Origin of the sequence: Nocardiopsis valliformis DSM 45023 (assembly GCF_000340985.1) — a bacterium.
GTDB lineage: Bacteria > Actinomycetota > Actinomycetes > Streptosporangiales > Streptosporangiaceae > Nocardiopsis > Nocardiopsis exhalans.
In genome coordinates this window covers 333,320-420,543 of sequence record NZ_ANAZ01000008.1, presented here as the reverse complement: position 1 = coordinate 420,543, position 87,224 = coordinate 333,320, and the positions used below count along the sequence as shown (strand labels likewise).

At 71.3% G+C, this 87,224-nt stretch carries 64 protein-coding genes and 4 pseudogenes (1 of these 68 cut by a window edge); 39 read left to right on the top strand and 29 right to left on the bottom strand.

The window, feature by feature from the left end:
* Positions 1 to 397: 397 nt before the first annotated feature.
* Positions 398 to 754, bottom strand: a complete 357-nt coding sequence (locus D457_RS0110030; protein WP_017580531.1) for a DUF3817 domain-containing protein — start codon at positions 752 to 754, stop codon at positions 398 to 400.
* 508 nt (positions 755 to 1,262) lie between these two features.
* Here D457_RS0110030 and D457_RS0110025 point away from each other — a divergent pair.
* The 16 genes from D457_RS0110025 to D457_RS0109950 all read left to right on the top strand — a co-directional run bounded on the left by D457_RS0110025 (position 1,263) and on the right by D457_RS0109950 (position 32,218).
* Positions 1,263 to 2,048: a 2,3-dihydro-2,3-dihydroxybenzoate dehydrogenase gene (locus tag D457_RS0110025; RefSeq protein WP_039831105.1), complete on the top strand. Its 786-nt coding sequence runs from the start codon at positions 1,263 to 1,265 to the stop codon at positions 2,046 to 2,048.
* A 228-nt stretch (positions 2,049 to 2,276) separates the two neighbouring features.
* Positions 2,277 to 3,440, top strand: coding sequence for an isochorismate synthase (locus D457_RS0110020; protein WP_017580529.1), 1,164 nt, complete (start codon positions 2,277 to 2,279; stop codon positions 3,438 to 3,440).
* A gap of 2 nt (positions 3,441 to 3,442) precedes the next feature.
* A complete protein-coding gene (locus D457_RS0110015; RefSeq protein WP_017580528.1) occupies positions 3,443 to 5,161 on the top strand; it encodes a (2,3-dihydroxybenzoyl)adenylate synthase in 1,719 nt (572 codons plus the stop codon).
* Entirely contained in the window at positions 5,161 to 5,820 is a 660-nt protein-coding gene (locus D457_RS0110010; protein ID WP_017580527.1) for an isochorismatase family protein, read from the top strand. Before D457_RS0110015 ends, D457_RS0110010 begins: the two co-directional genes overlap by 1 nt.
* A 37-nt stretch (positions 5,821 to 5,857) precedes the next feature.
* Positions 5,858 to 7,174, top strand: a complete 1,317-nt coding sequence (locus tag D457_RS0110005) for a lysine N(6)-hydroxylase/L-ornithine N(5)-oxygenase family protein (RefSeq protein WP_017580526.1) — start codon at positions 5,858 to 5,860, stop codon at positions 7,172 to 7,174.
* A 3-nt stretch (positions 7,175 to 7,177) separates the two neighbouring features.
* Positions 7,178 to 7,456: a phosphopantetheine-binding protein gene (locus D457_RS36980; RefSeq protein ID WP_017580525.1), complete on the top strand. Its 279-nt coding sequence runs from the start codon at positions 7,178 to 7,180 to the stop codon at positions 7,454 to 7,456.
* Between the two features lie 72 nt (positions 7,457 to 7,528).
* Positions 7,529 to 18,736, top strand: a complete 11,208-nt coding sequence (locus tag D457_RS0109995; protein ID WP_017580524.1) for a non-ribosomal peptide synthetase — start codon at positions 7,529 to 7,531, stop codon at positions 18,734 to 18,736.
* Entirely contained in the window at positions 18,733 to 22,122 is a 3,390-nt protein-coding gene (locus D457_RS0109990) for a non-ribosomal peptide synthetase (RefSeq protein WP_017580523.1), read from the top strand. The genes D457_RS0109995 and D457_RS0109990 overlap by 4 nt, the downstream gene beginning before the upstream one ends.
* Before the next feature lie 84 nt (positions 22,123 to 22,206).
* Positions 22,207 to 26,298, top strand: a complete 4,092-nt coding sequence (locus tag D457_RS0109985; protein ID WP_017580522.1) for a non-ribosomal peptide synthetase — start codon at positions 22,207 to 22,209, stop codon at positions 26,296 to 26,298.
* A gap of 64 nt (positions 26,299 to 26,362) precedes the next feature.
* Positions 26,363 to 26,569, top strand: a complete 207-nt coding sequence (locus D457_RS0109980; protein ID WP_017580521.1) for an MbtH family protein — start codon at positions 26,363 to 26,365, stop codon at positions 26,567 to 26,569.
* A 264-nt stretch (positions 26,570 to 26,833) separates the two neighbouring features.
* Positions 26,834 to 27,871: a class I SAM-dependent methyltransferase gene (locus tag D457_RS0109975; RefSeq protein ID WP_017580520.1), complete on the top strand. Its 1,038-nt coding sequence runs from the start codon at positions 26,834 to 26,836 to the stop codon at positions 27,869 to 27,871.
* Positions 27,872 to 28,270: 399 nt separating this feature from the next.
* Positions 28,271 to 29,248, top strand: a complete 978-nt coding sequence (locus D457_RS0109970) for an ABC transporter substrate-binding protein (RefSeq protein WP_017580519.1) — start codon at positions 28,271 to 28,273, stop codon at positions 29,246 to 29,248.
* A gap of 79 nt (positions 29,249 to 29,327) precedes the next feature.
* A complete protein-coding gene (locus D457_RS0109965) occupies positions 29,328 to 29,534 on the top strand; it encodes an MbtH family protein (protein ID WP_026116507.1) in 207 nt (68 codons plus the stop codon).
* 180 nt (positions 29,535 to 29,714) lie between these two features.
* Positions 29,715 to 30,968 (top strand): enterobactin transporter EntS, encoded by a 1,254-nt coding sequence (entS, locus tag D457_RS0109960; RefSeq protein WP_039831153.1) that lies wholly within the window; start codon positions 29,715 to 29,717, stop codon positions 30,966 to 30,968.
* Between the two features lie 39 nt (positions 30,969 to 31,007).
* Entirely contained in the window at positions 31,008 to 31,814 is an 807-nt protein-coding gene (locus tag D457_RS0109955; protein ID WP_017580516.1) for a siderophore-interacting protein, read from the top strand.
* Positions 31,814 to 32,218 (top strand): GNAT family N-acetyltransferase, encoded by a 405-nt coding sequence (locus D457_RS0109950; protein ID WP_017580515.1) that lies wholly within the window; start codon positions 31,814 to 31,816, stop codon positions 32,216 to 32,218. The genes D457_RS0109955 and D457_RS0109950 overlap by 1 nt, the downstream gene beginning before the upstream one ends.
* A 73-nt stretch (positions 32,219 to 32,291) precedes the next feature.
* Here the strand turns inward: D457_RS0109950 and D457_RS0109945 are convergent, their stop codons facing one another.
* Positions 32,292 to 32,486, bottom strand: a complete 195-nt coding sequence (locus D457_RS0109945; RefSeq protein ID WP_017580514.1) for a DUF397 domain-containing protein — start codon at positions 32,484 to 32,486, stop codon at positions 32,292 to 32,294.
* Positions 32,483 to 33,336: pseudogene (locus tag D457_RS32280) on the bottom strand (DUF5753 domain-containing protein). Before D457_RS32280 ends, D457_RS0109945 begins: the two are co-directional and overlap by 4 nt.
* 264 nt (positions 33,337 to 33,600) lie before the next feature.
* Between D457_RS32280 and D457_RS0109935 the strand changes: the two are divergent.
* The 5 genes from D457_RS0109935 to D457_RS0109910 all read left to right on the top strand — a co-directional run bounded on the left by D457_RS0109935 (position 33,601) and on the right by D457_RS0109910 (position 38,804).
* Positions 33,601 to 34,131, top strand: coding sequence for an ATP-binding protein (locus D457_RS0109935; protein ID WP_017580512.1), 531 nt, complete (start codon positions 33,601 to 33,603; stop codon positions 34,129 to 34,131).
* Positions 34,132 to 35,006: 875 nt separating this feature from the next.
* Positions 35,007 to 36,701: a polyprenyl diphosphate synthase gene (gene uppS / locus D457_RS0109925; RefSeq protein WP_017580510.1), complete on the top strand. Its 1,695-nt coding sequence runs from the start codon at positions 35,007 to 35,009 to the stop codon at positions 36,699 to 36,701.
* Entirely contained in the window at positions 36,701 to 37,312 is a 612-nt protein-coding gene (locus D457_RS0109920) for an ABC transporter ATP-binding protein (protein ID WP_017580509.1), read from the top strand. The genes uppS and D457_RS0109920 overlap by 1 nt, the downstream gene beginning before the upstream one ends.
* Positions 37,309 to 38,085 (top strand): hypothetical protein, encoded by a 777-nt coding sequence (locus D457_RS0109915; protein ID WP_017580508.1) that lies wholly within the window; start codon positions 37,309 to 37,311, stop codon positions 38,083 to 38,085. Before D457_RS0109920 ends, D457_RS0109915 begins: the two co-directional genes overlap by 4 nt.
* Positions 38,086 to 38,576: 491 nt before the next feature.
* Complete coding sequence (locus D457_RS0109910; RefSeq protein WP_017580507.1) at positions 38,577 to 38,804, top strand: hypothetical protein; 228 nt, start codon at positions 38,577 to 38,579, stop codon at positions 38,802 to 38,804.
* A gap of 134 nt (positions 38,805 to 38,938) precedes the next feature.
* Here the strand turns inward: D457_RS0109910 and D457_RS34630 are convergent, their stop codons facing one another.
* Positions 38,939 to 39,646, bottom strand: coding sequence for a DUF1990 family protein (locus D457_RS34630; RefSeq protein WP_083926719.1), 708 nt, complete (start codon positions 39,644 to 39,646; stop codon positions 38,939 to 38,941).
* A gap of 329 nt (positions 39,647 to 39,975) precedes the next feature.
* Here D457_RS34630 and D457_RS0109900 point away from each other — a divergent pair, with 329 nt between their 5' ends.
* Entirely contained in the window at positions 39,976 to 40,488 is a 513-nt protein-coding gene (locus D457_RS0109900; protein ID WP_017580505.1) for a hypothetical protein, read from the top strand.
* A 19-nt stretch (positions 40,489 to 40,507) separates the two neighbouring features.
* On the opposite strand, the gene D457_RS34045 is transcribed toward D457_RS0109900, so the two are convergent.
* Entirely contained in the window at positions 40,508 to 41,383 is an 876-nt protein-coding gene (locus D457_RS34045) for a Gfo/Idh/MocA family protein (RefSeq protein WP_083926718.1), read from the bottom strand.
* A gap of 109 nt (positions 41,384 to 41,492) precedes the next feature.
* On the opposite strand from D457_RS34045, the gene D457_RS0109890 reads away from it, so the two are divergent.
* Entirely contained in the window at positions 41,493 to 42,518 is a 1,026-nt protein-coding gene (locus tag D457_RS0109890) for a LacI family DNA-binding transcriptional regulator (protein ID WP_026116505.1), read from the top strand.
* 87 nt (positions 42,519 to 42,605) lie between these two features.
* Here the strand turns inward: D457_RS0109890 and D457_RS0109885 are convergent, their stop codons facing one another.
* Together D457_RS0109885 and D457_RS0109880 are read right to left on the bottom strand one after the other, a co-directional pair.
* Positions 42,606 to 43,004, bottom strand: coding sequence for a VOC family protein (locus D457_RS0109885; protein WP_017580502.1), 399 nt, complete (start codon positions 43,002 to 43,004; stop codon positions 42,606 to 42,608).
* The gene (locus D457_RS0109880) at positions 43,001 to 43,294 is read right to left on the bottom strand and encodes an ArsR/SmtB family transcription factor (protein ID WP_017580501.1); all 294 of its coding nucleotides are present in this window, start codon (positions 43,292 to 43,294) and stop codon (positions 43,001 to 43,003) included. The genes D457_RS0109885 and D457_RS0109880 overlap by 4 nt, the downstream gene beginning before the upstream one ends.
* A gap of 187 nt (positions 43,295 to 43,481) precedes the next feature.
* Between D457_RS0109880 and D457_RS0109875 the strand changes: the two genes are divergently transcribed.
* Together D457_RS0109875 and D457_RS0109870 are read left to right on the top strand one after the other, a co-directional pair.
* Complete coding sequence (locus D457_RS0109875) at positions 43,482 to 44,018, top strand: class IV adenylate cyclase (RefSeq protein WP_026116504.1); 537 nt, start codon at positions 43,482 to 43,484, stop codon at positions 44,016 to 44,018.
* A 103-nt stretch (positions 44,019 to 44,121) separates the two neighbouring features.
* Positions 44,122 to 44,817, top strand: coding sequence for a GNAT family N-acetyltransferase (locus D457_RS0109870; protein ID WP_017580499.1), 696 nt, complete (start codon positions 44,122 to 44,124; stop codon positions 44,815 to 44,817).
* Between the two features lie 148 nt (positions 44,818 to 44,965).
* On the opposite strand, the gene D457_RS0109865 is transcribed toward D457_RS0109870, so the two are convergent.
* The 3 genes from D457_RS0109865 to D457_RS0109855 are packed head-to-tail and all read right to left on the bottom strand — an operon-like array spanning position 44,966 to position 48,121.
* Positions 44,966 to 45,997: a FecCD family ABC transporter permease gene (locus tag D457_RS0109865; RefSeq protein ID WP_017580498.1), complete on the bottom strand. Its 1,032-nt coding sequence runs from the start codon at positions 45,995 to 45,997 to the stop codon at positions 44,966 to 44,968.
* On the bottom strand, positions 45,994 to 47,076 hold the full coding sequence (locus D457_RS0109860; protein WP_017580497.1) for an iron chelate uptake ABC transporter family permease subunit: 1,083 nt from the start codon (positions 47,074 to 47,076) through the stop codon (positions 45,994 to 45,996). Before D457_RS0109860 ends, D457_RS0109865 begins: the two co-directional genes overlap by 4 nt.
* A 46-nt stretch (positions 47,077 to 47,122) precedes the next feature.
* Positions 47,123 to 48,121, bottom strand: coding sequence for an ABC transporter substrate-binding protein (locus D457_RS0109855; RefSeq protein WP_017580496.1), 999 nt, complete (start codon positions 48,119 to 48,121; stop codon positions 47,123 to 47,125).
* A 146-nt stretch (positions 48,122 to 48,267) separates the two neighbouring features.
* Here D457_RS0109855 and D457_RS0109850 point away from each other — a divergent pair, with 146 nt between their 5' ends.
* The 5 genes from D457_RS0109850 (at position 48,268) to D457_RS0109830 (ending at position 55,190) form a co-directional block, all read left to right on the top strand.
* Entirely contained in the window at positions 48,268 to 49,017 is a 750-nt protein-coding gene (locus D457_RS0109850) for a helix-turn-helix domain-containing protein (protein ID WP_017580495.1), read from the top strand.
* A 483-nt stretch (positions 49,018 to 49,500) separates the two neighbouring features.
* The gene (locus tag D457_RS0109845) at positions 49,501 to 51,519 is read left to right on the top strand and encodes a dynamin family protein (protein ID WP_017580494.1); all 2,019 of its coding nucleotides are present in this window, start codon (positions 49,501 to 49,503) and stop codon (positions 51,517 to 51,519) included.
* Positions 51,512 to 53,236 carry a hypothetical protein gene (locus tag D457_RS36135; protein WP_160167395.1) on the top strand — a complete coding sequence of 575 codons (1,725 nt, stop codon included), beginning with the start codon at positions 51,512 to 51,514 and terminating at the stop codon, positions 53,234 to 53,236. The genes D457_RS0109845 and D457_RS36135 overlap by 8 nt, the downstream gene beginning before the upstream one ends.
* Positions 53,233 to 54,522 carry a dynamin family protein gene (locus D457_RS32265; RefSeq protein WP_039831103.1) on the top strand — a complete coding sequence of 430 codons (1,290 nt, stop codon included), beginning with the start codon at positions 53,233 to 53,235 and terminating at the stop codon, positions 54,520 to 54,522. Before D457_RS36135 ends, D457_RS32265 begins: the two co-directional genes overlap by 4 nt.
* 5 nt (positions 54,523 to 54,527) lie before the next feature.
* Positions 54,528 to 55,190 (top strand): hypothetical protein, encoded by a 663-nt coding sequence (locus D457_RS0109830; RefSeq protein ID WP_017580492.1) that lies wholly within the window; start codon positions 54,528 to 54,530, stop codon positions 55,188 to 55,190.
* A 32-nt stretch (positions 55,191 to 55,222) separates the two neighbouring features.
* Here the strand turns inward: D457_RS0109830 and D457_RS34040 are convergent, their stop codons facing one another.
* Together D457_RS34040 and D457_RS32255 are read right to left on the bottom strand one after the other, a co-directional pair.
* Positions 55,223 to 56,191 carry a hypothetical protein gene (locus tag D457_RS34040; protein WP_152514190.1) on the bottom strand — a complete coding sequence of 323 codons (969 nt, stop codon included), beginning with the start codon at positions 56,189 to 56,191 and terminating at the stop codon, positions 55,223 to 55,225.
* Positions 56,188 to 56,925, bottom strand: coding sequence for a Crp/Fnr family transcriptional regulator (locus D457_RS32255; protein ID WP_017580490.1), 738 nt, complete (start codon positions 56,923 to 56,925; stop codon positions 56,188 to 56,190). Before D457_RS32255 ends, D457_RS34040 begins: the two co-directional genes overlap by 4 nt.
* A 713-nt stretch (positions 56,926 to 57,638) precedes the next feature.
* Between D457_RS32255 and D457_RS32250 the strand changes: the two genes are divergently transcribed.
* Together D457_RS32250 and D457_RS37705 are read left to right on the top strand one after the other, a co-directional pair.
* Positions 57,639 to 58,949 carry a tetratricopeptide repeat protein gene (locus D457_RS32250; protein ID WP_051072894.1) on the top strand — a complete coding sequence of 437 codons (1,311 nt, stop codon included), beginning with the start codon at positions 57,639 to 57,641 and terminating at the stop codon, positions 58,947 to 58,949.
* Positions 58,950 to 59,010: 61 nt separating this feature from the next.
* Positions 59,011 to 59,193: pseudogene (locus D457_RS37705) on the top strand (response regulator transcription factor); the annotation flags it as partial.
* A 149-nt stretch (positions 59,194 to 59,342) separates the two neighbouring features.
* Here D457_RS37705 and D457_RS37700 read toward each other — a convergent pair.
* The 12 genes from D457_RS37700 to amiA form a co-directional block, all read right to left on the bottom strand.
* Positions 59,343 to 59,714, bottom strand: coding sequence for a DUF2207 domain-containing protein (locus tag D457_RS37700; RefSeq protein WP_338043034.1), 372 nt, complete (start codon positions 59,712 to 59,714; stop codon positions 59,343 to 59,345).
* A 382-nt stretch (positions 59,715 to 60,096) separates the two neighbouring features.
* Positions 60,097 to 61,851 (bottom strand): ATP-binding cassette domain-containing protein, encoded by a 1,755-nt coding sequence (locus tag D457_RS0109810; RefSeq protein ID WP_017580488.1) that lies wholly within the window; start codon positions 61,849 to 61,851, stop codon positions 60,097 to 60,099.
* Between the two features lie 104 nt (positions 61,852 to 61,955).
* Entirely contained in the window at positions 61,956 to 63,713 is a 1,758-nt protein-coding gene (locus D457_RS0109805; protein WP_017580487.1) for an ATP-binding cassette domain-containing protein, read from the bottom strand.
* Positions 63,714 to 63,869: 156 nt separating this feature from the next.
* A complete protein-coding gene (locus D457_RS0109800) occupies positions 63,870 to 63,995 on the bottom strand; it encodes a SapB/AmfS family lanthipeptide (protein WP_017580486.1) in 126 nt (41 codons plus the stop codon).
* A gap of 35 nt (positions 63,996 to 64,030) precedes the next feature.
* On the bottom strand, positions 64,031 to 66,688 hold the full coding sequence (gene lanKC, locus D457_RS0109795; protein ID WP_017580485.1) for a class III lanthionine synthetase LanKC: 2,658 nt from the start codon (positions 66,686 to 66,688) through the stop codon (positions 64,031 to 64,033).
* A gap of 1,008 nt (positions 66,689 to 67,696) precedes the next feature.
* On the bottom strand, positions 67,697 to 69,376 hold the full coding sequence (locus D457_RS0109790) for an ABC transporter ATP-binding protein (protein WP_017580484.1): 1,680 nt from the start codon (positions 69,374 to 69,376) through the stop codon (positions 67,697 to 67,699).
* Complete coding sequence (locus D457_RS0109785) at positions 69,373 to 71,034, bottom strand: ABC transporter ATP-binding protein/permease (RefSeq protein WP_017580483.1); 1,662 nt, start codon at positions 71,032 to 71,034, stop codon at positions 69,373 to 69,375. The genes D457_RS0109790 and D457_RS0109785 overlap by 4 nt, the downstream gene beginning before the upstream one ends.
* Entirely contained in the window at positions 71,031 to 72,119 is a 1,089-nt protein-coding gene (locus D457_RS34030; protein WP_152514188.1) for a nitroreductase family protein, read from the bottom strand. Before D457_RS34030 ends, D457_RS0109785 begins: the two co-directional genes overlap by 4 nt.
* A gap of 9 nt (positions 72,120 to 72,128) precedes the next feature.
* On the bottom strand, positions 72,129 to 73,559 hold the full coding sequence (locus D457_RS0109775) for a YcaO-like family protein (protein WP_017580481.1): 1,431 nt from the start codon (positions 73,557 to 73,559) through the stop codon (positions 72,129 to 72,131).
* Complete coding sequence (locus tag D457_RS0109770) at positions 73,556 to 74,554, bottom strand: CocE/NonD family hydrolase (protein ID WP_026116501.1); 999 nt, start codon at positions 74,552 to 74,554, stop codon at positions 73,556 to 73,558. Before D457_RS0109770 ends, D457_RS0109775 begins: the two co-directional genes overlap by 4 nt.
* Entirely contained in the window at positions 74,551 to 75,441 is an 891-nt protein-coding gene (locus tag D457_RS0109765) for a hypothetical protein (RefSeq protein WP_026116500.1), read from the bottom strand. The genes D457_RS0109770 and D457_RS0109765 overlap by 4 nt, the downstream gene beginning before the upstream one ends.
* 91 nt (positions 75,442 to 75,532) lie before the next feature.
* Positions 75,533 to 75,715 carry a streptamidine family RiPP gene (gene amiA / locus D457_RS0109760; protein WP_017580478.1) on the bottom strand — a complete coding sequence of 61 codons (183 nt, stop codon included), beginning with the start codon at positions 75,713 to 75,715 and terminating at the stop codon, positions 75,533 to 75,535.
* 117 nt (positions 75,716 to 75,832) lie between these two features.
* Between amiA and D457_RS0109755 the strand changes: the two genes are divergently transcribed.
* A complete protein-coding gene (locus tag D457_RS0109755) occupies positions 75,833 to 77,035 on the top strand; it encodes a hypothetical protein (RefSeq protein ID WP_017580477.1) in 1,203 nt (400 codons plus the stop codon).
* A 2-nt stretch (positions 77,036 to 77,037) separates the two neighbouring features.
* Complete coding sequence (locus D457_RS0109750; protein WP_026116499.1) at positions 77,038 to 78,819, top strand: prolyl oligopeptidase family serine peptidase; 1,782 nt, start codon at positions 77,038 to 77,040, stop codon at positions 78,817 to 78,819.
* Between the two features lie 189 nt (positions 78,820 to 79,008).
* Here D457_RS0109750 and D457_RS36970 read toward each other — a convergent pair.
* Positions 79,009 to 79,360: pseudogene (locus D457_RS36970) on the bottom strand (VOC family protein).
* Positions 79,361 to 79,366: 6 nt separating this feature from the next.
* Positions 79,367 to 79,531, bottom strand: a pseudogene (locus D457_RS36740) (helix-turn-helix domain-containing protein); the annotation flags it as partial.
* A 302-nt stretch (positions 79,532 to 79,833) separates the two neighbouring features.
* Here D457_RS36740 and D457_RS0109740 point away from each other — a divergent pair.
* The 3 genes from D457_RS0109740 to D457_RS0109730 are packed head-to-tail and all read left to right on the top strand — an operon-like array spanning position 79,834 to position 82,774.
* Positions 79,834 to 80,940 (top strand): FecCD family ABC transporter permease, encoded by a 1,107-nt coding sequence (locus tag D457_RS0109740; protein WP_017580475.1) that lies wholly within the window; start codon positions 79,834 to 79,836, stop codon positions 80,938 to 80,940.
* Positions 80,937 to 81,752, top strand: coding sequence for an ABC transporter ATP-binding protein (locus D457_RS0109735; RefSeq protein WP_017580474.1), 816 nt, complete (start codon positions 80,937 to 80,939; stop codon positions 81,750 to 81,752). The genes D457_RS0109740 and D457_RS0109735 overlap by 4 nt, the downstream gene beginning before the upstream one ends.
* The gene (locus D457_RS0109730) at positions 81,749 to 82,774 is read left to right on the top strand and encodes an ABC transporter substrate-binding protein (RefSeq protein WP_017580473.1); all 1,026 of its coding nucleotides are present in this window, start codon (positions 81,749 to 81,751) and stop codon (positions 82,772 to 82,774) included. Before D457_RS0109735 ends, D457_RS0109730 begins: the two co-directional genes overlap by 4 nt.
* 199 nt (positions 82,775 to 82,973) lie before the next feature.
* On the opposite strand, the gene D457_RS0109725 is transcribed toward D457_RS0109730, so the two are convergent.
* On the bottom strand, positions 82,974 to 83,645 hold the full coding sequence (locus D457_RS0109725) for a lysophospholipid acyltransferase family protein (protein ID WP_017580472.1): 672 nt from the start codon (positions 83,643 to 83,645) through the stop codon (positions 82,974 to 82,976).
* 202 nt (positions 83,646 to 83,847) lie between these two features.
* Complete coding sequence (locus D457_RS0109720; RefSeq protein ID WP_017580471.1) at positions 83,848 to 84,771, bottom strand: serine/threonine dehydratase; 924 nt, start codon at positions 84,769 to 84,771, stop codon at positions 83,848 to 83,850.
* Positions 84,772 to 85,028: 257 nt separating this feature from the next.
* Between D457_RS0109720 and D457_RS0109715 the strand changes: the two genes are divergently transcribed.
* Positions 85,029 to 85,439, top strand: coding sequence for a VOC family protein (locus D457_RS0109715; RefSeq protein ID WP_017580469.1), 411 nt, complete (start codon positions 85,029 to 85,031; stop codon positions 85,437 to 85,439).
* A 21-nt stretch (positions 85,440 to 85,460) separates the two neighbouring features.
* Here D457_RS0109715 and D457_RS0109710 read toward each other — a convergent pair whose 3' ends face one another.
* Complete coding sequence (locus tag D457_RS0109710; RefSeq protein WP_017580468.1) at positions 85,461 to 86,093, bottom strand: trimeric intracellular cation channel family protein; 633 nt, start codon at positions 86,091 to 86,093, stop codon at positions 85,461 to 85,463.
* A 429-nt stretch (positions 86,094 to 86,522) separates the two neighbouring features.
* Between D457_RS0109710 and D457_RS0109700 the strand changes: the two genes are divergently transcribed.
* Positions 86,523 to 87,224, top strand: partial view of a dihydrolipoyl dehydrogenase family protein gene (locus tag D457_RS0109700; protein ID WP_017580466.1) — the 5' portion only. The gene runs 657 nt beyond the window's last position; 702 of the gene's 1,359 nt are visible here — the first part of the coding sequence; the start codon lies at positions 86,523 to 86,525; the stop codon falls past the right edge of the window.

The following is an 87,224-nucleotide window of genomic DNA, read 5'->3' as shown; positions in this document are numbered from 1 at the left end:
AACCACTTGACCCCAAGGCGCCGATTTCGCTTCTGGTAGCAAGATCACGGGGATGAAGGGGGTCTGGGGGTAATGGGCGTATGCTGGGTTCGGGTTTTGGGGCATCCCTTATTGTGCGCTTTTCGGGCTGGCTCCACTGCTGGAACTTCCGGAGCCGCTGGAGCTGGCGGGTTCGGGGGTTCGGGCCTAGCCATCGAAGGTGCGGGATTGCCGGAGCAGTGTACGGCAGAACCCCTCGTCCTGGGTCTTGATTCGTTCTGCCGGGTGCCCGAGGATGGTCTCCCGGGCGTCGCTGGACGAGATTTCGGCGCATTTTCCCACCGAATGCAGAACGGGCCCCGGCAACAACCGGGGCCCGTTCTGCATCTGGTTTCACCAAAGTTTTTCGGAGGCCTTCTCAGGAGACCTTTTCGGCCTGCTCGACACTCGTGCTCCCGGGTTCCCGAGGTGGGGTCAGGCGGCCGGTCCGGTGCAGCCACCAGTCAGCGGGCAGGGTGCCCAGGGGAGGGATGGACGCGGCCAGCGCCACCAGGGTCGGCCACACGCCCCAGCGCAGCTGGTAGGCGGCGGCCAAGGCCACCAGTACGTACACGATGAAGGCTCCGCCGTGCAGCGGGCCGAAGATCTGCACGCCTAGCTCACTGCCGTTGCCGAGGTACTTGAAGTACATGCCGACAAGGAGTCCGGCCCAGGTGAAGGCCTCGAAGACGGCCACCACTCGGAAGGTTCGGGCGGTCAGGGTCGTGATGCTCAACGCGGTTCCTCGGGCTCGTCATCGCGGTCGGGGAGGGGTCCCGGGGGTCGTTCCGCGGGCCGCATCCAGGCTAGATGCACTTTCCGGCGTGCTGACTTCGGGTCCCGACTGGCTCGGCGGGGTGCGACTCCCGTCGGTGCCGGATACCGCGTATGCCCGGCCCGGGTGTACGTGAAGGTGACAACCGCCTCACTCCGAACAGGTTTCGAGTCTGTTCTTCGTGGGTGTCGGTGTGGTTTCCGGTGGTGGTGAGACTGGTGCTTCCGTTCTCATGAATCGGTGCTGAACTGGACAAATGCCGTCGCTCTATGTGGTGTTCGACTGGCCGCGAGTGAGGTGTGACCGGCTTCGATTTCAGTCCATGTGACCCAGGTCTCCCTCTGGCTCCGGTTGACATCCCGCCGTAACCCGCCGGAGACTTGCCGCGGACTTCTTAGGTAAGGATTGCCTAATTAAGGCAAGCTTTGCCTTACTTTCCGCAGCTCAGTACGGCTAGGGGGAACCACAGATGAGGGGGGAGAAGCGGTTGAACGGGATCGACGGTGCCGTCGCCGTGGTCACCGGAGCGGCGAGCGGTGTCGGTCGCGCGGTCGTCACCGACCTCGCCGAGCACGGGGCCCTGATCGCCGCCGTCGACATCGACCCCGACGGGCTCGCCGAGACCGTCCGCGCTCTGGAGGACAACGGACACAAAGCCCGCGCCTTCACCGCGGACGTCACCGACACCACCGCGGTCGAGACGCTCTTCGACGAGGTCGAGACGCTCCTCGGGCCGGTCGCCGTCGTCGTCAGCGCCGCCGGTGCCCTCACCACCGGGCCCGTCGCCGACTGCGCCGACCAGGACTGGCACCGGATGATCGCGGTCAACGCCACCGGAGTCTTCGCCGTCGGCCGTGCGGCCGCCCGCCGCATGGGCCCCCGCGGCCACGGCACGCTGGTCACCATCGCCTCCAACGCCGCGGGTGTGCCCAGATCCGGCATGGCCGCCTACGCCGCCTCCAAAGCCGCCGCGGTCGCCCTCACCAAGTCCCTCGGCCTCGAACTGGCACCCCTGGGCGTTCGCTGCAACGTCGTCTCGCCCGGCTCCACCGACACCCCGATGCTCCGCACCATGACCGACGACCCCCAGGCCCTGGTCGCGGGCGACCCCGAGCACTTCAAGGTCGGCATCCCCCTGGGCCGACTCGGTCAGCCCGAGGACGTGGCCGCGGCCGTGCGCTTCCTCGCCTCCGACGCCGCCCGCCACATCACTATGCACGAGCTGTACGTGGACGGTGGCGCCACCCTGCACTGACCCCCCGACCCCGACCCCGCCCCGTCCAGCCCGGTTCCCGGTTCCGCCTGGGCCCCGTTCCACCCCTGCCCCCTCCGGCCGGTTCCCTCCGCCCTGCTTCCTCGACCCGGCCGCGTCCCGCACCCGCTCCGCGACCCCACACCCAGCCTCCACCACCGCAGCCGCCCCCTGCCCGGCGGCCCCACTCCGGCCGCCCTCCCACGTGCCTGACACAGAAAGGCCACACCCATGCCCGAACAGCGCACCGCCGCCCCCGCGGCCACGGCGGGCGAACTCCTGGCGGAGTACCGGCCAGGGGACTCGTTCTTCTCCACCGCCACGCGAGCCCTCCACGGGACGGGGGCCCTGACCACCCTGGACCGGTTCGACGCCATCCCCGCAGCCCTCGCCGAGGCGGGCGACGGAGCGCTCGCCATGGGTGCCGTCCCCTTCGACACCGCCCGACCCGCCCACTTGGTCGTCCCCGAGACCGTGCGCTGGTCACCCTCTCCGGCCAGGGCCGCCAGGAGCGAGCACAAGTGGAGCCCGCTCGGCGGACAGTGGACGCTCACCCCCGTCCCCGCACCCGACGCGCACGTCGCCGCCGTCGAACGCGCGGTCAAGCTCATGGCCGAGGACACCGAGCTGCGCAAGGTCGTCCTCGCCCGCTGCCTCAAGGTGCAGAGCGACCAGGACGTGGACGTGGCCACCGTCCTGGCCAACCTGCTCTGGCGTGACCCCACCGCCTTCGTCTTCGCCGCCGACCTGCCCCAGCGCGGCTCCGGCACCCGCTCGCTGCTCGGCGCCAGCCCCGAACTCCTCATCGCCAAGCGCGGCCGCCACGTGCTCTCCAACCCCCTGGCCGGGTCCGCGCCGCGCAGCGCCGACCCCACCAAGGACCAGCGCCGCGCCGTCGGCCTGCTCACCTCCGCCAAGGACCGCCACGAACACTCCGTGGTGGTGGAGGCGGTCGCCGAGGCGCTGCGCCCGCACTGCCGCAGCCTCTCCGTGCCCGCCGAGCCCGAGCTGATCAAGACCGCCACCATGTGGCATCTGTCCACCCGGGTGACCGGCGAACTCACCGACCCCGACGTGCCGGTCCACCGGCTCGCCGCTGACCTGCACCCCACCCCCGCCGTGTGCGGCACCCCCACCGGGCGCGCCTTCGACACCATCGGCGGCCTCGAACCCTTCGACCGCGGCTTCTACACGGGGGCCGTCGGCTATACCGACGCCGCCGGGGACGGTGAGTGGGTGGTCACCATCCGCTGCGCCGACGTCGCCGGACGCACCCTGGAGCTGTACGCGGGCGGCGGGGTCATGCCCGAGTCCGACCCCGACTCCGAACTCGCCGAGACCTCGGCCAAGCTGCGCACCCTCCTGCTCGCCCTCGGCGTGGACGGGGCGGTCTGACCATGACCTCCAACCTCCGCAGCGGCGCGAATGCCGACCCGAACTCCGCCCCGGGCACCGGTCCCGGCACGAACCCCCGGACGATCTCCGAGGGCGACTGGGCCCCCTGGCCCAAGGACTTCGCGGACGCCTACCGCGAGGCCGGTTACTGGACCGGCGAGACCTTCCCCGATTTCCTGCGCGAGCGCGCCGCCCGCTTCGCCGGGAACACCGCCGTCGTGGACGGCGCCACCCGCTGGACCTACGCCGAACTCGACCGGCGGGCCGACTCCCTGGCCACCGGCCTGGCCCGGCTGGGGGTGGCCGAGGGCGACCGGGTCGTGGTGCACCTGCCCAACACCGTGGCGCTGTTCGAGGTGGTCTTCGCGTTGTTCCGGCTGGGCGCCCTGCCGGTCTACTCGCTGCCCGCCCACCGTCGCAGCGAGCTCCTGCACCTGGCCGCCACCGCCGAGGCGGTCGCCCTGGTCACCTCCGACGTCCACGCCGGGTTCGACTGCCGCCCGATGGCCGCCGAGGTGCGCGCCCAGGTCTCCGGCCTCCAACACGTGGTCGTGGCCGGAGACCCCGGAGAGCCCTCCGATGGCCTGACCGCCCTGGCTGAGCTGCGCGCCGAACCGGACCCGGCCGTCCTCGCCGCCCCCGACTCCGGTGCCGTGGCGTTCTTCCAGCTCTCCGGCGGCACCACCGGCCTGCCCAAACTCATCCCCAGGACCCACGACGACTACCTGTACTCGGTGCGGGCCAGCGCCGACATCTGCGGACTGGACACCGACACCGTCTACCTGGGCGTCCTGCCGGTCACCCACAACTTCCCGATGAGTTCGCCCGGGTTCCTCGGCGTGCTGCACGCGGGCGGCACGGTCGTCCTGGCCCCGGACCCCAGCCCGGCCACCGCCCTGGCGCTGGTCGAGAGCGAGCGCGTCACCGTCACCGCCGTGGTCCCGCCGGTGGCCATGCTCTGGCTGGACGCCGTCGAGCACGGTTCGCAAGGCCGGCGTGACCTGTCGTCCCTGCGCATGCTCCAGGTCGGCGGCGCGACCTTCCCCGAGGAGGCGGCCCGCCGGGTCACCCCGGTCCTGGGCTGCACCCTCCAGCAGGTCTTCGGCATGGCCGAGGGGTTGGTCAACTACACCCGCGACGGCGACCCCGACGAGGTGGTCACCGCCACCCAGGGCCGCCCGATCAGTGACCACGACGAGATCCTCATCGTCGACGACCAGGACCGCCCGGTCCCCGAAGGCGAACCCGGCCACCTGCTGACCCGCGGGCCCTACACGATCCGCGGCTACTACAGGGCACCCGAACACAACGCCACCGCCTTCACCGCCGACGGCTTCTACCGCACCGGCGACATCGTGCGCCGCCACCCCGGCGGCAACCTCGTGGTCTCCGGTCGGGCCAAGGACCAGATCAACCGCGGCGGGGAGAAGATCGGCGCCGAAGAGGTCGAGAACCATATCCTCGCCCACCCGGCCGTACACGACGCCTCCGTCGTCGCCGTCCCGGACGCCTACCTGGGTGAGCGCACCCACGCCTACGTCATCGCACGCGGCCAGGCGCCCACCCGCGGCGAACTCCTCGCTTTCCTGCGCGAGCGCGGACTCGCCGCCTACAAGATCCCCGACCGTGTCAGCTTCGTGGACTCCTTCCCGGCCACCGCCGTCGGCAAGACCTCCAAGCGCGACCTGCGCGGCTCCACCGACCCATCCGGAGACCAGTGATGGCACTGCCCACCATCGACCCCTACCTGCTGCCCACCGCCGAGGAGCTGCCCGAGAACCGGGCGCACTGGACCGCGGACGCCGGCCGGGCGGTGCTGCTCGTGCACGACATGCAGCGCTACTTCCTGAGCCCCTACACCGAGGGCACTCAGCCGGTGGCGGACGTGATCGCCAACATCGCCGCCCTGCGCGCCGCCTGCCACGCCGCCGGGGTCCCGGTCGTGTACACGGCCAAGCCGGGCGACATGACCCCGCAGCAGCGCGGCCTGGAACGCGACTTCTGGGGCGGCGGCATGAAGGCGGTCTCCGAGCACACCGACATCACCGACGCCCTCGCCCCCGAGGACGAGGACGTGCTGCTCACCAAATGGCGCTACAGCGCCTTCGCCCAGACCGACCTGGCCGAACGCATGGCCGCCCAGGGCCGCGACCAGATCATCGTCACCGGTGTGTACGCGCACGTCGGCTGCCAGCTCACCGCCGCCGACGCGTTCATGCGCGACATCCAGCCGTTCTTGGTCGCCGACGCCGTCGCGGACTTCAGCGCCGAGCACCACCGCTCCGCCCTGGTCTACGCCGCTGGACGCTGCGCCTCCGTGATCACCGCCGACCAGGCCCTGACCGCCCTACGGGAGCTCCCCGCCCGCACCGGGGTCTGACGTGACCGTGAACGACCACCAGCGAGAAGGAACAACTGTGGCCTCCACTGACCACCCGCCCGTCGTCCATGACCTGGTCGGGGTGGGTTTCGGCCCCTCCAACCTGGGGCTGGCCATCGCTTTGGCCGAACGCCGCGACCAGGGCCAGCACCCGCCGCTGTCCGCCGTCTTCCTGGAGAAGCAGGAAACCTTCGGCTGGCACCGGGGCATGCTGATCGACGACGCCACCATGCAGGTGTCCTTCCTCAAGGACCTGGTCACCACCCGTAACCCGGCCAGCGACTTCAGCTTCCTGTCGTTCCTGCACCACGTGGGGCGGCTGCACGACTTCATCAACCACAAGACCCTGTTCCCGCTGCGCCAGGAGTTCCACGACTACCTGTCCTGGTGCGCCGAACGCGTCGCCGACCAGGTGCGCTACGGCCACGAGGTCGTCGAGGTCCGGCCCGTGTACTCGGGGGAGCGTGTCACCCACCTGGACGTGGTCGCCGAGAACGGCGCGGGGGAGCAGGCCGTGCTGCGCGCCCGCAACGTGGTCTTCGGCCCGGGCCTGCGCCCGCGCATGCCCGAAGGCGTGGAGCAGTCCGCCCGGGTGTGGCACAACGAGTACCTGCTCACCCGCCTGGGCGAGCTCGCGCCCAAGGCCGACCCGCGCTCCTTCGTGGTCGTGGGCGCCGGGCAGAGCGCGGCCGAGGTCGCAGACCACCTGCACCAGCGCTTCCCGCGCGCCCAGGTCCACGCGGTGCTCTCCCGGTACGGCTACAGCCCTTCCGACGACAGCCCCTTCGCCAACCGCATCTTCGACCCCGAGGCCGTGGACGCCTTCCACACGGCACCGCAGGAGGTCAAGGACCAGCTCACCGGCTACCACCGCAACACCAACTACTCGGTGGTGGACCCGGATCTGATCGGTGAGCTCTACCGGCGCCACTACGCCGAGAAGGTCCACGGTGACCAGCGCCTGCACCTGCACAACACCTCGCGGGTGGCCGGGCTCAGCGAGAGCGCCGAGGGTGTGGCGGTGGTCGTGGAGGACCTGGTCACCGGTAAGCAGACCCCGGTCCCCGCCAACTACGTGGTGTTCGCGACCGGCTATCACCCGGCCGACGCCCGTCCGCTGCTGGGCGACCTGGCCGACCGGGTGGTCACCACCCCCGAGGGGCGCCCGGTCGTGGAACGCGACTACCGGGTGGTCACCGACGACACCCTGACCTGCGGTTTGTACCTGCAGGGCGGTACCGAGCACAGCCACGGGGTGTCGGCCTCCCTGCTGTCCAACATCGCGACCCGCGTCGCGGAGATCATCGACTCCGTCGCCACCCGCGCCGGAGCCCCCGCCGAAGAGAGGGCCTGACCCGTGACCCAGGAGACCGACAGCACGACCGGCACCGCCGGCACGACCGGTACGACCGGTACGGAGTTCACGGTGGAGCGCGTGCTCGCCGAGGCCGCGCACATCCTCGCCGAACCGACCGAGGACATCGATTCCGCCGAGAACCTCTTCGACCGGGGCATGGACTCGGTCCGGATGATGAGCCTCATGGAGCGGTGGCGGGCTGCCGGGGCCGAGGTCGAGTTCGCCGACCTCGCCGAAGAGCCCACTATCCAGGCCTGGGTCACCCTCCTCAACCGCTGATCCGCCCTCCCCTGCGTCCTCCCCACCTCCGCCCCGCTTCGACCCGCGTACTTCTCCGAGGAGCCCGATCCCATGGCTGACATCCACGACACCCGTTTGGGCCTGACCGGCGCCCAGGCAGGCGTCTGGTACGCCCAACAGACGGCACCGGACAGCCCGGTGTTCAACGTCGGCCAGTACACCGACATCCCGGCTGACCTGGACACCGACCGCTTCGCGGCGGCGGTGCGCACGGTGGTCGCCGAGAGCGACGCCCTGCGCACCCGCGTGGTGACAGACGGGGACCGGATCGGGCAGTTCGTGGGGGACGGGGTTCCTCGGGAACTGGAGGTCATCGACCTCACCGGCACCGGCGACGGTGAGGTCGACGGGGGAGACGGCGAGGAGGGCGCGGTCGAGCGTGCCCTGGCCTGGATGCGCGCTGACCGCGAACGCCCGGTGGACCCCACCCGCGAACCGCTGTACCGGTACGCGCTGCTGCGGGTGGGGCCACAGCGCTGGTTCTGGTTCCAGCGCTTCCACCACATCGCGGTGGACGCCTACGCCATCACGATGATGGCCCGCCGCGTCGCCGACGTGTACACCCGCCTGGGCCGGGGCGAGGAGATCCCGGCCAGCAAGTTCGGCGCCCTCACCGACCTGGTCGCCGACCAGGAGGCCTACGCCGCCTCCGACCGTTGCGCCCAGGACCGTGCCTACTGGAACGAGCTGCTCGCCGACCGTCCCGAACCCGCGCTGCTCTCCTCGGCCCCACCCGCACCGCACGCCTCCTTCCTACGGGTCCGCACCACGGTGGGCCCCGAGGCCGCCGAAGGCCTGGACGCCCTGGCCACAGCCACCGGGGCCAAGACCACCGGCGCGACCTGGGCCGACGCCCTGGTCGGTGCCTTCGCCGCCTACACCCACCGCCTCACCGGAGCCGACGATCTCCTCCTCGGATCTCCGTCCATGGGCCGGGTCGGCTCCGTTGGCCTGCGCACCCCCGCGATGGTCGTCAACGTGCTGCCGCTGCGCCTGCGCATCACCTCGGCCCAGACCGTGTCCGAGGTGATCGCGCACACCGCCGCTGCCCAGCGCGACCTGCGCACCCACCAGCGCTACCGTTCCGAACAGCTGCGCCGCGACCTCTCCGCCGTCGGTGACCGGTTCGGGCTCTACGGACCCGAGATCAACGTCAAGCTCTTCGACTACACCTTCACCTTCGACGGGGTCCCCTCCACCACCACCAACCTCTCCGAGGGTCCGGTCGACGACATCGCCGTGTCCGTCTACCGGCCCGCCACCGGCGGCCTGCTCCTGGAAGCCAACGCCAACGACGCCCGCTACGACCGGCGTGGCGCCCGCGCCCGCCTGGACGGCTTCGCGCACTTCCTCACCGGCTTCGCCGGCGCCGGCGCATCGACCACGGTGGCCGCCCTGGACACCACCGACTCGACCGGCGCCCCGCTGGTCACCCCCGCGGTGGCCCAGGACCCGCTCACCGTCCCCGAACTCCTTTCCCGGGCTGCCACCGCGGAGCCCGACGCCACCGCGCTCGTGCACGGTGACACCCACCTGACCAGGGCCGAGTTCGCCGACCGGGTCGACCGCCTCGCCCACCTGCTGCGCGATGCCACCGTCGGCCCCGGCGACGTGGTCGCCCTCGCCCTGCCCCGCTCCGTCGAACTGGTCGTCGCCCTCTTCGCGGTCCTGCGCGCGGGCGCCGCCTACGTCCCCCTGGACTCCGAACACCCCGCCGACCGGATCGGGCACGTCCTTGCTGACGCCCGACCCACCCTCGTCCTGGCCGACTCCACCACCTCGCACCGCCTCCCCGAGACCGCCGAGGCCCGCCTGCTGGAACTCGACACCGACGAGGTCCGCGCCGCCCTGGCCCAGCAGAGCGGCGGCGCGCTCCCCGCCCCCGACCCCCGCTCGGCCGCCTACCTCATCTACACCTCCGGCTCCACCGGAAAGCCCAAGGGTGTGGTGATCGAACACCGCTCTCTGGCCGCCCTGGCCGCCACCCAGCGCGCCCACCTTGGCCAGTACCTGCCTGAGCGGGCGAGGATCGGTCACACCGGCTCGTTCACCTTCGACGCCTCCTGGGACACCCTCCTGGGCCTGGTCCACGGCCACGAACTCCACCTGCTCGACTCCGACCTGCTCTTCGACCACGCCCGCCTGGCCGCGCACGTGGCCGAGCAGCGCCTCGACCACCTGGACTTCACTCCCACCTACCTCCAGGGGCTGCTCGACTCCGGCGAGCTCCACCACCCGCCCGCCTTGATCACCTTCGGCGGCGAGGCCTGCCCCCAGCGCCTGTGGGACCGGCTGCGCGCCCTGCCCGGCACCCGCGCCCTCAACTTCTACGGGCCCACCGAGAACACCGTGGACGCCCTGGTCTGCGATGTGCGCGACAGCGATGAGAGTGCCATCGGCCGCCCCGTCGCGGGTGTGCGCGCCCACATCCTGGACGCCGCCCTGCGCCCGGTCCCGGCCGGCGTGCCCGGCGACCTGTACCTGTCCGGCGACCAGCTCGCCCGCGGGTACGCGGGCCGCCCCGACCTGACCGCCGAACGCTTCGTGGCCGACCCCTACGGCCCGCCCGGCACCCGCATGTACCGCACCGGCGACCGTGCCCTGCTCCGCGAGGACGGCAACGTCGCCTACCTGGGCCGCGCCGACGGCCAGGTCCAGGTCCGCGGCTACCGGGTCGAGCCCGGCGAGGTCGACGCGGTGGCCCGTACCCACCCCCGGGTGGGTCAGTGCGTCACCGTGGTCCGCCGCACCCCGGCCGGAGCCGCCCAACTCGTCGCCTACGTGGTCGCGGGAGCGAAGGAGCCGTCCGACGCGGAAGGCTCCGTGGAGTCGGCCGGGCAAGCCGCGGAACTCACCGAGGAGGAGGTGCGCGATCACCTCTGCGCGCGACTGCCCGACTACATGGTGCCCACCCGCGTGGTGACCCTGGACCGGCTGCCGCTCAACTCCAGCGGCAAGGTCGACACCCGCGCCCTGCCCGAACCCGCCGCCCTGCCTTCCGGCGCCAGTGTGACCGAGCCCGGGACCCCCGCCGAGCACGCCCTCCTCGGCATCCTGCGCGAGGTCCTCGGTACCGACCTCGGCCTGCACGACGACTTCTTCCGCCTCGGCGGCGACAGCATCCTCGCCATCCAGGCGGTCAACCGCGCCCGTTCCGCCGGACTGGCCCTGGCCGTGCGCGATGTGTTCGAGGCGCCCACCGCCGCCGGACTCGCCAGCCGCGCGGGCACCGCCGTCAATGCCCCGCGTGTGCCCGACAACCCGGTCGGCGAGGTCGAGCCCACCGCCGTCACCGCCGAACTCCTCGCCGAGGGCGGACCCCGCCCCCGCTTCACCCAGTCCCAGGTGCTGTGGACCCCGGCCGGGATCACCCGGGACGTCCTCACCGCCGCCCTGCGCGCCGTCGTCGCCCACCACGGAGCCCTGCGCCTGCGCCTGCGCGAGGGCCGGATGGACGTTCTGCCCGCCAGGGAACTGCGCGGCTTCGACCCTCTCACCCGGGTGGACGCCGCCGGGCTGACCGAAGACGCCCTGACCGACCTGGTCCAGCGGGAGGCGGCCCGCGTCCACACCCGCATCGACCTCACCGAGGGCCGCCCGCTCACCGCCGTGTGGTTCGACAGCGGCCCCGACCGCATGGGACAACTCCTGATCCAGGTCCACCACCTGGCCGTGGACGGCGTGTCCTGGCGAGTCATCGGCCCCGACCTCGCCGACGCCGTCGCCGCCCTGAGCGCGGGCCGCGCCGTCCAGCTGCCCGGCGCGGGCACATCCTTGCGCCGCTGGACCTCCCTGCTCCAGCAGGAGGCCCGCCACCCCGGCCGCCTCGCCGAACTCGACCACTGGACCGAGCAGACCGACCCCGCCCGCCACCACCGCCTGGGCGCCCGCGACCTGGACCCCGACCACGACGTGGTCGCCACCCGCCACAGCCTCGAACTCGAACTCGACCCCGAGCTCACCCACCAGATCCTCACCGGCATCGGCGCCACCTACCGCGTCGGAGCCGAGGAAGTCCTCCTGGCCGCCCTCACCCTCGCCACCGACCAGCGCCTCCTGGTCGAACTCGAAGGCCACGGCCGCCGCGACCTCCTCGTTACCACCAGCCCCGTCACCGGGCAGGCCCCCGCGGTTGTCCACAGCCCGAACCCCCCCGCCTTGCCGGATCCCTCCCGCCCAGGAGACCCTGAACTCGGGGGAAGCTCCGCTTCCGCCCATCCCGCCATGCCCTCGAACGCCCCCGCCAGCGCCCCCGCCCCCGCCCCCGCCCCCGCGGACCTGGCCCGCACGGTCGGCTGGCTGACCACCTCCCACCCGGTTGCGCTCACCCCCGGCGCCGACCCCGTCCGCACCCTCAAGCGGGTCAAGGAGACCCTGCGCGCCACCCCCGGGCACGGCCTCGGCTACGGCCTCCTGCGCCACCTCAACCCCGAGACCGTGCCCCGGCTCACCGGCCGCGCCCGCCCCGACGTCCTCTTCAACTACCTCGGCCGCTTCGGCGCCCCCGCCGCCCAACCCTGGGAGTCGGCCCCCGTCACCACCCGGGTCATGCTCGGCGAGGACCCCGAACAACCCCTCACCCACGGCCTGGAGATCGGCGCCATCGCCCACGAGGGCCCCGGCGGCCCCCGCCTGCACCTGACCCTGCGCTGGGCGCCCGGCGTCCACGACCACCACGGCGTCCGCACTCTGGCCGATGACCTCACCGCCGCCCTGCGCGCCCTGGCCGCAGCCGCCGCCGACCCCGGCCCGCACACCCTCACCCCCTCCGACCTGCCCCTCCTCGAACTCGAACCCTCCCGGATCGAGCAGGTCGAGCGCGCCTGGGCGGAGACTTCCGGTGACCCCGCGGCCCGCGTGGCCGAACTCTGGCCCGCCACCCCGCTCCAGTCGGGCCTGGTCTTCCACAGCCTCTACAGTTCCGGCCACGACGCCTACACCGCCCAGTCAGCCGTGCGGGTCGACGGCACCCTCGACCCCGAGCGCCTGCGCCGTGCCGCCGCGCTCCTGCTGGAGCACCACCCCAGCCTGCGCGCGGGTTTCCACACCGAGGGCGAGGACCTGATCCAGTTCGTCCCGGCCGCCCTCGAACCCCGCTGGCGCAGCGTCGACCTGTCCGAGCACCCCGACCCGCACGCCGCTCTCGAACAGCTGCGCGCCGAGGAGCTCGCCACCCCCTTCGACCTCGCCCACCCGCCGCTGCTGCGCTTCACCCTGGTGCGGCTGAACCCCGCCCGGCACGTTCTGGTCACCACCGACCACCACACCCTCCTGGACGGCTGGTCCACACCCCTGTTCCTGCGCGAGCTCTTCGACCGCTACGCGCGGCCGGACACCCCCGCGCCCAGCACGCACTTTCGCGACTACCTCGCCTGGCTGGCCGACCGCGACACCGGCGCCGCCGACCACGCCTGGTCCACCGAACTCGCCGACCTGAGCGGTCCCACCCTGCTCGCCCCCGAAGCACCCGCTCACGGCGGCCGCGAACAGCAGATCATCACCGCCGCCCTCACCCCGGAGGAGACCGACCGGGCGGCGGCCACCGCCCGGGCCCTCGGCGTCACCGCCAACACCCTCGTCCAGGTGGCCTGGGCCCTGGTCCTGGGCACGGCCACCGGACGCACCGACGTCGTCTTCGGCGCCACCGTCTCCGGCCGCCCCGCCGACCTGCCCGGCGTGGAGTCCACCCTGGGCCTGTTCATCAACACCGTGCCGGTTCGCGTGCGCACCGCCCCCGGCACCCCGCTCGCCGAACTGCTCACCGACCTCCAGCGCCGCCAGGCCGCCCTCTCCGAGCACCACCACACCGGCCTGACCCGCACCCAGGAACTGTCCGGGTACGCACCGCTCTTCGACACCCTCCTGGTGTTCGAGAACTTCCCGGCACGCGACGCCCTGGCCGACCACGACCACGCCGGGGTCCGCCTCACCGACGTCCAGGTCGAGGACGCCACCCACTATCCGGTCTCCCTGAACGTCTTCCCCGGCCAGAGCCTGGGCCTGCGCCTGTGCCACCGCCCCGACGCCGTCGGAGCCGACCAGGCCGAGGCGCTCCTCGACCGCCTGCGCGCGGTCATCAACCAGATCGCCGACCAACCCGAGCGCTCGGTCGCCGAGATCGCCACCACCACCCCGACCGAACGCGACCAACTGATCGAGGGCTTCAACCGCACCGCGACCGCCATCACCGCGGCCCGCCCCTGCGATGCCCTCGCCGACTGGGCCGCCTGGGCCCCCGACACCACGGCCGTGGTCGACACCGAGGGCGAGCACACCTACGCCGAACTCGACGTGTGGGTGGAGGAGATCGCGGCTCTCCTGCGCGCGAACCGGGTGCACCCCGGCCAGGTCGTGGGCGTGGCGGTGCCGCGTTCGGTGGACATGCTGGCGTCGCTGCTGGCGGTCCAGCGGGTGGGTGGCGTGTCCCTGCCGCTGGACCCGGAGTTCCCGGCCGACCGGTTGGCGTACATGCTCGCCGATTCCGGTGCGGTCCTTGTTCTCACCGGCGGGGGAGTGGAGGCCCCCGCCGGTGTCACCACCCCTGTGCTGGACCTGTCTGCCCTGGGCCCCGAGGGCCCCGAGCGCTCTGAGGGCGCCGCGGCGGCCCCGGCCACCGAGCAGGGTTCAGGCAGCGCGGCCACGGCGGTGAAACCGGTCGGCGCTGACTCGGTGGCCTACATCCTGTACACCTCGGGGTCGACCGGGAAGCCCAAGGGTGTGGTGATCAGCCACCGCAACCTGGCCAACTTCCTCACCGACATGGGTCAGCGCTTCCCGCTTTCGCAGGGTGAGCGCTGGCTGGCGGTGACCACGGTCAGCTTCGACATCTCCGCTCTGGAGCTGTACCTGCCGCTGCTCTCCGGGGCCACGGTGGTCCTCGCGGACAAGGACACCGTCCGCGACCCCCGCCTGCTCGGCGAACTGGCCGCCGCTTCCGGTGCCACGATCATGCAGGCCACCCCGTCGCTGTGGCGCTCCCTCACCGAACACGATCCGGCCGCCCTCGCTCCGCTCCGCGTCCTGGTGGGCGGGGAAGCCGTGCAACCGCCCCTGGCCGCCCTGCTCGCCGAACACTCCCGGGGCGCACACAACGTCTACGGGCCCACCGAGACCACCATCTGGTCCACCACCATCCCCCTGGACACCACCGGTCCCGTCACCATCGGCCGCCCCGTGGCCAACACCCGGGTGTACGTACTGGACACCGCCCTGCGGCCCGCCCCCGTGGGTGTGCCCGGCGACCTGTACATCGCCGGTGAGGGGGTCGGGCTCGGCTACCACCAGCGGTTCGACCTCACCGCGGAACGTTTCGTCGCCGACCCCTTCGGCCCGCCGGGATCTCGGATGTACCGCACCGGCGACCTGGCCCGCTGGCGTACAGACGCCACCCTGGACTTCCTGGGCCGGGCCGACTTCCAGGTCAAGGTGCGGGGTTTCCGGATCGAGCTCGGCGAGATCGAGACCGCCCTGCTGTCCGCCCCGGGCACAGCCCAGGCTGTGGTCACCGCCCGTGAGGACGAGTCCGGCAACGCCTGGCTCGCCGCGCACGTGGTCCCCATCGCCCCGGACCTGACGGCTACCGACCTTCGGGCCCATGCGGCGGCCCAGCTGCCCGAGTACATGCTCCCCTCGGCTTTCGTCCTCATGGACGCCCTCCCGCTCACCGCCAACGGCAAGGTCGACCGCAAGGCCCTCCCCGACCCCGGTGCCCCCGTCCAGCAGGGCAGGGCGCCCGCCACCGCCCGGGAGGAGATTCTCTGCGTAATCCTCGCCGACGTCCTGGGCAGGCAGGAGATCGGACCGGACGAGGACTTCTTCGCCCTGGGCGGGCACTCCCTGCTCGCCACCCGTGTGGTGGCCCGGGTCCGTACCCTTCTCGGCGCGGACGTGGGCGTGCGCGACCTGTTCGAAGCCCCCACCGCGGCCGCCCTCGCCCGACGCACCGAGCACACCACCTCTACCCGGCCCAGCATCACCCCGCGCGCCACGGATCGGCCACGCCGGCTGTCCCACGCCCAGCACCGACTGTGGCTCGTCGACCGGCTCCACGAGTCCGGCGGCGCCTACAACGTGCCCCTCGCGGTGCGTGTCGCCGATTCTCTGGACCCTGACACCCTGAGCGCCGCCGTCGCCGACCTGGTCGGACGCCACGAAGTACTGCGCACCGTCATCCGCGTCGACCCCGACCGGCCCGGCACCCCCGTCCCGCACTTGTTGGACGCCGACCCCGGCGACCCCTCGGCTCTGGTCGACGTGGCGGCGGAGCACATCAGCGAGCCTGTGGACACCGCGCTCGCCCGCATCACCGCCCAGCCCTTCGACCTCGCCGAACGCCCGCCCCTGCGGGTCCGCCTGCTCACCGGTCCCGGTCCCGGTCCCGGTCCCGGCCCCGGTTCCGGTTGTGTCCTGCTGATCGTCCTGCACCACATCGTCGCCGACGAGTGGTCCTTCGGGCCTCTCCTAAGCGACCTGGACACCGCCTACCGGGCCCGTGCCGCGGGCCACGCCCCCGGCTGGGCGCCGCTGCCGCTCCAGTACGCCGACTACGCCGCCTCCCGCGCGGACTGGCTCGGCACCGCAGAGGACCCCCAAAGCCCGCTCAGCCAGCGGCTCGACCACTGGCGCCGCAGCCTGGATGGGATCCCCGACGAACTCGCCCTGCCCACCGACCGCCCCCGCCCCGCCGTCCCCTCGCACACCGGCGGCCTTGCCCAGACCCCCGTCGACCCCGAACTCCACGCGGCCCTGCGCGACCTGGCCGCCGACCACGGCGTCACCGTCTTCATGGTGGTCCAGGCTGCCGTCGCCACCCTCCTGCACCGCCTCGGCGCGGGCGAGGACATCCCCCTGGGCAGCCCGGTCGCCGACCGCGCCGACGAGGGCCTCCAGGACGCGGTCGGGTTCTTCCTCAACACCCTGGTCCTGCGCCTGGACCTGTCCGGACGGCCGACCTTCGCCGAGCTCCTCGCCCGGGTGCGCGAGGTCGACCTGGCGGGCTTCGCCAACGCCGACGCGCCCTTCGACACCGTGGTCGAGGCGCTGCGTCCGGAGCGCTCGGTCAGCCGCCACCCGCTGTTCCAGACGATGGTGTCCTACCAGCGCAGGCCGCAAGGCGCCGACCAGCTCTTCGGCTCGACCACCCACCTGCTCGAGACCCCGCTGGACACCGCCAAGTTCGACCTGGAGTTCGCCTACATCGAGGACCCGCAGCAGGGAACCCGGCTGGCGCTCAACCACTCCGCGGACCTGTTCGACGCCTCAACGGCCCAGATGATCGCCGACCGCCTCGTGCGGCTGCTGAGCCGGGTCGCAGCCGCACCCGAGCAGGCCGTCGGCGCGATCGACGTGCTCGGCGACAGCGAACGCGACCAGCTGATCGAGGGCTTCAACCGCACCGAAACCGCCATTACCGCGGCCCGTCCCTGCGACGCCCTCGCCGACTGGGCCGGGCGCACCCCCGAGGCGATCGCGGTCGAGGACGGCTCGGGAACCCACACCTACGCCGCCCTTCTCGAGCGGGTGGTGGAGATCGCGGTCCTCCTCCGGTGCCGGGGCGTCGAACCCGGCCAGACGGTCGCAGTGGCGATGCCGCGTTCGGTGGACATGCTGGCGTCGCTGCTGGCGGTCCAGCGGGTGGGTGGCGTGTACCTGCCGCTGGACCCGGAGTTCCCGGCCGACCGGTTGGCGTACATGCTCGCCGATTCCGGTGCGGTCCTTGTTCTCACCGGCGGGGGAGTGGAGGCCCCCGCCGGTGTCACCACCCCGGCCCTGGACCTGAACGGAGCACGCCCCGAGGCCCTGCCCGAGGTAGGGTCCGCTGCCCCAGGGCTGGACGGTGTCCCCGCGCACGCTGACTCGGTGGCGTACATCCTGTACACCTCGGGGTCGACCGGGAAGCCCAAGGGTGTGGTGATCAGCAACCGCAACCTGGCCAACTTCCTCACCGACATGGGTCAGCGCTTCCCGTTTTCGCAGGGTGAGCGCTGGCTGGCGGTGACCACGGTCAGCTTCGACATCTCCGCCCTGGAGCTGTACCTTCCGCTGCTGTCCGGCGCGACGGTGGTCCTCGCCGACAAGGACACCGTCCGCGACGGGGTGGCCCTCGCCGACCTGCTGGAAGGCGGCCGGATCGGGATCATGCAGGCCACCCCCACCCTGTGGCGGATGCTCCTGGAGACCAAGCCCGAGGTCCTGCGCGGTCTTCGCGTGCTGGTCGGCGGCGAGGCCCTGCCGCAGGCGCTGGCCGACGACCTTGCCGTGCACGCTCCGCAGGTCACCAACGTCTACGGGCCCACCGAAACCACCATCTGGTCCACCACATCCCCGGTGCGCACGGAGGAGCCGGTCTCCATCGGCCGTCCCATGGCCAACACCCGGGTGTACGTGCTCGACGCCGACCTGCAGCCGGTCCCGGCCGGGGTCCCCGGCGACCTGTACATCGCCGGTGAGGGGGTCGGGCTCGGCTACCACCACCGGTTCGACCTCACAGCGGAACGTTTCGTCGCCGACCCGTACGCGACCCCGGACCGGCCGGGATCTCGGATGTACCGCACCGGCGACCTGGCCCGCTGGCGTACAGCCGGCACCCTGGACTTCCTGGGCCGGGCCGACTTCCAGGTCAAGGTGCGCGGTTTCCGGATCGAACTCGGCGAGATCGAGACGGCACTCGCCCGCCTCGACGGCGTCGCCCAAGCCGTGGTCACCGCCCAGGAGGGAGCGGACGGCCACCACCGCCTCGTCGCCTATCTCACCGCCACGGAGGCCGTACCCGAACCGGCCGACCTACGGGCCGCGCTCTCCGCACAACTGCCCGGCTACATGATCCCCTCCGCCTTCGTCCCGCTGGACTCCTGGCCGCTCACCGCCAACGGCAAGGTCGACCGCAAGGCGCTGCCCGACCCGGCGGCCACCGCCGGCGACCGCCCCGCCGGACGGGCTCCGGCCACCGAGGCCGAACGCGCCCTGTGCGCGGTGTACGCGGACGTCCTCGGCCTGGAGGAGGTGGGAGCCGACGAGGACTTCTTCGCCCTGGGCGGCGACAGCGTGCTCACCCTGCGCCTGGTCGGCGGAGCCCGCCAAGCCGGGTGGACCGTCACCGGCCGCCAGGTCTTCCGCCACCCCGTGGTCGCCGACCTGGCCGCCGTGGCCGAGCCCGCCTCCCCACCAGAAACCGAACCCGCCGCCCCGGAGGAACCCTTGATCTCCCTGGCCCCCGGCCAGCTCGACCAGCTCGAATCGATGTGGAGGAAGCGGCGATGACCCAGCACACCACCCCCGCACCCGAAACACCCGCTTCCGGTGCCTGCCCGACGCCCGCCCCCGGAGCCATCGCCGACGTCCTGCCGCTCAGCCCGCTCCAGGAAGGGCTGCTGTTCCACCACGCCCTCGCCGGGAGCGAAGGCGATGTGTACGGCATCCAGCTGCGCGCGGAACTCCTCGGCCGGGTCGATCCGGGGCGCCTCCGCCGGGCCGCTGCCGCGCTGCTCGGCCGACACCCCAACCTACGCGCGGGCTTCCTGCACGAGGAGCTCGACCAACCGGTCCAGTTCGTGCCCGCCGACACCGACCTCGACTGGACCCACACCGACCTGGGTACCGGCCCCGCGCACCAGGCGGAACCAGAGCAGGTCGAGGAGCGGGTGGCCGAGCGGGAGTTCGTGAAGGGGTTCGACCTGTCGGCGCCGCCGCTCATCCGCTTCCACGCCCTCACCACCAGCCCCAGCCGTACCGTCCTGGTGGTCACCGCCCACCACGTGCTGCTCGACGGCTGGTCGCTGCCCATCCTCGTCCGGGACCTCCTGCGCCTGTACGAGGTGAACGGCGACGGCGCGGCCCTGCCCGCCGCCCCGCGTTACCGCGACCACCTGGCCTGGCTCAACGGCCGCGACCACGCATCGGCGCGCAAGGCGTGGGCCGCGGCCCTGGAAACCCTCCCCGAACCCACCCTGCTCGCCCCCGCCGCCAGCGGCCCGGAACACGCCCCGGCCTGTGTCGAGTCCGCTCTCGGGGCCGCTGCCAGCAAGCGGCTCCGCGCCCTCGCAGCCGAAACCGGGGTCACCATCAACACCGTCCTCCAGGTCACCTGGGCGCTGACGCTCGCCGCGCGCACCGGCCGGGACGACGTCGTCTTCGGCCAGCCCGTCTCCGGGCGCCCGCCCGAGCTCCCCGGGTCCCAGGACGCCATCGGACTGTTCACCAACACCCTCCCGGTCCGGATCGCCCCCGACCCCGCCGAGCCCCTCGCGGACCTGCTCACCCGGGTACGGATGGACCAGGCGGACCTCCTGGACCACCAGTGGACCGGTCTGGCCGAGGTGCAGCGCGCCGCTGGGCGCGGAACCCTCTTCGACACCCTCCTGGTCGTCGAGAACTACCCGCTCGACGAGGCCGCCGCCCGGGCCGACCACGCCGGTGTCCGCGCCGGGGACATCCGGGTCCGCGACGCCACCCACTACCCGGCCACGCTCACGGTCCTGCCGGACGAGGGCCCGGACCGCAGCACCCTGCTGCGCCTGGACCACCTGCCCGGAGCGGTGTCCGAGCCCGCCGCCCGCCAGCTGCTCGACCTGTTTGAGCACCTGCTCACCCAGGTCTGCGCCGACCCCCGGCGCACCCCGCGCGAGCTCGACCTGCTCACCCCGGATCAGCGCGCGGAACTCTTCCGCCACAACTCCACCGCTCACGCCACCACCCACAGCACCATCACCGCGCAGCTCGCTGCCGCCGAACGGGCCCACCCGGACCGGACCGCCGTCGTCGCCGAGGACCGCGAACTCACCTACCGGCAGCTGCACGGCGACGCCGCCTGCCTCGCCCGCCTGCTCAGCGAACACGGAGTCGGCCCCGACAGCGCCGTCGCAGTGGCCCTACCACGCGGAACGGAACTGGTCACCGCGCTGGTGGCGGCCGTGCGCAGCGGCGGGGTGTACCTGCCGCTCGACCTGGACCACCCGCCCGCGCGGCTGGCCGACATGGCCGAGCGCTCCGGGGCGCTTGTCGTGGTCACCACCTCGGCACAGCGGGAGGCCCTCGCCGACCTGCCCGCCGACATCGTTCGGATCGAACTCGACGACCCGGCCACCCGGGCCCGCCTGACCGAACTCACGCCCCTGCCGTGGGCGCAGCCGCACCCCGAACAGCTCGCCTACACCCTGTTCACCTCCGGCTCCACCGGCCGCCCCAAGGGCGTGGGGATCTCCCACCGCGCCATCGCCAACCGCATCGAGTGGACCCAACACGCCTACCGGCTCACCCCTCAGGACCGGGTCGCACAGAAGACCCCGGTCGGCTTCGACGTCTCGGTGTGGGAGTTTCTCTGGCCGCTGGCGGTCGGCGCGGCCGTCGTCCCGGCCCGCCCCGACGGTCACCGGGACCCCGCCTACCTGGTCGAGTTCCTCACCGCGCAGAACGTGACGGTCTGCCACTTCGTCCCGGCCGTGCTCCGCCTGTTCCTCGATGAACTCCCCCCGGCGGCCGCTCCAGCGGGCCATCCGGCCGGTCTCCGTCTGGTCATCGCCAGCGGGGAGGCGCTCAGCGGCGACCTCGCCCGCGCCTTCACCGCCGCTCTGCCCACCACCGCCCTGGAGAACCTCTACGGTCCCACCGAGGCGGCCATCGACGTCACCTCCCACCCGGCCGCAACCCCGGGGCAACCGGCCGCGGAGGCCGTCCCCGACCCGGGCGGCTCGGTTCCCATCGGACTCCCGGTCCCAAACACCACCCTGCACGTCCTGGACCACGCTCTGCGTCCGGTCCCGCCCGAAGCGGTCGGCGAGCTCTACCTCGGCGGGGTCCAGCTCGCGCGCGGCTACGTCGGCCGCCCCGACCTCACCGCGTCCCGATTCGTCGCCGACCCCACCGGTCAGCCCGGCGAGCGCCTCTACCGCACCGGCGACCTCGTCCGCCGCCGCGCCGACGGCGCCCTCGTCTACCTCGGACGCTCCGACGACCAGGTCAAGATCAACGGGGTACGGGTCGAGCCCGGCGAGGCCGAAGCGGTCCTGCGCGCCCTGGACGGTGTCGCCGACGCCGCCGTCGCCGTCCGCACCGCAGGCGCTACCACCGCCCTGGCCGGATACGTCGTCCCCGCGCCGGGCCGGACCCCGGACCCGGACCACCTGCGCGCCCGACTGGCTTCGGCACTGCCCCAGGCCCTGGTCCCCGCCACCCTCACGGTCCTGGACCGCCTGCCCCTGAGTGTCAACGGCAAGGTCGACCGCAAGGCCCTGCCCGCACCCGTACCCGCCACCGCGTCCGGCCGGGCCCCGGCCACCGAAGCGGAACTCACCCTGTGCTCTGCCGTCGCCGATCTCCTCGGACTGCCCGGCGACCAGGTCCGGGCCGACGCCGACTTCTTCTCCCTGGGCGGGGACAGCGTCACCTCCATCCGACTGGTCGGCCGCGCCCGCGCCGCAGGGCTGGATCTCACCGTGCGCGACGTGTTCACCCACCGCACCCCCGAGCGCCTCGCCGCACACGCCGCGGACCAGACCGAGCCCGCTTTGGCACCGCCGGGCCCCCACCCGCCCGCCGCGGCGCAGACCGGATCCGCCGATCCCGCACCGGCGGAGGGAGAGGAGTTCACGGACCTGCTCGACGCGGGCGAGATGGACCAGCTCCACCAGCTCTGGAACACCCAGGACTGAATCCCGGGGAACCCGCGGAGCGGGTGCACCCCGCCCCGGCCCCACCCGGACCTCCACACCAGTACCGACAAGAAGAGGACACCCATGAACGCCAGCGCCAAGGGCCCGGGCGACATCCAGGACGTGCTCCCCCTCGCCACCCTCCAGGAAGGGCTGCTGTTCCACTCCGTCAAGGACGAACAGCACCTGGACGTCTACACCGTCCAGAACGTCTTCGAGTTCACCCGCCGGGTCGACGCCGCCGCCCTGCACGCCGCCGCGCAGACCCTCCTGCGCCGCCACCCCGCCCTGCGTGCCGGGTTCATGCACGAAGGCGTCGAACGCCCCGTCCAGTTCATCCCGCGCGAGGTCCCGGCGGCCTGGCACGAGACGGATCTGACCGACCTGCCGCCCGCCGAGGCCCGGCGCCGCTTCGAACACATCCGCGTCGGCCAGCGCGAACGCCGCTTCGACCTCGCCCGGCCGCCGCTCATCCGGCACGTTCTCGTCCACCTGCCCGAAGAGCGCGACGTCCTCATCCTGACCTTCCACCACATCGTCATGGACGGCTGGTCCGGCGAGCTCTACAACGCCGAGCTCATGGACCTGTACCTGCGCGGCGGCGACGACACCGGCCTGCCCGCGCCCCGCCCCTACCGCGACTACCTGGTGTGGCTGTCTCGGCAGGACCACCAGCGCTCCGTCGAGGCCTGGCGCGCCGCCCTCGACGGTGTGGAGCAGGGCACCCTGGTCTCGGCCGCCGACGCCGGAGACACCACGATCATGCCCCGCACCGTGGACGGGACCGTCGCCCCCGACCTGGTTGGCCGCCTCACCGCGCTGGCCCGAGAGGCCGGGGTCACCCCCAACACGCTCTTCCTCGCCGCCTGGGGGCTCGTCCTGCGTTCCCACACCGGCGGCGACGACATCGTCTTCGGCAGCACCGTCGCCGGGCGCCCGCCCGAGATCGACGGGGTGGACTCGATCGTCGGCGTCTTCTTCAACACCGTGCCGGTCCGGGTGCGGGTCCGCCCCGCCGAGACCGTCCGCGAGCTCCTCGTCCGCCTCCAGGGCGAACAGGCCGATCTGCTCGCGCACCACCACGTCAGCCTCGCCGACATCCAGGGCGCGGTCGGCGGACAGCGGCTCTTCGACTCGCTCTACGTGCAGCGCAACATCCCCCGCGACGACGAGCGCTACCAGAGCGTGCGCGAGCGGACCGGCCTGGAATCGGTCACCGGTAACGACGCCACCCACTACCCGCTGACCTTCGTCGCCCAGCCCGGCGAGGAGCTGCGCCTCAGCCTTGCCTACCGCACCGACGTGGTCACAGCACAGGTCGCACAGGACCTCTACGACCGGGTGGTGCGCCTGCTCGAACAGATCGCCGCGCAGCCCGACGCCCCCGTGGCCGACCTGAACCCGCTCTCCGCGCGCACCGCGAGTGCCGCCCTCACCCTGGGGGAGGGCGTTCGGCGCGAACTGCCCGAGACCACCCTCGCCGCGGTCTTCGAGGAGTCCGCCCGCCGCAACCCCGCGCGCACCGCCCTGGTCACCCGCGACGAGAGCCTCACCTTCGCCGAGCTCGACGAGCGGGCCGAACGCCTGGCCCGGCTGCTGGGCGGACTCGGTGTGGGCCCCGAGGTCCGGGTTGCCATCGCCCTGCACCGCTCCGCCGACTGGGTGGTGACCCTGTTCGCGGTCCTCAAACTGGGTGCCGCCTACGTTCCCCTGGACCTGGAGCACCCGGCGGCCCGGCTCGGGAACATGCTCGCCGACTCCGGCCCCCTGGTCACCGTCACCACCACCCGAGCGGCCCAGAACCTGCCGGGGGAGGACGCGACCGGGCGGAGCACCGGCGGACACCGCCTCTACCTGGACGACCCGCACACCCTCGACGCCCTCGCCGGGGCCGACCTCTCCCGGCCCCGGACCCCGGCCGCGCACCGGCCTGACCACCTCGCCTACGTCATCTTCACCTCGGGTTCCACCGGTCGACCCAAGGGCGTGGAGATCCCCTACCACGGCCTGGTGAACATGCTGGTCAACCACCGCACGGAGATCTTCGACCCGGTGGTCCGGGCCCAGGGCGGACGGGTGATGAGGGTGGCGCACACCGTGTCGTTCTCCTTCGACATGTCCTGGGAGGAACTCCTGTGGCTGATCGACGGCCACGAGGTGCACCTCATGGACGAGGAACTGCGCCGCGACTCCGCCGCCCTAGTCGCCTACTGCGCGACCCAGGACATCGACGTCGTCAACGTGACCCCGTCCTACTGCGGACAGCTCATCGAGGACGGCCTCCTGGGAACACCGGGGCAGGAGACAGCGGACCAGGACTCAGCCCGCGGCTCCGGAGCCGCGTCCGCTCCTGTCCCCGGCGCGCACCGGCCGCCGCTGGTCCTGCTCGGCGGCGAGGCGGTCAGCGCCACCGTCTGGGACACCCTGCGCGAGGCCGACAACGTGCTCGGCTACAACCTGTACGGACCCACCGAGTACACGATCAACACCCTCGGTGGCGGCACCGGTGACAGCCCGACCCCCACGGTGGGGCGGCCCATCGCCAACACCGACGTGCACGTGCTCGATTCGGCCCTGCGCCCGGTCGCCCCCGGCGTTCCGGGCGAGTTGTACGTGAGCGGCGTCGGACTGGCCCGCGGCTACACGGGCCGCGCCGACCTGACCGCCGAGAGGTTCATCGCCGACCCCTACGGCCCGCCCGGGTCCCGCATGTACCGGACCGGTGACCTGGTCCGCTGGGACGGCAACGGCCTCATCGACTACCTGGGCCGCGCCGACGACCAGGTCAAGATCCGCGGTGTGCGCATCGAACCCGGCGAGGTGGTGGCCGCCCTGGAGGAGTACCCGGACGTCGCCCAGGCCGCGGTGGTCGTGCGCGAGGACACCCCCGGCCTCAAACGCCTGGTCGCCTACCTGGTCCCCGCCGCGGGCGCCGACATCGACACCGACTCCCTGCGACGCGGTCTCCAGCGCGACCTTCCCGACGCCATGGTGCCCTCCGCCCTGGCCGTCCTGGACCGGCTCCCGCTCACCGTCAACGGCAAACTCGACGCCTCCGCACTGCCCGCCCCCGCCCACCAGGGCACCACGGGCCGCCCACCCCGCGACGACGCCGACCGCGCCCTGTGCGCCGACTTCGCCGCCGTGCTCGGCCTGACAGCGCAGGCCGAAGGCTCCGACCAGGCACTTCCCCTCACCATCGACGACGACTTCTTCGACCTGGGCGGCCACTCCCTGCTGGCCATGCGCCTGGTCGGCCGGATCCGTAAGCGCACCGGCCAGCGCCTGCGCGCGGGCGACCTCATCGCCGCGCCCACCGTCGCCCGGCTGCGCGACTACCTGGACTCCCCGCGCCGCGAGGACCTGCTCGCCCCGGTCCTGCGCCTGCGTGCGGGGGGACGCAGGAAGCCGCTGTTCTGCTTCCACCCGGCGAGCGGTTTCAGCTGGTCCTACGCGGGCCTTTCGCCCCACCTGGACAAGGAGCGGCCCATCGTCGGCATCCAGTTCCCGGGTCTGCGCGAGAACGAACTGCCCCCCACCATGGAGGAGCTCGTCGAGCGCTACGCCCGTCTGGTGCGCACCGTCCAGCCCGACGGCCCCTACCACCTGCTGGGCTGGTCCTTCGGCGGACAGATCGCGCACTGCCTGGCCACCCTCCTGCAGTCCGAGGGGGAGCGGGTGGCCTTCCTCGGCATGCTCGACACCTACCCCACCGACTCCGAGCCCGTCCTGCGGGCGGGCGGGGCCATGCCTGACGCCGAGGCCGAACAGGAGGCGCTGGACTTCCTGCTCTCCAGCTCCCAGCGCGAGCTGCCCTCCTGGCTGAGTAAGCCCTACAAGCGCGAGGAGGTCGTCGAGTTCATGCGGGACAGCGACGGGGTCTGGGCCGACTTCGACACCGCCACCATCGAGCGCGTGGTCCGGGCGCGCATGTACACCAACGAGGTCATGTACCGCACCGGATACCGGGCCTTCGAAGGTGACCTGCACTTCTTCTCCGCCACTGCCGAGCGCGATCCGAACTCGGGCATCACCGCCGAACTGTGGAAGGAGCACGTCCGCGGACAGGTGCTCGACACCCCCGTTGACCACCACCACAACGACATGACCGGCCCGGCCGCACTGGCGGTGATCGGCCCCGTTCTCGACCGCGTCCTGCGTGGGGATCGCGGCTGAGGCCGGGCCGGGAAAGCCCGCCGCCCGTCACGACCGTTCTCCGACCCCCGATGGAGGAGTCACCATGGCTGCTCCCTTCGACGACATCGAAGGCAGCTTCCTCGTCCTGGTCAACGACGAGGACCAGCACGCACTGTGGCCCGGGTTCGCCCGGGTCCCCGCCGGCCGGACCCTCGTCCACGGCCCCGTCTCCCGGGACGGGGCGCTGGACTACGTCAACACGCACTGGAGCGACCTGCGCCCCCGCAGTCTGCACGAGGCCACGGTCTGAACCAGGCGTTCCCCGGTCTGCCGGTGGGGGAGGGCGAGGCTGCTGGGCCGGGCCAGGGGCGCGCACGGCCGCGCTCGATGCGGATTTGTCGAAATGGCAAAAAAATCTTGTGCTGTTCCGTGCTTCACGAAAACCTCGGTCCCGCCCTGCCCCGCCCGCCCCCGTACACGGGACGGGCGAGGGGCGGCGGCCCGACCACGGTCCCGCCCCCGCGGGCGGCTCCGACCGACCGGACACACCGGATCGCACCAGAAGAGGACTCCCGTGAGGACGCCTGAGCACGACGACGCCCACCATGGATTCGACGAAGACGGCGAGGCCGCCGCACATCCTCCTCTGCCCCCGTGGGCGGGGCGGGATCGCGACCTGTCTTTTCTCGCCCCTGCCCGGGAACTCGTCGACTGGCGCCTGGCCCTGGCCTACGAGGCCGCGGCGGAGACGGGCATGCTGGACGTCCTGCCCGGGACCCCCTCGGAGCTGGCCGCCCGGTGCGGGCTGCACGAGGGCGCCCTGCGCGCCGTGCTCAGGGAATTGGCGGTCTGGGGGATCGTGACCGAGGACACCGCCGGACGCTACCGCGAAGGACCGCAGGCGCCCGCCGCACCGGACGACGCCGTGCTCCTGCGCCACGCGGCGACGATCCGCCGCTGGGCCGCCCTGATCCGCCCCAGGCTCGAGGTGCGCACGTATTTGCCCGAGGGCCTGACCGGTCGACCGCTCACCCCCAAGCCCACCGTGCCCAACCTGCTGGCCGTCAACGCCCGCCGTCTCACCCGGACCGTCGTCGACGTCTGCCTGGAGCGGTTCCCCGACGCCGAAAGCGTCCTCGACCTCGGCGGTGGACACGGCGAGCACGCACTGGAGTTCGCCCGGCGCGGCTTGAAGGCGACCGTGCAGGACCTTCCCGCGCTGATCGCCCTGGCGGAAGGGGACGAACGCCTACGGGACGCCGGTGTCGAACTGTTCGCGGGCGACCTGCACGCAAGCCTCCCCGAGGGGCCCTACGACCTGGTGTTCTGCTCCACCGTGACCAATATGTTCGACGGCCCCGCCAACGAGTCCCTGTACCGCCGGCTCCGGTCGGTCATCGCTCCCGGGGGAGGTCTCGCCATCGTCAGCTACATGGGGGACCGTGACCAGGTCACCGCGGCGTTCGGGCTGCAGATGCTGGCCTGGACCGACAGCGGGGACGCCCACGGTGTCGCGGACTACGAACAGTGGTTGGAGCGGGCCGGGTACGACCGCATCTCGGTGCGCCACCTGGAGCGTCCCCCGCAGTCGGTCGTCCTCGCCCGGCGCTGAAAGGGCCGGCGGCCCGGGGCGCGGATGCCCGGCCGTCCCGGTGCGCTCGGCGCCCGCGTCACGTGCGGGGCGCGCTCCGCGGCCGGGGCCGGTGCGTCCCCCTGACCTGCCTTGCTTCGCCCCGCACCGGTCTCCCGGTACACGAAGGGATCCTGTGCGTTGCACAGGGCCGCGTGCACGGCGGCGACACGGGCGGGTGGGCGAGGCAAGCCTCACCTAAGAAAAAGTCGACCCCGGGTTCCCATAGGGAATAAGGCAAGGCTAGCCTTAGTGATGCTTCGTGTTCCTCCCCGTTCACAGGGACATGAGGCCCCATGACCCATGCCTCGGGTAGGCCCCGCGCCAGCCCGGCAGCCCCTGAACCCGACCCCGCTCCCCACTCCCACGAAAGCGAACACCGTGACCCAGCTGACGACCCACCTCCGGGGCGGCGCCCTCACCGCCAGCGGCCTCGCCCTGCTCCTCGCCCTCACCGCATGCGGCGATGACTCCTCCGCCAACGAGGCTGGAGCGGCCGAGGAGACCACCACGGTCGAGACCGACTACGGCCCCGTCGAGGTCCCGGTCGACCCCGAGCGCATCGTCGCCCTGGAGTTCGGCAACGAGGTCGTCGTCGAAGCCGGAATCACGCCTGTTGGCGTCATCGACCCGAACCCCAGCCTCTACACCCCCGAGCAGCTGAGCGTCCTCGAGGAGGCCACGGTCGTCCAGGAGATGAGCCTGGAGCTCAACATCGAGGCCATCGCCTCCACCGACCCCGACCTCATCATCGGCGGGGTGCGCGAGATCAGCCACGGCGACTACGAGAAGCACTTCGAGGACCTCTCGCAGATCGCTCCCACGGTCCTGTTCGACTTCGACGGCGCCGGTCCCGAACTGCGTGACATGAGCATCCAGCTCGCGGAGGCCATCGGCAACGCCGAGGGCGCTGAGGCCGAGAGGGACCGCTACCAGGAGCGCGTCGCCGAACTCAGCGAGACCTACTCCGACCAGCTCCAGGACAACACCTTCGCCGTGGTGTTCGGGGTCGACAGCGAGTTCTCCGTCGTCAACACCAACGCCTGGGGCGCCTACATCCTCGACGAGCTCGGTGCCCGGTCCACCGCGGTCGTGGAGGAGGCCGACGGCGACTTCGCCACCCAGCAGTCCTACGAGAACATCGACAAGCTCGAGGAGGCCGACGTCATCTTCTACGAGACCGACGTGTCCTACGAGCCGGACCCCTTCACCGCCGAGCTCCTCGACCAGGGCCTCTGGCAGAGCCTGCCCGCGGTCGAGAACGACCAGGTCCACCCGCTGCGCTACAGCTTCTCCCGCACCTGGGTCCAGGCCAACGACGTCCTCGACCAGGTCGAAGAGGTCCTCCAGGACCTGTGATCCCTCCGGTACCGGCACCGGAGCACCACCCCAGGACCCCCAGGCATCCGTGCCCCGCGACACCAACGAAGGAGTCACCATGACCAACCCCTTCGACGACATCGAAGGCAGCTTCCTCGTCCTGGTCAACGACGAGGACCAGCACTCGCTCTGGCCCGGGTTCGCCCAGGTCCCCCAGGGGTGGACCCCCGTCCACGGCCCCGTCTCCCGTGACGAGGCACTGGACTACGTCAACACGCACTGGACCGACTTGCGCCCGCGCAGCCTGCGCGAGGCGCTCGCCTGACCGGTGTCTCCGACCGGCGCCTGAGCCCAGGGACACCGGGACGGTGTGGTGGAGCCCCTTTCGCCCGGGGGCTCCACCAATCCCCGTTCCTGAGTACCGCCACTCCCCGGACACCGGCATCCACCGTCCGCCACAGCACCCATGCCACCCGTGAAGGACCCCGTGAAACTCTCCCAGCTGATGGTCGACATCAGCCCCCTGCGCCTGAGCCGCGAGTTCAGGATCGTCTTCGTCGCACGGCTCATCTCCATCTTCGGGCTGGGGTTCGCGGCCGTCGCGCTGCCCATGCAGGTCTACGGGATCACCGGCTCCTCACTGCTGGTGGCGACCGTCCACACCACCTCGGCCGTCAGCGTCCTGGCGGGCACCCTCGTCGGCGGCATGCTCGCCGACCGCGGCGACCGGCGCCGCCTCATCGTCATCGGGCGGGCCTCCGCCGTCATCGGCTTCGGCGTCCTGGCCGTGAACACCCTCGCGCCCGCCGAACCTTGGCTCTGGGTGATCTACGCGGTCGCCGCCTTCAACGGCTTCTTCGGCTCCTTCAGCGCCGTCGCCCTCCAAGCCGCCGCACCCGGTTTCGTACCGCGCGACAAACTCCCCGCGGCCGGGGCCCTGCTCGCCCTCAACGGCGAACTCGGATCCGTGCTCGCGCCCGCCCTCGGCGGCATCATCATCGCCACCGCGGGCATGGGCGGCAACTACGTCATCACCGCCCTGCTCTCCCTCTTCACCACCATCCTGGTGTGGCGGCTTCCCCGGCTCGAAGCCCCGGAGGAGAGCCGGACCCAACCGGCCCTGGCGGCCCTGCGCGAAGGGGGCCGGTTCGCGTTCGGACACCGCGTCGTCGGCCCGCTGCTGCTCCTGGGCTTCGCCCAGATGCTGTTCGCCGCACCCCAGGTACTCATCAACGAGTTCACCGACAAGGTCCTCGGCGGCGGCCCCACCATGGTCGGCCTGCTGTACACGGCACCCGCCGTCGGCGCGCTCATCGGCTCGCTGACCAGCGGCTGGGCCGGACGGGCCCGACGGACCGGCACACTCCTGCTCGTCGCGGTCGCCCTCTGCGGTCTGGCCGTCCTCGGCCTCGGGACGAGCACCTGGGCGCCGGTCGCCTTCATGTTCCTGGTCTTCCTCGGCTTCGGCCAGGTGGTGGAGGAGATCCTGCGGTACGCCCTGCTCCAGTCCCACACCCCCGACCACCTGCGCGGACGCGTCAACTCGGTGTGGACCGCGCAGTCCACCGTCGGCGATTCCGCCGGGGCCCTCACCCTCGGCGGGCTCGCACCGCTCATCGGAGCGGCGGGCGCCATGATGGCCGGGGGAGCGCTCACCGTCGTCAGCGTTGGAGCGCTCGCGGTGGCCTTCGCCGGGCTGCGCACCGCCCGCGTCCTCCAGGAGCCCGAACCCATCCCTCAGAACCAGTCCGAGCAGTAGTCCGACAATCCCCACACCGCAGTAGCCCTAGGAGAAGCAGTGACCCACGAACGCCTCATCGAGATGTACCCGCTCAAGCGACGCGTCCTCGAAGTGGCGGACGTCGAGCGCGTGACCCCCCGCATGATCCGCGTGCACCTGGAGGGCCCCGACTTCGAGGGCCTCCAGAGCGACCACTTCGCCGACCACGTCAAGCTCTGGTTCCCCAACGAGGCCGGAGAGCACGTGCTTCCCGTCGTCGAGGACGACCGCTGCCTGAACTTCCGCGCGGACGGGGTCGTCTTCCGCGACTACACCGTGCGCGCCCTGGACACCGAGGCCCAGCGGCTCACCATCGACTTCGTCGCCCACGACCACGGCCCGGCCGGCCGGTGGGCGATCAACGCCGAGAAGGGCGACCAGCTGGGCGTACTCGGCCCGCGCGGAACCGCCTACATCACCGGGGACTTCGACTACCACGTGCTCCTCGTCGACGAGACCGCCCTCCCGGCCGCCGCCCGCTACATCGAGGACCTGCCCGAGGACGCCAAGGTACGCGCCTTCTTCGAGGTCGTCGACGCCGACGAGGAGCAGCGGCTCAAAGCACCCAAGGACACCGAGATCACCTGGCTCCACCGGGGAGAAGCCCAGCCCGGCAGCACCGACCTGCTGCTGGAGGCCTTCCGGGCGCTGGAGCTGCCCGAGGGAGACGGTTTCGTCTACGCGGCGGGGGAGGCCGACACCCTCAAGCCGATCCGCCGCCTGCTGAAGGAGCGCGGGTTCGTACGCAACGAGACCTGTGAGGTCGACGGCTACTGGCGCCGGGGCACCGCCAACCTCGACCACCACGAGGAGGACGACGAGTAGTGCCCACGCTGGTGGAGGTCAGGGTGAGGTTCCCCGTCGACGACGAGGAGCTCTCCCTCCTGCACGCCGAGGCCTTCGGCCACGAGTTCACTCTAGTTCCCTGGGCCGAGCGGCTTCAGCGCCACAGCCGATCCTGGGCCGGTGCGTTCAGCGGCGGCCGTCTGGTGGGTTTCGTCCACGCCGTGTGGGACGGCGGAAAACACGTGTTTCTGCTGGACACCGCCGTCGCCTCGGACCACAGGCACCGGGGGATCGGCGGGCGCGTCGTCGCAGCCCTGACCGAGGACCTCCGCGACCTGGGCGCCGAGTGGCTGCACGTGGACTACGAGCCGCACCTTGAGGAGTTCTACCGCGAGGCCTGCGGTTTCGAACCCACCCGGGCGGGCCTGCTCCGGCTGGGGTGATGCGGTCTCACAACTGGGCCCCGGAACCATTTCGACGGTTCCGGGGCCCAAGGTGTTGAGGGGGCGGCGGGGCTCAGTCGGCGCGCGGAGCCTTCACGGAGGAGACGAAGGCGTTCCAGCTGCCTGAGGCGAAGGTCAAGTGCCCCAGCTCAGGCTGCTTGGAGTCCCGCACTAGTGTCCTGGACGAGGCCTCAGCGACCTCTACGCAGTCCTTGCCGCCACCGCTGTAGCTACTCTTCCGCCAACGTTCGGACACGACGTCACTCACCCGTAACTCTCCTCAGCTAGCTTCTCGATCAGCGCCTGGGACTCTGTGGGGTTCAGCGCCGCATCGGAGGTATGCGCGGCACTCACCCTATACCGGGCCAGGTCACCGGGGTCTTCCACGTACACGTCACCGAAGAGGCCTTCCTGGTAGGCAACAGGAGTGTCTTCCACGTCGGGGAACTCGAAGAGGGTGAACTGGCCCCATTGGCCCATGTACAGACCGGCGTTCAAAGGGACGATCCGGATGGTGATGTTCGGTCGTTTCCCAGCTCAACCAGTTGCGCTAGCTGATCCTTCTGTACTGCTTCCGGGCGAACCCCTCGGCGCAGAGCGATCTCGTCCAGCACCGCCACCACCTGGGGTGGTTCCTTCCGGGCGAGGATCCCCTGGCGTTCCATCCTCGCTGTCACCTGACGTTCGACTTCCTCTGTGGTGGCCTCAGGAACCATGGTGCTGATGACGACTCGCGCGTAGTCCTCGGTTTGGAACAGGCCCGGAAGCTGACTGGGGGAGTAGATGCCGATTCGGGCCGCGTCGTTCTCCATGACGAAGAAGCTCTCACCCTGGTACAGATCCCGATAGGCCAGCCACCACCCGCGTTTCCACGCGTCTTTGCCCAGCTTGAAGAGTGATTCTCGCTCTGGTGAGCGAACCCCGTACAGCTCAAGCAGTTCGTCGAGGTCGTCAAGGATCAGACGGCTCTCACCGCGTTCGATGCGGTACAGCTTCGTCTTGTGCCAGCCCAGCTGTCCAGCGACGTCTTCAGGGCTCATCCGCCGCTCGTCACGAAGACGCTTCAGCTCGCGCAACAGCCGCTTCCCCCGGACTGACAGGCTGAGCCGCGTCCTCATACTCACTCCACTCGGTGTGTCGTTCGATGTACGTCGGCCCATCTTGCCAGCCCTCAACTTTTCGCGTGAACTAAAAATGCGACGAACTATTAAAGATTCCTTGCGCTAACACTCTGCGGTGTTGATGATAGAGACCAAGCGCACGGCCGGGGCTGGCTTCTCGAACTTCCCTGCCCTGTGCGCCAAACAAAACGGCCCTGGCCGGGTGCGCCTACACCCGGCCAGGGCCTGAGCCCACAACCTGTTAGGAGCAGGTGCGGACCTATGTACGAGCGTAGTGCTTACAAGCCTCCCTCCCCGAACCGGCCCGAACCCCATCGCCACCTCGGCCGCTTCCCCCGGCACGCCGTCTCCGTCAAGGAGGTGCGCGACTGGCTGCGACGGCGGATGAACCTCCGGCCCGCCTCAGCCCGGATACCCGCACCCATCACCGAGGACGCGCTGCTCATTACCAGCGAGATCACCACCAACGCCCTGCTGCACTCGCCCCCGTCGGGCCAGCGCGGGGCGTTCGTCGTCTCGGCGTTCTTCTACACCCACTGCATGCGCGTCTCCATCCGTGGCGGGAGCACCACCCGAACCCGCGCACCTCACCTGCGCGTGCTCCCGGCCACGCCCGATGCCGAACACGGTCGGGGACTTCACATCGTCAACGCCCTCGCCAGCACCTGGGGCAGCGAGCACACCCGCAACGGTTCCGCGGTGTTCTTCACCCTCGACTGGGAGTCTCCGGACCCGCTACCGAAACCCGGTTCCTTCGCTGTGCTCACCAGTCCGCCCCTGGGCCGGGGGTGAGGATGGTCGGCTACAGCGTCTTCCCAAGCCAAGAGATCCAGCAGCTCCGCAAGGAGTTCCCGCACCACCTGATCTACGAACTCCACAACCGAAACGGCAAACCGGTCTTCGTGGCGACACTTCTCCGCCGGAGCTGCCCATGCCCGCCTGACCTCGTCACCGCTCCTACTCCCACCGCTCTGCGCGAGGCCCTCGCTCCCATCCGCTAACAGCAAGGGCCGGGCGATATCACCCCCGCCTGGCCCACTAAGGCCCTCTATCATGTGATTCGGTGCAGGGCCGAGATCTCGGAGACCGTGGCTTAAGGCTAGGTTGCGGGAAGATAACGGCCCGCATTGTCGCAGGTCGTTAACTGTGAGCCCCGCGCACGCGGGGATGGACCGCCCCGGGCCTCAGCCCGAAAGCGCACGACCACGTGAGCCCCGCGCACGCGGGGATGGACCCAGCGCTTAGGGGCGTCGAATCGGTTCGGCCAAGTGAGCCCCGCGCACGCGGGGATGGACCCGGAAGAAACAGATTGACAGTCGTAGCAGTCCCGGAATCCCATCGAGGGCGCAAGCCCGGCCTCCGTGGCTCGGCCGGTGAAGGCCCAAGGCCGCCTTGAACCCCCGTGATCGGAGTGACCACCGTCCCCGGCCCCGGTCGGCGGTTTTCGATGGCCCTCCTGGGCGCGTTCGTGGCCAGAGCAGTGGGGAGAGCAGCCCTGAAGACCACCGTCCGCAGTTCTAGGCGGGCATGGAAACCACTAGGCTACTCTTCGTGATTATTCAACTCCCCTCAGTTTTGTCCGGGATGTGGGTGCAGGCGGCCCCCCTCGCTGGAAACGGTTCACGGGTGCGAGGGCGCACTCCCGCGGCCACCGCGCAGGACCAGCGATGAGCGGGTACACGAGGACGGGTTCCCCGCTGATCGCGGAGCGGGGCACCGACACCTACCTTGCGCGTGCCTTCGAGGTCTGCCGCAGGATCCACACGGGTGCGGACCACCTCTCTCCGCAGGTCGTCGATTTGCTGCCCGCCCACAAGCGCCCCTACGTACACGCACTGGTCGCCTTAGGGCTATGGGCCGATCGGCTGGCCGACGAAGGGGAGGTCTCCGAGCGTGGACCGGCCCTGGCCCGTTTCCGCACCGACATCCTGACCGCGCTGGCCGACGGACCCAACACACCCGTCCGCCTGCCGCCGGTCCAGCGCGCCATGGTCCACACGGTGCGGGCGTGGGACATGTCCGTACCTGTGTTGGAGGAGCTTCTCACCACACTCGAACAGGACAGTCGCCGACCGCCCGACTTTCCCGGCTTCGCCGACCTACGCGGCTACATGCGCGGTACGAGCGGCACCGTCGGGGAGTTGCTCGGCACCGTGTTGGAGCCGGTCAGGGAGGACGCCCCGGAACTCATGTCGCTGCTGGGCGAAGTCCTCCAGTACATCGACATCCTCCACGACCTGCCCGAAGACCTCGAACAGGGCCGCTGCTACCTGCCCCGCCAGGACCTGGAGCGGTTCGGCCTGGACGCGGACGGCCTGATCGGTGCGCGCGGCACGAACGCCTATCGGGAACTGATCGCCCTGCAGGTGCAGCGGGCACGCGGACTGCTGGACCGGGGGCAGGAGGTGGTCGATGCCGCGCACCCTTCCAGCCGTCCCTTCCTCGCATCCATGGTGGCCGGGCTACGAACGGGCCTGGACGAGTGCGAGTACCTTCCAACGGGCCTACCGGGTGCTCCACAGCGAACAGCCGTTCCCGCCCGGTTGTCACAAACCCGAGAGACACCTGTCGGAGTCTTGCCACTCGTCCCCAGGCTGCGGCGACGGCGATCCTCCGTCCCGTCCCCGGACCCCGGGGGCCCTCCCGTCACGGTCCCCGAGCACGTGGCCGTGATCATGGACGGTAACCGGCGGTGGGCCCGGGCACTCGGGCTGGCCGCCGTGGAAGGGCACTCGGCGGGAGAGGAGGCGATCTACCGTCTGGTGGACGCCGCCGGGGAGCTGGGCATCAAGTACGTGACCACCTTCGCCTTCTCCACGGAAAACTGGTTGCGCCCTCCCGAAGAAGTGTCCTCATTGTTCAGGATGTTCACCCGGGGCGTTCCGGGGTTGGCCGGGCGCCTGCACGCCCGGGGCGTTCGGATGCGCTGGTGCGGCCGCCGTGACAGGGTCGAGGCGGTACTCCGCGAACGGCTGGAGTGGGCCGAGGAGCTGACGTCGGGCAACAGCGGGGTCACGTTCACGTCCTGCCTGGACTACGGAGGCCGCCAGGAGATGGTGGACGCGCTCAAACGCACGGCGGCCGAGGCACTCTCGGGGCGGCTGGACCCGACGCGCATGACGGAGTCCGGCCTCGCCGAGTACCTCTACGATCCCGACCTGCCCGACGTGGACCTCCTGATCAGAACCGCCGGCGAGCAGCGCACCAGCAACTTCCTGCCCTGGCACACCGCCTACGCCGAGATCGTCTTCGAGGACGCTCTCTGGCCCGACTTCGACCGCTCCCACCTGGTACGCGCCGTCAACGCCTACGCGGGACGGCGCAGGAGCTTCGGCGGCACCCTGAGCGAGGAGAGCGTCTGATGCTGCGTGTGGCGGACGTGCACAAGGCCTTCGGGACGAGACGTGTCCTGCGCGGGGTGAGCCTGCGGGCCGCGCCCGGAGAGCTGGTGGGGGTCGTCGGCGAGAACGGAGCGGGCAAAACCACCCTGCTGCGGATCCTGTCCGGTGAACTCGCGCCCGATTCCGGCCGGGTGCGGGTCGAGGGTCGGATCGGCTATTGTCCCCAGCACTCGGTGACCAACCCGGAGCTGACCGTGGACCAGCACCTGCGCTACTTCGCCGTCGCCTACCGGTTGCGCCGCCTGGACCGGGCTCGCGCCCTCATCGGCCGACTCGGGTTCGAGCAGTACGGTGCCACCCGGGTCCGGCACCTGAGCGGCGGAACACGGCAGAAGCTCAACCTGGTCCTGTCCCTCATGCACGACCCGGCCGTCCTCTTGCTGGATGAGCCCTACCAGGGCTTCGACTGGGAGACCTACCTGCGGTTCTGGGAGATCTCCGCTGAACTGCGGGCCCAAGGACGCGCCATCGTGGTCATCTCCCACCTGGCCCACGACGTCGACCGTCTGGACACCCTGTACCAGTTGCGTGCGGGCACGTTCGAGCAGAGCGACCTCGGGCGCAGCCGGTGAACGCCTATCTGGTGGCGACCCGGTACTCGCTGTTGGAGCTGGCTCGCAACCGTCTCGCGGTAGTGGTGCTGGTCTGCCTCGTACCCCTGTTGATCTGGTTGGTCGACTCGGTGGTGACCGGGGAACCCGTCGAGTTCGTGCACCGGTCCACGGACACGCGGATCCAGGCGCTGGGGCACCAGGTCACGGCCCTGGGCTGTGTACTCAACCTGGTGTCCTTGCTGGTGGGGTTCGCGATGTTCACCGCGGCGCACCGCTCGGCGGACTTCGATCGGCGCCTGGCCCGGGTGGGCTACCCCCGCACGGCGCTCATCCTGGCCAAGCTCACCATGCTGGTGGTGGCCTCGGCAACGGTCAGCGGTTACGCCACCGCCTGGACTTCCCTGCACTGGACCGCGGAGCAACCACTGGGGCTGTGGGCGGGCCTCTTCCTGGGCGGGACGGCCTACGGTGCCATCGGGCTCTTCCTGGCCCTGTTCCTACCGGAAGAACTGGAGGGCACATTCGTGATCATCGTGGCGACGGTGATCGACAACGCCCTGCAGAACCCCATCATCAACCCGACCGCGGACGCCGACGCCGTTCTCCTCCTACCCGGGTACGGAGCGATGCAAGTCTGTGTGGCAGGGGCTTTCACCGATACCGTCCCGCTCACATCTGCACTCCTCAGCCTGGGGTGGGCGGCGCTTTTCGGAGCGGTCGCCCTAGGGGCATTCGCTGCACACACGCGTGACCGCACACCCCAGAGGGTGGGCGGGCCGCCCCGAATCTGAGCGGCCCTGTCCGGGGCGGAACCCGCCCCGGACAGGGAGGTGAGGGGAAGGACCGGGGCTCGCGGCCCAGTTTCGGGTCAGGGCGGGCAGGCGGCGCAGGGCCTCGGGCAAGGGCCTGGCCGGGGCGCTCTCACTGAAGGCAAGCGATGCGGACCCCTGCCCGGGTTCGACGTGATTCGCAGGTTCTGGGTGATCGAGGGCTCATGGACTCGGTTCCGTGAGCACGCCCACTCGCCGTCGGCGTTCCGCCGCACCAGGGTGTCGTGACCGAGCTGAATGTCGTTGACGTCGATGAGGGCATCGTCCTCGCGCTGCTCGGCCCGCACCTGGTGACCGGCTGCTCCCCGTGCACGCGGGGGTGAACCGACCACCACGGTCCGGTGAATGCGTCTCCGCCATCCGGGACACGATCGCAGCCGTCGGCGCGGCGGAGCCCGCAAGGCTTCGGTGCAGTGAGATGTTGGAGGCCCCGTCCCCAAGGAGGTCAGCGCATGAGGCTTCGGGTGTTCATCCGCACTTTGTCGGGCAAGAGCTACGAGACTACGGGTGACCAGGTCGCTCGCCCCGGTGACGGTGAGAACCGGCAGAAGGTGATCCGGCAGCTCACGGAGAAACTACAAGCAGGACACCCGGTCACCTTCACCGACTCCGACGGGGAGTGCTACATCATCCCGCCAAACGCCGTCGAGGTCGTCACTGTTCAGGACCAGCAGGACTGACTGGCAAGCGGAGGGCTACTGCCCTGCTCTTCTGATCGTTTCCTGGGCCCGCCCGGCAGCCCACTGACCTCCGTTGGCGTCCCCACCTGCCGGGCGCGGGAGGTACGCGCGCCCCAGCCGGGCCGCCGCCGGACTCAGCCCTTCGGTGCCAGCGCCTGTAGGTACCGGTCGGTGATCCGGTGCTGCACCGCACGCGAGAGCGGTGATGCCAGTCGGCTCCACCACAGGGCCGGGGCGGAGAAAGCCGTGATGGAGAATCTGACGTTCCCCACCGTGTCGATCTCGACGCAGAACAGTTCCTCGCCGCGCTCGGGGTGGCCGTCGAGGGTGCCGTAGGCGAAGCCGCGACGTCGCGGCTCGTCCACCGTGTAGATGACCCGGCACGGGGCCTGCACACGCAACGGTCCCATGCCCAGTTCCAGCACCACATCGGCGCCTACCCTTGCCCGACCACTGCCGGACCGCACCGTCAGGCCCGCATCGCGATGCACGTCCCAGCACATGAGCGCCTCGGCCGCAGCGTGGAAGTCGTCCATGCCCCGCCCCGCAGGACCTGTCTGGCGAAGGTGCTTGTAGCCCGAAGGAAGAGTCAAGGCGCGTGTTGCTCCTACCTCCGAGTAGCTGTAGTCGCCGCTGGTGCGCCCGGCTGCTTCTTCGTTGTGCGAAGCGTCGTTCCCAGATGTGATCACCGTGCTATTCGACCGGTGGTCGCAACAGCCCGTCAATACTTTGAACGCGGGTCGGCGTCCGCCTGGGCTCGCCACGGCGCGGACCAGGGCGAAGCGTTCGTCGGGCGTGGCCCCGGCCACGCCGGTTTGGGTCTGCTTGATCCGGCCCGCCATATCGGATCCGGGTCCGTTGGTGTTGCGGGTGTTCCCAAGGTCGGCAGCGGGGAGAGGACGAAAGCGCCAGCAGTTTCAGAGCCAGGGGTCAGCGATACGCCCCCGTTGTGAGGGTCACCGCGCGGGCTCTGTCGCCCTGAAAGGGCGATCACCTCGCGTGTGGGGGAATAAGGCACCAGCAGCCGATCGCGGCACACATTCCCCTACGGCCACTACAGGCCATCCGCTTCACCGGAAGGCGCAGGCAGCCACATCGGAACTAGTGTTTGACGTAAGTCGCTCTGACACTGGGGTGCCGGGGTGTTCACCTCTTTGAGGAGGCGTTCCCCATGCCTACCTGGCTCAAGTTCACTATTGTCACCGTCGTCGTGGCGGTCCCGGCCTTTTTGCTCGCTCCGATGGTCTTCCCTCCCGCGGAGGGCGGACCCGAGCCCACTTCCGGCCAGATGGCCAACTTCATGGCGTTGGGGGCGTGGGACGCCATCCTCCTGGGCCTCGGTGTCGCCGTGGCTGTCTTCGGGTGGCCCTACGTCCGCCGAGCCTTCCCCGAATCGACGGGTACCGCCGTCGCCGTGTTCGCCAGCTTTGTCTTTCTGCTGGTCAGCTGGTGGCCGCACATCGGCTTCCACATGTCGATCGGGCACGACCTGAACGCGCTGATCATGGTCGACTACGCCTTCCACGTGCCGACGGGGATCGCGACCCTCATCCTCGTGTGGGCCGTGTTCAAGCTCGGCACCGAGCGGTCGGTGCGGGCCGCGGGGATGGCCGACGCGGCGCGGGCGCCCTCGTGGGGCACGGCAGGCGCCCATGAGGCCAAGAGCCACAGGCACCAGGTGTGAACCGTAGGGTCCGGACCTTCTAAGGTCCGAGGCCAGCCCGAAACCGTGGCCCAGTGATGAACCGGGCCACGGTTTCGGCATGGGAAGGGCAGGTGCCGCGGGACCGCGCCATTGCGGTTTCTTCGTCTGGTCCCCTGACCCCGTACCGATCCTGACCTCTTACCGGTGGCGTGGTTACCGCGGGCGGAGCGCGTCGCCTGAGCCCCTGAACCCTGCGTCCCTGAACCCTGAGCCCCTGAGCGGTCCGGGAGTCCCGGTTTCCAGGAGGGTCCACGAGCCCGGGGGTCACTCGCCGGTGTCGATGAAGCTCTCCACCTTGGCCATGAACTGTGCGGCGGCCTGTTCCGGTGTCAGCTCGCCGAAGGTCAAGGTCCTGCGCGATCCGGTTGTTGATGGTCACGACCTCGCCCGCGCCGACCGGCGGCGGATTGCTGTCCACGACGCTGTCCTCGATCTCGGCCATGAAGTCGCGCAGGTGTTCGGCTCCCGAACCGAAGCGCTGCTGGAACACGTAGGAGGCGAAGGGTCCCTGTTCGTCCTCGTGGGCGAGGACCTCGTCGTACTCCGCGGGGGAGAAGGCGGGGGGTTTCTCGCACCAGACCCAGGCGCCCGCGTCCAGGCTGGCGATCACGGCCTCCTTATGCGCGATCGGTGGTGTGCACACGATCACCAGGTCCGGGAACTGCGCGCGGAGCATGTCCGCGACGTCGGTGTAGCGCCCGGGCACGCCCCACTCGTTCGCGGTGTCCTCCAACAGGGAGTGGTCGACGTTGACCAGCGCGACCAGGCGGACTCGTTCGCGCAGTGCGGCCAGGTCCGGCAGGTGTCTTCCGCGGCTGATGCCGCCGCAGCCGACCACCGCTACTCGTCGCGGTGGTGAGGGGGGAGTGACCATGGGGGATCCTCGTTCGGAGGAACAAAGTGAACGTTCACTTTTTCTGTCGCGCTAAGGTAATGAGCATCCGAGAGCATTGTCAACACCCCCAGACGACAAGGACCTCCCCGTGGCAGAACCGAGCGTGACGCGGTCGAGGCCGACCATGGTGGACGTCGCACGTGAGGCCGGGGTCTCCCACCAGACCGTTTCGCGGTACCTGCGCTCGGGCGGCGCGGGGCTGAAGGAGGCGACTCGTGTGCGCGTCGAGTCGGCGATCGCCGAACTCGGCTACCGCCCCAATCTCGTGGCCCGGTCCATGCGCACGCGTAGGACCGGTCGGCTGGCGATTCTGCTGCCGGAGGTGAGCTTCCCCAGTCCCAACCGGGTGATCGCCGGCGCCGCCGCGGCCGCACGCGAGGAGGGTTTCGTCGTGGAGGTGCTCAGCCTGGAGGGCGGTACCGCCGCACGAGCGGAACGTCTGACAGAACTCCGGGACTCCGGTCAGGTGGAGGGGATCCTCGCCCTGGCCCCGGTCGCGGCTGGTAGCGGACGCCGCCACGGTGAGGGTCCGGCGGTGGTCGTGTCCGCCGACTACGACGACCAGATGAGGGGGCTCGGTGAGATCGCCGACGGCTCTGCCGTGCGCGCGCTCGTCGCGGGTCTGGCCAGGGCCGGTCACCGTCGTTTCCTGCACGTGGCGGGCCCACCGGAGTTCGCCTCCGCCCGGGGGTGCAGGAGGTCCTACCTGGAGGCGGTGGAGGAGTTCGGCCTGGAGTCCTACGGGGTGGTCGAGGGCGACTGGTCGGCCGCCTCGGGAACGCGGGCCGTGCGTGCGCTCCCGGTGGACAGCGGCGTCACCGCGGTCATCGCCGCCAACGACGTGGTGGCCGCTGGTGTGGTGCGCGGAGCGATGGAACGGGGCTGGAGCGTGCCGGGCGACCTCAGCGTGACCGGTTGGGACAACGACCCGGTGGGAGCCTGTATGCCGCCCTCCCTCACCACGGTGGATGTGGATCTGGAGGAGGTGGGCGCCCGCGCCATGCGGCGCCTGGTCTGCGCTGTCCGCGATACGCCCCCGCCGAGGGAGGGGGAGTCGCTCCAGCGGGTGCTCTGGCGCGAGTCCACCGGCTCAGGGCCTTTCCTTGCGGGTTGACCCGTTCCGTGGTCCCCCGCGCAGCGCCGGGCCGTCGTCCCGAACACCGGTCACACCCGGTCGGTGTCGGGTGGAGTTCGCTTCGGCCTAGCCCTCCTGCATGATCTGGATGAGGTTGCCACAGGTGTCGTCCAGCACCGCGGTGGTGACCGGCCCCATCTCCAGCGGTTCCTGGGTGAAGCGGACACCGAGCTCACGCAGACGGTCGTACTCGGTGTGCACATCGTCCACGGCGAACTGGGTGGCCGGAATGCCGTCGTCGGCCAGTGCCTCGCGGTACGGTCCCACCGCGGGGTGGCCTGAGGGCTCCAGCAGCAGTTCGGCGCCCTCCGGGTTCTCGGGTGAGACCACGGTCAGCCAACGGTTCTCCTCCGAGGGTTCGCCGAGGGGGACGTCGTGCTTCTTCACGAAGCCCAGCACGTTCGTGTAGAAGTCCAGGGCCTTGACCTGGCTGTCCACGAAGACGCTGTTCAGGTGGATTCTCATGGGCTGCTCTTTCGTTCATCGGGCCTGAGCCACCGCTCGGTGATGTGCCTCAGTGGTTCCGGGTTCATGTGGTGGAACTTCTGGCGCCCTTCTCGTCGGCTCTCGACCAGGCCGGCGGTCTCCAGGACGGCGAGGTGCTGGGAGATCGCCTGCCGCGACATGCTGACCGCGTGTTTGCTGACCAGTCGCGCGCAGATCTCGAACAGGGTCTGTCCGGACCGCTCGGAGAGTTCGTCGAGGATCTTCCGGCGGGTCGGATCGGCCAGAGCTTTGAAGAGTTCGTCGGACACAGTCCGACTATAGGCAAGTGTTTGCTTGCATATCAATCTCTGGTCTGCACTTTTTCTATCAAGACCGGGTCTTCGTCGATGCACCCGACAGCTGGGCCGGGTGCCTTCGGCGGCGAACGCGGCACATACGGCGGGCTGTCCCGGTACGCTCGCCGGGACGGTGGGGCCGAGGCGCTGGGGATACGTGTTGCGGGAAATCGAGACGAAGTACCGTGTGGTCGACCTGGAGGCGCTGCTGGTCGCGCTCAAGGAGGCCGGGGTGGAGATGAGCGCTCCTGCCTACCAGGACGACCAGGCCTACGCGCCCGCCGGGTGGGAGCCCGCACACGGCAAGGTCGGGCACACCTTCGCCCGGCTGCGCACCCAGGGCGGTACCCACACCATGACGACCAAGACCCCGCTGGCCAACCCCATGGAATGCGTCGAGTACGAAACCGTGGTGGCGGACCGCGAACAGATGCACGGTGCGCTGCTGGCACTGGGATACGAGCCCGCCGTGCGCATCGTCAAGGACCGCCGGACGGGGCACGCCGGGCCGATCGGTGTGTGCGTGGACGTCGTCGAGGGCGCCGGGGTGTTCGTCGAGCTCGAGGTGCTCGCCGACGACGATCGTGATGGACCCGCCGTCCAGGACGAACTCGACGCCTGGGCGCGCGGGCTCGGCGTGGAGTTGGAGCGCACCACCGACACCTACGACGTGCTCGTGCGTCCCCCCGCTCCCTGAGAAACCGTCCCGAGATCCCCTTGCCCCATGGGGAATGTCACGGGGTTCACGGCTCCTGCCTGCGGTACTGTACCGTCCAGACGGTTAATTGAGGGGGAGAAGAATGGGCAACGGGACCCAGCGCAAGGACAGAGCCCAGGTCAGGGCCGCGGGAGCCTCGGACGTGGTGGAGGTGGCCCGGGTCCTGGGTCGGGCCTTTGAGCAGGATCCGGTCAACGCGTGGATGTTCCCCGACCCCGATGAGCTGCCGCGCAGGTCCAGGCGGCTCTACGCGATCGAGGCGGGGTTCGAGTACCTCCCACACGGGCGGGTGGAGGTCGCCGAGCTCCACGGACAAGTGGTCGGCGCCGCGATGTGGGGTGACCCCGAGGCATCGCGGACGGCCTCCGCGATGGCCCTCCTGCGCTCCGCCCCGCACTTCGCCGGGCTCTTCGAACCGCGCAGGCTGCCCGTGATCATGAAGGGGATGGGGATGCTCGGGGCGAGCGCGCCCAGCACCCCGCACTGGTACCTGTCCGAGCTCGGCACCGACCCGGACGTGCGGGGCGCCGGAGCCGGGGTCGCCCTGCTGCGCTCCGGCCTTCGCCGCGCGGACCAGAGCGGACTCCCCGTTCACTTGGAGTCCAGCAAGGCCGAGAACCTGCCCTTCTACGAGAGGTTCGGGTTCCGCACGACGGAGGAGATCACCGTCCCCGAAGGGCCCACGCTCTACGCGATGCTGCGCGAGGCGGGCACGGGCGAGAGCGTTCCGGCGGGACGGGCAGCGGACAGCGCCTCCCGTCCTCAGAGCGCGCTCTGAGTCTGACCGGGTTCCTGTTACTCCGCCGTACGTCCGCAACCCCTCTATCCCGCGTGATCTTGCTACCAGTAGCAAGTTCGGCGCCGATTTCGCTACTGGTAGCAAGAAGCGTCACGGGGGAGAGGGGCGCGGGCCCCGCACACCGGTTTCAGGACCTGCCGGACTCCCGCAGGAGCAGCCACACCAGGTAGCCGCCGCCCAGGCACACGGTGACCGCGCCCACCGGCAGCGAGGTGTGCGCGAACGAGTGCTGGGCGACCAGGTCCGCCAGGGACAGCAGCACCGCGCCCACCAGGGCCGAGCCCGTCAGGTCCACCACCCCGCCCCGGCCGGTCAGCCGCCGCGCGATCTGCGGTGCGGCCAACGCAACGAACGCGATCGGACCGGTGACCGCGGTGACCACCGACGTGAAGCCGACACCGACCACCACCAGGAGCGCCTTCGTCCGTTCGACCGGAACACCCAGCATGGACGCGGTGTCGTCGCCCAGTTCCAGCTGCCGCGTCCGGCGCTCCAACACCGGTAGGGCCAGAGTCAGCAGGCCAGCGGCCACGGCGGCGAACCCCACCGGGGCCCACCCCACACCGTTGAGCGTTCCGGCGCCCCAGACCGCCGCGCGCAGCGCCAGGTCCAGGTCGGCCTTGACCGAGAACCAGGTGTTGACGGAGGTCAGCATGGCGCTGACCGCGATGCCGACGATGATGAGCCGGAAGCCCCGCATCCCCTGGCGCAGGGCGAGCAGGTACACCAGCAGCGCCGTGCCCAGCCCCCCGGCCAGCGCTCCGCCCGCCATGGCCGCGTACCCGCTGCCGCCCAGCATGATCGCGCACACCACACCGGTGTAGGAGCCGGTGGTGAGTCCGATGACGTCGGGGCTGCCCAGCGGGTTGCGCGTCAGGGACTGGAAGAGGGCGCCGCTCAACCCCAGGCACGCGCCGAAAAGCGCGGCGGCCAGCGCCCGGGGCGCACGCCACTCCACGACGACCAGCCGGTCGGGTCCGTGCGCGCCCGGAGCCAGGGCGCCGAGGACCTCGGCGGGCGACAGCGGCCGCGACCCCATCGACAAGGCGGCCAGCACACAGCCGACCAGGACGGGCAGGAGCAGGCCGTAGGCCAGGAGCGCGCGCCGGGAGGAGCGCAGGCTCACGCGCCCTGCCCTCAGGACGATCGTGTCGTTCACAGGGCACCTGTCTTCGCGCTACGGACCAGCAGGATGAGCACGGGCGCCCCGAACAGGGCGGTGATGACGCCGACCTGGAGTTCGGCGGGCCACACGACCAGGCGCCCCAGGACATCGGAGAGCAGCACCAGCACGGGTGCCAGTACCAGGGTGAACGGCAGGATCCACCGCTGGTCCGGGCCGGTGACCAGGCGGACCGCGTGCGGCACCATGAGCCCGACGAAGCCGATGGGGCCCACGGCAGCCGTGGCCGATCCGCACAGCAGTGTGATCGCGGCGACCCCGAGCACGCGGGTCAGCGCGACGCGCGCCCCCACCGCGTGGGCGAGTTCGTCGCCCAGGGCCAGGGCGTTGAGGGGCCGCACCAGCGCCAGTGCCAGGACCAGCCCGGCCACCACGAAGGGGACGATGGTCTCCACCGTGCCGTCCGGACGGTCCGCGAGGGTGCCCGCTCCCCAGTAGCGCATCCGGTCGAAAGCCTGGGGGTCCAGCAGGGACAGGGCCGAGGCGGCCCCGGCAAAGACCGCGCCGAGCGCCACCCCGACCAGGGTCAGACGCAGCGGGGTCGCACCGCCCGGTCCGCGGGCGGCCACCGCGTACACGAGCACGGTGGCGCCCAGGGCCCCGGCCAGGCCCCACCACAGGTACTGGTCCAGGCGTGTCACCCCGAAGGCCGCCACACCGACGGTGATGGCGAAGGCCGCGCCCGAGTTGACCCCGAGGATGCCGGGATCGGCCAGCGGGTTGCGGGTCAGGGCCTGGGCCAGGGCTCCGGCCACCCCCAGAGCGGCTCCCGTCAGCAACCCCAGTACCGTGCGCGGCACCCGCAGGGAGAGCACCGTGAGGTGGTCGATCCCCTGGTCGGACGAGACCAGGGCGGCCCACACGGTAGCCGCCGGCAGCCGGGCCGACCCCACCAGGAGGCTGGCAGCGCAGGACAGGGCGAGCAGGACCAGGCACAGGGCCAGCCACAGTGGGCGTCGGCGCAGGGTGCGGTCACCGGTACCGGCTGCGGCCGCGGCGCTTGCGGGCGCGTGCCGCTCGCCCGGCCCCCGGGTGGCCGTCACGGTCCCGCGCACGTCAGCGTGGCCGCGAGTCCGATGCCGGGTGCTGTTCGTGCCCCTCTCACGAGAACTGCTCCTCGACGATGTCGAGGAGGGCCATCTCCTCGTCGTAGTCGCCGCGCAGGACCCAGTGCGGCAGGTCGTAGGCGCGGCCGCCCTCGAACGCGGGCAGGGCCGAGTACACGTCGGACTCCGACACGGTCGCCACGTCGGCGGTGTCACCGTTGAAACCGAGCACGAACACCGTGGGAGCGGTGACCATCTGGCCGACCTGTTCGGTGGAGAGCTCGAACATGTCGCCACCGGTGGTGTAGGGCTCGACGTCGTTCTCGGCGAACAGGGGGTCGGTCTCGAAGCCGAGCCGTTCGAAGGTCCGGGGCAGCCCGGTGTCCTCGATGAGCGCGTAGGGGGTGTGGTCGGCGGTCAGTACCAGGAACGTGACCGGGCCGGGCGGCGGGGTGATGGCCTCGCGTACCTTCTCCACGCGTTCGTCGTAGGCGGCCACCAGCTCCTCGTAGCGCCCGCCCTCGTCGAAGACCTCCTCGGCGAGGAACCCGTACTGCTCCTGCCAGGTGGCGTGGGAGCCGCTGACGATCACGGTCGGAGCGATCTCGCTGAGCTGGTCGTAGACCTCGATCGCCTGGAACAGGGGGAAGCCCAGGCCGCCCGCGACGATCAGGTCGGGCTCGGCTCCCAGGACCGCTTCGAGGTCGAAGCCGTCCGTGCTCCAGGGCAGGAACTCGGTCCCGTCCTGCTCGGCGTCCTCGGCCCAGAAGTCCGAGTAGGCGCCTTCACCGTCGGCGTCCTCGGGGACTGTGGCCACCACCGGCACGTCCAGTCCGTAGAGGTATCCCGCCAGCGCGTAGTTCAGGACCACGACCCGCTGTGGGTCGTCGGGGACGGTCACCTCTCCCTGGTCGGTCTGTACGGTCCGGGTCTCCGCGTCATCGGACGCAGGGCCGGGGGAGGCGCCGTCGGCGGACCCGCAACCGGAGACGAGGAGGATTCCGGCGGCCAGAGCGCAGGCCAGAGGGAGGGGGAAGGGACGGGTGGATCGCATGGGACCTCGATCTGGGGCAGGGGAGCGGGCGCTCGGACAACCGGGGGTGAATATAAGGTAAGGCTAGGCTAATATTCCTGTCGCCGCTGGTGGTGCCCCAGGTGACACCGGCAGGCGCCCGAGACGACATGTTCCCTGGAGCGAGGATGACGCCGAAACAGCTCTGCCGGGTCGTGCCGGAGAACTCGATCCGGTTCCTGGGACACGACACCCACGCCCACGACGTCCCCCACCTGATCCACGTGGTCACGGGCACCGCGGATCTGGTGGTCGAGGGGCAGCAGATCACCCTGGCGGCCCGCTACAACCTCTGGCTGGCCCCGGGCGTCCCCCATTCGATGCGTCCGCGGGACGCGGGCATGGCTCTGGGGCCGATGCTCTCACCGGCTACGCTCCCGCCGGAACGGGTCCACCGCCTCGGCGTCGTTCCCGCCCTGACCAGGGTCATGATGACCGTTCTGGGTGCCGCACCGGCCACCGCTGAGCAGGTCCACCCCTTCCGGCAGGCGCTCGACGCCGTTCTGGAGGGCCTGCCCCGGCCCTGTTTCCCGGTCCCGGTCCCCGAGCACCCGGTGGCCCGGGCGATCGCACGCGAGGCACTCGATCGCGACACCACGCTGGAGGAGCTCGCACGGCGCCACCACACGAGCGTCCGCCACGTGCAGCGACTCTTCGCCGAACAGACGGGATATCCGTTCACCCGTTGGCGGACGCGCGCTCGGCTGAACACGGCCGTCTCGAGTCTGCGCGCCGGGTACGGCCTGCCTGAGGCCGCCCGGGCCTCCGGTTACCTGACCCGCAGCGGCCTCGTTCGGGCGCTCAGCCGTGAGACCGGTCTGCCCGAGTCCCGTTTCGCACATGACCCCCTGTCCGCGCTCGGCCCGGCCCCGGCTTAGGCCCAAGGTCGTTCAGTGAGGTCGATCGCCTGTCGGCGGAACTCCTCGGGGTAGGTCTTGCGGGCCGTGCCCTGATTCTCGCTTCCTCCCGACACCTGTCGGGTTCGGCGTGTCCGAGATCCAGGGTCAAGGCCCTTGATCAAGTGGCGCGAGGGCGGGCTGATGTCTTTCTTCAGCCCGCCGCTTGACATAGAAGCCTTACGGAGAAGAGGGGGCCAAACCCTCCCCCGGACCCCCGCCACCCACCACCAGCGAAGGGCCCCGTGAAACTCTCCCAGTTGATGGTTGACCTTAGCGTGAGCCCCGCGCACGTGGGCACGGTCTCGGCCCAGGGCCGGCTCTGGAACGCGGATGCGCTTGCGCACCGAGCGGCGCCCCGGCCCGGAGGCGCCCCACCCAATCCACCCCGCGAAACCATACATGTGCGCTATTTGCGCCTACTCCGCCCGTGGTCTGCTTCCTCTGAGCGGAGAGAGGGGCGCCATGCGCGCGATCGAGGGCACGGGTGTTGCCGAGAAGCAACTGGACTTCGCCGACGAGCTTCTGAACCTGTATGAGGGGGCGGACCCGCGTCGCGCGAACTGGCAGGAAGCGCTGGCCCGGGCCAGGAGCCGCCTGGCCGAGCAGCGCTACTACCTCGCTGTCATCGGAGAGTTCAACAGCGGCAAGAGCACCTTCATCAACGCCCTGCTGGAGACCGAACTGCTGGCCTCCAGCGCAGGAGAGGCGACCACGGCCATCGTGCGTATCGCCTACGGTCGCCGGTTCACCGTCCGGGTCGAGTTCCGGGACGGGAACCGGTGGGGAGGGGAGGGGCCGGTACCGGGCGGACACGGACGGATCCGCCCGGTCCGAGCCCCCGACGAGATGATCGGCGAGGGCCTCAGCGGAGCCGAGATCGGGCAGCGGCTCGACACGCTCGAACTGCGTGACGCCCTACGCGCGGTGATGACCGACCCCACCGTCGCACCGGCCATCGGCGCCGTGCACGTCGAACTCCCCGCGCCGCTCCTGGCCAGTGGCCTCGTACTCATCGACACCCCCGGCAGCGAGTCCGCCTACACGGACGAACGCGCCGAGCTGGCCCGCCGGGCCGTCACCGACGCCGACGCGGCCGTCATCGTCAACCAGCAGGGCAAGATCCTGTCGAACTCCCTGGTCGCCTTCCTCAACGACGCACTCGACGAAGGACTGCGCTCGCGGTGCGTGTTCGTGGTGACCAGGGCCGACAACGCCGAGCCCGAGGAACTCGCTGACCTGGACACCGCGGCCCGCCGACGCGTCGCCGACCGGCTCCGCATCGATCCGGCCCTGGTCTGGAGCGCGCCCCTGCACGTGCTCAAGGCCAAGGACGGGGACCCCGGGGCCGACCGTATCTGGGCGGAGCGCTTCGACCTCACCCGGGCCTGGCTGCGCCGTATCGCCGAGACCCGCCGCCCCGCGGCCGTCGCCGACACCGCCCTGCGAGTGGTCGCCGACGTGCTCGCCGAACTCGAGGAGGACCTCGGGCGAAGCGTCGCCGACCTCGAACACCGTCGCGGCGAACTGGAGGCGACCGCTCCGGCGGACATGGACGAACTCCTGTCCCGCCAGGTCCGGGCGGGTCTGGAAGACCTGCACGAGCAGAGCCGGGAGCTCCGGGCGGCTCTGCCCGAGGCCGCCGAACAGACGGTGCGCACAGTGCGGGAGCAGATGGAGGAGGCCGTCTCCGGCATCTCCAACGACTCCGTTCTCCGGAGGGTCTTCGACGAGGACGTCCCGCCCAGGGCCGCCGCCACCGTCCAGGCCTTCGCCGACCAGTGGCTCACCACGATCAACAACCGCTTCACCGCGTCCTTGGAGTCCGCGTCGTCCCACCTCGACGCCGCCTTCTCCACGGCCTACGACCAGCTCCGCCGGATCGGCCCCGTCAGCGGGGACCCCCTGGACACCGCCGGGGCCCACAGCGGATCTCTCGGTATCCGGTTGGCCGGAGACAGCTTCAGCGAAACGCAGAGGTTCCTCAGTGACAACAGCCGTCGGGACACCGTGTCGTTGGGCGGCGGCGCGGGAGCCGGAGCGCTGATCGGGACGCTCATCCTCCCCGGCGTGGGCACGGTCGTGGGCGGTCTCGTCGGTGTGCTGGCCAGCAACGCCTTCTTCGTCCGTGACACGGAGACCGTGCGCAGGGAAGCCGTGGACAGGGCGATCGGGCCGGTGCGGGAAAGGGTCGACTCCCTGCGCACCCACCTGCTCTCGGCCATCACGGCCTGCTGCGGCCGCGCAGAGGCGGAACTGCGCCTGCGGGCCCAGCGCTACCGCGACACCTACGCCAGCAACGTCGAGAAGCTGCACGAGGGCCACCGTCTCGAACAGGAGCGGTTGCGCGATCGCGGCCGCAGGCTGGCCCAGGGGCGTTCCCGCGCCCTCGCCAGGGGCGCCGAGGTCCAGGAGGAACGCACACGCCTGCGGCGCGCCGCCGCCTTGACCACCACGGACCCCTTCGGAGGCTTCGATGACTGAGACACCCCCGTATCCCGCCTTCAGAGAGCGGTTGGCCCAGACCCGGGAACTGGCCGACCGGGCCGGGGCCGCCACAGGGCTGCTCGACGAACTCTCCGAGGTCTCCGCGCACGCCGACCGGCCCCTGGTCCGTGTCGCAGTGGCGGGCTGTACCGCCCGCGAACGCAACCGCCTGGTCAACGCCCTCGTCGGAGACCGTGTACTGCCGCCTGGCATCGGCGACGACATTCCCGTCCTGGTCATCCCCGGTGCCTACGACACCTGGGAGACCCGTACCGCACAGGGGTGGAGCGTCCACTCCGCACCGCCCACCGCCGATCCCACCGCTTCCACCGATTCCGTCGCCCGGGCGGCCTCGGACACCGGACCCGGCCGCGAGGTCACCGCGGTGCGAGTGAGCTCCACCGCCCTCGCCCAGACCGGGCTCGGCCTCGAACTCATCAGCAGCCCCGGCGGCGGAGAGGCACCCCACTCCGCTGACGCGGTCATCCTGCCGGTCCTGGCCACCGCCGCCGTCACGCACTCCGAACGGGCCTTCCTCCAGGACCTGCTGGAACACGGCCTGCCCGCCGATCACATCCTCGTGGGCCTCACCCGTACCGAACTCGTGGACCACGAGGAGCGCGAGGATGTCGTGCGCTACGTGCACCAGAGGACCCGGGAGCTCTCCTCCGAACTGGCGGTGGCCGTCGAGCGCACCTCCAGCGACAACGGCGAGTTCCTCACGGAGATCCGTTCCTGGATCACCGGCACCGTCACCACCCGGCCCACAAACGCCCGCGCCCGTCACGTCGCCCACCGCCTCGCCGACTGCCTGGACCGGATCGGGGAACTCGCCCGAGCGGGCGAACGGGAGGCCGCCGAACAACGCCGCCGCCGCGCAGCGGAGGCGGAAACCGCACGCGTCGCGCACGAGGCACGGCTGCGCCGTTTTGACCACTTCCGGGAGGACGTGCGCGCACATCGCAACGCCGCCTACGGCCGTCTGCGGGACGAACGCGACCGGATCCGCGCAGCGCTGACCAAGGACCTCCAGCACGCTCTGTACTCCAGTGGCAACCCGCGGGTGTGGTGGACGACGGAGCTCCCTCACCGGTTGCGGAACAGGCTCATCGCCTGGAACCAGAGCGTCCGCGCCCTCCTGCAACCGGCTGCCGCCCGGGAGCTGCGCGACATCGACCGCAAGGTCCACCAGGCCTTCGACCTGCACCTGCGTGCGCCGCAGCCGCCCGAATCCGGGTTCGAGGAGATCGAGGTCGCGGTCCCCGACGACCCCGGCCTCACCGACCTCGGCAAACGGCGCATCGTGTACCGGTTGGCGCCCAGCGGCGCAGCCCTGGTCGCCGCCCTGCTCGTGCCCGGCTTCGGTCCGGTCCTGGCCCTGACCGCCTCCGCGGTCGGCACCACCCTGAGCGAGGTGCGGTTGCGCGCCCTCGTCGGAGAACAGCGCGACGCGGTCGGTGACAAACTGCCCGGCATCGTCCGTGAGCAGGTGGACTCCTGCGCCGCCACCGTCCGCAGCGAACTCCAACACCTCTACCAGTACATGGAGGACGAGGTGACGCGCCTGCGCGAGGAATGGCACACGCGCCAGGCCCCGGTCCCACACGCAGCCCCCGGACCGGACTGGTCTGGGATCGCCGCACGCACCGAACGACTGGCCGCCGAGCTCCTCAGCGAGGCAGGGCCCGTGGAGACGAAGGGAACCACACGATGACACAGAACGCACGGGGCATCAGCGGCTACGAGGCGTTCGCGCAAATGCGCGGCGAACTCCTCGACATGGCAGACACCCTCGGACGGAGCGCGGGCGAACTGGACCAGGACACCCTCAGCACCGCCGTCACCGAACTCCGCGACCGGATCAGCAGGGACAGCTTCTCGGTGATCATCATGGGCGAGTTCAACTCCGGCAAGACCACCACGGTCAACGCCCTGCTCGGCGAGAAGGTGCTGCCCGTCAGCGGCAAGCCCACCACGGCGGTGCTCACCGTCGTCAAGTGGGGGCAGGAGCGCAGGGCCACGCTCTACCCCCTCGAACCCGGTGACCGGCCCGAGGAGGGGAAGCCCGTCGACCCGGACGAGCTCCACCACCACATCACCATCGACGCCGGCGCCACAGCCCCCCGCACCTGGGGGCGGGCGGAGGTCGAGTGGCCCCTGGACCTGTGCCGCAACAACGTGGAGATCATCGACTCGCCCGGCCTCAACGAGGACGAGGCGCGCTCACGGATCACTCTCGAACACACCACCAGCGCCGACGCTGTGGTCTTCGTCGTCAGCGCGCTGCAGGGGTTGTCGCAGAGCGAACGCGAGGTCATCGACCACAACCTGTGTATGTTCGAGCACGACAACCTCTACCTGCTGGTCAACCGGATCAACCAGGTCGAGGACGAGGTTGAGGAGGTCCGAGCCGACCTGCTCGCCCGAGCCAAGGAGTACTGGGGGCTCGACGAGGACCGGGTGCTGTTCATCGACTCCCGCTCGGCCCTGCTCGGGCGTTCCGCCGACGACCCTGACCGGGTCGTCGCCTCCGGTCTGGTCGAGTTCGAGCACAGCCTGGAACGCTTCCTCACCGAACAGAAGAGCCGGATCAAGATCGTGGTGCCCGCCTCCGAGATCGGCGACCTGGCGTCGGCCGCTCGGGAGAACATCGATGACCTGTACGTGCTCATGGACAAGGACCTCGCCGAGCTCACCGGGGAGTACGAGCGCCAGCAGGGCCCCCTCGACCGGCTCTGGGAGGAACGCAACACCATCGACCGCATCATCGGCAACCACCTGGAGGCGACCCGCCAGCAGGTGTCGGAGTCCGCCGAACGCATGCTGCTGTCAGCCGCGGACTCCTGTGTGTCCTGGGCACGGGGGGTGCCCACCAGAACCGGGTCGACCTGGCGCTGTGGCGGGCCGGGAGGAACGCCGAGGCCCTCAGCGAGGAGATCAACAACGCACTGTCCGACCGCATCCTGGAACACGCCGACACTTGGCGTAAGGGCGAACTGACGACGTTGCTCGACCAGCGTGCCACCGAACTGCAGGAGCAGGTCGGTGAGAGGTTCGTGGCCTTCGCCGAGGACCTCGACAAGATCCGCACCGCCCTGCTCAACGCCGGTACCGACGGCCGTGAACACCTGCCCTCGACGTTCTCCCGCACCGCGAGCGCGGGCGCGGGACTGCTGTTCAACCCGGGCACCGCCCTGATTGGGTCCCAGTTCGGGTTCAAGGCGATGCTCAAGGAACTCGTACCCCAGTTGGCGGTCATGGTCGGTCTGGCACTGCTCGGGTTCGGCCCCGGCGTGATCTTCGCCGCCGCCGCGGGGGTGGGGGCGGTACGCACCTTCGCCCAGATGAACAAACTCAATGAGAAGATCGTGCGCACCGCCGCCGAACAGGTCTCCAGGGAACTGCGGTCCAAAGCCCCCGTGCTGGCCGACACGATCGCCGGGGACGTGCACCGGCAACTCGACGCCCACCGACAGCGGGTCGACCGCGGGCTCGCTGACTCCATCAACTCCGTGCGCGACCAGGTACGGTTCGCGCTGAACCGGCGCGACGAGGCCCAGCAGACCGCCGAGGAGCGCAGGCGGAACCTGACGGTCCACCGGCGCGCCCTCGACGAGGTGCGGCGCCGCTCCGCCCAGGTGGTCAAGGACTGGGCGCTGGTCCGGTGAGCCGGTGAGGTCAGCGGTGCTGACCGCACCGGTCAGAACACGTCCGGGAACCCGTCGAAGCTCTCCCCGCCCTCTGCGCCTGAGCCCCCCTCGGCCTCAGCGCCCTCCTCCGGGTGGGCCCCGTCGCCGAGATCGACCCGGCCCTCCACACCGACATGGAACTCGGTGTCGGAGGCCGGGGCGTCCAGGCCGTGCTCCGGGTCGTGCTCCGGGCCCCGGCCCGCGCCGGAGGCCGTACCCTCGCGCTCGGAGGGCGGGGAGGAGAGACGCTCCACCACGTACTCGGCCGCCGCGGCGCCGAGAACCGCCGCGCCCCCGCTGACCGCCCCCTCGCTCACGGACCGGGCCATGCCCGAGGCCCGCGACCGCTCGCCGTCCGGGGCACCGCCGGAAGGCGCCGACGCCTCCGCCGAGCCGGAGGGCAGGGTGATCCAGGCGTCCCCGGAGAACCGCTCCGGGCGGGTAGCGACCTTCACCCGGGAGAAGTCTTTGGGACTCAGACCCGGATAGTCCTCGCGTTCGACCAGGTCCCGGTACATGTGGTGGGGCAGGACCACCGCCAGGTCGCGGCCGGGGTTCTCGCTCAGGGCAGCTCGCAGCGGTTCGCAGTCACACAGGCGACAGACCTCGAGCACTCCGTCTCCGGCCCACCCGTTCGCACCGCGGTGGGTGATGCCCTGGCCGATCGCCGCACGTATCCGCATCCGGCGGGAGGCCATCACCCGGCGGTTGGACCGGCCCAGGGACACGCCCAGGGCACTGCACAGCCGCGACACCGTTCGTGGCTCGTCCACCTTCTGCGGCAGCAAGATCAGCAGCCCGTCGCCCTGCTCCTGCTGGTCGACCCGGCGCCAGGGCACCCCGGCGACGCTCAGGGCGTCCTTGACCACTTCGCGCAGGCGCTTTTGCAGAGCGAGCTGTTCGGTGTTGTTCCGGCTGCTGTAGGACTCGACGTCGGTGACCAGGCACACCCGGCGCTCCCCGCGCGGCACCGCACTCACTCCCGCCCCCCGGTGTCACCGGGGCAGTCCTGCGACATCGCCGCCAGCCGGGCGGTGTCGGTGATGACGACCTGTCGGTACCGGGTGATCAGGACGCCGGAGCCCCGCAGGGTTCCCAGAGCCCGCCGGATACTCTGCTCGGTCGTGCCCACGAGCGCGGCCAGGTCGGCCTGGCTGAGCGGTGCGGTGATCACCAGGCCCTCGTCGGTGCGCCGACCGCAGTAGCGGCCGAGTTTCTCCAACACCCTGACCAGCCGTGTCACCACGGGGGCGCCGGTAGCGGCGGTGCGGTGCCCGATGGCCTCGCGCAGCTTGGCGTTGACGCTGTTCTGCACGGCGTTGCCGATCGCGGGCCTGGCCCCGAGGAAGTCACGCAGCACGGTGCCGCCGATAGTCCGCACCCGGGTCGGCGCCGCCGCCATGACCGTGGCCGAGCGCGGTCGCCCGTCCAGCACCGAGAGCTCTCCCACGATGTCACCGGCCATCCGAATGGCCAGCAGGGTGGTGTGGCCCTGGGAGTCCGCGCCGAGTACCTTGACGCAGCCTCCGAGGATCAGGTGTGCTTCCCGGCCCGTTTCCCCGAACCGCATCAGGAGCGAGCCCCGGTCGAAACCGCGCGCGGTCCCCAAGGAGAGGAACGCGGCTCGTTCGGGCGCGGTGAGTGAGGCCATCAGACTCTGGGAGTGCCAGCCCTCGTCCGCGATCCAGGGGTGAGAGTGGGGTTGTGCGGGCACCGGTTCTCGTGTCGCGGGGGGACGTGCCGCTGGAAGCTTCGCCATACCTGCCGCCGTGTGGTCTGGAGCGTGGGAGCTCGACGGGATCTGTCGCCGCAGCGGGAGCACGTCCAGGGAAGGGGCCGGGCCAGAGCGTTCCGGAGACGTCGCGGATGGAGGGGCGGGGGAGCCCCTCACTGGTGATTTTAGCTTTCGGGGCGCCAGTACGGTAGGAAAACGGCGCTATCTGTCGGTTCGCTGTGCTGCCGTCGGGCCCTGGGGCCCGCACCGCCTCATCTGACCTGCGAACTCCGCGACCGCGACGGTCATCCGGTGTCCTTGGCGACCCTGTTCCGCCGTACGCTGCATTCGCAGGTCGTTGATTGTGAGCCCAGTACACGCGGGGAGAACCGGTTCCCACTGGCTGGTGCAGGTCTGCCCGTCACACATCGACTCGATGTGCTGTTCGGTGAGGCGGGTGACACGTGACCCCCTGAACCGACCGCGCGCATGGCGAAGGGCGTCGGGGATCAGTGTGTGACAACCGACCTCGGAACTCTTCTGGGGTCCAAACTCATGCTCCTCACCACAGCCGAGGGCAGCGTGTGCGCCTTCTGCCCGGCCTACCCCAAGGGGCCGGACGAACGCACACAAGCGCTGCGCCTGCTTCGCGCCCAGGAGCGCGATGTGATCGGTGGCACAAGGGGAGAGTCTCCTGGGGGAGGTGCCTGGTCGTGGCGAACGAGCCGAGGGTGGAGGCGGCGAGAGCCGCGGCCTTCGCGTGCCGGTGGGCGGAGGCCGAGCGGTGCTTCCGCGACCTGGACCCCGCCGAACTGGACGGGCCCGCGCTGGACGACCTCGCCGACACCCACTGGTGGCGGTGCCGCCTGGAGGAGTCCATCGCCGCGCGCCAGCGCGCCTATGCCGCCCACCACGCCGCCAGAGCGGCGCCCGAGGCCGCCATGGCCGCCTGGCGGCTGTTCGACGCCCACCTGATGTACGGCAGGGAGCGGGTGGCCGCCGGATGGCTGCGGTGCGTGCGCAGCCGCCTGGAGGGCGTGCCGGAGTGCGCTGTGCACGGTTACCTGGCCTTCGCCGACGCCGAGGGCGCCTACCATTGCTCGGACCTGGCCGCCGCGTGGGAGGCCGCCGCGCGGATGGTGGATCTGGGCGAGAGGCACGGCGACCCGGACCTGTCGGCGATGGGCACCGTGGTCAGGGGGCGCGTCCGTGTCGCCGAGGGTTTAGTGGAGGAGGGCCTGGGCCTGCTGGACGAGGCCATGTGCGCCGTCCTGGCCGAGGAGACCACCCCGCTGTTCACCGGCTGGATCCACTGCCTGGTGGTGTCCGACTGCTTCGCCGTCGGCGACCTGGAACGTGCCGAGGAGTGGACCGAGGCCGCCATGACCTGGTGTGAGAGTCTGGAGCCGGAGGCTCCCTACCGCGGCATGTGCCGGATCAAGCGGGTGGAGCTGAACGCGCTGCGCGGTGACCTGGACGGGGCCGAACGCGAGTGCCGCCGTGCCTGCGACGAACTCCTCGCCTACCAGCCCGCCTCGGCCGCCGAGGGTTACACCGTACTCGGTGAGATCCTCCGTCGCCGCGGCGCGGCCGCCGACGCGGACAAGTCCTTCGCCCGCGCCCGCGACCTGGGCGGTGAAGGCCAGCCCGGGCTCGCCCTCGTACGGCTCGCGCTCGGAGACCCTGACGCGGCGGCGAACATGCTCGAAGGACGCAGGCCCGTGTCCGGCATGGACCCGACCGGCCGTGCCCGGCACCTGGCCGCGGTGGCCGAGGTCGCACACGTACGCGGCGATCTGCCCGCGCTCAAGTCCGCCGCGGCCGGACTGGCCGAGTACGCTCGCAGCACCCTGGAGGGCGCCGCCGCGGACCTGACCACGGCGCGGCTGCGCCTGATGGAGGGCCGTCCCGCGCTGGCGCTGGTCTCCGCGCGCCGCGCGCCGCGCGCACGGCGCGCTGACGGGGATCGGCCTGCCCTTCGAGGCCGCTCAGGCGCGGATACTGGCCGGGACCGCCCGTGTTGAGGGGGGCGACCTGCCCGGTGCCCGACAGGACTGGGCACAGGCGCGCGAGCAGTTCGCTGCAGTGGGGGCCCGTGCCGATGCCGAGCGCGTGTCCGGGCTCCTGGGACCCGTCACCCGTCTGCCGCACGGGCTGACCCCGCGCGAGGCACAGATCCTGCGACTGGTCGCGACGGGCCGGACTAACCGGTCCATCGCCGCGGAGCTGCACATCAGCGAGCACACGGTGGCCCGCCACATGAACAACATCTTCACCAAGCAACGCCACGTCGACCGACTCGACGGGAACTCTCCAGCCGGTACCGATGATGTCGGCGTAGTAGTTGGGCGTGCCGTCACCGCCCAGGGTGGTCAGGCGTTCATAGGTGTAAGCGATCTCGAAGACGTGCTCACCGGTCAGAGCCGGATCGGCTTCGAAGTTGCCCAGGCGCACGAGGGTCGTGCTCTCTCCGTGGCTCTCCTTGCGGTGGTGGCTGATATCCACCGCAGGCCGTCTGGTCCCTCTCCCCGGATACCGGTGAGGCCGAAGTCGCGCCAACCGTAGCCGTCGATCCACCCGGTCTCGGGCAGCTCCCGGGCCAGGCTGTGGGACGGCTCGTCACCGAAGTCGTAGGTAACCGTCTCGACCATGTCGACCGCCCCCGAGGCGTGCACCGTGACCTGGGTATCGAACCCCGTGACGCGCCACCAGGAATACGGAGCGGCTTCCCGGCCGAGGAGGAGGTGGAGGCCGAGGGCGAGCAGGATCAGCAGCGAGGCGCTTCCCACCAGCACGGCTCTGGTGATGGGGGTGGCCTTCCAGGCCACCGGCGCCTACACGCTCGGTTTCGGGCTGCTCGCGGTGGTGGCTCTGGCCACCGCCCTGTACACGGCCGTCGCCTTCCGGGGTGCGGCGCAGGTCAGGGCGGAGTGGTGGTCCGCCCCGCCTGACCCCGGGGAACGCGGGAGCACGGGTGGCTCAGGTTCGCGCCCGGGCCACACGGACGGCCGCGTGCAGCCGCAGTCAACGGGCCGCGTTCCGCGAAACCCTGGACCGCGGTTCCCGCGCACACGGAGGGGCGCGCACCCCTGCGACCGCGAACCGTCGGCGCGGCCCCGGACCGCCGGCGGGGGTGGAGGAGCCCTGCCCCGGACACGGGGCCCGGCGTGCTCAGCCGGACGCGTTCCAGTGCCCGGTCAGGTCCCGGTAGAGCGGGGAGTCGCGCAGCAAAGACCGGTGTGTGCCGAACGCCGTGCCCGTGCCGTCCAGGACAAGGATCCGGTCGGCCCGCAGCGCCGACGACAGCCGGTGCGCGATGACGAGCAGTGTCGTGTCCGGGCGGTCTGCCAACGCGTCCTCCGCGTGCGCCTCGGCGGCCGGGTCCAGATGGCAGGTCGACTCGTCCAGGATGAGCAGCGGCGCCGGGGACACGTAGGCCCGGCCCAGGCAGAGCGCCTGCCGCTCCCCGGCCGAGAGGCTCGCGGGATCCACGTCGGCGTCCAGGCCGCCGAGGCGGTCCACCAGCGCTTCCAGCCGCAGCGCCGCCACCGCCCGGACGATACGGTCGTTCCCGGCACCGGGCTCCAGCTGGGCGAGGTTCTCCCTGACCGAACCGGCGAAGACGTAGCCCTCCTGGGGGAGGAGCACCCGCATCCGGGCCAGTTCCCGTGGAGAACGCCCGGCGATCGGCTGTCCCGCCAGCCGTACGGTTCCCTCGTCCGGGGCGTGCAGTCCGGACAGCACGTGCGCCAGCGTGGATTTGCCGATCCCGCTGGGGCCGACGACCGCGATGCGCTCCCCCGCCCCGACCGAGAGTGAGAAACCCTCCACCAGGGGGCGTGTCCCCGCCCCGTAGGACACCCGCACACCACGGCACCACACCGCCGGCACCGGCCCCGGTCCGGTGCCCGGGAAGGAGAACGCCCCGCGCGCACCCGGCTCCGCCGCCCGGGGGGTTCCCCCGCCCGCGGTGTCCGCGCCGTCCGCATCCACGGACACGAACCGGTCCAGGACCACCACGAGACGGCTGCCCGCGGCGCCCACGGCGGTCATCATCGCCCGGAGCGCCGGCAGCAGGGACTGCACGAGATAGGCCAGGGCCCCCATGATCGCGCCCGTGGTGACGCCCTGCCCCAGGAGCCACGGCGTGGCGGCTAGCAGCATGAGTACGGGGAGGTGGCCGGCGACTCCGAGCGTCAGGGTCCGCACGGCCGTCCACCGGGCCAGGGACCGCGTCGACGCGGCGGCCTCCTCGACCAGGGCTCTGGTCTCCTCGTTCGCCGTGTCTGTGACCCCGCAGGCCACCAGGTCGCGCAGTTGGCCCGGCAGACCTCCGGCACGATCGGTGAACGCCTCGTCGGCGTCCAGGAACCGGCGTTGCGCCGCGGCCATGGGGGCCAGGGTCAGTAGGAAGAGCACCAGCCCGAGCAGTATGGGGGGTAGCACGACCAGCAGCAGTGCGGGGGCCAGGGCGAACATCCCCACCAGCACCCCCGCCGCGATGAACAGGAAGGACCGCACCGTCAGGACCAGGCCGGCGAAGCTGTCCCGCGCGATCTCCGTCTGCTGGGTGAGCCGCGAGACCGCGGCGCGCCGGGCACCCGCCGCCCGTGCCGGATCGGCCACGGCCCGGTTCAGCGCCTGGCGGACCGCGCGCCGCACCAGCCCGTCCCGCAGCGGCTCCACCAGCCCGGAGAGCTGACCGAAAACACCGCGCAGTACGGGCCCGGCCAGCAGGATCGAGACTGCGGCGACGGCCAGCCACCCCAGGCCGACGGTGGGCTGCCCCGCCAGAAACCCCTGGTCCAGGGCGCGCGCCAGACAGATCCCGACGAGGAAGGTCTGCGCCGACTCCAGCAACGACCAGGCGCCCAGGCGCAGCAGCACCCGCCTGTGGCGCCACAGGAAGGGCCGGGCGTGCGGCATCAGCCGGCGTATCGCGCCCCGGTGGTGGCCGGACCGGGGTGGGGGCTGGCTAGCCGACCCGGCTGTCCGCGCCGGTCCGGCCTCCTCCGCCAACGCTGCGGGCCTCACCGGTCCACCCGCTCACCGCGGGCGTCGCCGCAGTCGAAGACCGCTCGGTATTCGGGGTCGCGCCACAGTTCGGCGTGCGTGCGCACGGCCCGGACACGGCCGCCCTCCAGCCACACCACCTGGTCCGCGCGCGCCGCGGTGGAGAGCCGGTGCGCCATGACGATTCGGGTACCCGGGCGGACCTCACGCGCCAGGGCCCGGTCCACCTGCCGTTCGGTCGCCGTGTCGAGACTGGAGGTGGCGTCGTCCAGGATCATCAGCCGCCCGGCGTGGGCGAACGCCCGGGCCAGTCCCAGCCGTTGCAGTTCCCCGCCTGAGAGCGGTGCCTCCTCCAGCGCGGTGGCGTACCCGCGGGGGAGCGCCCGGACGAAGTCGTCGGCTCCGGCCGCCCGCGCGGCCGCCCGTACGCGCTCGGCCGACGGGGTCTGGACCCCCGAGGCGATCGCGTCCGCGACGGTGGCGCCCCGCAGCGAGGGCCGCTCGAACGCGTATCCGACCTCCCTGCGGAGTAGGTCGGACGCCACCGCGCCCACGGGTACGCCGTCCAGGCGGACCTCGCCCTCGTCGGGGGTGGTGAGCCCTCCCGCGACGGAGCCCAGCGTCGACTTGCCGGAGCCGGAACGTCCCACGACGGCCACCGTCTGGCCTCCGGGCACGCGCAGGTCGACCCCGCGCAGCACCCACACGCCGTCAAGTGCCACTCCGACCCCGCGCAGTTCCAGTGTCCCGGGGCCTTCGGGAGGCAGCTCCCTACGCCCGTGGGCCAGCGGTGGGACGGTGATGAGCTCGTTCACACGACGCGCGGCCGTGCGGCCGCGGATCAGCGCTCCGAGCGGGCCGGCCACCGCCCCCAGCCCAGCGGCCAGTGCGGCGTAGCGGGACACCGCGAGCAGGTCGCCGACGCTGATCCTCCCCTCGGCGAGGCCGAACCCGCCTACGGCGAGTACGGCGGTGATGAGCAGGGGCATGAGTACTCCGCTGCGCGCCATCGCGGAGCCGTGCACTGACCACATGCGCCGCCCCTCGGTACCGAGCTCACTCAGGGGCCGCAGGACTCGTGCGCGTTCCTCGTCCGTGGTCCCGGCTGCGGCGATGGCGCGGGCACCGCCCAGGGCGTCCGTGAGCCGCGTCGCGAGCAGGGACTGCACCCGCTGGTACCGGGAGACGGTGTCGGAGGAGTCGCGGGCGAAGGAACGCAGCAGCAGGCCCAGGGCGGGGAGTCCCAGGAGGAAGGCCAACCCGATCCACGGGTCGATCACGAACAGCGCGACCAAAGCTCCGGCGGGGGCGAGGACGGCCGTGATGATCTGGGCTGCGGCGGCCGGGGCCGCCCCGGCCTCGGTGGCGTGCACCGAGAGCCGCGTGGCCACATCGCCGGGGGAGAACCGGCTCACGCTCCTGGGCGGGGCCGCCAGCAGCCGTCGGACCGCACGCAGCCGCAGCCAGGCGGTCGATCGTGCGCCGACCGTTCCCGCCAGCAGGGCGACGGTCGCGCCCAGGGCGACCTCGGCCGCGGTCAGGGCCACCGTCGCCGCCAGCGCGCGTCCGGCGCCCGGACGGCCCTCCAGGAGCAGGTCGAGGGTGAGGCCGAGCACGGCGGGCAGGGTCAGCGACGCGGCCGCCGCCGCGGCGGCGCACAGCAGGATTGCCGCGGTGCGTCCGGCGCTCGCCCTGGTCACCCGGGCGAGCAGGGCGTCCGCGGAGCGTGCGGCGCGGGGGTCGGCCTTGCCGTCACGCGGGCGGGTGGACACCATCCGGTCGCCTTCCTGCGGGGCTCGTGGCGGAGCCCGGCGGCGCCCACGGGCGCCGCCGGGCCGAAGGGGGTCCGTGTTCACCGGACCTGGAGCCGTGGGGTCGCGGGGTACCGGCCCCACGGCTCGCTCACACCGCGTTCGTCCACGGCCGGCTCCCTAGCAGGTGGTGATGCTCAGGCTGCTGTCGCCGCACAGCAGCAGGCTGGCGGTGCTGGTGCCCCCGGCCTCGCCGTGGGCCTCGTTCTTGGCGGTCTCCAGGGACTGCAGGTCGAGCAGGGTCATAGCTGTTATCCTTTCGATCGGAATTCGCTTCTCCGTTATTCATTTGTTCCGGACCATGGCAGTGGCCGGTTCTGGGTCCGCCGCAGCGGAGGGAGGAAGGGCAGCCGGGCAGGCTGTTCGCTCTGCGCTGCGGCGAGCGCCAGCAGACAGCCCGCGGTGCCCGTGGAGAGGTCCATGGAGAGCCGCATCAGCTGCTCCCCCGGGAAAGCCAGGTGGCCCTGGTAGCGCATGGCGTACCGGGTCAGGGCGTCGATCTGGCGGCGCACCTGTGTCGGCTCGGTGCCGGGCCCGGGAGCCGTCGTCCGGCTCAGGTACAGGACCATGCCCGCCAGACCGCGGAAGAGGCCCGGCTGTGCGTAGAAACCGGACCGCGCGGCCCCCACGATCTCAGGGCGGGCCCGTTCGAACACGTCGTCGGAACGGTGCTCCAGGTAGTCGTCGAGCACGATGCCCACACCGACGCTGCCCTCGCCCAGGTAGGGCATGGTCCGCCACCCCTCGTCCACCTGGAGCGTGCCGAAGGCGCTGGTGACGCAGCGGTCGAGGTCGGCCCGCAGCGTGCGCTCGGCCAGGTCGAGCAGCGCGGTGTCCCCGGTCCGCTCGTACAGGCGCAGGCAGAGCAGGGCCACACCCGCACCCCCATGGAGCAGCCCGGCGCGGCGCCGCTCGGGCGCAGCCGCCAGGAAGCCTTCTGCGGCCAGCTCCGCGCAGCGCAGCGCGCCCGAGTGCAGCTCCGACTCCCCGGTCTCGGTGCCCAGGGAGTCCAGGGCCAGCCCGATTCCGGCGGTCCCGCCGTGCAGGCCCGGACCGAGCCCCTCCCACGGCTGCGCCATGACCAGCTCGGCCAGTGACAGGGAAGCATCCCCGTGACCGAGGCGGTGCAGGGTCCAGGACAGCCCCGAGAGGCCGTCGAAGAAACCCAGGGGGGTCCCCGAGCCGGGCTCCTTGCTGTGCCGCACCAGCCACTGCTCGGCCTCGGGGCACCGCGCGGCGCCGCTCTCGGCGAGGGCGTAGAGCACTCCGGCGGCCCCGTAGCCGAAGGAAAGCCCGCCGCCGGGCGTCGTGAACTGGGTGATGTCGCCTGGAAAGTAGCGGTCCTCCCGGTCGGGGGTCGCCGAGGCGAGGATGGCGCTGACCATCGAGTCCCGGCTGCGGGGCCAGTCTCCCGGCTCGACCGGAGGGTAGGGGTCGTGTGCGTCGCTGACTGCGGTGCGCCCCTTCCGCGTGGACGCCCCCCTGCCCGCGGCACCGTCCGGGTCGCGCAGGATCTCGGCCACGCCGAGTTCCAGGAACTCCCGGGCCTCGGGGAAGACACGCGCGGCCTCCTCGGCCAGGTGCCGGGCCTTGCTCCGGTCCACCGCCAGCACATTGGTCAGCGGCAGGAGGAGGGCGATGCGCAGGCAGGCCAGGGCGTACAGGTCCACGTCGAAGCCCCGGCGCCCGCGCGGGGCGACGAAACCCGGGTTGGCGACCGTCTGGCGGCTGCCCTCGTCGATGTTCCGTGCGACCTCGAAGTCGAGCAGCACCACCGAGGACTCGTCCTCGGAAACCATGATGTTGAACAGGTGCAGGTCGTTGAAGACGATGCCGCGCGCGTGCACCGCCTCGACGGCCTCCTCCACCAGACCGTGCAGGCGCATCGCCCACCGGCCGTACTCCCTCAGCGCCTCCGGTGCGGGGTCGGCCTCGACCAGGGGGTGCCGGTGGGCGAAGTAGGAGTTCAACGGTTTGCCGTGGATGAACTCCATCACCAGGAAGTGGTGCTCGCCCAGGGTGAAGGAGTCCTTGACCTCGGGAGTGCAGGACAGTCCGGAGAGGTGTTCCAGGGCTGTGCGCTCCTGTTCCAGGCGGTGTACCGCGTCGGCGCCGTCGGCGGCCAGGCCGGCGTGCGGCCGGGCTTCCTTGAGTACCACGGGCTCACCGGTGCGCCGGTCCCGCCCGGCGTAGACACCGCCGCCGTTGGAGAAGTGCAGGGCGCGCTCGATGTCGTAGGGCAGACCGGTGACGTCCACGGCGTCGCGTGCCTCCAGGTGTGGACGGAGGAAGTCGGGGACGGTCACCCACTCCGGCACGTGGAAGGCCGGGCCGCGCTGGTCCGGCACGAGCACGCCCTCGTTGTTCTCCAACGCGGGCACCGGCTCGCCGTGCTCGTCGTAGCAGTGCCGTCGGGTGAAGCTCCCGTAGCGCAGGTGGACCGGCCCCGCGTTCCAGCGCAGGTCGCTGAGGATGTACGGGCCGGGTTCGCCGCCCACGAGTGCGTCCAGGCCGGCGGCGACCGAGGCGCACTCGTCGTCGGTCGGGTAGATGGTGATGAACTTCCCGCTGCCCCCGCGATCCGCGTACTTGGCGTTCCGGTTGTGCAGCAGGTACCGGGTGGGGACGAACTTGAAGGAGACGTCCCGTTCCACGCAGTAGTCCCAGACCCGGGCCAGGATCGTTTCCGCGTTGTCCAGGCAGGCGGAGACGTGGATCTTCCAGCCCTGGTCCGGTAGCCGGTGCTCAAGGGGACGCAGCGCCAACCAGTCACCGGTGCGGTTCCTCTGCCATCCTTCGGGTGCCGGCCACTCCGCTCTGGCGAAGACCTGGTCGCGTTCGCCGACCGTTCCGGAGGTGCCGGAACCAGCCCAGATGCGGTGGGGCGTGTCGTAGAAATAGCGGTCGGCGTCGCAGAACACACCGTACCCCTTGATCATACGAACTCCCTCACGGCTTAATTGGTCAGCGGCCTTCCAGATGGTGGCATGTTGGTTATCTCCATGTCCATACCTTTGCCTGTAATTTTTCGGGTCTTCCTTTACTCGGCATTAACTTACGGGGCGAAAAAGACGTCCTTCTTCGGTCCTGATCTGCGTATTCGCGGCTCCTGTGGCCAGGTTCGACGCGAGTGTGGCTTGCGGGGTGCGTACGGGGTCCTCCCTGTCACTTCCAGGGCCGAAAGACCCCTTTGCTTCGGAGGTGTCTGATAAAAGCAGGTCGAAGCGTTGGCAGGCCTCTGGCGTGGCATTTTACTGCGCTTGACGTGGTGTCGTTAATCTACTGGTTTGGGAAGTTTTGCGAGGTCTGTAAAGGGTGTGAACAGGGAGGTTGGGTCTTTCCGGGAAGGCGCGAGGGCATACTCAGGGGGTTCTCGGATGGGGGCTGGTTGAACCGCATGGCCTTGATAAAAACATTGAAGCCCTGTCTCCGGCGTCAACGTGTGCGGTGGCCTCCAAGTGCGTGTCCGTCTTTGGTATATCCTCGTAACGAAGAAATTCACCTCCCGGAAGGGGGAGGCGTACATGTCGGGAGTGCGGCTGCTCAGGCCTCTGCTGAATTCCAGGTGAGCTGCCCTGGAGGGGCAGCCGAAGCGCTTTCCGGGCTCGCGGAGGAGGGCGCTTCGGGGCGGATCCCAGAACTTCTCACCCGCTGCGGTTCCTCCGCCGTGAGAAAGGTTCTTCGCATCTGAAAGGACTGCACCTGACAGACACGGAACGGCCTGGCAATCGCTCAGTTCCACAGCCTGCCCGGCCTTGACCTGTGGTGGCGGTGGCACCCCCGTCTCCTCACCGGAGAGCTCGGCCGTTGGCTTCGCGCGGTCGGTGCCATCGGCTCGGCCCCGGGCAGCATGAGCCGCAGCCGTGCGGGGTCACGGGGAAGGCCTCAGGGGCCCTTCCCGCCACTGTCTCCCATGCTTCCCCGGGGCCGGGGCGGTCCCGGCCGAGCTACCCCCGGGCGGCCCGCGCGGTCGCGGCGACCTCGACGACGCGTTCGAGGCGGGCGAGGGTCTCGGCCCGGTGGGACGCGATGAGGACGGTGCCGTGGAATTCGGCGATGACGTCGGAGACCAGTCGTTCGGTGGTCGGGTCGAGGCTGGCGGTCACCTCGTCCACGAGGAGGATGCGCGGTCGGCGGGCGAGGGCACGGGCCAGGCACAGGCGTGCGCGCTGTCCGCCGGACAGCCGCACACCTGCCTCTCCGAGTTCGTCGTCGAGACCGATCCAGGCGGTGGCTTCGACGCGTTCGAGCAGAGCGGTCAGTTCACTGTCGGAGCGTGGTCCGCAGCCGCGCAGCAGGTTGTCACGGACGGTGCCGTGGAAGAGCATGGCGTCCTGGTCGACCAGGGCCACCGCGCCCCGCAGCGCCCCGTCGTCCAGTTCTGCGACGGGTACGCTCTCGCCGTCCGCCGTGACGAGCTCGACGGCGCCCGCAGAAGGATCCCAGAGGCGGGCGGCCAGGGCGATGACCGTGCTCTTGCCTGACCCGGAGGGGCCGACCAGGCCGACGTGCTCTCCCGGTACGAGGTCGGCGGACCAGGAGGTGAGCGTTGGCCGTCGGCCCTCATAGGAGAAGGACACGTCCCGGAACCGGAGGCCGAGCGGCCCGTCAGGCAGCTGCCTCGGCGCATGGTGCAGGGCGACGACCGGGGGACGGTTGATGCCGGCGGCGACGCGTTCGGCTCCGGAGACGAGCGGATGGAGTCGGGTGAGTGTGTCGGTGGCGTCCACGACCGCGGCGATGCCGGCCAGGGCCAGAGCGACCAGCGCGGGCAGTTCTGCGGGTGCCAGCCGCACCGGTGCGCCCTCGGAGAGCACGCCCGCCGCGGCGGCGCTGGTGGCGATGACACCGATGACCACGCCGGTGAGGATGAGTTCCCGTAGGGCGGTGACCAGCTGTGACAGCAGTTCGCGCCGTTGCGCGAGGGTGGTGGCGCGGGCCGTGGCGGCGCTGGTCTGGGCGATGATGCGGGGCGCGATCCCGTAGGCGAGTACCTCGCGCAGGGCGCCCAGCGCGTCCACGATGTGCGCGGACAAATCAGAGCGCTCCCGCTGTTCCCGCTCGCCCAGCCGCCGGGCGATCCGCGCCCAGTACAGTGCGCTGCTCGCCACGACGGCGGCGCCCAGGAGCATGACCAGTGCGGCTTCGGGCAGCAGCAGGGACGCCGTGACCAGGGACGCGGTGAACAGGGTGAGCGAGGCGCCGAGCTGAGCGACCGTGTGGGCGTAGAAGAACTCGAGCTTTTCGATGTCGTCCATCGCGACGGCCGCGGCGCGTCCGGAGTGCTCCCGGCGCCGCCCGGGGACACTGCGCGCGTAGGCGTCGAACAGCGCCATCCGCAGCCGGGCCAGCACACGGTAGGCCAGGGCGTGGGAGACATCCATCTCCCGCCAGGTCAGGAGTACGCGCAGCACCACGAGCCCCAGGACCAGGGCCCACCACACGGGGCCGGGCGGTGTGCGCTCCACGACGGCGTGGCCGACCGCCCACGCGGTGAGGACGGTCAGAGCGGCCAGGGCGAGCGCGCTCGTGGTGCCGAGCAGGTAGATCCAGACCATCCCCCGCCACTCGGGGCGCAGGACGGGCAGCAGTTCACGGAAGGCCCGGAACGCGGAAAGGGTGTTCACGGGGTACTCCTGTGCAGGTGTCCGGAGTCGAGGCTGAACACGTCGGGAACCTCGGTGAGCGTCTCGGAGCGGTGGCTGATCATGAGGACGACGCGGTCACGGGCGACGCGGTGCAGGGTGTCGATGACGTCCGCGGAGCGGTCGGCGTCCAACGCGCTCGTCGGTTCGTCCACCAGCAGGACCGGGCGCCGTGCCAGCAGTGCGCGGGCCAGGGCCAGGCGTTGGCGCTGGCCGCCGGAGAGGCTGGTCCCGGCTTCGGTGACCTCGGTGTCGAAACCGCGCGGGAAGCGCTGGATCTCGTCGAGGACGCCCGCGTCGCGGCAGGCCCGGACCAGGTCCGCTTCCGCGGTGGCCCCGGTGACAGCGAGGTTGTCGCGGATGGTTCCAGCGAAGAGCACGGGCCGCTGGGAGACCACGGCGATGTCGCGGGCGCGCAGCGGCCGCCCGTCGAGTTCGATGCTTCCGGTACGCGGGGTGAGGAAACCCAGGAGGAGGTCGAAGAGGGTGGACTTCCCGGCCCCGGAGGCTCCGACGATCGCGGTGAGCGAGCCTCGTCGGGCGGTCAGGTCGAGGTCGTGGATGACGTCGCCCGCGCTGTCGGGGTAGCCGAAGCTCAGGCCCCTCACCCGTAGTGTGTCCGCCGACCGGGCCTCGCCCGTCTGCGCCTCCTCGGGGGCGGACGCGGTGGGCCCGCCTGCGGTGTCGTGCTCTTCGCTGAAGGCCCCGATCCGTTTCAGGCCGGGGATCGCGGTCAGGCCGAGGAATCCGGCGTGCCAGTGCCGGGACAGGTCCCGGATAGGGCGGAACGCCTCGGAGGAGAGCAGGAGGATCAGGTAGACCTCGAGCGCCGGGGCCTGCCCGGTGAGTGCGTGGGTGATGGCTACGGCGGCCGCGGCGACCGCGCCCCCCTGGACGGCAGCGTCGGTGACGGACGTCTCGCCCAGGGATCCGCGCATCACGCGTTCGGTGGCCCTGCGCAGCGCCTCCGAGCGGCGGTCCAGCCGCTCGCGGGTACCGGACACGTCGCCGAGCGCGCGCAGGGTGGCCATGCCGCGCAGGGATTCGAGCAGGTCGGCGCTGAGCGCCTCGTAGCTGTCCCAGTGGTCGAGTCCGCGCCGGGCCATCATCCGTTTCCATGCCAGGGGCCCTACCAGCGCGAGCACCACCCCGGCGGCGACGCACAGACCCGCCCAAGGGGAGAGCCAGAACAAGGCGACCACGACGATCGGGCAGGTGAGGAGTAGTTGCACGATGGCCGGAACGTACTTGGAGACGTAGGCGTCGATCCCGTCCACTCCGTCGCCGAGGCTGGCCCGCATCGAGCCGTCCCGTGCCGCCGTGTCGTGCAGCCGATCGGGCACGAGGGCGGCCTCCATCGCACGGCGGCGCACCGCCTGCCTGACCCGGCCGCCCAAGGACGCGGCGGCCGATGCCTGCGCCAGGGAGAGCACCAGGCGCAGCAGCGCGATCCCGAGGATCAGCGACAGCGCCAGGAGTACCTCCCGGGCCTGGCCGTGCAGGACGGCCGACATCGACCAGGCGATCGCCACGGCCTGTCCGACGTGGGTGAGGAAAACGAGGACGAGCAGTGCCACGCTGCGGCTCAGGGCAGCGGGGAATCGGGTCGCCTCCCGCCACAGCAGGGGGACGATCATCATGCGGCTGACTCCTTGTCGAGGTGGTGTGCGCCGGGGAGCATCGCCAGGGCGTGGACGGTCCAGAGGCCGTGCGCGGCGACGAACCCCGAGACCGGGCGGCAGCGCCACTGCTGAGACAGGGCACCGGTGTAGCACAGCCCGGCCGCCTGCCGGTGGGCCCGCCACAGGGCCGGGGCGAGTTCGGCGGCGGGTGTGTCCACCGCGACGGACCATGCCTGCAGCCGGTGGGCCCCGAGTACCCAGGCCTGCCCGGATTCCTTCGCGGCGTGCGCGGCCTGCGGGTCGCGGGTGCGCTCAGCAGCCTCGAACTCGCCGATCGCCGGGGAGCGCCGCACAGCCAAGGCGTTGCGGCGATCGGGCAGCACCGACCAGGTCCGGGGAAGTTCAACGGCGGCCAGAGCGATCTCCGGTGCGAGTCCGCGTGCGAGCCACCGTTCGTGCTCTGAGGCGCTCGGGACGCCGAGCAGCTCGCGCAGCCGTGGGCCTGGGCCCAGGTGGACCGCGGCGGGGCCCGGGGCGCACAGGAACTCCACCGCGGCCAGGGCGTAGGCGGTGTCCGCGATCCACAGCGGCCAGGCCCGGTGGCGGTACCGGCCAAAGCTACGACCGGGCTGCACGGTCAGGACCAGGTGGGTCCCCCGCACGGCGGCGCCGGGGGCCTCCCAGCCCGCGTCCCGTTCACGGTCCGCGTCGCGCCGCAGCAGTGTGCCCTGCTCCAGGTCGAAGGCGTACCGGCCCGCCTCCAGGGGGCCGTCCGCGCCGACGACCAGGTGGGTGTGCACGGGGTAGGCCGCCCCCGCGGAGGGCACCGGCCGCCTGTGCACACGGCTCAGCGTCCCGTCGGCCAGGCGGTGGTGTCCCTGGCTGAGCCACAGCCCGTCGAGTAGGGCGCGTTCGCGCTCCGGTACCGCCACCGGGACGGCTCCGGCCCGGTGCCAGGGGTTGGCGCGCGGTCCGGGGGGCACGGGCGGGCCCGGAACCTGGGCGGAGAAGGCGCGCGCCAGGGCGGGCGGCAGGGGCGGGGGCCCTGTCGGGCCCGGCCCCGCACCGTGCGGTGCGGGGCCGGGCGGGAGGGAGGGAGACATGGTGCGGCCTCACATGTGCGGGGGCGGGAGGAGGGTGAGGTCCGCGGGGCTCCCGTCCCAGGAGGTGCGCCACCCCCGTTCGAGGGCCGCCTGCTCAAAACGCGGCATGCCGAGGTAAGCGAAGGCCGCGGGGGCGTTGGGGACGAGCCCCGTGACGAAGCTGCGCACCACCCGCAGCGAGGTGCGGCGCACGTCGCTCGTCGTCAGGTCACGGGTGATGACGCGGTGCCCGCGCTCGTCCAGCCGCCGGTAGACCTCGTCCATGGACACGGGCGCGACCTCGCTGATCGGACGGACGCCCAGTTCGGGTTCGGTGAAGCGCCGGGCCTCGCCGTGGATGCGGGGGTCGAGCCAGACCTGCACGTGCGCGCCCAGGTCGACGACGTGCTCGAACTGGGGGCCGGCGGTGTCGAGGTAGCTGGCGTCGGCACGGAAGTCGAGGTAGAGGCCGCGGGCCATCAGGCCCTGTTCTACGGCACGGAAGACCCACCCGTCGGAGGTGGTGCAGCCCTGGGTGTAGACCCAGGTGTGGACGGCTTCGAGCACGGCCTTGCGGGCGGCCCTGACCGGGTCGAGCGCGGCGGAGAACCCCGCCGCGTACAGGCCGCGCTCTCCGTCGTGCACGATCGCGGCCACGGCGGGGGCGAACTCTGAGGGCATGACCGCAAGGGACACCTCCAGGGAGCTGCCGCGCAGGTCGTCGGCGAGCCCGGGAACGCTCGCGGGGTCGATACCGAAGGTCGGCCCGTCCAGGTGCCACCACAGTTCGAGCGCGTCGCGTTCGATGACCTCCATGACCCCGCGGTCCCTCGCGTCGTCGGCCCCCTGGCCGGTGGCGATCCCGGCGTAGTTCAGGTGGTGCACGCGCGGCAGGTGCCGAAAGCGCGACTGCCGCCAGTTGAGGTAGACCAGCGAGGCCGGCATCCACACCTCGGAGCCGTCGTGGTCATCGCAGCGGGTCCAGAGGGTGGGGGTGTCCTCGGTGAGGGGCTGGTAAGGGAACCCGTCGCGGCTGTACTGCCATGGAGCGCACCGGGGCAGGTCGTCCAGGGCGATCGGGCGACGGCCCGCGGCCAGTAGTTCCGCACGGGTTCCGATGCGCAGTTCGTCGTGGGGGAGCTCGGCGGGGAGCCAGTTCCCGCAGTAGCGCTCGACCCCTTCGGCGATCGCGGCGATCCGGGCCTGCTCGACGTCACCGAACGTCGTGCCCAGCGAGACGCGGTCGGCCGGCCACTCGCCGAGCTGCCGGGCGTCGGCGACGGCCGCCGTCAGCCCCATGTAGGAGGCGGGGGCTCCGGCGGGGTGCGTCACGGCCCGCACGGAGCGGATGATCCCGCACTCGGGGTCGACCAGCGCCTCCACGGGCAGGGGGCGCCCGGCCCCTGCCTTAGCGGTTTCGGTGGCACCCGGGCGGTGCCGCTCGGTTGTGGTGGTGCTCAAGGTGAGGTCCTTTCGTGGCGCCAGGCCTCTGACGCGGAATTGAGGATCGACCGGGTGCGGGACGTGGACGCGGCCGTGAGGATCCCGGTCCATTCCGCCGCGGAGCCGGGCAGTCCTTGGGCTGCCAGCCATGGATCGATGATGTGGGCCAGTCCGCCCGCGGCCGAGATGCGGGCCCGCAGGGCCCGGTCGGCGATGGCGCCGACCAGACCGTGTCCCCACGGGCCGCTGGCGAAGTGGCTCGGGGCGCCCCATTCGCGCGCGAGTCGCCGAGCGTCATGGTCAAAAAAGTCGTCATCGCCGCTGACCACCAGCAACGGCGCGTCGATGCGGCCGTAGCGCGACGCCAGGTCCACACGCTCAGCGCTCCACAGCCGTCGCCAGCCAGCCAGCGTCGCTGGCGACCAGCCCCAGTCCCCGGCGGCCTCGACCACGCCCCGGCTGTGCGCCTGTGCGACGCGTCGGTCGAGCTCGGCCGCTGACAGCGGGGGCTGGGAGCGCCGGTGGCGCCCGTGTTCGTGCCACCATCCGATCCGGTGCAGGATCTGTGGGGAGTCCTCGTGGTCCCACGCGGTCTCGGCCAGCCCGAGAGCGGGGACGAGGGCGATGATCGCCGAGACCGCGGGCGCGTTGTCACCGGTCGCGGCCCGAGCGGCTTCCAAAGCGGTGTGGGCGGCGTACGAGGCACCGAAGAGAACCAGCGGCAGCCCTTCGTATTCTTCGGTCAGTTGAGCGAGCACCCGGCCGCCGTCGTCCTCCTCATGGGAGTAGGGGGACCACGCTCCCGTTGACCGGTACCGTCCGCGCACGTCCTGGACGAGGCAGTGGTAGCCGCGGGCATTCCATGAGCGTGCCGTCCCCGCGTGCTGGTCCACGTCGTAGGGGGTGCGGATCACCACGAGGCCCGCCGGGTTCGCGCATTCCCACACGCGCCCGCGCAGTACTGCGCCGTCCCCGCCCTGGCAGAGGTGTTCACGTCCGGGTTCCACAGTCATACCCGCCGACGCGCACCCAGGTCGATGGAGGGCGGTGGGTCGTAGGCCAGGACCGGGTGCTCGCTGATCGTGCCGGTGGCGGGGACCAGTTTCCACAGCGTGCCGCGGTAGCCCTCCAACGCGTCCGCCCCCTGGGCCCAGGCGAGGGCCAGGGTGAGCAGCCGGCCCGTCATCAGAGTGTGTGCGGCCGCCGAGGGGGGCGTGGAGGCCACGGCCGCGCGCCGCCAGGTGTCGAGTTCGCGAGGGACGAAGCTCGCCGCGAGGCGCCGCCGGTACACCTGCTCGGCACCGGGGTCGTCCCCGTTCAGGGAGAGGGGATCGACGAAGCAGTTCTCGCCCTCGCGGTAGGCGCGCAGCCAGGCGACACCCTGGCCCGGCAGCGCGTCGAGCCGGTCCCAGCCGAGGCGCTCGGCGGAGGAGTCCGCGTACGCGATCACCAGCCCCCACGGTGGAGTGTCCTCTCCGCGGAGCCCGGCTGTGCCGCTGTCCGGGCGGTCAGGGGCGGCCGCCCCGTCGATCGAGTCGAGCAGGGCATCGCCGTCGGTGTGGCGGGTAACGGCCGCACCCCAGCCGGTCAGGGCCTCGGCCACTGCGTCGACGAGGGGGCCCGTACCGATCAGGGCGACTTCGCGTCGCGGACCCGGCCAGCGGTGCTGTGCGTCCTCTTCCTCGCGTGCGGACACCTTCGCCCGCAGTGCCTCGGCGTACGCGTCGGTTTTCCCGTCAGCGCTCGAAGCGCCGCCCAGAACGTCCAGGAGGTCGTCCGGCGGGGACACCAGACGCAGGAAGCGCCCTGAGGAGGTGCGTACGACACCGGTGCCCGCGCTGTCGACGATGGCGTGCGCGCCGGTTCCCGGCACGGGGGAGACGGATGGTTCTGGGGGCATGGCCGACCTCTCAAACGGCCCGGTCGGGCAGCGCGGGGCTGCCCGACCGGGTGGTTCTCAATGACTACGTCCTACGTCGCAGGGACGAGAGTTAGTCGAAGGGGTTCTCGACGAGGGCGTTGGAGTGGGTGGAGGAGAGGTGGGCGAGCTGCTCGGTCTCCTCGATCTCGGCGACGACGTCGAAGGGGTTCTCGACGAGGGCGTTGGAGTGGGAGGCGGACAGGTGGGCGAGCTGCTCGGTCTCTTCGACCTCGGCGACGATCTGGTTGTCCATAGGTCATTTCCTTCTCAATGCATGACGTATCGGTCATAGGCGCCGATACGTGTTCGTGGGGGACGAACGGCGCTCACTGTACTTGATAATGGTTTTCATTTCCAATAGCTTTGCCCAATGAACTTCCAGAACCTCTTCGTGGCCGACTACCGCGCGGGCCGCACGTACGCCGTAGCGGACGGCGCGGTGAGAGAGCTCGGCAACGCTGTGCTCGCCGAGCACGCCGGGTTCCTGGCGCTGCCCGGTACAGGGCGGGGGCCTGCCGGATGGGCCTTCGTCGACGACCGCTCCGGTGCGCTCGTGGTCTCGGGGGACCGGGGGGAGCAGCGCTTCCCCGTGGCCATCCCCGGCGAGCACATCGCCTGTGACGCCTCGGGCCGCTACGTGGTGGTGACGACCGGACTGGGCGCGAACACGCAGCCGTGGAGCGACGTCGTCACCCTGGTCGACCTGGAGCGCAGCGAGTCCGTACGGTTCCGCTCCCGGGTCGGAGAACCCGGTGCCATGGTCGTTCCCGACCAGGCCGGCGGCGAACCCGCCCTCGTGCTGCGGCACAGGGAGCCCGGGGCCCTGGAGGCGTTCCCCCTCTCCCGGTGTCTGGACGTCGCCGCGCACGTGCCGCAGATCACCGGTGAGGCCGTCCGCGGAATCGCCGACGACGGACACGGCGACGTCGTCGACCAGCGCACCGGCATCGCGGCGACCGCGACCAGCAGGGGACTGGAGCGTTTCGTCGTCGACGGCGGTGTCCCGCGCATGCTCGACACCGTCGCCTGGCCCGTGCCCGGGCGCGCCTACTACCTGCGCCTGGACCCGGAGAACGGCCGGGCGGTGGGAGTGGTCCGAGGCGGGCCCGCCTCCCCGAGGGCATGGACGGAGTGGACGAACCACCTGGTCGACACCGACCTGAGCACCGGTGAAACGCGCTGGCTGGAACTGCCCCACGGGCTGGCCTTCCGCTTCGCGCTCGGCGGCTCCCGGGCCGCCGTCGCCACCATCCACCCCGACGGGGACGAGCTCACCGTCATCGAGCGGGCCGAGCCCTCGATGCGCGTCGCCCACACGGTCGCGCTCCCCGCGATGTCGTGCCCGCCCGCCCCCGGACACCTGCCCTGGGACCCGGTCGGTGACGCGCCCGCGCAGCGGCGCTCCGTGGCCGTCGACCCGACGGGGACGACCGTCGCGGTGACCCGGGGAGGCGACGGCCAGCTACACCTGTTCCGCGACGGCGGACTCGACACCGTCACCGTGCCCAGTCCGCTCGACGAGGGCGGGCACCTGTACTGGCAGGGCCGCTCCACCGACACCATTGGCCGGTAGCGATGCCCGACTCCACCCTTCCCGTGCCCCTTGTCCCCACCCTCGACAACGCGCTCACCGAGTGGGAGCGGCACGGCCGCCCCGGCCTGCCGCGGAACGGGTTCACCCTCAGCCGACCGCCCGGACGCCGACGTCAGGGGATCTACCGGGCGGACACCGGGGCGCCGGTGCTCGAACCCGACGGGCACCTCTTGCGCATGGATCCCTCGCCTGACGGGCGGAGCATCTGCGTCCAACTGGCCGAGCGTGCTGACGAGGACGCCGTGCTGGGGCTGGTCGACACCGCGACCGGAGCCCTGCGGCTCTACCCGGAGTTTCGCTGCCGCTACGACCCCGTGCTCTGGGACTCAGACTCCTCCGGTGCCGCACTGGTGGCGGGCCGCTCCCACCGCCTGGTCCGCATCGACGCGCGGACCGGGGAGACGACGGCCTCGGACGTGTCCCCGGACGCCCGGCTCAGACTCTTTCCCGGAGGGCGCCGCGGTCTGCTCGCCCGGAGCAGCCCCGGCAGCCCCAGCCGTCTCATCGACCGGGACACCGGTGTCGAAATCGCCGCGTTCGCCGCCATCGTCCGGATCCTGTCGGCGGGTGAGCACGTCGTCGTCGACGACGGTAGCCGTCTTCAGGGGATCGACCCGGGCAACGGTGCCCAGAGGTGGTGCTGGGACGATCCGGACCTGCGGGTCACCTCCTTCGCCGCCAGCGGTCAGGAGGTCGTCGCCGTCGGTGTGCGCGCGGGCCGCAGCGTCATCGTGCGGCTCGTCGAGGGTTCGGTGGAGGCCGAACGCGAGGTCGTCTACCAGGGGTCCCCGGCTGTCGCTACCGGGGTGAGCGCTGACGCGGGCCGCTTCCACACCCTCATCGAAGGTCCGGTCCTGCCCCCACGGGTCGTGCCCGCCGAGGAACTGCTGTCGGATCCGACTGCCGCCGCCCGCACACAGCCTCTGGCACGCGCCCATCCGGTCCGTACCGGCCCGGCACGCACCGAACGGTACGTCTTCACCGCCGGGGACGGCTCGCGCGTCCCCGTCCTGGTCACCTCGCCGACCGGCGCCGAGGGGCCCGCACCGCTGATCCTCACCTGCTACGGCGGCTTCGGCGTACCGAGTCTGCCGGTGTTCGAACCGACCGTGCCGGCGTGGGCCGAGAACGGCGGCCGGTACGCCGTCGCCCAGGTGCGGGGAGGCGGCGAGCACGGTCCCGCCTGGCGGCGGGCCGGGCACGGCCTCGCCAAGGGCCGCGGTATCGAGGACCTCGCCACCATCGCACGCGGCCTCGTCGAGGCCGGGCTCACCCGACCCGATCTGCTCGTCCTGGCAGGAGCCTCGCACGGCGGGGTCCTGGTCACCAGCTGCGCCCTGGGCGCTCCGGACCTGTGCGCCGGCGTCGTCAGCACCGCGGCGCCGCTCGACCTGCTCAACCTCGGCGCCCACCCGCTCGGACAGCGCTGGGCAGGCGAGTTCGGAGCCTCGGATACCCCCGAGGCGATCGAACACCTGCGCCGGATATCACCGCTGCACCGGGCCAGGGCGCTCACCCCCGGCACCGCGCTTCCCCGCTTCCTCGGCATCGTGTTGGCGGAGGACTCCCGCGTGGCCGCCGCCGACACCCTGGCGGTGGCCGAAGCGCTGCGCCGGGCCGGGGGCAGCGCCGCCGTATGGCGCGCACCGGAGACCGGCCACGGCGCCAACCACCTCGACAGCCTGCACCGCCTCGGGGCCACCGTCCTCAGTTTCGCCGCCGCGGCCACCGGGCCCGCGCGCACCGCTCCATCGACCACGTAGCGGGAGTCCGCGCGGGGCACGGCACGAGCGGCCGGCGGCGAACGCGGACCGTTGCTCGACGCCTTCCGGCCGACGTGCCCCGCAGGAGTGCTCCGGCGGAGCCCCGGCCCCGGCCGGTTGTGCGAGGGTGGTGGTCGGCCGGAGCCGGAACTCGCCATTCCGGGGGCGCGGCGCGCCCCCGGAAGCCCCCTACGGGCCCTGAACGATCTGGATCAGGTTGCCGCAGGTGTCGTCGAACACCGCGGTGGTGACCGGGCCCGCCTCAAGCGGCTCCTGGGTGAAGGCAACCCCCAGCGCGCGCAGCCGCTCGTACTCGCCGCGCACGTCGTCCACGGCGAACTGGGTGGCCGGGATCCCGTCGTCGGCCAGGGCCTCCCGGTAGGGGCCCACCGCGGGGGTGGCCCGCGGGCTCCAACAGGAGTTCGGCGCCCTGCGGGTTCTCCGGGGAGACCACGGTCAGCCACCGGTTCTCGCCTTCGGGGCCGCCCAGGGACACGTCGTGCTTCTTCTCGAAGCCCAGCACGTTCGTGTAGAAGTCCAGGGCCTTGACGGCCAGGTGCTGGGAGATTGCCTGGCGCGACATCGCGAGCCGGTACCGGGAGGCCAGGCGCGCGCAGAGCTCGAACAGCGTCTGCCCGGACCGCTCGCTGAGTTCGTCGAGGATCCTGCGGCGGGTCGGGTCAGCCAGGGCTTTGAACAGTTGGTCGGACACGGCACCACCATAGGCAAGTGGGTGCTTGCATATCAACCCCTCGCCTGCTGGTTCGGTTTTCGAGAGTCGAGGGCCCCGTCGTGGGGCCCTGTCTTGGCCGGAGTGGCGACCCCGCGGCGTGCTGCGCACCGTGCCCGGCGTGGGGTCCGCCGTTCCGCAGGAGTGCCTGACGGGGCGGCCGCTGCTCCCCGCGGTCGGGCCACCGGCGCCGGGGTGCGCCCAGTAGGTTCTGATTCGCGCCCAAGGTTCAGAAATGATAATAGTTTTCATTGTCATCCCTCTGGTCAGGAAGAACCCACAGCATGAGCGTCAGTGCTCAAAGCGCCCCCGCCGCCGAACGGACCGAACCCCCACGACGGCGCAGAGCGCGTTCCAACACCCTCGTCGTCCTCGCCCTCACCCTCGGCCTGCTCCTGGTCGTCCTGGTCTCCGTGGGCACCGGATCGGTCCACGTCGGAACCCTCGACGCCGCCAAGCTGATCCTCGGACACCTGGTCCCGGGCATGCCCTGGATGACCGACGGCACCTACACCGCCCTCCAGGACCAGGCGGTCTGGCGGTTCCGGTTGCCACGTGTCCTGCTCGCCGCGATCACCGGGGCCTGCCTCGCCCTGGCCGGCGGGCTCATGCAGGCCGTGGTGCACAATCCGCTCGCCGAGCCCTACGTCCTGGGCGTCTCCTCCGGAGCCGGGGTCGGCGCCGTCCTGGTCGTCGTCGGCGCCGGGGGAGCGGTCGGCGGGCTCTCCCTGTCCTCGGCGGCCTTCGTGGGAGCCGCCGTGGCGACCGCGGCCGTCTACCTCCTGGCCCGCAAGAACGGGCGCATCGCGCCCCAGCGGCTGATCCTGGCCGGGGTCGCCCTCGGTTCCCTGTTCAGCGCGGTGACCAGCTACCTGACCCTGACCACGGAGGCGCAGAACGTCTTCAGCGTCATGTTCTTCCTCCTGGGGTCGGTCTCCGCGGCCACCATGGGATCGCTGCTGGTGCCCGCGCTGGCGCTGCTGTTCGCCCTGGTGGTCGTGGCCTTCAACATCCGCGGAATCAACGCGGTCCTGATCGGCGACGAGGCCGCCACGGCCCTGGGCATCCAGGTCGACCGGCTGCGTACCGTCCTCCTGCTGGTCTCGGCCCTGCTGGTCGGTGCGGTCGTCTCGGTCAGCGGCAGCATCGGGTTCGTCGGGCTGATCATCCCCCACATCGCCCGGATCACCGTCGGCAGCGACCACCGGATCATGCTGCCGGTGAGCGTGCTCGGCGGTGCGTTCTTCCTGGCCGGCGCCGACCTGCTGGCCCGCACGGTCGCCGCGCCCACCGAGATCCCCATCGGGATCCTCACCGCAGTGGTCGGCGCCCCCTTCTTCCTGTGGATCATGCGCCGTGACGGCGCCTCCAACGCCGGGATGGACCGATGAGAGTCTCCTTCGACGACGTCTCCGTGGCCCGGGGACAGCGCACCATCGTGGCCGGGGTGTCCCTGGAGGTGCCCTCGGGCACCGTGCTCGGACTGCTGGGCACCAACGGCAGCGGCAAGTCCACCCTGCTGCGCGCCGTCTACCGCGTCCTGCGCCCCAGCGCCGGCAGGATCCTGCTCGACGGCGACGACGTGTGGCGGCTGAGCCCCCGGGAAACCGCCCGCCGAGTCGCCGTCGTCGCCCAGGAGACCAACGACGAGTTCGGCATGACCGTCTCCCAGGCCGTGCTCCTGGGGCGTACCCCGCACCACCGCGGCTTCTCACTGGACACCGCGCAGGACCGCCGCATCGCCGCCCGGGCCATGGACCGCGTGGGTGTGGGAGACCTCGCGTACCGCCAGGTCAGCGAACTGTCCGGCGGGGAGCGGCAACGCGTCCTGCTGGCCCGCGCGATCACCCAGCAGGCCCGGGTCCTGGTACTGGACGAGCCGACCAACCACCTGGACATCGCGCACCGACTCGAACTCATGGACCTCATCCGGGAGACGGGGCTGACCACCCTCATCGCCCTGCACGACCTCGACCTGGCCCTGGGCCACTGCGACCGCGTCGCCCTGGTCGCCGACGGCCGCATCGACCGGACCGGCACCCCCGGCGAGGTCCTCACCGCCCAGGTCCTGCGCGAACGCTTCCGTGTGGAGGCCGCCATCGTCCGCAACCCCGAGCGGGAACGCTCGCACATCCTCCTCAACGGCGTGGTCCGGGCTGAGCCCGCGCCCGCCGCCGTCACCCCGAAGGGACACCACTCATGACCGTCGCCCACACTCCGAACCGGCTCCGGACCGCTGCGATCTCCCTGGCCGGACTCACCGCGTTCGGCCTGAGCGCCTGCGGGACGGGCGTGTCGACCCCCGACGAGCCCGACACGGCCGCGGCCGAGGGCTACCCGGTCACCGTCGAGAACTGCGGCGAGGAACTGGTTCTGGAGGCCGCACCCACCCGCCTGGTCGGCCTGAGCCCCTCACAGACCGAACTCCTGGTCGAACTCGGGCTGACCGACAGCCTCGTCGGCCAGGCGCAGACCGATACTCACCCGCTCCCCGAGCAGGTCCAGGCCGCGGTCGCCGACGTCCCCGAACTCAGTGACGCCGCGCCGCCCACCCGGGAGGTGCTCCTGGAGGCCGAACCCGACTTCGTCTACTCGCCCACCACCTACGAGTTCACCACCGAGCAGGGCTTTGCCAGCATCGAACAGCTCGCCGAGGTCGGTGCCGACGCCTACGTGGCCACCGGCGGCTGCCCGGAACGCAGGAGCCAGGGCACGGTGGACGACCTGTTCACCGACATCGAGAACCTCGGTACGATCTTCGCCCTCCCCGAGCGGGCGGATGAAATGACCGAGGAGGGACAGTCCCGCCTCACTGCCGTCGAGGAGGCGATCGAGGGGGCCGAGGCCCCCAGCGTCGCGCAGCTGTACGTGGAGGGCGCGACCCTGATGGCCATCGGTGGGGGGATCGAGTACGACATCATCGCCCGCGCCGGAGGCGATAACGTCTTCGACCCGGACGAGGCCGCGTTCAGCGACTTCTTCGCCGCTACCATCACCCCCGAGGAGGTCACCTCGCGCGACCCCGAGGCCATCGTCTTCTCTGTCAACGACGCCGACCACGAGGAGGCGACCCGCGCCTATCTGGCCGAGACCTTCCCCGACGTGGCCGCCGTGTCCGAGGACCGCCTGGTCGCGGTACCCGCCTCCAACCTGTTCCCCGGCACCCTCGGCAACATCGGCGCGGTCGAGCACATCGCCGAGGGCCTGCACCCCGACAGGTTCTGACCGCCGCTGGGTCTGTACCTGTCGGTAAGGGCCGCACCCGCCGGGAAAGTCCCCTGGCCAGCCGTGTCCCTGAGCGGCGCGATCCGCCCGTTCCCCGCCCCCGGGTGCGGGCGGATCGCGGCCGCCGCCCCGGTGGTGGCCGCGGCCCCGGCCTTGTCGACGGGGACCGGCTCCTGGTCGACCGCGTCGACCGGGTCTCCTACTCGTCGCCGCCGAAGCTGTTGTACTCGTTGGCGCGCTCCTGGCCGGACAGCGCGTGGATGGCGTCCATGACCTCGTCGGTGATCACCCGACGGGCCTTGCCCGGAGCCATGCTGTCGAAGCCGATGGAGAAGTCCATCGGCTCGCCGAAGCGCACAGTGAAGGGGCGCGGGCGCGGCAGGTTCGCGCCGATGGGCTGGACCTGCTGGGTGCCGGAGACCGCGACCGGCACGATCGGTGCCTTGGACTCCAGGGCCAGATGCGCCACACCGGTGCGGCCACGGTAGAGGCGGCCGTCGCGTGAGCGGGTGCCCTCGGGGTAGACCACGCAGGCCTCGCCGTCGTTGAGCCGGTCCAGCATCATCTCCAGTGACACCATGGCGTCGCGGGCGTTGCCGCGCCGGACCGGCATGGCGCCCAGGGAGCTGAACACGGTCTTGGTGAACCTGCCCTTGAGGCCGGGGCCCTCGAAGTAGTCGGACTTGGCGAGGAAACGCACCGGGCGCTGGGTGACCGACAGGGGGATCACGACGCTGTCCACGAAGGACAGGTGGTTGCTGGCGAGCAGGACCGGTCCGGTGGCGGGGACGTTCTCACGGCCCTCGATGGTCGGGCGGCACAGGGTCCTGGCGAGGACCGACGCGGTCTGCCGCAACGCACCGTAGAGCACGTGCTTCTCCCTTGTGTTGTCGGACGGAGCCGACCTCAATGTAATGGTGACTGGCCGGTAATAATGGCTTGGCGCACACAGAGTGCGCTACGTCACGTACCGGGAGAAACGGGAGTTCAACGCGGGACCGCGCCACCCAGCGAGGGGCGGCCCCACACTCGGCTGTACAGCTCCCGCACCAGGCCTGCGGGGTCGGCTTCCCTTAGCCCGCCAAACGCCAGCTGGCGTTGGCCCCGCACACGACCAGGCACGGGTGGTCGCCGGGAACGCGCCCGGCCAGCCATGCGGCGAAGGGCACCGCGGCGGCGGGTTCGGCGGCGATCCGGAACTCCTCCCACAGAAGAGTCTGCGCGCTGATGATCTCCGCGTCGCTGACCAGCGCGGTCGTGACCGGATTGGCGCGCAGCACCTCGAAGGGCACCTGGCCCAGGATGGAGGCGCCCAGCGCGGAGGAAGCGACCGAGTCCACCGGGGTCTGCACCGGGTGACCGGCGGCCATCGCCGCGTGCATGCTCTGGCAGCCCTCAGGCTCGACCGCGACCACACGGCGGCCCTCGGCGCCCAGGCGCACCCCCGCGGCCAGTCCGCCACCGCCCACCGCGACCACGATCGAATCGCATTCAGGGGCGTCGGCATCGATCTCCAGACCGATGGTGCCCTGACCGGCAACCACGAGGGCGTCGTCGTAGGCGTGCAGGTAGCGGACCCCGTCGGACTCCGCGCGGGCCAACGCGGCCTCGGCGGCCAGCGCGTACCGCTCGCCGACTCGGACGATCTCCGCGCCGGTGGCGGCCAACAGCTCCGCCTTGGCGGCGGGCACCGTCTCGGGCACGTACACCGTGGCGTGCACACCCAGCATGCGCGCCGCGGTGGCCACGCCCAAGCCGTGGTTGCCGCCGGAGGCGGTGATCACGCGGTTGGCGGGCTCCCCGCCGAGCAGGGCGTTGAGGGCACCGCGCAGCTTGAACGAGCCCGTGCGCTGGAGGTGTTCCAACTTCAGGGTGAGGGGGCGTCCGTCCAGCTCGGCGCGGATCACCGGGGTCCGGCGGGCGTACGGGGCGATGCGCTCGGCTGCGGCGCGGACGTCGGCTGACGTGGGCACGGCGGGCGCGGTTGTGGTGCTCATGTCCCCACTCTGCCCCTACTGATCATCAACGCAAAGTCGGGTCCGCTGAAGAACGTTCAGCACGACTCTGTGCCAGGCTTTGTTCTGTGTGGCTTTGCCGTGCCACGTGTTACGTCGGGGAAGGGGCGCCGCGGGCCACCCCGCGCCACACTGCCGCCCGCAGCCTGAGGAACTGGCGCCCGCTACGCGATGAGTTCCTCAGGCGCCTGAGGTCGATACAGGTGAGCTTGCCGTACACACCGACGAACGGAGCATCCATGTCCGCGACCGCCACCAGTTTTTCCGTCGCCTTGCCGATCGACGACCGGGTGAGGGCGATGGCCTTCTACCGGGACGCCTTCGGGTTCGAGCTGGTCGGTGAACCCGCCGAGGACGGGGTACCCGAACCACTCATGTTCCGTACGGAAGAAGGCGCCCTGCTGGTGCTGATCCCCAGGGGCGGGTTCGGCTGGGTTCTCGGCGGGGGCCGTGAACTCGCCGCACCCGGGACCAGCGAGTGCCTGCTGGGGATGTCCCTGACCACCGAAGCCGAGGTCGACGCGCTGGTCGAGAGCGTCCGGCGGGCCGGGGGAGCGGTGCCGGCCGAACCCGAGCACAAGCCCTGGGGGTACACGGCGCTGTGCGCGGACCTTGACGGCCACGTCTGGCAGCTCCTCGTGCAGCCGTAACCGGACGGCGTCCACCTGTGCCTACAGGGGTGGGGCGCCGGGCGGGTTCGGAGCGTTCCATCGGTAGACCAGGGCCAGGATCCGGATGGTGAAGCACAGCAGCGCGCCGACCACCGCGATCCAGCCCGGGCCGAAGCCGGTCAGGTCCACGAGTACCACGAACCCCGCCCCGATCATCGCCGGAACGGCGTACAGGTGGGAGTTGGCGCTGAGCACCGTCGGCACCCGGTTCAGCAGCACGTCCCGGATGGTGCCGCCGCCCACCCCGGTGATGACGCCCAGGATCACTGCCTGGAGCGGCCCGAACCCGAACTCCAGCGCCTTGGTCGCACCGATCACCACGAACAGGCTCAGCCCGGCGGCATCGAACACCAGGATGGGCTTGCTCAGGTGGGTGAGCTGGCGGCTGAGGAAGAACGCCAGCGTGCACCCGGCCAGCGCGGTCACCAGGTACCGCCAGTCCTGAAAGGTCGCCGGGGTCTCGCCGAGGAGGACGTCGCGGATGATGCCGCCGCCGATGGCGGTCACCGTCCCCAGCGCCATCACTCCCACGATGTCCACCCGGGCGGTACGGATCGCGGTCAGCGACCCGTCCAGGGCGAACGCGAAGATCCCCATGAGGTCGAGGATGAGAAGAATGTCGAGCGTGGACATACCTGTGCGCCGGGAGCGGCGTTCCTTCCGGTTCGGACCGAGTGCCAACCGAGAATTAGAACACGAAACCGTCCTTGACCACCGCCCTTACGGTGCGTCGGCGGTGTGAGGCCTCCCACGGGTGCGCGGCCGGGTGCCTCGGTGCCCAGCCCCTGACCCGTGCCGTCCAGCCTGCGGCCTGCCTGGACCGGGGCCTCCGGGCACGGAGGGGCTCGCCACGGCAGCCCGCCTCGTGGTCCTGCGCCTGGAGCCGTGGCGGATCCAGGTCCTGCGCGGGCGCGACCCGATCACCGAGATCCCCGCCCGGATCTGGCGGCGCGGGCCCTGACGGACCTGATGAACGACTAAGCGTGTCGGGGCTTCCCGAGCTCCGCCCGGCGGGACACCATCAGGGATGGCAGCCACCGGACCACGGGCGGAGCGAGGCACATGGAACACCTGGACGCGATCGTCATCGGGATGGGGCCGGGCGGTGAGACGGTTACCGACCGCCTGCTCTCCGCGGGTAGGCGGGTGGCGGTGGTCGAACGCGAACTCATCGGCGGGGAGTGCGGCTACTGGGCGTGCATCCCCACGAAGGTGCTGCTGCGCCCGCCCGAGGTACGCGCCGAGGCGGTCGGCGCCGCCGGGGTGGACGACCCCTCGCTGGACTGGCCCGCCCTACGCGCCTACCGGGATCAGATGATCCGCCACCTCGACGACGCGAAGCAGGTCGAGGGATATCGGGAACGCGGTGCCCTGGTGCTGCGGGGCGAGGCCCGGGTCGTGGGTCGCGACCCCTGGCGGGTGGCGATCGGCGACACCGAGCACACCGCCGACCACGTGGTGGTGGCCACCGGTGCCGGGGTGCTGGTGCCGTCGATCGACGGCCTGGACGATCTGGGTCCCGACGTGCTGTGGACCAACCGCGAGGCGACCACCCTCACCGAGATCCCCGAAAGCGCACTGGTGGTCGGGGGCAGCGCGGTCGGGGTTGAGCTCGGCCAGTTCCTGGCGCGGATGGGCAGCCGGGTCACCATCGTCCAGCGCGGCCCCCGGCTGCTGGACCGCGAGGACCCCCGGCTGTGCGAGCTGGTCGGCGAGCAGTTCGACCGGGACGGCATCACCGTGCACCTGGACAGCCAGGTCACC

What these genes read in the sequence shown, in the direction of transcription:
- D457_RS0110025 (WP_039831105.1), top strand. Translation starts at nt 1,263, where the DNA reads ATGAGGGGGGAGAAGCGGTTGAACGGGATCGACGGTGCCGTCGCCGTG.
- D457_RS0110020 (WP_017580529.1), top strand. Translation starts at nt 2,277, where the DNA reads ATGCCCGAACAGCGCACCGCCGCCCCCGCGGCCACGGCGGGCGAACTC.
- D457_RS0110015 (WP_017580528.1), top strand. Translation starts at nt 3,443, where the DNA reads ATGACCTCCAACCTCCGCAGCGGCGCGAATGCCGACCCGAACTCCGCC.
- D457_RS0110010 (WP_017580527.1), top strand. Translation starts at nt 5,161, where the DNA reads ATGGCACTGCCCACCATCGACCCCTACCTGCTGCCCACCGCCGAGGAG.
- D457_RS0109995 (WP_017580524.1), top strand. Translation starts at nt 7,529, where the DNA reads ATGGCTGACATCCACGACACCCGTTTGGGCCTGACCGGCGCCCAGGCA.
- D457_RS0109990 (WP_017580523.1), top strand. Translation starts at nt 18,733, where the DNA reads ATGACCCAGCACACCACCCCCGCACCCGAAACACCCGCTTCCGGTGCC.
- D457_RS0109985 (WP_017580522.1), top strand. Translation starts at nt 22,207, where the DNA reads ATGAACGCCAGCGCCAAGGGCCCGGGCGACATCCAGGACGTGCTCCCC.
- D457_RS0109980 (WP_017580521.1), top strand. Translation starts at nt 26,363, where the DNA reads ATGGCTGCTCCCTTCGACGACATCGAAGGCAGCTTCCTCGTCCTGGTC.
- D457_RS0109965 (WP_026116507.1), top strand. Translation starts at nt 29,328, where the DNA reads ATGACCAACCCCTTCGACGACATCGAAGGCAGCTTCCTCGTCCTGGTC.
- entS (WP_039831153.1), top strand. Translation starts at nt 29,715, where the DNA reads ATGGTCGACATCAGCCCCCTGCGCCTGAGCCGCGAGTTCAGGATCGTC.
- D457_RS0109935 (WP_017580512.1), top strand. Translation starts at nt 33,601, where the DNA reads ATGTACGAGCGTAGTGCTTACAAGCCTCCCTCCCCGAACCGGCCCGAA.
- uppS (WP_017580510.1), top strand. Translation starts at nt 35,007, where the DNA reads ATGAGCGGGTACACGAGGACGGGTTCCCCGCTGATCGCGGAGCGGGGC.
- D457_RS0109920 (WP_017580509.1), top strand. Translation starts at nt 36,701, where the DNA reads ATGCTGCGTGTGGCGGACGTGCACAAGGCCTTCGGGACGAGACGTGTC.
- D457_RS0109910 (WP_017580507.1), top strand. Translation starts at nt 38,577, where the DNA reads ATGAGGCTTCGGGTGTTCATCCGCACTTTGTCGGGCAAGAGCTACGAG.
- D457_RS34630 (WP_083926719.1), bottom strand. Translation starts at nt 39,646, where the DNA reads ATGGCGGGCCGGATCAAGCAGACCCAAACCGGCGTGGCCGGGGCCACG.
- D457_RS0109900 (WP_017580505.1), top strand. Translation starts at nt 39,976, where the DNA reads ATGCCTACCTGGCTCAAGTTCACTATTGTCACCGTCGTCGTGGCGGTC.
- D457_RS34045 (WP_083926718.1), bottom strand. Translation starts at nt 41,383, where the DNA reads ATGGTCACTCCCCCCTCACCACCGCGACGAGTAGCGGTGGTCGGCTGC.
- D457_RS0109885 (WP_017580502.1), bottom strand. Translation starts at nt 43,004, where the DNA reads ATGAGAATCCACCTGAACAGCGTCTTCGTGGACAGCCAGGTCAAGGCC.
- D457_RS0109870 (WP_017580499.1), top strand. Translation starts at nt 44,122, where the DNA reads ATGGGCAACGGGACCCAGCGCAAGGACAGAGCCCAGGTCAGGGCCGCG.
- D457_RS0109855 (WP_017580496.1), bottom strand. Translation starts at nt 48,121, where the DNA reads ATGCGATCCACCCGTCCCTTCCCCCTCCCTCTGGCCTGCGCTCTGGCC.
- D457_RS0109850 (WP_017580495.1), top strand. Translation starts at nt 48,268, where the DNA reads ATGACGCCGAAACAGCTCTGCCGGGTCGTGCCGGAGAACTCGATCCGG.
- D457_RS0109845 (WP_017580494.1), top strand. Translation starts at nt 49,501, where the DNA reads ATGCGCGCGATCGAGGGCACGGGTGTTGCCGAGAAGCAACTGGACTTC.
- D457_RS36135 (WP_160167395.1), top strand. Translation starts at nt 51,512, where the DNA reads ATGACTGAGACACCCCCGTATCCCGCCTTCAGAGAGCGGTTGGCCCAG.
- D457_RS32265 (WP_039831103.1), top strand. Translation starts at nt 53,233, where the DNA reads ATGACACAGAACGCACGGGGCATCAGCGGCTACGAGGCGTTCGCGCAA.
- D457_RS0109810 (WP_017580488.1), bottom strand. Translation starts at nt 61,851, where the DNA reads ATGCCGCACGCCCGGCCCTTCCTGTGGCGCCACAGGCGGGTGCTGCTG.
- D457_RS0109805 (WP_017580487.1), bottom strand. Translation starts at nt 63,713, where the DNA reads ATGGTGTCCACCCGCCCGCGTGACGGCAAGGCCGACCCCCGCGCCGCA.
- D457_RS0109800 (WP_017580486.1), bottom strand. Translation starts at nt 63,995, where the DNA reads ATGACCCTGCTCGACCTGCAGTCCCTGGAGACCGCCAAGAACGAGGCC.
- lanKC (WP_017580485.1), bottom strand. Translation starts at nt 66,688, where the DNA reads ATGATCAAGGGGTACGGTGTGTTCTGCGACGCCGACCGCTATTTCTAC.
- D457_RS0109785 (WP_017580483.1), bottom strand. Translation starts at nt 71,034, where the DNA reads ATGATGATCGTCCCCCTGCTGTGGCGGGAGGCGACCCGATTCCCCGCT.
- D457_RS34030 (WP_152514188.1), bottom strand. Translation starts at nt 72,119, where the DNA reads ATGTCTCCCTCCCTCCCGCCCGGCCCCGCACCGCACGGTGCGGGGCCG.
- D457_RS0109770 (WP_026116501.1), bottom strand. Translation starts at nt 74,554, where the DNA reads ATGACTGTGGAACCCGGACGTGAACACCTCTGCCAGGGCGGGGACGGC.
- D457_RS0109765 (WP_026116500.1), bottom strand. Translation starts at nt 75,441, where the DNA reads ATGCCCCCAGAACCATCCGTCTCCCCCGTGCCGGGAACCGGCGCGCAC.
- amiA (WP_017580478.1), bottom strand. Translation starts at nt 75,715, where the DNA reads ATGGACAACCAGATCGTCGCCGAGGTCGAAGAGACCGAGCAGCTCGCC.
- D457_RS0109755 (WP_017580477.1), top strand. Translation starts at nt 75,833, where the DNA reads ATGAACTTCCAGAACCTCTTCGTGGCCGACTACCGCGCGGGCCGCACG.
- D457_RS0109750 (WP_026116499.1), top strand. Translation starts at nt 77,038, where the DNA reads ATGCCCGACTCCACCCTTCCCGTGCCCCTTGTCCCCACCCTCGACAAC.
- D457_RS0109740 (WP_017580475.1), top strand. Translation starts at nt 79,834, where the DNA reads ATGAGCGTCAGTGCTCAAAGCGCCCCCGCCGCCGAACGGACCGAACCC.
- D457_RS0109735 (WP_017580474.1), top strand. Translation starts at nt 80,937, where the DNA reads ATGAGAGTCTCCTTCGACGACGTCTCCGTGGCCCGGGGACAGCGCACC.
- D457_RS0109730 (WP_017580473.1), top strand. Translation starts at nt 81,749, where the DNA reads ATGACCGTCGCCCACACTCCGAACCGGCTCCGGACCGCTGCGATCTCC.
- D457_RS0109720 (WP_017580471.1), bottom strand. Translation starts at nt 84,771, where the DNA reads ATGAGCACCACAACCGCGCCCGCCGTGCCCACGTCAGCCGACGTCCGC.
- D457_RS0109715 (WP_017580469.1), top strand. Translation starts at nt 85,029, where the DNA reads ATGTCCGCGACCGCCACCAGTTTTTCCGTCGCCTTGCCGATCGACGAC.
- D457_RS0109710 (WP_017580468.1), bottom strand. Translation starts at nt 86,093, where the DNA reads ATGTCCACGCTCGACATTCTTCTCATCCTCGACCTCATGGGGATCTTC.